Source organism: Myceligenerans indicum (assembly GCF_016742955.1).
Lineage (GTDB): Bacteria > Actinomycetota > Actinomycetes > Actinomycetales > Cellulomonadaceae > Myceligenerans > Myceligenerans indicum.
Genome location: NZ_JABBYC010000001.1, coordinates 344,554 through 457,198, shown reverse-complemented (window position 1 = coordinate 457,198; position 112,645 = coordinate 344,554). Strand labels below are relative to the sequence as shown.

112 protein-coding genes and 1 other RNA gene (2 of these 113 running past the window's edge) are annotated in these 112,645 nt (G+C 71.0%); 38 read left to right on the top strand and 75 right to left on the bottom strand.

Annotated features, from left to right (window positions below):
• The 6 genes from HGK34_RS01985 to HGK34_RS01960 form a co-directional block, all read left to right on the top strand.
• A protein-coding gene (locus HGK34_RS01985; protein WP_201844847.1) for an SAM-dependent methyltransferase crosses the window boundary here: on the top strand, window positions 1-349 show its 3' portion. It extends 170 nt beyond the left edge of the window; only the last 349 of its 519 coding nucleotides appear in the window; the start codon falls outside the window, past its left edge; its stop codon occupies window positions 347-349.
• 20 nt (window positions 350-369) lie between these two features.
• On the top strand, window positions 370-1,206 hold the full coding sequence (locus tag HGK34_RS01980) for an SDR family oxidoreductase (protein WP_201844846.1): 837 nt from the start codon (window positions 370-372) through the stop codon (window positions 1,204-1,206).
• Complete coding sequence (locus HGK34_RS01975) at window positions 1,203-1,868, top strand: carboxymuconolactone decarboxylase family protein (RefSeq protein WP_201844845.1); 666 nt, start codon at window positions 1,203-1,205, stop codon at window positions 1,866-1,868. The genes HGK34_RS01980 and HGK34_RS01975 overlap by 4 nt, the downstream gene beginning before the upstream one ends.
• Window positions 1,865-3,049, top strand: a complete 1,185-nt coding sequence (locus tag HGK34_RS01970; protein ID WP_201844844.1) for an FAD-dependent oxidoreductase — start codon at window positions 1,865-1,867, stop codon at window positions 3,047-3,049. Before HGK34_RS01975 ends, HGK34_RS01970 begins: the two co-directional genes overlap by 4 nt.
• Before the next feature lie 111 nt (window positions 3,050-3,160).
• Entirely contained in the window at window positions 3,161-3,964 is an 804-nt protein-coding gene (locus HGK34_RS01965; RefSeq protein WP_201844843.1) for an alpha/beta fold hydrolase, read from the top strand.
• Between the two features lie 316 nt (window positions 3,965-4,280).
• Window positions 4,281-4,469, top strand: a complete 189-nt coding sequence (locus HGK34_RS01960; RefSeq protein ID WP_201844842.1) for a hypothetical protein — start codon at window positions 4,281-4,283, stop codon at window positions 4,467-4,469.
• A gap of 83 nt (window positions 4,470-4,552) precedes the next feature.
• Here the strand turns inward: HGK34_RS01960 and ssrA are convergent.
• The 21 genes from ssrA to HGK34_RS01855 form a co-directional block, all read right to left on the bottom strand.
• Window positions 4,553-4,924: a transfer-messenger RNA gene (gene ssrA / locus HGK34_RS01955) on the bottom strand.
• A 160-nt stretch (window positions 4,925-5,084) separates the two neighbouring features.
• A complete protein-coding gene (gene smpB / locus HGK34_RS01950; RefSeq protein ID WP_201844841.1) occupies window positions 5,085-5,582 on the bottom strand; it encodes an SsrA-binding protein SmpB in 498 nt (165 codons plus the stop codon).
• A gap of 185 nt (window positions 5,583-5,767) precedes the next feature.
• Entirely contained in the window at window positions 5,768-6,526 is a 759-nt protein-coding gene (locus HGK34_RS01945) for an FAD:protein FMN transferase (protein WP_201844840.1), read from the bottom strand.
• Window positions 6,527-6,533: 7 nt separating this feature from the next.
• Window positions 6,534-7,169 (bottom strand): FMN-binding protein, encoded by a 636-nt coding sequence (locus HGK34_RS01940; RefSeq protein WP_201844839.1) that lies wholly within the window; start codon window positions 7,167-7,169, stop codon window positions 6,534-6,536.
• Window positions 7,166-8,611 carry a ferredoxin reductase family protein gene (locus HGK34_RS01935; RefSeq protein WP_201844838.1) on the bottom strand — a complete coding sequence of 482 codons (1,446 nt, stop codon included), beginning with the start codon at window positions 8,609-8,611 and terminating at the stop codon, window positions 7,166-7,168. Before HGK34_RS01935 ends, HGK34_RS01940 begins: the two co-directional genes overlap by 4 nt.
• Window positions 8,612-8,695: 84 nt before the next feature.
• Entirely contained in the window at window positions 8,696-10,090 is a 1,395-nt protein-coding gene (locus HGK34_RS01930) for a M23 family metallopeptidase (RefSeq protein WP_201844837.1), read from the bottom strand.
• Window positions 10,091-10,092: 2 nt separating this feature from the next.
• Window positions 10,093-11,004, bottom strand: coding sequence for a permease-like cell division protein FtsX (ftsX, locus tag HGK34_RS01925; RefSeq protein WP_201844836.1), 912 nt, complete (start codon window positions 11,002-11,004; stop codon window positions 10,093-10,095).
• Between the two features lies 1 nt (window position 11,005).
• Window positions 11,006-11,815 (bottom strand): cell division ATP-binding protein FtsE, encoded by an 810-nt coding sequence (gene ftsE / locus HGK34_RS01920; RefSeq protein ID WP_201844946.1) that lies wholly within the window; start codon window positions 11,813-11,815, stop codon window positions 11,006-11,008.
• Between the two features lie 282 nt (window positions 11,816-12,097).
• Window positions 12,098-13,213 (bottom strand): peptide chain release factor 2, encoded by a 1,116-nt coding sequence (gene prfB / locus HGK34_RS01915; RefSeq protein WP_201844835.1) that lies wholly within the window; start codon window positions 13,211-13,213, stop codon window positions 12,098-12,100.
• A 143-nt stretch (window positions 13,214-13,356) separates the two neighbouring features.
• Complete coding sequence (locus HGK34_RS01910; RefSeq protein ID WP_201844834.1) at window positions 13,357-13,821, bottom strand: hypothetical protein; 465 nt, start codon at window positions 13,819-13,821, stop codon at window positions 13,357-13,359.
• Window positions 13,818-14,369: a pilus assembly protein gene (locus HGK34_RS01905; RefSeq protein WP_307815664.1), complete on the bottom strand. Its 552-nt coding sequence runs from the start codon at window positions 14,367-14,369 to the stop codon at window positions 13,818-13,820. Before HGK34_RS01905 ends, HGK34_RS01910 begins: the two co-directional genes overlap by 4 nt.
• Window positions 14,366-14,743, bottom strand: coding sequence for a TadE/TadG family type IV pilus assembly protein (locus tag HGK34_RS01900; RefSeq protein WP_201844833.1), 378 nt, complete (start codon window positions 14,741-14,743; stop codon window positions 14,366-14,368). Before HGK34_RS01900 ends, HGK34_RS01905 begins: the two co-directional genes overlap by 4 nt.
• On the bottom strand, window positions 14,740-14,925 hold the full coding sequence (locus HGK34_RS01895) for a hypothetical protein (RefSeq protein ID WP_201844944.1): 186 nt from the start codon (window positions 14,923-14,925) through the stop codon (window positions 14,740-14,742). Before HGK34_RS01895 ends, HGK34_RS01900 begins: the two co-directional genes overlap by 4 nt.
• A 255-nt stretch (window positions 14,926-15,180) precedes the next feature.
• Window positions 15,181-15,411: a hypothetical protein gene (locus HGK34_RS01890; protein WP_201844832.1), complete on the bottom strand. Its 231-nt coding sequence runs from the start codon at window positions 15,409-15,411 to the stop codon at window positions 15,181-15,183.
• A 73-nt stretch (window positions 15,412-15,484) separates the two neighbouring features.
• Window positions 15,485-16,420: a type II secretion system F family protein gene (locus HGK34_RS01885; protein ID WP_201844831.1), complete on the bottom strand. Its 936-nt coding sequence runs from the start codon at window positions 16,418-16,420 to the stop codon at window positions 15,485-15,487.
• A complete protein-coding gene (locus HGK34_RS01880; protein WP_201844830.1) occupies window positions 16,417-17,271 on the bottom strand; it encodes a type II secretion system F family protein in 855 nt (284 codons plus the stop codon). The genes HGK34_RS01885 and HGK34_RS01880 overlap by 4 nt, the downstream gene beginning before the upstream one ends.
• Window positions 17,271-18,542, bottom strand: coding sequence for a TadA family conjugal transfer-associated ATPase (locus HGK34_RS01875; protein ID WP_244666318.1), 1,272 nt, complete (start codon window positions 18,540-18,542; stop codon window positions 17,271-17,273). Before HGK34_RS01875 ends, HGK34_RS01880 begins: the two co-directional genes overlap by 1 nt.
• A gap of 624 nt (window positions 18,543-19,166) precedes the next feature.
• Window positions 19,167-19,982: an ABC transporter permease gene (locus HGK34_RS01870; protein ID WP_201844828.1), complete on the bottom strand. Its 816-nt coding sequence runs from the start codon at window positions 19,980-19,982 to the stop codon at window positions 19,167-19,169.
• Complete coding sequence (locus tag HGK34_RS01865) at window positions 19,979-20,761, bottom strand: ABC transporter permease (RefSeq protein WP_201844827.1); 783 nt, start codon at window positions 20,759-20,761, stop codon at window positions 19,979-19,981. The genes HGK34_RS01870 and HGK34_RS01865 overlap by 4 nt, the downstream gene beginning before the upstream one ends.
• Window positions 20,754-21,632 carry an ABC transporter ATP-binding protein gene (locus HGK34_RS01860; protein WP_201844826.1) on the bottom strand — a complete coding sequence of 293 codons (879 nt, stop codon included), beginning with the start codon at window positions 21,630-21,632 and terminating at the stop codon, window positions 20,754-20,756. The genes HGK34_RS01865 and HGK34_RS01860 overlap by 8 nt, the downstream gene beginning before the upstream one ends.
• A gap of 2 nt (window positions 21,633-21,634) precedes the next feature.
• Window positions 21,635-22,681 (bottom strand): ABC transporter substrate-binding protein, encoded by a 1,047-nt coding sequence (locus HGK34_RS01855; RefSeq protein WP_201844825.1) that lies wholly within the window; start codon window positions 22,679-22,681, stop codon window positions 21,635-21,637.
• Between the two features lie 441 nt (window positions 22,682-23,122).
• On the opposite strand from HGK34_RS01855, the gene HGK34_RS01850 reads away from it, so the two are divergent.
• Entirely contained in the window at window positions 23,123-24,340 is a 1,218-nt protein-coding gene (locus tag HGK34_RS01850) for an aminotransferase class I/II-fold pyridoxal phosphate-dependent enzyme (protein ID WP_201844824.1), read from the top strand.
• A 30-nt stretch (window positions 24,341-24,370) separates the two neighbouring features.
• Here HGK34_RS01850 and HGK34_RS01845 read toward each other — a convergent pair whose 3' ends face one another.
• Both HGK34_RS01845 and HGK34_RS01840 read right to left on the bottom strand, forming a co-directional pair.
• Window positions 24,371-25,780 carry an LCP family protein gene (locus HGK34_RS01845; RefSeq protein WP_201844823.1) on the bottom strand — a complete coding sequence of 470 codons (1,410 nt, stop codon included), beginning with the start codon at window positions 25,778-25,780 and terminating at the stop codon, window positions 24,371-24,373.
• A gap of 115 nt (window positions 25,781-25,895) precedes the next feature.
• Window positions 25,896-27,158 (bottom strand): multidrug effflux MFS transporter, encoded by a 1,263-nt coding sequence (locus HGK34_RS01840; protein WP_307815663.1) that lies wholly within the window; start codon window positions 27,156-27,158, stop codon window positions 25,896-25,898.
• A 202-nt stretch (window positions 27,159-27,360) separates the two neighbouring features.
• On the opposite strand from HGK34_RS01840, the gene HGK34_RS01835 reads away from it, so the two are divergent.
• The 3 genes from HGK34_RS01835 (at window position 27,361) to HGK34_RS01825 (ending at window position 30,538) form a co-directional block, all read left to right on the top strand.
• On the top strand, window positions 27,361-28,110 hold the full coding sequence (locus tag HGK34_RS01835) for an SOS response-associated peptidase (protein WP_201844822.1): 750 nt from the start codon (window positions 27,361-27,363) through the stop codon (window positions 28,108-28,110).
• A gap of 78 nt (window positions 28,111-28,188) precedes the next feature.
• Window positions 28,189-29,895, top strand: a complete 1,707-nt coding sequence (locus HGK34_RS01830; protein ID WP_307815661.1) for a DUF885 domain-containing protein — start codon at window positions 28,189-28,191, stop codon at window positions 29,893-29,895.
• A 199-nt stretch (window positions 29,896-30,094) separates the two neighbouring features.
• On the top strand, window positions 30,095-30,538 hold the full coding sequence (locus HGK34_RS01825; RefSeq protein ID WP_201844821.1) for a CBS domain-containing protein: 444 nt from the start codon (window positions 30,095-30,097) through the stop codon (window positions 30,536-30,538).
• 25 nt (window positions 30,539-30,563) lie between these two features.
• Here the strand turns inward: HGK34_RS01825 and HGK34_RS01820 are convergent, their stop codons facing one another.
• The 4 genes from HGK34_RS01820 to HGK34_RS01805 all read right to left on the bottom strand — a co-directional run bounded on the left by HGK34_RS01820 (window position 30,564) and on the right by HGK34_RS01805 (window position 34,125).
• Window positions 30,564-31,586: a hypothetical protein gene (locus tag HGK34_RS01820; RefSeq protein ID WP_201844820.1), complete on the bottom strand. Its 1,023-nt coding sequence runs from the start codon at window positions 31,584-31,586 to the stop codon at window positions 30,564-30,566.
• Window positions 31,583-31,825 (bottom strand): acyl-CoA carboxylase epsilon subunit, encoded by a 243-nt coding sequence (locus tag HGK34_RS01815; protein ID WP_201844819.1) that lies wholly within the window; start codon window positions 31,823-31,825, stop codon window positions 31,583-31,585. The genes HGK34_RS01820 and HGK34_RS01815 overlap by 4 nt, the downstream gene beginning before the upstream one ends.
• Window positions 31,822-32,403, bottom strand: a complete 582-nt coding sequence (locus HGK34_RS01810; RefSeq protein WP_244666268.1) for a hypothetical protein — start codon at window positions 32,401-32,403, stop codon at window positions 31,822-31,824. The genes HGK34_RS01815 and HGK34_RS01810 overlap by 4 nt, the downstream gene beginning before the upstream one ends.
• Window positions 32,404-32,526: 123 nt before the next feature.
• A complete protein-coding gene (locus HGK34_RS01805; protein ID WP_201844818.1) occupies window positions 32,527-34,125 on the bottom strand; it encodes an acyl-CoA carboxylase subunit beta in 1,599 nt (532 codons plus the stop codon).
• 125 nt (window positions 34,126-34,250) lie between these two features.
• On the opposite strand from HGK34_RS01805, the gene HGK34_RS01800 reads away from it, so the two are divergent.
• Together HGK34_RS01800 and HGK34_RS01795 are read left to right on the top strand one after the other, a co-directional pair.
• On the top strand, window positions 34,251-35,102 hold the full coding sequence (locus tag HGK34_RS01800) for a biotin--[acetyl-CoA-carboxylase] ligase (protein WP_201844817.1): 852 nt from the start codon (window positions 34,251-34,253) through the stop codon (window positions 35,100-35,102).
• A 124-nt stretch (window positions 35,103-35,226) separates the two neighbouring features.
• A complete protein-coding gene (locus tag HGK34_RS01795) occupies window positions 35,227-36,393 on the top strand; it encodes an adenylate/guanylate cyclase domain-containing protein (RefSeq protein ID WP_201844816.1) in 1,167 nt (388 codons plus the stop codon).
• A gap of 83 nt (window positions 36,394-36,476) precedes the next feature.
• Here the strand turns inward: HGK34_RS01795 and HGK34_RS01790 are convergent, their stop codons facing one another.
• Entirely contained in the window at window positions 36,477-37,136 is a 660-nt protein-coding gene (locus tag HGK34_RS01790; protein ID WP_201844815.1) for a Maf family protein, read from the bottom strand.
• Window positions 37,137-37,175: 39 nt separating this feature from the next.
• Here HGK34_RS01790 and HGK34_RS01785 point away from each other — a divergent pair, with 39 nt between their 5' ends.
• The 3 genes from HGK34_RS01785 (at window position 37,176) to HGK34_RS01775 (ending at window position 40,501) form a co-directional block, all read left to right on the top strand.
• Window positions 37,176-37,913, top strand: coding sequence for a crotonase/enoyl-CoA hydratase family protein (locus HGK34_RS01785; protein ID WP_201844814.1), 738 nt, complete (start codon window positions 37,176-37,178; stop codon window positions 37,911-37,913).
• A gap of 220 nt (window positions 37,914-38,133) precedes the next feature.
• Window positions 38,134-39,960, top strand: a complete 1,827-nt coding sequence (locus tag HGK34_RS01780) for an ATP-binding protein (RefSeq protein ID WP_307815658.1) — start codon at window positions 38,134-38,136, stop codon at window positions 39,958-39,960.
• Between the two features lie 79 nt (window positions 39,961-40,039).
• Window positions 40,040-40,501: a hypothetical protein gene (locus HGK34_RS01775; RefSeq protein ID WP_201844813.1), complete on the top strand. Its 462-nt coding sequence runs from the start codon at window positions 40,040-40,042 to the stop codon at window positions 40,499-40,501.
• Window positions 40,502-40,676: 175 nt separating this feature from the next.
• Here HGK34_RS01775 and HGK34_RS01770 read toward each other — a convergent pair whose 3' ends face one another.
• The 3 genes from HGK34_RS01770 to HGK34_RS01760 are packed head-to-tail and all read right to left on the bottom strand — an operon-like array spanning window position 40,677 to window position 43,107.
• Window positions 40,677-42,107 carry an NAD(P)H-quinone dehydrogenase gene (locus HGK34_RS01770; RefSeq protein WP_307815656.1) on the bottom strand — a complete coding sequence of 477 codons (1,431 nt, stop codon included), beginning with the start codon at window positions 42,105-42,107 and terminating at the stop codon, window positions 40,677-40,679.
• A gap of 4 nt (window positions 42,108-42,111) precedes the next feature.
• A complete protein-coding gene (locus HGK34_RS01765; RefSeq protein ID WP_307815655.1) occupies window positions 42,112-42,579 on the bottom strand; it encodes a hypothetical protein in 468 nt (155 codons plus the stop codon).
• A gap of 9 nt (window positions 42,580-42,588) precedes the next feature.
• Window positions 42,589-43,107, bottom strand: a complete 519-nt coding sequence (locus HGK34_RS01760) for an NUDIX domain-containing protein (RefSeq protein ID WP_307815653.1) — start codon at window positions 43,105-43,107, stop codon at window positions 42,589-42,591.
• A gap of 99 nt (window positions 43,108-43,206) precedes the next feature.
• On the opposite strand from HGK34_RS01760, the gene HGK34_RS01755 reads away from it, so the two are divergent.
• The 3 genes from HGK34_RS01755 (at window position 43,207) to rfbA (ending at window position 46,852) form a co-directional block, all read left to right on the top strand.
• Window positions 43,207-44,046 carry a purine-nucleoside phosphorylase gene (locus HGK34_RS01755; protein WP_201844812.1) on the top strand — a complete coding sequence of 280 codons (840 nt, stop codon included), beginning with the start codon at window positions 43,207-43,209 and terminating at the stop codon, window positions 44,044-44,046.
• Between the two features lie 26 nt (window positions 44,047-44,072).
• Window positions 44,073-45,911, top strand: coding sequence for a phospho-sugar mutase (locus HGK34_RS01750; protein ID WP_201844811.1), 1,839 nt, complete (start codon window positions 44,073-44,075; stop codon window positions 45,909-45,911).
• 77 nt (window positions 45,912-45,988) lie between these two features.
• Window positions 45,989-46,852, top strand: coding sequence for a glucose-1-phosphate thymidylyltransferase RfbA (gene rfbA, locus HGK34_RS01745; protein WP_201844810.1), 864 nt, complete (start codon window positions 45,989-45,991; stop codon window positions 46,850-46,852).
• A gap of 13 nt (window positions 46,853-46,865) precedes the next feature.
• On the opposite strand, the gene HGK34_RS01740 is transcribed toward rfbA, so the two are convergent.
• Window positions 46,866-47,522: a methyltransferase domain-containing protein gene (locus HGK34_RS01740; protein ID WP_201844809.1), complete on the bottom strand. Its 657-nt coding sequence runs from the start codon at window positions 47,520-47,522 to the stop codon at window positions 46,866-46,868.
• 445 nt (window positions 47,523-47,967) lie between these two features.
• On the bottom strand, window positions 47,968-48,849 hold the full coding sequence (rfbD, locus tag HGK34_RS01735) for a dTDP-4-dehydrorhamnose reductase (protein ID WP_201844808.1): 882 nt from the start codon (window positions 48,847-48,849) through the stop codon (window positions 47,968-47,970).
• 74 nt (window positions 48,850-48,923) lie between these two features.
• Here rfbD and HGK34_RS01730 point away from each other — a divergent pair, with 74 nt between their 5' ends.
• Window positions 48,924-49,538, top strand: a complete 615-nt coding sequence (locus HGK34_RS01730; RefSeq protein ID WP_201844807.1) for a dTDP-4-dehydrorhamnose 3,5-epimerase family protein — start codon at window positions 48,924-48,926, stop codon at window positions 49,536-49,538.
• 115 nt (window positions 49,539-49,653) lie between these two features.
• On the opposite strand, the gene rfbB is transcribed toward HGK34_RS01730, so the two are convergent.
• From rfbB to HGK34_RS01710, 4 genes are all read right to left on the bottom strand, one after another.
• Entirely contained in the window at window positions 49,654-50,649 is a 996-nt protein-coding gene (gene rfbB, locus HGK34_RS01725; protein ID WP_201844806.1) for a dTDP-glucose 4,6-dehydratase, read from the bottom strand.
• A gap of 51 nt (window positions 50,650-50,700) precedes the next feature.
• The gene (locus HGK34_RS01720; RefSeq protein WP_201844805.1) at window positions 50,701-51,867 is read right to left on the bottom strand and encodes a nucleotide sugar dehydrogenase; all 1,167 of its coding nucleotides are present in this window, start codon (window positions 51,865-51,867) and stop codon (window positions 50,701-50,703) included.
• A gap of 61 nt (window positions 51,868-51,928) precedes the next feature.
• The gene (locus tag HGK34_RS01715) at window positions 51,929-52,540 is read right to left on the bottom strand and encodes a DUF402 domain-containing protein (protein WP_201844804.1); all 612 of its coding nucleotides are present in this window, start codon (window positions 52,538-52,540) and stop codon (window positions 51,929-51,931) included.
• 22 nt (window positions 52,541-52,562) lie between these two features.
• Complete coding sequence (locus tag HGK34_RS01710; protein ID WP_201844803.1) at window positions 52,563-53,375, bottom strand: siderophore-interacting protein; 813 nt, start codon at window positions 53,373-53,375, stop codon at window positions 52,563-52,565.
• Between the two features lie 89 nt (window positions 53,376-53,464).
• On the opposite strand from HGK34_RS01710, the gene HGK34_RS01705 reads away from it, so the two are divergent.
• Together HGK34_RS01705 and deoC are read left to right on the top strand one after the other, a co-directional pair.
• Window positions 53,465-54,568 (top strand): adenosine deaminase, encoded by a 1,104-nt coding sequence (locus HGK34_RS01705; protein WP_201844802.1) that lies wholly within the window; start codon window positions 53,465-53,467, stop codon window positions 54,566-54,568.
• Window positions 54,569-54,634: 66 nt separating this feature from the next.
• The gene (gene deoC, locus HGK34_RS01700) at window positions 54,635-55,342 is read left to right on the top strand and encodes a deoxyribose-phosphate aldolase (protein WP_201844801.1); all 708 of its coding nucleotides are present in this window, start codon (window positions 54,635-54,637) and stop codon (window positions 55,340-55,342) included.
• 180 nt (window positions 55,343-55,522) lie between these two features.
• On the opposite strand, the gene HGK34_RS01695 is transcribed toward deoC, so the two are convergent.
• The 8 genes from HGK34_RS01695 to HGK34_RS01660 all read right to left on the bottom strand — a co-directional run bounded on the left by HGK34_RS01695 (window position 55,523) and on the right by HGK34_RS01660 (window position 65,511).
• Window positions 55,523-56,830 carry a thymidine phosphorylase gene (locus tag HGK34_RS01695; RefSeq protein ID WP_201844800.1) on the bottom strand — a complete coding sequence of 436 codons (1,308 nt, stop codon included), beginning with the start codon at window positions 56,828-56,830 and terminating at the stop codon, window positions 55,523-55,525.
• A complete protein-coding gene (locus tag HGK34_RS01690; protein WP_201844799.1) occupies window positions 56,827-57,348 on the bottom strand; it encodes a cytidine deaminase in 522 nt (173 codons plus the stop codon). The genes HGK34_RS01695 and HGK34_RS01690 overlap by 4 nt, the downstream gene beginning before the upstream one ends.
• 4 nt (window positions 57,349-57,352) lie before the next feature.
• Window positions 57,353-58,657: an ABC transporter permease gene (locus HGK34_RS01685; protein ID WP_244666267.1), complete on the bottom strand. Its 1,305-nt coding sequence runs from the start codon at window positions 58,655-58,657 to the stop codon at window positions 57,353-57,355.
• A gap of 153 nt (window positions 58,658-58,810) precedes the next feature.
• Complete coding sequence (locus tag HGK34_RS01680; RefSeq protein ID WP_307815650.1) at window positions 58,811-60,151, bottom strand: ABC transporter permease; 1,341 nt, start codon at window positions 60,149-60,151, stop codon at window positions 58,811-58,813.
• Window positions 60,148-61,668, bottom strand: a complete 1,521-nt coding sequence (locus HGK34_RS01675; protein WP_201844798.1) for an ABC transporter ATP-binding protein — start codon at window positions 61,666-61,668, stop codon at window positions 60,148-60,150. Before HGK34_RS01675 ends, HGK34_RS01680 begins: the two co-directional genes overlap by 4 nt.
• A 101-nt stretch (window positions 61,669-61,769) precedes the next feature.
• Window positions 61,770-62,846, bottom strand: coding sequence for a BMP family lipoprotein (locus HGK34_RS01670; RefSeq protein WP_201844797.1), 1,077 nt, complete (start codon window positions 62,844-62,846; stop codon window positions 61,770-61,772).
• A gap of 173 nt (window positions 62,847-63,019) precedes the next feature.
• Window positions 63,020-64,246 (bottom strand): amidohydrolase, encoded by a 1,227-nt coding sequence (locus HGK34_RS01665; RefSeq protein ID WP_201844935.1) that lies wholly within the window; start codon window positions 64,244-64,246, stop codon window positions 63,020-63,022.
• A gap of 107 nt (window positions 64,247-64,353) precedes the next feature.
• Window positions 64,354-65,511: a mannose-1-phosphate guanylyltransferase gene (locus HGK34_RS01660; protein ID WP_201844796.1), complete on the bottom strand. Its 1,158-nt coding sequence runs from the start codon at window positions 65,509-65,511 to the stop codon at window positions 64,354-64,356.
• A gap of 177 nt (window positions 65,512-65,688) precedes the next feature.
• Here HGK34_RS01660 and sdhC point away from each other — a divergent pair, with 177 nt between their 5' ends.
• From sdhC to HGK34_RS01640, 4 genes are read left to right on the top strand one after another with little or no spacing between them, the layout of a single operon-like run.
• Complete coding sequence (gene sdhC / locus HGK34_RS01655) at window positions 65,689-66,069, top strand: succinate dehydrogenase, cytochrome b556 subunit (protein ID WP_201844795.1); 381 nt, start codon at window positions 65,689-65,691, stop codon at window positions 66,067-66,069.
• Window positions 66,069-66,554, top strand: coding sequence for a succinate dehydrogenase hydrophobic membrane anchor subunit (locus HGK34_RS01650; RefSeq protein WP_201844794.1), 486 nt, complete (start codon window positions 66,069-66,071; stop codon window positions 66,552-66,554). The genes sdhC and HGK34_RS01650 overlap by 1 nt, the downstream gene beginning before the upstream one ends.
• A gap of 10 nt (window positions 66,555-66,564) precedes the next feature.
• The gene (gene sdhA / locus HGK34_RS01645) at window positions 66,565-68,397 is read left to right on the top strand and encodes a succinate dehydrogenase flavoprotein subunit (protein ID WP_201844793.1); all 1,833 of its coding nucleotides are present in this window, start codon (window positions 66,565-66,567) and stop codon (window positions 68,395-68,397) included.
• Window positions 68,397-69,170, top strand: a complete 774-nt coding sequence (locus tag HGK34_RS01640; RefSeq protein ID WP_201844792.1) for a succinate dehydrogenase iron-sulfur subunit — start codon at window positions 68,397-68,399, stop codon at window positions 69,168-69,170. Before sdhA ends, HGK34_RS01640 begins: the two co-directional genes overlap by 1 nt.
• A 165-nt stretch (window positions 69,171-69,335) precedes the next feature.
• Here HGK34_RS01640 and HGK34_RS01635 read toward each other — a convergent pair whose 3' ends face one another.
• The 7 genes from HGK34_RS01635 to sigE are packed head-to-tail and all read right to left on the bottom strand — an operon-like array spanning window position 69,336 to window position 75,443.
• Window positions 69,336-70,223, bottom strand: a complete 888-nt coding sequence (locus tag HGK34_RS01635; RefSeq protein WP_201844791.1) for a YihY/virulence factor BrkB family protein — start codon at window positions 70,221-70,223, stop codon at window positions 69,336-69,338.
• A 7-nt stretch (window positions 70,224-70,230) separates the two neighbouring features.
• Window positions 70,231-70,770: a 2'-5' RNA ligase family protein gene (locus tag HGK34_RS01630; protein WP_201844790.1), complete on the bottom strand. Its 540-nt coding sequence runs from the start codon at window positions 70,768-70,770 to the stop codon at window positions 70,231-70,233.
• A complete protein-coding gene (trpS, locus tag HGK34_RS01625) occupies window positions 70,767-71,885 on the bottom strand; it encodes a tryptophan--tRNA ligase (RefSeq protein WP_244666266.1) in 1,119 nt (372 codons plus the stop codon). Before trpS ends, HGK34_RS01630 begins: the two co-directional genes overlap by 4 nt.
• A 50-nt stretch (window positions 71,886-71,935) precedes the next feature.
• Window positions 71,936-72,304: a twin-arginine translocase TatA/TatE family subunit gene (locus tag HGK34_RS01620; RefSeq protein WP_201844788.1), complete on the bottom strand. Its 369-nt coding sequence runs from the start codon at window positions 72,302-72,304 to the stop codon at window positions 71,936-71,938.
• Between the two features lie 36 nt (window positions 72,305-72,340).
• Window positions 72,341-73,822, bottom strand: a complete 1,482-nt coding sequence (locus HGK34_RS01615; RefSeq protein ID WP_201844787.1) for a S1C family serine protease — start codon at window positions 73,820-73,822, stop codon at window positions 72,341-72,343.
• Entirely contained in the window at window positions 73,819-74,817 is a 999-nt protein-coding gene (locus tag HGK34_RS01610) for an anti-sigma factor family protein (RefSeq protein ID WP_201844786.1), read from the bottom strand. Before HGK34_RS01610 ends, HGK34_RS01615 begins: the two co-directional genes overlap by 4 nt.
• A complete protein-coding gene (sigE, locus tag HGK34_RS01605) occupies window positions 74,814-75,443 on the bottom strand; it encodes an RNA polymerase sigma factor SigE (RefSeq protein ID WP_201844785.1) in 630 nt (209 codons plus the stop codon). The genes HGK34_RS01610 and sigE overlap by 4 nt, the downstream gene beginning before the upstream one ends.
• Window positions 75,444-75,577: 134 nt before the next feature.
• On the opposite strand from sigE, the gene HGK34_RS01600 reads away from it, so the two are divergent.
• Window positions 75,578-76,183, top strand: a complete 606-nt coding sequence (locus tag HGK34_RS01600; RefSeq protein WP_201844784.1) for an O-methyltransferase — start codon at window positions 75,578-75,580, stop codon at window positions 76,181-76,183.
• A gap of 66 nt (window positions 76,184-76,249) precedes the next feature.
• Here HGK34_RS01600 and HGK34_RS01595 read toward each other — a convergent pair whose 3' ends face one another.
• The 4 genes from HGK34_RS01595 to dapE all read right to left on the bottom strand — a co-directional run bounded on the left by HGK34_RS01595 (window position 76,250) and on the right by dapE (window position 79,650).
• A complete protein-coding gene (locus HGK34_RS01595) occupies window positions 76,250-76,417 on the bottom strand; it encodes a DUF3117 domain-containing protein (RefSeq protein ID WP_123815402.1) in 168 nt (55 codons plus the stop codon).
• Between the two features lie 197 nt (window positions 76,418-76,614).
• On the bottom strand, window positions 76,615-77,634 hold the full coding sequence (locus HGK34_RS01590; RefSeq protein WP_201844783.1) for a dihydropteroate synthase: 1,020 nt from the start codon (window positions 77,632-77,634) through the stop codon (window positions 76,615-76,617).
• Window positions 77,631-78,443 (bottom strand): LOG family protein, encoded by an 813-nt coding sequence (locus HGK34_RS01585; RefSeq protein ID WP_201844782.1) that lies wholly within the window; start codon window positions 78,441-78,443, stop codon window positions 77,631-77,633. Before HGK34_RS01585 ends, HGK34_RS01590 begins: the two co-directional genes overlap by 4 nt.
• A gap of 85 nt (window positions 78,444-78,528) precedes the next feature.
• On the bottom strand, window positions 78,529-79,650 hold the full coding sequence (dapE, locus tag HGK34_RS01580; protein WP_201844781.1) for a succinyl-diaminopimelate desuccinylase: 1,122 nt from the start codon (window positions 79,648-79,650) through the stop codon (window positions 78,529-78,531).
• A gap of 68 nt (window positions 79,651-79,718) precedes the next feature.
• Between dapE and dapD the strand changes: the two genes are divergently transcribed.
• Window positions 79,719-80,672, top strand: a complete 954-nt coding sequence (gene dapD / locus HGK34_RS01575; RefSeq protein ID WP_201844780.1) for a 2,3,4,5-tetrahydropyridine-2,6-dicarboxylate N-succinyltransferase — start codon at window positions 79,719-79,721, stop codon at window positions 80,670-80,672.
• Window positions 80,673-80,768: 96 nt separating this feature from the next.
• A complete protein-coding gene (locus HGK34_RS01570; RefSeq protein ID WP_244666265.1) occupies window positions 80,769-81,725 on the top strand; it encodes a hypothetical protein in 957 nt (318 codons plus the stop codon).
• A 27-nt stretch (window positions 81,726-81,752) separates the two neighbouring features.
• Here the strand turns inward: HGK34_RS01570 and HGK34_RS01565 are convergent, their stop codons facing one another.
• The 5 genes from HGK34_RS01565 to HGK34_RS01545 form a co-directional block, all read right to left on the bottom strand.
• Entirely contained in the window at window positions 81,753-83,486 is a 1,734-nt protein-coding gene (locus HGK34_RS01565) for an ABC transporter ATP-binding protein (RefSeq protein WP_201844779.1), read from the bottom strand.
• Window positions 83,487-83,490: 4 nt separating this feature from the next.
• Window positions 83,491-84,438: an ABC transporter permease gene (locus HGK34_RS01560; RefSeq protein WP_201844778.1), complete on the bottom strand. Its 948-nt coding sequence runs from the start codon at window positions 84,436-84,438 to the stop codon at window positions 83,491-83,493.
• Window positions 84,439-84,463: 25 nt separating this feature from the next.
• A complete protein-coding gene (locus HGK34_RS01555) occupies window positions 84,464-85,987 on the bottom strand; it encodes an ABC transporter permease (protein WP_201844777.1) in 1,524 nt (507 codons plus the stop codon).
• A gap of 125 nt (window positions 85,988-86,112) precedes the next feature.
• Complete coding sequence (locus HGK34_RS01550; RefSeq protein ID WP_201844776.1) at window positions 86,113-87,936, bottom strand: ABC transporter substrate-binding protein; 1,824 nt, start codon at window positions 87,934-87,936, stop codon at window positions 86,113-86,115.
• A gap of 334 nt (window positions 87,937-88,270) precedes the next feature.
• Window positions 88,271-88,750 carry a cold shock domain-containing protein gene (locus HGK34_RS01545; RefSeq protein ID WP_207193113.1) on the bottom strand — a complete coding sequence of 160 codons (480 nt, stop codon included), beginning with the start codon at window positions 88,748-88,750 and terminating at the stop codon, window positions 88,271-88,273.
• Between the two features lie 195 nt (window positions 88,751-88,945).
• Here HGK34_RS01545 and HGK34_RS01540 point away from each other — a divergent pair, with 195 nt between their 5' ends.
• The 4 genes from HGK34_RS01540 to HGK34_RS01525 all read left to right on the top strand — a co-directional run bounded on the left by HGK34_RS01540 (window position 88,946) and on the right by HGK34_RS01525 (window position 91,092).
• The gene (locus tag HGK34_RS01540) at window positions 88,946-89,533 is read left to right on the top strand and encodes a carboxymuconolactone decarboxylase family protein (protein ID WP_201844775.1); all 588 of its coding nucleotides are present in this window, start codon (window positions 88,946-88,948) and stop codon (window positions 89,531-89,533) included.
• Window positions 89,534-89,662: 129 nt separating this feature from the next.
• Window positions 89,663-90,256 carry a histone deacetylase gene (locus tag HGK34_RS01535; RefSeq protein WP_201844774.1) on the top strand — a complete coding sequence of 198 codons (594 nt, stop codon included), beginning with the start codon at window positions 89,663-89,665 and terminating at the stop codon, window positions 90,254-90,256.
• 95 nt (window positions 90,257-90,351) lie between these two features.
• The gene (locus HGK34_RS01530) at window positions 90,352-90,714 is read left to right on the top strand and encodes a potassium channel family protein (protein ID WP_201844773.1); all 363 of its coding nucleotides are present in this window, start codon (window positions 90,352-90,354) and stop codon (window positions 90,712-90,714) included.
• A 174-nt stretch (window positions 90,715-90,888) separates the two neighbouring features.
• On the top strand, window positions 90,889-91,092 hold the full coding sequence (locus HGK34_RS01525) for a hypothetical protein (RefSeq protein WP_201844772.1): 204 nt from the start codon (window positions 90,889-90,891) through the stop codon (window positions 91,090-91,092).
• Here HGK34_RS01525 and HGK34_RS01520 read toward each other — a convergent pair.
• The gene (locus tag HGK34_RS01520) at window positions 91,089-91,640 is read right to left on the bottom strand and encodes a TetR/AcrR family transcriptional regulator (protein WP_201844771.1); all 552 of its coding nucleotides are present in this window, start codon (window positions 91,638-91,640) and stop codon (window positions 91,089-91,091) included. The two genes, HGK34_RS01525 and HGK34_RS01520, sit on opposite strands and share 4 nt — an antisense overlap.
• Before the next feature lie 95 nt (window positions 91,641-91,735).
• Here HGK34_RS01520 and HGK34_RS01515 point away from each other — a divergent pair, with 95 nt between their 5' ends.
• Window positions 91,736-92,314 (top strand): DUF2867 domain-containing protein, encoded by a 579-nt coding sequence (locus HGK34_RS01515; RefSeq protein ID WP_201844770.1) that lies wholly within the window; start codon window positions 91,736-91,738, stop codon window positions 92,312-92,314.
• An 89-nt stretch (window positions 92,315-92,403) separates the two neighbouring features.
• Here HGK34_RS01515 and HGK34_RS01510 read toward each other — a convergent pair whose 3' ends face one another.
• The 4 genes from HGK34_RS01510 to HGK34_RS01495 form a co-directional block, all read right to left on the bottom strand.
• Entirely contained in the window at window positions 92,404-94,092 is a 1,689-nt protein-coding gene (locus tag HGK34_RS01510) for a glycoside hydrolase family 13 protein (RefSeq protein WP_201844769.1), read from the bottom strand.
• 97 nt (window positions 94,093-94,189) lie between these two features.
• Window positions 94,190-94,954, bottom strand: coding sequence for a dimethylargininase (gene ddaH / locus HGK34_RS01505; RefSeq protein WP_201844768.1), 765 nt, complete (start codon window positions 94,952-94,954; stop codon window positions 94,190-94,192).
• Between the two features lie 43 nt (window positions 94,955-94,997).
• Window positions 94,998-95,300 carry a hypothetical protein gene (locus tag HGK34_RS01500; RefSeq protein ID WP_201844767.1) on the bottom strand — a complete coding sequence of 101 codons (303 nt, stop codon included), beginning with the start codon at window positions 95,298-95,300 and terminating at the stop codon, window positions 94,998-95,000.
• Window positions 95,301-95,414: 114 nt separating this feature from the next.
• Complete coding sequence (locus HGK34_RS01495) at window positions 95,415-95,993, bottom strand: helix-turn-helix domain-containing protein (protein WP_201844766.1); 579 nt, start codon at window positions 95,991-95,993, stop codon at window positions 95,415-95,417.
• Between the two features lie 77 nt (window positions 95,994-96,070).
• Between HGK34_RS01495 and HGK34_RS01490 the strand changes: the two genes are divergently transcribed.
• Window positions 96,071-97,477 (top strand): MFS transporter, encoded by a 1,407-nt coding sequence (locus HGK34_RS01490; RefSeq protein ID WP_201844765.1) that lies wholly within the window; start codon window positions 96,071-96,073, stop codon window positions 97,475-97,477.
• Window positions 97,478-97,502: 25 nt separating this feature from the next.
• Here the strand turns inward: HGK34_RS01490 and HGK34_RS01485 are convergent, their stop codons facing one another.
• From HGK34_RS01485 to HGK34_RS01445, 9 genes are all read right to left on the bottom strand, one after another.
• Window positions 97,503-98,735 (bottom strand): ROK family transcriptional regulator, encoded by a 1,233-nt coding sequence (locus HGK34_RS01485; RefSeq protein WP_201844764.1) that lies wholly within the window; start codon window positions 98,733-98,735, stop codon window positions 97,503-97,505.
• 2 nt (window positions 98,736-98,737) lie between these two features.
• Window positions 98,738-101,449 (bottom strand): beta-galactosidase, encoded by a 2,712-nt coding sequence (locus HGK34_RS01480; RefSeq protein ID WP_201844763.1) that lies wholly within the window; start codon window positions 101,447-101,449, stop codon window positions 98,738-98,740.
• Window positions 101,446-102,117, bottom strand: coding sequence for a YesL family protein (locus HGK34_RS01475; protein WP_201844762.1), 672 nt, complete (start codon window positions 102,115-102,117; stop codon window positions 101,446-101,448). Before HGK34_RS01475 ends, HGK34_RS01480 begins: the two co-directional genes overlap by 4 nt.
• A 76-nt stretch (window positions 102,118-102,193) precedes the next feature.
• Window positions 102,194-103,753: an extracellular solute-binding protein gene (locus HGK34_RS01470; RefSeq protein ID WP_201844761.1), complete on the bottom strand. Its 1,560-nt coding sequence runs from the start codon at window positions 103,751-103,753 to the stop codon at window positions 102,194-102,196.
• A gap of 136 nt (window positions 103,754-103,889) precedes the next feature.
• The gene (locus HGK34_RS01465) at window positions 103,890-104,810 is read right to left on the bottom strand and encodes a carbohydrate ABC transporter permease (protein WP_201844760.1); all 921 of its coding nucleotides are present in this window, start codon (window positions 104,808-104,810) and stop codon (window positions 103,890-103,892) included.
• A gap of 15 nt (window positions 104,811-104,825) precedes the next feature.
• Window positions 104,826-105,803, bottom strand: a complete 978-nt coding sequence (locus tag HGK34_RS01460; RefSeq protein WP_244666307.1) for an ABC transporter permease — start codon at window positions 105,801-105,803, stop codon at window positions 104,826-104,828.
• 416 nt (window positions 105,804-106,219) lie between these two features.
• Entirely contained in the window at window positions 106,220-106,855 is a 636-nt protein-coding gene (locus HGK34_RS01455; protein ID WP_201844758.1) for a flavin reductase family protein, read from the bottom strand.
• A gap of 106 nt (window positions 106,856-106,961) precedes the next feature.
• The gene (locus HGK34_RS01450; protein WP_201844757.1) at window positions 106,962-107,612 is read right to left on the bottom strand and encodes a hypothetical protein; all 651 of its coding nucleotides are present in this window, start codon (window positions 107,610-107,612) and stop codon (window positions 106,962-106,964) included.
• A gap of 480 nt (window positions 107,613-108,092) precedes the next feature.
• Entirely contained in the window at window positions 108,093-108,323 is a 231-nt protein-coding gene (locus HGK34_RS01445; protein WP_201844756.1) for a hypothetical protein, read from the bottom strand.
• 494 nt (window positions 108,324-108,817) lie between these two features.
• Here HGK34_RS01445 and HGK34_RS01440 point away from each other — a divergent pair, with 494 nt between their 5' ends.
• The 4 genes from HGK34_RS01440 to HGK34_RS01425 all read left to right on the top strand — a co-directional run.
• Window positions 108,818-110,014, top strand: a complete 1,197-nt coding sequence (locus tag HGK34_RS01440) for an NUDIX hydrolase (protein WP_244666264.1) — start codon at window positions 108,818-108,820, stop codon at window positions 110,012-110,014.
• Between the two features lie 624 nt (window positions 110,015-110,638).
• Window positions 110,639-111,874 (top strand): hypothetical protein, encoded by a 1,236-nt coding sequence (locus HGK34_RS01435; RefSeq protein WP_201844755.1) that lies wholly within the window; start codon window positions 110,639-110,641, stop codon window positions 111,872-111,874.
• Window positions 111,871-112,179 carry a hypothetical protein gene (locus HGK34_RS01430; protein ID WP_201844754.1) on the top strand — a complete coding sequence of 103 codons (309 nt, stop codon included), beginning with the start codon at window positions 111,871-111,873 and terminating at the stop codon, window positions 112,177-112,179. The genes HGK34_RS01435 and HGK34_RS01430 overlap by 4 nt, the downstream gene beginning before the upstream one ends.
• Window positions 112,180-112,213: 34 nt before the next feature.
• Window positions 112,214-112,645: the 5' portion of a DUF1990 domain-containing protein gene (locus tag HGK34_RS01425; protein WP_307815643.1), read on the top strand. Its footprint extends 318 nt past the window's final position; 432 of the gene's 750 nt are visible here — the first part of the coding sequence; it begins with the start codon at window positions 112,214-112,216; the stop codon falls past the right edge of the window.

The following is a 112,645-nucleotide window of genomic DNA, read 5'->3' as shown; positions in this document are numbered from 1 at the left end:
CCCCGACGCCGTCACCGGTCTCGACGGCTTCTCCCACCTGGAGGTGGTCTTCCACTTCCACCTCGCCGACCCCGCCTCGATCACCACCACGGCCCGGCGCCCGCGGGGCAACCCGGACTGGCCGGAGGTCGGCATCTTCGCCCAGCGAGGCAAGAACCGCCCGAACCGGCTGGGTGTGTCCCGCTGCCGGCTGCTCTCGGTCGAAGGGCTTGACCTCCATGTCCGCGGCCTGGACGCCATCGACGGCACCCCCGTGCTGGACGTCAAGCCGTACATGGCCGAGTTCGGCCCACAGGGGCCGACCACACAGCCCGCATGGGCCACCGAGCTGATGCGGGCCTACTACTGATGTCTCCGAAGGGAACTGCCATGCCGAGAACCGTGCTGATCACCGGCGCCTCGACCGGAATCGGCCGCGCCACCGCCCTGCTGCTGGCCCGCGAGGGCTTCGCCGTGCATGCCGGCGTTCGCAAGCAGGCCGACGGCGACGCGCTGGGCCCCACGGTGACGCCGATCGTGCTCGACGTCACCGACCCCGGCCAGATCGCCGATGCCGTCGACCGGATCGGCCACCTCGACGCCCTCGTGAACAACGCGGGCATCGGGGTCACCGGGCCGCTGGAGTTCGTCCCGCTGGACGCGCTGCGCCTGCAGTACGAGGTCAACGTGTTCGGGCCGGTGGCCGTCACCCAGGCCATGCTGCCGAAGCTGCGGGCGGCCCAGGGCAGGGTCGTGAACGTCGGCTCCGTAGGGAGCTGGATCACCCTCCCCTTCGGCGGGCCGCTGTGCTCGTCCAAGCACGCCGTCCGCTCCCTCAACGACGCCCTGCGCATGGAGCTCAGGCCGTTCGGCGTGGCGACGGTCCTCATCGAGCCGGGCTCGATCCACACCGACGCCGTCGACAAGCTGGAGGGCGAGGTCGAACCCCGCCTGGCCTCTCTCGGCCCGGAGGGCAGGCGTCTGTACGGAACCGCCTACCGCACGATGGTCACGAGCGGACTGGCGGCCGAACGCGACGGGTCGAGCCCCGACGTGGTCGCCCGCGCCGTCCTGCACGCCCTGACCGCGCGCAAGCCCCGCGCCCGCTATCCCGTCGGCAAGACGTCACGGCTCATGAGCACGCTCGGCCGGGTCGTCCCGCAGTACACGCTCGACCGCCTGCGCCTGCGCGCGCTGGGCCTGTCCCGAACGGAGCGCCACGCATGACCCGGCTCGCCGGTGCCGACGCCCTCGCCGACCTCGATCCCGTCTTCGCCCGGTTCGCCGTGAGCGGCGGACACAACCTGTGGAACCTGTCCCACCTGACGGTGCGGGAGAAGGCCTTCCTCTGCCTGACCGCCGACCTGTGCCATCCCCACCTCGGCCTGCCCCTGGCCATGCACGTGCAGATGGCCCGGGCCAACGACGTGGACCCCGAGTCGATCAGGGAGCTGCTCCGCCACCTGGCTCCTTACGCGGGGTACCCGATCGTCGCGTCCGCCTTCCAGCGCCTGACGGAGCTCGGCCTGCCCGGGGCGCGGGACACCGAGGCCGCCGGGCCGGCCGGTCTGCGCGGTGGACTGGCGCGGACCGTCCAGGACCTGCGGGAGGTGGACCCGGGACTGGCCGCCTTCACCGAGGACCAGCTCGCCCAGCGCTGGGCCCGCCCGCACCTGTCGGTCCGTGAGCGGGCGCTCGCCTGCCTGGCGGTGGATGTCCTCCACCAGACCCTGGGCGAGTCCCTGCACCTGCACGCCGACCTGGCGCGGTCCGCCGGCGCCACCGACGACACGCTGCGCAACCTGCTCAGGGGTATGGCCGAGTTCGGCCTGCCCCGAGTCTGGGCCGCCGCCCGCGCCCTGGGCCTTCCCCCGGGGAGTGCCGGATGAACGCCGTCGTCGTCGGCGGCGGACCGGCCGGAATGATGCTCGGTCTGCTGCTGGCCCGCGCCGGCGTGCAGGTCACGGTCCTGGAGAAGCACCAGGACTTCCTGCGGGACTTCCGGGGTGACACCGTCCACCCCTCCACCCTCGAGGTCCTCGACGACCTCGGCCTGTCCGGCCGCTTCGACCGCCTCCGGTACCGCAAGGTGACCTCGCTCAACGTTCCGCTCGGCGGTGACCTGACGCCCATCGAGGCGTTCGCGGGGATGAGGGTGAAGTTCCCGTACATCGCGTTCGTGCCGCAGTGGGACTTCCTCGATCTCCTGGCCGAGGAGGCCCGGCGCCACCCCACCTTCACGCTGCACATGAGCACACCCGTCACCGACGTCGTCGAGCGTGCCGGGAAGATCGCGGGCGTGCGCTGCGCCGACGGCCGGGAGTTCCACGCGGACCTGGTCGTCGCCGCCGACGGCCGTGACTCGGCCGTTCGGCGGGCGGCCGGGATGCGGGTCGACGAACTGGGCGCTCCCATCGACGTCATCTGGTTCCGGCTGACGCGCCACCAGGACGACCAGGAGAACCTCGTCTTCCAGCTCGCCCGCGGCCGCGGCATGGTCGCCATCGACCGCGGTGACTTCTGGCAGTGCGGCTACCTCATCGGCAAGGGCGGCTTCGACGCCTGGAAGGCCAAGGGAATCGAGGCCTTCCGGCGGGACGTGGCGCAGGTGGCGCCGATGCTCGCAGACAGGACCGGTGAGCTGAGCTCCTTCGAGTCGATGGGCTTCCTGGAGGTGCGGGTCAACCGGCTGCGGACGTGGCACCGGCCCGGCCTCCTGTGCATCGGCGACGCGGCGCACGCCATGTCCCCGGTCGGCGGGGTCGGCATCAACCTGGCCGTCCAGGACGCGGTCGCGACCGCCAACATCCTCACCCGCCCGCTGCTCGACGACTCTCTCACCGACAACCACCTGGCCGCCGTCCAGCGCCGCCGTGAGTGGCCGACCCGGCTCACCCAGCGCGTGCAGGCGTTCCTGCAGCGGCAGGGCTTCGACGCCAAGCGGAAGGACGGGCAGCTGCCCGTCCTGATGCGCTTCCTCGTCACGCGCACCGGCATCCCCCGCCGTCTGGCCGGCCGCTTCCTCGCGTTCGGCTTCCGTCCCGAACGCGTCCGGTCCGTCACGACGTAGCCGACGTCGGGACGGGTGCCCGGCCCGGCGGCCGACGGCGAGCCGGACGGCCCGGACCGGCGGCGAGCGCTCCGGCCGCCCGGTGTGCCGGTGACCGTCTACCGTCGAACCATGGACACGGTCGAGGTGAACGGCCTGCGGCTCGCGTACCGGCGGGCCGGCCACGGGCCGGCGGTGATGTTCGTGCACGGTGGCGCCGAGGACAGCCGGACCTGGACGCCGCAACTCGACGCGCTCTCGGACGAGTTCACCGTGTTCGCCTGGGACGAGCCGGGCGCAGGTGGTTCCGAGGACGTCCCCGACGGGTTCGGCCTGGCCGGCTACGCCGACTGCCTCGCCGGCGTCCTCCGGACGCTCGGCATCGCTCCGGCACCGGTCGTCGGGCTGTCGTGGGGCACCACGGTGATCCTGGAGCTGTACCGGCGCCACCCGGCGACGGTCAGCGCGATGGTGCTGGCGGACGGTTACGCGGGCTGGCGCGGGTCGCTCGGTGCCCAGGAGGCCGAGGCACGGCTGTCGGGCGTCCATGCCGCCCTCGATGCGCCAGGACAGCTCGACCCGACGCTGCCCGGGCTCTTCGCGGGCGCGCCGCCGGCACGGTTCGTGCCCGTGCTGGACGCCATGGCCGCCGGCGTACGACGCCGCAGCATGCTGACCGCGCTCACCGCGATGGCGGCGGCCGACCTCACCGAGGTGCTGCCCACGATCGCGGTGCCGACGCAGCTGGTCTGGGGAGAGCTGGACGTCCGGTCGCCGCGCGAGGTGGCGCGCGAGTTCGAGCGCCGGATCCCCGGAGCGCACCTGGAGCTGATCCCCGGCTGCGGGCACGTGAGCAACCTCGAGGCACCGGAGTCGTTCAGCGCGATCGTGCGCCGTTTCCTGCAGCACCGCGGGCGGCCCTCCGCGGCTCGCTGACGCCTCCCGGGTTCTCGACGCGAAGCAGAGTGCGACGGAGTTTTCGCAGGTCAGGTTTCATTTCTTCCGAGCCTGCCTGATGGCATTTCCGACATTTCACAAGACGTCCGGAAAAGCAGTGTCGGCGACCTCCAGAACGCCGCCCATCGCGTCAAGAAATATCCGGCCACAAGGAGTGGACGCATGACCAACTATTACATCCCCAATTTCATTGACGACGCCATTCCTCCCCTGGCAGGCTCTGCGTCACCCCACGAGCCGGCGCCCCGTGTTCCCACGGATCAGCCCCGGCCCGGACGACAGAGAGAAGAAGGCTATGGGCGGGGCGATCGCCGAGGGCACCGCGGTGCGGGTCACCGGAGCATCGAGCATTTACCACGGCGCCGAGGGTGTCGTGAAGGTCATCCGGCGCGGATGGACCGGAAGGGAAGCCGTCGTGGTGGTGCCCGGCGCGCTGCGGCAGGGAGAGTTCAGCGTCCCCCTGGTCGACCTCTCGGCGCGGTGAGCCCACCGCTCGCGCAGACCTGCGGGAATCCGCAGAAATGACAAGGCGGCGTGACCCGAAATGGGGTCACGCCGCCTGTCACCGAGTGGAGCTGCCGGGAATCGAACCCGGGTCCGGTGTCACTTTTCGAGGACTTCTCCGGGCGCAGTCTGCTATGGATTTTCTCGGCCCCCGTGCTTGCGCAGACACATTCACGGACAGGCTCAGTCACCTAGAAGTCCCAGTAGTCCCGATGACGTGGACCACTAGCAGTGGCTCTCAAGATGACGCCGGCTACCGGGGTGAGAGCACCCCCGGGCCGACGGACTTCGGGCCCGCCTCAGGCGGCGAGGGCGAAGTCGTTGCGCGAGTTGGTATCGGCAACTATTGGTTTGCAGACATCGTTAGCGAGATAAGTCTGCATCCTCGGCCCGCTTCTCCTCGAAGCACAACCACCGTCGAAACCGATCAGCCCCATGTTGAGTTGTCAACGCCCCGCCGTCTCCCGTGGGTTCGGGCGAGGTCCTCAGTCTAGTGGGTCAACGCGGTGGTCCGTCACCTTATTTCCACCGGCCGCCACGATCGCCGTCGGGCACGGGAGCCGCCTCGCGGGCGCCCCTGGCCCACCGCGCCGGCTCAGCTCAGCTTCTCCCGGTGGCGCATGGCGCGCAGTGCCTCACGGTTGTCCTGTTTCTCGCGCAGGGCCTGACGCTTGTCGTACTCCTTCTTGCCGCGCGCGAGCGCGATCTCGACCTTGGCCCGGCCGTCGAGGAAGTACAGCGAGAGCGGCACCACCGTGTGGCCCTTCTCGTGGGCCTTGGCCTGCAGGCGCAGGATCTCGTCCTTGTGCAGCAGCAGCTTGCGCTTGCGGCGCGGCGAGTGGTTGTTCCACGTGCCCTCGAAGTACTCGGGGATGTGCACGCCCTCCAGCCACGCCTCACCACGGTCCACGTGCACGTACCCGTCCACGAGGGAAGCGCGCCCCATGCGCAGTGCCTTGACCTCGGTGCCCCACAGCACCAGGCCCGCCTCGAACACGTCCTCGATCAGGTAGTCGTGGCGCGCCTTCTTGTTGTTCGCCACGATCCTGCGCGGGTCCTCGGGCTTCTTTTTCTTCTTGGCGCCCTTCGCCATGGTCTCCCTCCACGTCCATCACGTCGCCACGTCCGGCACATCGGAACGCCCAGCACCTCAACGCCCTGCACGTCGGTGTTCATCCGGGTCCGCACGCGACGTTCCAGGATACGCGCCAGGCCTCCCGCCGTCCGCCGATTATCCCGGTCCGGTCGTCCGCGCCGCCGTCACCCGCGCCACCGCCGTCACCCGCGAGGCGGCCGGATCGCCTGCGCCTGCGTCCCGTCCGGCCGGATCTCCAGCGCCCAGGCCGCGCCGTTGCGAACCACCCAGCCGAGCCCGTCGGCGCCGAGCGCGAACCCCGCCGTCGCCAGGATGTCGGCTCTGGTCAGCGTCTCGGCCACCACGGTCAGGGACGCCAGGCCGCGGGCCGGACGCCCGGTCCGCCCGTCCCACACATGCGTCCCGCGCTCCGCCGTCCCGGAGGTCGCGACGCCGCCGTCGGACACGTGCACGACGGCGGCCGTCCGGGTGCGGTCGTGCGGGTCGGCCACGGCGACCGCCCACGGCCTTCCCGGCTCCGGACCACCCCGGACCGCGACGTCGCCGCCCACGTTGACGCACAGATCCACCACCCCGCGGCAGGCGACCAGGTCCGCGGCCCGCTGCACCGCCCAGCCCTTGACCACGCCGTCGGTGTCGAGCAGCCCGTCCGGCCCGGTCACGTCGAACGCGCCCGACGACGCGTCCCGCGCCTCGTCCGCGAGCGCCAGCACGTCGCGCATGTCGGCGCTCACGCGAGAGATGTCGAGGTCGCCGCGGCGGACGGCCCGTAGTTCGGAGGTCGCGACGTGCCGGCTGAACCGTTGCTCGGCCTCGTGCAGGAGGTCGACGGCGGCGTCCACGGCGGCGCGCGCGGCGGCGGGGTCGGTCGCGGCGGTGCCGCGGTGCTCGGGCAGGTGGAACGACGACGGGATGCCCATCACCGTGGCCGTCACGCGCACGGGGGCGTCACCCGTGCTGGTCGATCGCGGACTGGAGCGACTCGCGATAGCCCTCGGAGGTGTAGGTGGCGCCGCTGACGGTGTCGATGTTCGCCGACTGGGCCTGGAGCGCCTCGGAGCGCAGGATCGGCACGGCGTCCTCGTTGATCTGCTGGCTGCGTGCGCTGTCGTGGCCGGCCTGGACGGTGATGACGTCCACGATGGTGTCGCCCGAGAAGGTGACGGCCACCTGGAAGGTGCCTTCCTTGTTGGTCGCGACCGCCCCGGTGACGGTGACGTCCTGCGGTTCGGCGGGTTCGGGGTCGGAGCCGGCGCCCGTGGTGGTCGAGCCGCCGCCCTGTTCGGCGGCTCCGCCGGTGCCCGTGTCCTGGGTGCCTTCTGCGTCCTGGGTCCCGGATCCGCCCGCTCCGTCGCCGGACCTCGCCGACCCGTCGCCGTCGTCCGGCTTTGCCGTGGCAGGCCCGCCGGACTTCTTTCCCGGCACGGAGGGTGACGACGACGGTGAGGCGCTCACCTGTGTCTGGGCTCCCTCGGCCGTGGGGACGCCGAGAACTGCCACGTCGCCGTAGCGGGCGAAGGTGGCCGCTCCGATGACGGCCAGGCTGCCCGCGTAGACGATCGTTCCGCGCCATCGCACGGTCATGACAGGCTCAACTCCTCGTGGTGGACGGCGCTGCGGGGCACGCCGAGCTCTCGGCTGCTGCGTACGACGGCGTCGACGAGCCCGGCGGGACCGCAGACGAACACCTCCCGGCGCGAGGCGTCGGGGACGGCGTCGCGCAGGCGGTCCGGCGCGACCGGATCGTACCCGAGCTCCGCGCGGCGCCCGGTCAGCGGTATGTACCGCGGTCCGAGCCCGGCGGCCAGTTCCTCGCCGAGCGCGAGCTCCTCGGGGTCGCTCGCGCGGTGCACGACGACGACGTCGCGCCCGTGCAGCACGAGTTCCTCGGCGAGCGACCGGATCGGGCCGATGCCGGCCCCGCCGGCCACGAGCAGGGTGCGACGTGAGGTCACGGCCGACGCCGTGAAGCGGCCGAACGGGCCTTCGAGAAGTACCCGGACGCCGGGGCGCAGGGCGCCGGCGGCACTCGAGTGGTCGCCGAGGGCGCCGACGGTGAAACGGAGCCTGCCCTCGTTCGGCAGGGACGAGACGGAATACGGGTGGGCCGACCACAGGTGCCCGCGCGTGAGGAAGCGCACGAGGAAGAACTGCCCTCCGCGCACGTCCAGCTCCTCGAGATGCTTTCCGCGGAGCCAGACGCTCGTCGCCGTGGGCGAGGCCGCATGGACGGCGTCGACCTGGAACACGTGGCGGGACAGGCGCCACAGCGGCAGCGCGACCCGCCAGGTGAGGAGGGCGGCCCCCGCCGCCGCGTACAGGAGGATCCAGGCAGCCTGGGCGACGGGCAGGCCGGCGAGGTGGCTGCCGCCGAGCACCTGGTGTCCGAATGCGAGGTAGATGCCGAGGTACAGGGTGAGGTGCACGGCGAGCCAGACCTCGTAGGTCAGGAACCGGCGGATCAGCCGGACGCTCGTCAGCCCGGCGGCGAAGAACAGGCAGGTGCCGATCAGCGCCTCGAGGAGTTCGGGCTGGGTCGCCAGCAGCCGCGGGATCTGCGCCCACGCGGTCGTCGACTCCAGGGCGGCGCTGCCCACGATCATGAGGACGACGTGCGTGAGCACCAGCAGCACCGTGGCCGTGCCCAGGCTGCGGTGCCAGCCGACGAGCCGGTCCATGCCGAAAGCGCGCTCGATGCCCGGCACGCGGGCGATGAGGACGAGCAGGACGCAGACGAGGAACGAGCCCAGGAGGCCGGCGAGCTCACCGGCGCCGGTCAGCACGATGCCGGCGCCCGTGCCCGTGCGCGCCCCGGCGTACCAGAACGCGACCACCCCGGCGCAGCCGGCCAGGACGCCGACCCGGACGGCGGCTCGCACCGCGCCGTCGGGGAGCCCGGCCACGCCTGACCGGGTCCTCGCCACGTGTCGGGCCGCCGGACGCGAGCCACGGGTCCGTGGAGCGGAGTCCTGGTCGCGTCCCTGCTCGGTCCGCCGACGTGCCGGGGCGGCGGTCTCCACGCTCATGGTGGACAAGGTTCCCCGAGGTGGCCCCTTCTCCGCAAACAGCCGCCACGGCCCCTCCCGGCGCCGCGCCCGGGAGCCGGGCCGTCAGAGGTAGGTCATCGGGTCGACGGTGGACCCGTTGACGTACACCTCGAAGTGCAGGTGGCAGGCCGTGGACGTGCCGGTGGTGCCCGAGTAGCCGACCACCTGTCCGCGCGTCACACGCTGACCGGGGGACACGGCCCAGTTCGTGAGGTGGTTGTAGCTCGTCATGAGGCTCTTGCCGCTGCTCGTGTAGCCGTGGTCGACGAGCACCTGGTTGCCGAGGCCCTGGATGGTGCGGGCGTACACCACGGTGCCCGAGCTCGCCGCAAGGATCGGCGTACCGCAGTAGGCGCGGAAGTCGGTGCCGGCATGCAGGCGCCAGTAGTTCAGCACGGGGTGGTACCGCATCCCGTAGGAGGAGGTGATGACAGGGTTCGCCGTCGGCCACGAGAGGTACGACGCCCTGGGCGGCGTCCCGCCGGACGATCCCCCGCCGCTGCCGCCTCCGGCACCGCCCTCGTCGCGGCCGCCGCGACTGGCGGCGTGCTCCTGGTCGCGCTTCCGTTGCTCGGCGATGATCTTCTTCAGGTCCGCCTCGATCGAGCTGATCGCCTGCTCGGTCTCCTCCAGGGAACGCCTGGCGTCGTCCTTGCGCCGCTCGATGCGCTGCTTGAGCTTCTGCCGCTCGGCGATGAGGTCCTCGATCTCGGCCTTCCGGCTCGCGGCCTCCTCGCGGACCTCCTTCTTGCGCTCGACGTTCTCGTCGGCGAGCGTCTTGAGCTCCGCGACGGTCTCCCGGATCGCGGTGAGCCTGGCCTTCGTGTTGCGGGCCTGCGCCGCGGAGTCCTGTACCTCCGCCAGTGCTCTCGCCTGGCTCCGGGCGGCCGAGGAGGACACCGCATAGCCGGCGAGGAAGTCCTCGGTGGTCTGCGCGCCGGTGACCAGGCCCAGCGCCGTCGTGCTCCCCGAGGACCGCAGGTCCTGGCGGGCCATCTGGACGATGTCCTCACGCGCCGCGTCCGCCTTGTCGGCGTCGTCGGCGACCTGCCGGACGATCCGCGACTCCTCGGACTGCGCGTCGGTGAGGCGTTGCGCGAGGATCGTGGCCTCCCGCTCGGCCCGTTCGAGGCCGGCCTCCGCCTCGGCCAGGTCCGCTTCCGCCACCGGAAGGCGCGCCTCGACGTCGTTGAGCGCGAGGGCAGCCTCGGCGAGCTTCGCATCGGTGTGCTCGAGGCTGCTCTCCAGCTCCTCACGCTGCTCCTTCTTCGCGTCGGCCTTGGCCTCGGCGGCAGCACGCTGGTCGTCGAGGTCGTCGGCCGCGGCGGGAACGACGGCGCTCACCCCGCCCAGGGCGAGCAGGAAGGTGAGGGCCACGGTGAGGGCCACGGTGAGGGCCACGGTGACGGCCACGGTGACGGCCCGTGCGGTGGTGCGGCCAGGGTTTCTGCGCGACATCATCAGATCCTCGTGTACCGGTTGAGAGTGACGACGGAGCTGACCGCCGCGAGCGCCACCGCCACGAGGACGAGGAACGGCGCGACGGTGAGCACATCGGCGGCGTCGACGTAGGCCACCCAGTCGACGGAGCGTTCCAGCCAGTCCGCGACCAGGAAACGCACCGCGAGCCAGAGCCCGAGGCCCGCGAGCAGCGCGCCGGTGACGGCGGCGATCGCGCCTTCCAGGAGGAACGGAAGCTGGACGAACAGGTTGGACGCCCCGACCAGGCGCATGATCTCGGTCTCCTTGCGTCGTGAGACCGCGGACAGCCGGATGGTGGTGGTGATGAGGAGGACGGCGGCCAGGAGCATGACGCCCGCCAGGCCGGCGGCGAGCAGGGTCGCCACGTTCAGGGTGCGGAAGAGGGGTTCGAACACGGCACGCTGGTCCTCGACGAGCTCGACGCCGTCGCGGCCGGTGAGCACGTCGCTGACCACGGCGAACTGTTCGGGGTCGGCGAGGTCGAGGCGCAGGGATGCCTGCATGTCGTCCTCGGTGAGCTGGGTGCCCTGGTATCCGTTGGGGTAGCGCTCGGTGAAGGCCTCGAAGGCATCGGCCTTGGTCTCGAGATAGACGGCCTCGACCTCGTCGGACAGCTCGGTGTCGATGACGTCGCGCACGGCGTCGACCTGCGCCGCGGTGGCTTCGCCCGACGCGCAGGTGGGCATCATCGAGCCGGTGGGGCAGAGGAACACGGAGACCTGGACGAGGTCGTACCAGTCGTCCTTGAGCTTGCCGATCTGGGTCTGCAGGAGGGCGGCCGCTCCGACGAAGGTGAGGGACACGAAGGTCACGAGGATGACGGCGACGACCATCGTGGTGTTGCGTCGCAGACCCGCCGCGACCTCGCCGGCGACGAACTGGAAGCGCACCTCAGGCCTCCCCGTGCGTCGGCACTCGCACGGGCAGGGGCTTGCGGCGACCGGTGGCGGCCCGGCGCGGGACGCCGGACGCGGTCCCGAGCACGGAGGAGCGGCGCACCTCCGGGAGGATCGACTCGCGTTCGCCGTAGACCCCGGACGCCTCGTCGCGCACGACGACGCCGTCGGACAGCTCGACGACGCGGCGGCGCATCTCGTTGACGATCTCGTCGTCGTGGGTGGCCATGACCACGGTGGTGCCGGTGCTGTTGATGCGGTCCAGCAGCCGCATGATGCCCAGGCTCGTCGTGGGGTCGAGGTTGCCGGTCGGTTCGTCGGCCAGGAGGATCTGCGGCCGGTTGACGATGGCGCGCGCGATGGCGGCGCGCTGCTGCTCACCGCCGGACAGTTCGGTCGGCATGCGCTTCTCCTTGCCGGACAGGCCGACCAGGTCGAGGATCTCGGGGACCGTGTCGCGGACGGCGGAGCGGGGCTTGCCGATCACCTTGAGCGCGAAGGCGACGTTCTCGTACACGGTCTTGTTCTGCAGCAGGCGGAAGTCCTGGAAGACGACGCCGAGTTCGCGGCGGAGCTTGGGGACGCGCCAGGCGGAGAGCCGGGCGACGTCACGGCCGGCGACGTAGATGCCGCCGCGGGTGGGCCTCTGCTCGCGCAGGACGAGGGAGAGGAAGGTGGACTTCCCCGAGCCGGAGGCGCCTACCAGGAAGACGAACTCGCCACGCTGCACATCCACCGAGACGTCCTCGAGGGCGGGCCGCGCGCCCCGCGTATAGACCTTCGACACGTTCTCGAACCTAATCACGTGTACTCCCCACAGATGGCGTCCGACCCCCAGGAACCGGGACCGGCCGGGCATCACCCAGGTGATACCCACCTGTGAGGCTAAGGGTGATTTTGCCGTCGCACACGGCGAGACACGCCGGTAGCCCGTTTCGTGCCGCGCCGCCCGCAGGCGATCAAGGCGGCAGGTCGACTATGTCAGGACAGTCTTCCGCCGTTGGCGAGCAGGTCGCAGGTCACAGCGACGACGGCATGCGGCGTCGGGGCGCCCGGCCGCGGCGGGTGGACAGGCCGCGACGACGTGTCAGGAGGCGGCGAGCTGCTGGTTGCGGCGCCAGCGGATGCCGGCCTCGATGAAGTCGTCGATCGCTCCGTCGAAGATGGCCTGCGTGTTGCCCTGCTCGTGCTCGGTGCGCAGATCCTTGACCATCTGGTAGGGCTGCAGCACGTAGGAGCGCATCTGGTCGCCCCAGCTCGCCTTGATGTCTCCGGCGAGCTCCTTCTTCTTCGCCGCCTCCTCCTGCTTGCGCAGCAGGAGCAGCCGGGACTGGAGCACGCGGTAGGCGGCGGCACGGTTCTGGATCTGGGACTTCTCGTTCTGCATCGCGACCACGACACCGGTGGGGATGTGGGTCATGCGCACCGCGGAGTCCGTGGTGTTGACGGACTGGCCTCCGGGCCCGGAGGACCGGTAGACGTCGATCTTGAGCTCGGACTCCGGGATGTCGATGTGGTCGGTCGTCTCGATGAGAGGGACCACCTCGACCGCCGCGAACGACGTCTGGCGCCGCCCCTGGTTGTCGAACGGGGAGATACGCACGAGCCGGTGCGTGCCCGCCTCGACGGACAGGGTGCCGAACGCGTAGGGCGCGTTGACCTCGAAGGTCGCCGACTTCAGGCCGGCCTCCTCGGCGTAGGACGTATCGCCCACCTTGGTGGGGTACCCGTGCCGTTCGGCCCAGCGCAGGTACATGCGCAGCAGCATCTCGGCGAAGTCCGCGGCATCGACACCGCCGGCGCCGGCGCGGATCGTCACCACGGCCTCGCGTGCGTCGTACTCGCCGTTGAGCAGGGTGCGCACCTCGAGAGCGTCCAGGTCCTTGCGGATCGTGGTGATCTCGGCCTCGGCCTCGCGGAAGGAGTCCTCGTCGTCCATCTCCTCGCCGAGCTCGACCAGGGTCTCGACGTCGTCGATGCGCGCACCGAGCTTCTTCACACGGTCGAGCTCCGCCTGCGCGGCCGACAGCGCGGAGGTCACCTTCTGCCCGTTGTCGGGGTCGTCCCAGAGGTCGGGCGCTGCCGCCTGCTCGGAGAGCTCGGCGATCTTGGCCTGCAGGGCGCTGGGGTCGCTGACCGCCTCGATGGACTCGAGGGTGCCGCGCAGGCCCTTGATCTCGGACGCGAAGTCGATGGTTGCCACGAGGATCCAGCCTACCTGCCCGGCTCGCCGGCCCGACGCCGGACGGGGCGGGCGAGACAGGTCAGCCCGGATCCGCCCTGAACGGCAGGATCGGCACGGGGCGGACAGGGCCGAGCCGACCTGCGGGCACGCCGTCCAGGCCGTCACCAGGCGCGGGCCGTCGACTCCGCCGTCACCACGATCGGCGCCACCGGATCCGTGAACCAGCCCAGCAACGGCGGCCTGCTCCGCGCGGAGAGGGAAACACGTGCCGACCGCCCGTCGGGCGAGTCCGCCGCGACGACCACGAGCCCCTCGGGCACGACACCCGGATGCTCGGCGAGGTACCGGTCGACCGAGTCGGCGACGCCCTGGTCCTCGAGGACCAGCGTCCCCGACCCGGGCGGGCCGGCCTGGACGGCATCCCCTGCGTAGAGCCGATGCTCCTCGACGGCCTGTGCGGCGTTTGCCGCGAGCATGTCCGCGAGATCGGCGAGGTTCTTGCGGTCCAGATGGACGGCGGTCGCCGATGCGACCACACCTACCAAGGCCGCTGCGAACATCATGAACCCCGCGGTCAGCAGCCAGATGCGCCCGCTCTCCGCCGTGGCTTGCCGCTTCGGGGTCACGGCCGCACCGCCACGTAGCGGTCCACGGAGCCGACATGTGCGGCGTCCACGTGCACCGCGGCCGGCACGTGTGCCCCGAACACCCCCGGGACGAGCGGCAGCGGCACTGTGACGTGGACCGTTGCCGCAACCTCCGCACCGGGAACGAGGCACGGTCCACCGCCGCACTCGATGTCGAGCGTCGCCGCGTCATCGGGCAGGTCCTGGTCCCGCAGCGCGATGCGCACGGCGGCATCCGCCCGGGCCGCTCCCTGGTCCGCCGACGTCGCGGTCACCACTGCCCGCACGGCCTCGCGCGCGGCGGTCTCGGCGGCGAACGTCCCGGCCTGCACCCGCGACATCACGGCGACCAGGTAGACGAGCGGCAGCAGGAGCATCACGGCAAGCAGCGCCTCGACCACCGCGGACCCGGCCTCGCTCCCGGCGAGATGCCCGGTGCAGCTCCCACCTTCGTTCCTGAGGTTCCCGGAGCCGCTCCCGGCCCGGCACCCGGCGTGACTCCCCGGCTCGGCCCTGACGGTCCCGGCCGGCCCCCTGGCCCTGGTCACTGCTCCTCCAGGGCGTGCCCCCGAACCGTCACCCCGGCGGCCGGGCCCAGCAGGCCGACCACCGGGAGCGGCGTCGTGACCTCGACCTCGATGACGGGCAGACCGTCCAGCAGCGTCTCCCGAGCCGTCACCCGGCCGGCGTACGCCTCGTTCAGGGACGCGGCAAGCAGGCCCCGGGTGCGGGCGACGCCGTCGGCCGGTCCGCGATCCGCCCGCGCGGCGACCCGCGCGCCCTCGGCCGCCGCGTCGATCGCGAGCGCGCGGACGTGCACCGCGAGCGCCACCTGGACGACGCCGAGCAGCAGCGCGAGCACGAACCCGGTCACCGCCACGGTCTCGGCGACGGCGGAGCCGCGCTCGGCGCCCACGGTCACGCGTTGCCTGTCACGGAGGTGATGGCCTGCCGGAACGCGCCCTCGAGCAGTGGGCCGGCCACGGCCCACAGGGCGACGACCAATCCTGCCGTCATCAGCGTGACCAAGACCCACCCCGGCACATCACCACGTTCGGAATCACCGATGTACCGCGCAGAACGTATCGAGTTCAGGCTCTTCATCTTGGCAGGCACAGTCTGCCCCCTTGGCTCGTGCTGATGGTTCCCCTGACGGCCCCTGCGGGGTGACGCCGCTCCGACTGTAGGGTCACGCGCGCTGATCCGCGTGCCACAACCGGAATGCCTGTGGATAACTCGCGGTCCGGCGCACGCAGCACTCGCCCGTCAGAACCCCACGCGCAGCGCGGCCGGGCTCGGAAGGACGGTGAACACGACCGCCACGGGCAGGATCAGGGAGACAACCGGGAACAGAGCCGATCACTCGTGAGACGAGGCTCCTCGTTGCCCTTCGACTTCGATCGAGGCAGCAGTCGATCCGCCGGCCAGTTCCGTGACGAACAGCTCGACCTCGATCCCGTCGGCACTCCTGGCGTAGAGGTATTCCTCCGGCATCAGACCGACATCGTCGATCTCACGCCAACCGATGTCAGTCACGGCGCGCTGTGACTCCTGGTCCCACGGTGCGATGTCCGAGAGTTCGATCCACACAGCCGCAAGGGGGCGACGGATGCTGCCTCGCGCTCGCCCGAACGGGTGACGGCCAACGGTGTACTGGTTCTCGTCAGAATCCCACCCGGAGTGCCGCAAGGCTCGGGAAGACGGCGAACATCACGGTCACAGGCAGAATCAAGAAGACAACCGGGACGAGCATCGCGATCTCACGGCGTCCGCCGGACTCCATGAGGGCGCGCCGACCGGCCTCTCGGACGTCCTGCGCCTGCGCCTGAAGCACCCCGGCCAGCGGTGTCCCGCGCTCCAGTGCGACGGCCACGGCGTCGGCGAAACGGCTCAGCGGCACGCATCCGGTGCGCGCCGACATCGCTGAGAGCGCGTCGGGTACGGCCGCCCCGGCACGCACGGCCCAGACCACGCCGGTCAGTTCACGGGAGAGCTCGCCGGTGGTTCCATGCGCCACGCGGTCGAGCGCGGCGGCGGGTCCCTCCCCTGCGGCGACGGCGAGCGCGAGGAGATCGGCGATCGTCGGGAACTCCGCCAGCATGCGCTCCTCACGCCTGCGGACGCGCCAGGCCAGCGACTGGTCACAGGCCACGTAGCCCAGCGTCCCTCCGAGCACGACGAGGGCACCGAGCACGACTGCTGGTGCGGACCGTGCTCCTGCCAGCAGGATCGCCACCCCCAGACCGGCGGCGAGGCCGAGCACGCTCCAGGTGAGTTGGCGGGCCCTGAAGTGCTCGACCGACTCGCCCCTCCCGGCGCGATCCAGGCGACGGCACAGGCTTCCGGCCGGTGAACCCAGGCGTTCCAGGCGGGCGGCGACCGCCGGCAGGGCCATCAGCTGGACGAGCAGGCGAAGCGGCCCGGCCCGGCGGGCCGCTTCTTCCTGCAGCAGCCCCGAGGCCGAGGTACGGGGGCGCAGGTAGGGCTCAAGGCGCTCGACCAGGTTCGGGCGGCGCGCCCGCCCGGCCGCCCACAGCAGCCACAGCCCGGCCCCCAGCCCGAGCCCGGCCATGCCGCCCCACACCGCTCCCGGGCTCATCGCAGCACCCTCGCCTCGGCCGGGAGCCGGCCGACGCGCAGCATCACGCGGTAGGCGACGGCGGAGCAGGCCGCGCCGACGACAAGCACCGCGGCACCCGCCGGCGTGTCGTACGCCCCGACCGCGCCGGGACGGGTGGCGAGCAGCGCGAGAACCAGCCACGGACCGGCGACGGCGACCCTCGCCCCGTTGACGGTCCAGCTCTGCCGTGCTTCGAGCTCGCCACGGGTGCGAAGGTCGTCGCGCAGGAATCCGGACAGCGTGCGCAGGAGCCTGCCGAGGTCACGCCCACCGACGTCGTGCGTGACCCGCAGTGCCTCGACGATGCGGTCGGCGACCGGGTCCGCCAGCCGGTCCTTCAGCGCGGTGAGGCTGTCGCCGAACCTGCCCGACGCCCGGAAGTCGCGGGCGAACCGGGCGAACGGCTCGCGCAGCGGTACCGGGCCGCGCTCGGCGAGCTGCGCGACCGCCTCGGGCAGTGACAGTCCTGCCCGCACGCCGGACGCCAGGTGGTCCACGACGTCCGGCCACACCGCCCGCAGAGTTCGCTCCCGGGATCGTGCCCGCGCCCGGAGCGCCGCCCGCGGACCGAGCGCGCCCAGCACGGCGAAACAGAGGGCCACCGCGGGCGATCTGGTGATGGCGAAGAGAATCAGGCCGACGCACGACGCCGCCGCGACGGTCGTGCCGTGAAGCGCGGCGGGAGAGGTGTGCGGCAGCCCGGCCTGGTTGAGCAGTGCGCGAGCGCGGCCCGAGCGGGATCCGGGACGCGCGGCGGGCGGCCGGTCCCACCAGGACCACCACACGCACCAGACACCGGCACCGAGCAGCAGCCCGGCGACAACCCCCATCAGGCGCGCGCCGCGATCGTCCAGGGCGATTCCGCGCGAGCGGCCGCATCCGGCGGGGCGCCGGGATGCGTTCCCGCGAGCACAGCATGCACGTCGATCCCGGCATCGGCGAAGCGCCGCAGGTGCGGTGGCATGCCGCCCGCTCGGCACAGCCCCTGGCCGTCCCTGCGGAAGAGCGTCGCGGTCTCGACGACACCGTCCTCGACTCGGCCGGTCACGGCAAGGATCTCCCGCACCACCCGGTGTCCCCGTTCGACCGCCAGGTGCACCACCACGTCGACGGCCGCGGCGACCGTCGGGACCACGAACCGGTCGGTGACGTTCTCGCCCGCGAGGAGCGGAAGGGTGGTCATCTTCACGACGGCCTCGCGCGCCGAGCTCGCATGCACCGTGCACATCCCGGGGATGCCGGAGTTCAAAGCGATGAGCAGGTCGAAGGCCTCCGCCTCGCGGACCTCCCCGATCACGATGCGGTCCGGCCTCATCCGCAGGGCCTCCTTGACCAGCCGCCGCAGCGGGATCGCACCGGTGCCCTCCAGCGAGACCTGCCGGCACTGCATCGCCACGTGGTCACGCACCGGGAGACGAAGCTCCCAGACCTCCTCGCACGAGACCACGCGCTCGTGGGCGGGGATCGATCCCGTCAGCGCGTTGAGCATCGTCGTCTTCCCCGCCTGGGTGGCGCCGGCCACGAGCACGTTCAGCCCGGCCCGCACCGCGACGTCGAGGAACGCCGCCGCATCGCGGGTGAGCGAGCCGAGCCGGACCAGCTCGTCGAGGCTCGCGGCCCGCACCACATGCTTGCGGATGTTCACGCTCAGGTCCCGGCGGGTGATCCCGGGGAGCACGGCGTGCAGCCGCTCTCCCCCGGGCAGGCACGCGTCCACGAAGGGACTGCTCAGATCGAGGCGACGCCCGGTGGACCGGAGCATTCGCTCGACCAGATCCTCCACCTGCTCGGAACTGAGGATCGTGGTGGTCAGCTCACTCTGCCCGCCGCGGGCGACGAAGACCTGGCTGGGTGAGTTCACCCAGATTTCCTCGACATCTGGATCATCCAAGTACGGCTGCAAGGGTCCCAACCCGCCGATGGCGGCCTGAACCTCTTGTGCGGCGCGCCCGGCATCCTCCAGCGGTGCGACGACGCCACGCGCGGCGCGGTCCTCGTAGTCCGCCACCGCCTCACGCACAAGGCCACCGAACGCATCAGGTTCCGCGACCGGATCGACGCCACGACGGCGGACGAGCTCGCGCACTTCCGACTCGAGCATGACGGCGTCGCCCTCGGCCGAACCGGCCGCGGCGGTCGCGACGTGCGGAGCGTCGCGATGCCCCTCGGCCGTCCGCTCGGGTCGTTCCACCGAAACCGACATGACTCGCCCCCTGAGCGATTGTGCTGGTGGTACCCCTGAACGGCGATCCTCGACCACCGCTGCCGACGAGCGTAGAACCCACCCGTGCAATCCGCTCGCCACGACCCAGATGCCTGTGGACAACGCAGACCAGATCTCCCGACGGCCACGGCGTGACGAAGTGACCGCTGTCGCCCACCCCGCCGTGTCGGCCGATCTTGCGGATCATGGTTGCTGCTGTCGGCGAACGCCTGAATCGCCCCATGGTCGGCGAAGAATGATCGAAGACGTCGAGCCCCAGCGACGGGTCAGCTGGCGAGCTGAGAGACGCGCTGGTGGGAAACACCCAGAAGGGAAGCCACGTCGCGGGCGGTGAGGTGCTCGGCCTCCCTCAGTCGCGTGGCGGCCAGGCGCATCGCCGCCGAGACGTCTTCCTGTGCCTGAGTGCTAGGGCTACCTAGCCAAATCAAGGCAAGAGGAGCTGCAACTCCGCCACCTCGTGCCGCACCGTGCTGGTTCTTCATCCGTCGAACCGCACCGGGATCAGCGCGGCCCGTAGCGCGCCAGGACGAACGACTCGACGACCTGCGCCACCAGATAGAGGGAGAGCGACGCGAGGGTCACCACGAGCACGCACGCCCACACCAGGTTGTTCTCGGACTGTCCCACGGCGTTGACCACCATGCTGCCGATCCCCCGGCCGGTGATCAGCCACTCGGCGAGCAGTGCGCCGGTGATGGCGCCCGGCACGGAGATCCGTACCGACGCGAACAGCGCCGGCAGGGCCGACGGGAACGCCACCTTGACCAGCAGCGCCCAGGGACCGCCGCCGTACACGTGGACGACGTCGGACATCTGCGCGGACACCGAGCGCAGCCCTTGCACGATGTTCACCAGGGCCGGGAACAGTACGACGATCCCGGAGACGACGGCCACGCGCACCAGCTCGTCGCCGAACAGCAGCCGGATGATCGGCGTGAGCGCGATGAGCGGCACGGCCCGCAGGATCAGGGCGACCGGCATGACGGCGGTCTCGACCGGTTTCGAGAGCACGATCAGCGCGGCCGCGACCGTGGCGGCGAGCATGCCGGCCACGAACCCGATGGCGGCGTCGCCGAGCGTGACGCCGAGTCCCGCGGCGATCTGGGCACGGGTCTCGGCCGCGTCGTCGGCGGCGACGAGGAACTCGTAGACCTGCGCGGGCCCCTTGGCGACGAACGGGTTGTCGACCGCTGCGACGGACACGACCCACACCGTGGTGAGGATCGCGAGCATCAGGAGTGCGGTCCCCAGTGTCCTGCCCAGGCCGGCGAGGAGGGTGCGTCCGGTGCCTCCCCCGGTCGTGGTGATCCCGCTCATCCTCGTTCCCCTCCGGTCGACCACGGCACCACCACGCGACCCAGCAGGCCGAACACGGCATACCCGATGCCCGCAACGAGTGCGCAGGCGAACATGATTCCCCAGGCACGCTCGACCATGAGGCCCTGGCCCGCCGCGATCAGCGCGGGCCCGACGCCACGGTCCACCCCGCCGATGTACTCGCCGAGGATCGCGCCCAGGAACGCCGCCGGGGCGGCGATCTTCAGGGCGCCGAGGATCTCGGGCAGGGCGGACACGAGCTGCACGGTCACGAGCTGCCTCCAGCGGCCCCCGCCGTACACGCTCACGACGTCGAGCGCGGCCCGGTCGGCGGACCGGAACCCGAGGACGGCGCCGACGACGGTGGTGAAGAAGACCGACAGTGCCGCCAGGACGATCGCCGTGGGCGACGGCTCGCCCGGCTCCGGCGGGCCGAGCACGATGTACAGGATCGGCAGGATCGCGATGGTCGGCACGCAGTAGCTGATGACCGCGATCTGCGAGATCACCGGCTCCAGCCGTGGCGTGAGCAGGACGAGCGCCGCGAGGACGAGCGCCAGCCCGTTGCCCCAGGCGAATCCGATCAGCGCCTCGACGACGGTGCCGCCGAAGTTGTTGGCGTAGAACGCCCATCCGTCGGTCCCGTACTGGCGCAGGACACCCGGCGGTGTCGGCATGGACGAGCCGTCGAACACCGTGAGCGCGAGCAGCCACCACAGCGCCACCAGCCCGGCCAGGCCTGCCGCACCACCCAGCCAGGTGCGCGCGCGCTCACGCATCGCCGGCTCCGGTCGCCGCGGCGCCGGGCGCACCGTCGGATGCGGCGCCGGGCGGGCCGTCCGCCGCGAACAGCAGCTCCGAGGCCCGGTCGTGCAGGGCGTGGAACTCGGCGCTGCGCAGCATCTCCGGCAGCCGCGGGCGCGGAAGGTCGACCTCGATGACCTCCTTGATGCGGCCCGGACGGGGGCTCATCACCGCCACCTGGTCCGACAGGAAGATGGCCTCGGAGATGCCGTGGGTGACCATGAGGGTCGTGGCCGGCTTCTCGGTCCAGATCCGCAGCAGCTCCACGTTGAGGCGTTGCCTGGTCATGTCGTCCAGGGCGCCGAACGGCTCGTCGAGCAGCAGCACCGACGGCTTGACGACCAGGGCGCGCGCGATGGACACACGCTGACGCATGCCGCCGGAGAGCTGTCCCGGCCGGGCCTTCTCGAACCCGGCCAGTCCCACGAGGCGGATCAGGTCGGCCACCAGGGCGCGGTCGACCGGCAGGCCCGACACCTCGAACGGGAGGCGCAGGTTGGACTCGACCGAGCGCCACGGCAGCAGGGCGGAGTCCTGGAAGGCGATCCCGAGCTCGTGCCCGGACCGGAGCTGCCGGGGGTCCTTGCCGTCCACCTTCACAGTGCCCGACGTCGACGACTCCAGGCCGGCCAGGATCCGCAGGATCGTGGACTTGCCGCAGCCGCTCGGGCCCAGCAGGGACAGGAAGCTGCCCTGGTCGGTGTGCAGGGTGACGTCGTCCAGCGCGGTGACGGCCTTGCGGCCCGACCCGAAGGACTTGGAGAGGTTCGCAATGTGCAGGCCGGTGCCGGCCCCGCCCTCCTGGGCGGAGCCGGCGGCGGTCCGCGCGACGGACTGCTCGGTCACGATCAGCCCTTGAGCTCGGGCTTCTCTGCGAGCAGTTCCTCCAGGAGCGACAGGTCGAACACGTCCTCCTGGGCGACATCGATCCCTGCGGCCTCGAACGTGGCCATGTTCTGCGCGAGGAGTTCGTCGCTGACCGTGAAGAGGCCGTTCTGCGCCGTCTCGTCGGTGTTGATCAGTTCCTCGCACTGGATCGTGTTCTGCTGGATCTCCTTGTCCAGATCGAGGTCCTGGTCGGAGCCGTACTCCTCGACCGCGAGGCGTGCGCCCTCCTCCACGTCGGCACACGCGTCGGTCCAGCCCTTGATCTCGGCCTCGAGGAACGCCTTGACGGCCTCGGGACGTTCGGCGATGGTCTCGTCGGTGGCGATGACGGACTCGGCGACGAACGGCAGGCCGTTGTCGGCGAACAGGAGGTTGGTGACCTCCTTGCCCTGCGCCTGGACGATGATCGACTCGTTGGTGACGTACGCGAGGAAGCCGTCGACCTCCCCGTTGACCAGCGGCTGCGGGTCGTACTGCACCGGCACGATCTCGACGTCGTCCTCGGTGAGGCCGTTGGCCGCCAGGAGCGCGGCGAACAGCAGGCCGTTGCCGCCGTCCTGCACGCCGATCTTCTTGCCCTTGAGGTCGTCGATCGTCGCGATGTCCGCGCCGTCGGCGAGGGACAGGATCGTGAACGGGTTCTTCTGGAACGTGGTCCCCACGATCTTGACGGGCGCGTCCTCGTTCGCCACGACCTGGCCCACGGTCACGGCGTTGGTGAGTCCGAAGTCGGCGTTGCCGGAGGCGACGAGGTTCTCCGTGGCGCCGGGCCCCGCATTCAGCGTGACCGTGCCGAAGCCGGCGTCCGAGTAGTAGCCCGAGCTGTCGGCCATGAACTCGCCGGCGAACTCCGCGTTCTTGATCCAGGACAACTGGACGGTGAGGTCGCCGAGACCCTCGCTCTGCGCCGGGGCGGCGTCGCCGGAGCCACATGCCGCGAGGGCGAGCGTGCAGGCCGCCACGACGGCCGCCGGGCGCAGCATGCGCCCAGGACGGGAAAGCATCATGAGTGGTTCTCCTGGTGTGCTGGGTGGGGGTACGAAACCGGCGTTTCTGATCCCTGGACGCTAGGGGCCCGCCGTTTCAGCTCCGCGACGGCTGGTTACGCGGCCGTAAAACGTGCGGGCCGCAACCAGATCGTTACCGGTGGCGACGTGCGCGGACCGGCATGCACCCGATCGCCCGGCACCGCGCCCGGCCACCCTGTGGATAACTCCGTACGCGCCCGGTCCCCGTCATGGCCGCCATTTCCCTGCCCTGTGGACGACACGCCAGACCGTGGGCCGGAGTTATCCACAGATCCACAAAGTTTTCCACATATACCGAGGTAAGGACGCTGTTCCGGACGGCGGACGGGCGAGCCGACGGTGGACGAGCGGTGGACGAACGCCGGCGGGACACACCCACGACCCGTTCCCGCCACGGCCCCACCCGGTTAGGGTCGCCCCATGACCAACGTCGGCCCTCCCGGTCCCTGGCAGTCCGTCGCCCGCTCGATCGGCCTGATGGCCCCCGACGGGACGGTCGCCGCCACGATCTTCGCCGAGATGTCCGCCCTCGCGGCACGTACCGGCGCCATCAACCTCGGCCAGGGCTTCCCCGACGTCGACGGCCCGCAGGCGGCCAAGGACGCCGCGATCGCCGCCATCCGGGCAGGCCGCAACCAGTACGCCCCGGGCGACGGCGTCCCTGAGCTGCGCCACGCCATCGCCGACCACCAGCGGCGCCACTACGGGATCGAGCTCGACCCGGACACGGAGGTACTGGTCTCGACCGGCGCCACCGAGGGCATCGCGGCCTCCGTGCTCGCCCTGGCCGGCCCCGGCGACGAGGTCCTCACCCTCGAGCCGTTCTACGACGTCCACGCCGCCTGCATCGCCCTGTCAGGGGCGACGCACGTCACCGCGCCGCTCGTCCCGGGCGAGGGCACGTTCCGGCTCGACGTCGCCGCCCTGCGCGCGGCCGCATCCCCGCGCACCCGAGTGATCGTGGTCAACACGCCGCACAACCCCACGGGCGCGGTGCTCACCGTCACCGAGCTGGAGGCGATCGCCGCCGTCGCCCGCGAGAACGACGCCGTGGTCGTCACCGACGAGGTCTACGAGCACCTCGTGTACGACGACGCCCGCCACGTCCCCGTCGCCACCCTGCCGGGAATGCGGGAGCGCACGCTGACGGTGTCCTCCTCCGGCAAGACGTTCTCCCTCACGGGCTGGAAGGTCGGCTGGGTGTCCGGTCCCGCAGACCTGATCACGGCCGTGCGCACGGTCAAGCAGTTCCTCACGTTCAGCTCCGGCGCACCGCTGCAGCCCGCGATCGCGCAGGTGCTGGCCGACGACTCCACCCCGCGCACGCTCGCCGCGTCCCTGGCCGGGCGCCGCGACCTGGTCTGCGACGGCCTCACGGCCGCCGGGTTCGACGTGTCCGTGCCGGCCGGCACCTACTTCGTCTCCGCCGACGCGTCCGGCCTCGGGTTCGACGACGCGACCGATCTCTGCCGCCGGCTGCCGGAACTCGCAGGTGTGGTCGCCGTCCCCGTCCCGGCGTTCTGCACGCCGGGGTCGCCGACGTCGCAGGCGCTGCGCAGCTGGCTCCGGTTCACCTACGTCAAGCAGCAGGACGTGCTGGAGGAGGGCATGCGACGGCTCGTGAAGGCATTCGGCTGACCGCGGGCCCCCGCCGAGGCCCAGAGGGCGTCAGGAACAGGTGCCGGTCGGCTGGCTCGGCTCCGGATCCGGGGTGGCTTCTCCCCCGGCCTCCGCCTCGTCGGTAGCCGCGGTGTCACCGGTGCCGGCGTCCGCCGAGTCATCCGCGCCGGTTCCTGTGCCGGCGTCGGCACTACCGCCCGCGTCGGCACCGGCGTCGTCGGGCTCGCCGCCCGACGTCGTTCCCTCACCGTCGCCGGAGCCCTGACCGGTGTCCCCGGCCGCGTCCTCGGCTCCCTGAAGGGGCGGAAGGTCGGCGGGAGGCACGTCGTTCGTGAGATCGGACCAGACCTGGTCCGCCTCGGGGGTCCAGGCGACGCGGTTGTCGCCCGGATACCGCGGCCCGTTCGGAATGGTCTCGAAGATGATCCGGTCCTTCTGGATGTCCTTGAGGCTGAACGCGAGTCCCACCAGGTTCTGCGCGTCGGCGAGCTCCGGGTCCGGGTTCACGGAGCCGAGCACGGCCTTGGACAGCTTCAGCATCTTCGCCGGGTTGGCCATCGTGTCCGCGGACAGGATCTGACGCAGCAACGCGTTGATGAACCCCTGCTGCCGCTCGATGCGTTCCAGGTCGCTCTGGGCTGTCCCCTCGACGTGACGCGCGCGCAGGTAGTCGAGCGAGTCGATGCCGCCCAGTGTCTGTTCCCCGGCCGGGAGGTTCACACCCCCGTACTTCTGCGGGGTCACGATCGGGCCCGGCAGGCAGACCCGCACGCCGCCGATGGCGTCGACCACGTCGAGCACGGCGTTCATCTTGACCACGATGTGGTTCGGCATCGGCAGATCGGTGTTGGCCAGGACTGTCGTGATCGTGCAGGCCGCGGCGTAGGTGAGGTCGTCCTCACCCTCCCCCGACAGGCTGCCTGCCGCATCGAACGAACCGTTGAAGATGCCTTCGTCGAAACCCTGCGACATGCCTCCGCCCGGCAGCTCGCAGGACGGGCGGTAGACCATCGAGTCGCGCGGGATCGACACGACGTGGATCCACGACCGGTCCCGGGAGATGTGCACCAGCATGGTGGTGTCGGAGCGCATGCCCGTCTCGTCCGCCCCGCCGGCAACCGCCACGTTCTCCGCGTCGCGAAGGTCGGTGCCCATCACCAGGATGTTCACGGGAACGTCCTTGAACGGGTCGGACGGGTCCTTCACCTCCTTGCTCGCGCCCTGCACGAGCCCGGAGACGTCCGAGACCTCGACCTCCGCCGCCAGCTGGTTCATCACGGTGGCCCCCGCCGCGCCACCGAGCGCGAGGACACCCACGAACGACATCGCGACGATGCGGGGCTTGCGCGACCACCCCTTGCCGGACGAGTGCCGATTGGCCGGCCGGTCCGCCCGACGGGGAAGCCGGTGCGGGGGCAACGAGGCGTGCTGTGCGGACGGCCGGTCGGGCTGAGGCATAGGCTGGAGAATAGCGTCATCACGTTCCACACCTCTTCAGACGCTTGTCAGGAAGAGAAGGTTGTGCGGCATCTCCACATCAGATGCACCTCGGCCCGCAGCGGACCACGACGGATCAGCGCCGCCGGAAGGCGGGCGTCGCCGTGGCCAGCACCACCAGGGCTCCTACCACGGACGCGAACATCACCGAGACCATCGCGACCGAGCCTCCGCCGAGAAACCCGACGAGCGAGCTGACGATTCCCGCCACCGACGACTGGGCGGCACCGATCATCGCCGCCGACGTGCCCGCGATCTCCCCGTGCCGGGACATGGCCAGCGCCGCAGCGTTCGGCTGGATGAGCGGCTGGGTGGCCAGCACGAACCACATCACGCCCAGGAGCCCCGCAAGGCCACCGATCCCGAGCAGCACGACGCCGAGCAGCACCGCCGCCGTCGCCGTCTGCGTCACCACGGCGAACCGCATCAGGCGCATCGGGTCGATCCGGCGTACGAGCGCGGCGTTGACCTGGGCGGCGAGCACGAGGCCGATCCCGTTGGCGGCGAACAGCATCGAGAACTGCCCGTGCGAGAGGCCGAACTCCTGCTGGAACACCACCGGCGAGCTGACCACGTAGCTCATCAGGACGCCGAAGGACAGGCCGGGCAGCACCGCCAGGGCGAGGAACTGCCGGTCCCGCAGCAGAGTGGCGTACCCCGAGAAGGTCCGGCCCGTGCGGGTCGCGGCCCGCTGCCCGGAGTCCCGGGTCTCGGGCATGAACCGCAGCACGATCAGCGCCAGCACCGCGCCCATGGCCGCGAGCAGCACGAACACCCAGCGCCACGACGCGGACGTGAGGATGGCCGAGCCGATGGTCGGGGCGAACATCGGCGCGATGCCGATGACCAGCATGAGCCGGGACAGGACCCGCGCGGCCTCGGCGCCGACGAAGCGGTCACGGACCACTGCCATCGCCGTCGTGCCCGCGGCGGCGTTGAAGAAGCCCTGCATCACCCGCAGGGCGATCAGCCCGCTCATCGTCGGCACGACGACGCACAGCAGGGACGTGACCACGTGCAGCGCCAGGCCGACCAGCAACGGGGTACGGCGACCGAACCGGTCCGAGAGCGGTCCGATGACGAGCTGCCCCAGCCCGCCGCCGACGAGCATCGCGGAGACCGTGAGCTGCGCCATCGCCTCGGACGAGTTGAGGTCCGCGGCGACCTGCGGGATGCCCGGCAGGTACATGTCGGTGGTGAAGGCCGGCAACGCGCAGAGCGAGCCCAGCATCACGACCCAGGCGGCGACGGCCTTCCCCCGGGGGCGTACGGGAACTGCGGGTGCTGGAGGTGCGGTGGTGAGGGCGACGGGACGGGAAGCGAGCTGCGCGGTGGACACAAGTCTCCTGAAGGCACGACGTGAGTGGGTTGCGACGGTGCGAGCGGACGGTTTCCCCAGTCTATCGAATCGATACGAACGTGTCATGGTAATTCCCGTCACGCCGCAGAAGAGGCCGCCGGGAGGCCCCGGGCGGCGCCTCCCGGGCAGCGGGCCCGGGCGGGCCCCGCGGGATGTCGGACACCAGGAGCACACTGAGGGCATGTGCGGAAGGTTTGCGTCGTTCAGGGACGCCCAGGATCTGGCCGACGAGCTCGCGATCGCCGAGCTCGCCGAGGACGCGCGCCTGCTGGAGCCGTCGTGGAACATCGCCCCGACGGATCCGGTCCGGATCGTGGTCGAACGGCCCTCCCGGGACACGGGCGCGGTCACGCGGTCGATGCGTGTCGCCCGCTGGGGCCTCGTCCCCTCCTGGGCCAAGGACCCGGGCATCGGCGCGCGCATGATCAACGCGCGCAGCGAGTCGCTGACGGACAAGCCCGCGTTCGCCAGGCCGTTCGCCACGCGCCGCTGCCTCGTGGTCGCGAACGGGTACTACGAGTGGCGCAAGCTGGCCGGTGGCGGCAGAGGCGCGAAGCAGGCCTACTGGATCCATCCGGCCGAGGGCCGCACAGCGGCCTTCGCGGGCCTGTACGAGTTCTGGCGCGACCCGGCCCGGGCGGGCGACGATCCAGGCCGCTGGCTCGTCACGGCCACGGTGATCACCCGGGCCGCCGCCGGGAAGCTCGAACTGATCCACGACCGCACCCCGGCCGTCCTGCCCCCGGACGCCTGGGACCCCTGGCTCGACCCGGGCACCGGCGTGCAGGAGGCCGGCGCGCTCCTGCGAGCGCCGGGCATGCCGCTGACGACCGCCCCGGTGGGCGCCGCGGTCGGCTCGGTCCGTAACGACGGTCCCGGCCTGATCGAGCCGGACCCGCTGCCCCTGGACCCGGAACCGGTCCTGCTGTGACCTCGCCGGAGCCCCACCACGGGCCGCCTGGAAAAAACGGCGGGCTCCCGTGAGCGGGACGGCAGTACGCTCGCGAGCGTGACCACACCCTCCATCACACGAACCCCGACCGCCACGGACGCCATCGCCGACGCTCACGTGCGGCGACTGACCGAGCACAGCCCGATGACAGCCACCGAGATCGGCCTGCCCGGACAGGACCATCTCATGGACACGCTCGACCCCGAGTACCACGACGCGTCGGCGGCGCTGAACCGTGCCACGCTCGAGGCCCTCGACACGGCGGATCCCGTGGACGACGTCGACCGCGTGACCCTCGCGGCGATGCGCGAGCGCCTCGGCCTGGAGCTCGAGCTGCATGAGGCCGGTGAGGACCTGGCCGCCCTGAACAACATCGCCTCGCCGGTGCAGTACCTGCGAGACATCTTCGACATGATGCCGACCGGTACCACCGAGGCGTGGGAGAACATCTCCGGCCGTCTCGGCGCGCTGCCGGCCGCCGTCGAGGGCTACACCGAATCCCTCCGCCTCGCGGCCTCCCGCGGCAACGTCGCCGCGATCCGGCAGGTCCGCGAGTGCGTCACCCAGGCCCGCGAGCTGGCGGGCGACGGGTCGTTCTTCACCTCGTTCGTGCGCGGCAAGGAGGCGGACTCGGTGCTGGACGACTCGGCGTCGTGCAGCCTGCTGCGCCGCGAGCTGGAGCTGAACGCCACGGGCGCCCGGGAGGCCTACTCGCGCCTCGCGGACTTCCTCGAGTCGGAGCTCGCGCCGCAGGCGCCGGAGGCCGACGCCGTGGGCCGGGACCGGTACGCGCTGTTCAGCCGCACGTTCCTGGGTGCCACGGTCGACCTCGAGGAGACCTACGAGTGGGGCGTCGAGGAGCTCGCCCGCGTGGTGGCCGAGCAGGAGGCGGTGGCACGCGAGATCGCCGGCCCCGGCGCGAGCGTCGAGGACGCGGTGCGTGTGCTCGACGAGGACCCGGCCCGGAAGCTCGCCGGGACGGACGCGCTGAAGGCGTGGATGCAGGAGACGTCGGACGCCGCCGTCCGGGACCTGAACGGCATCCACTTCGACATCCCCGAACCGGTGCTGAACCTGGAGTGCCGGATCGCTCCCACGCAGACCGGGGGCATCTACTACACCCCGCCGAGCGACGACTTCTCCCGGCCGGGCCGCATGTGGTGGTCCGTGCCGCCGGAGGTCACCGAGTTCAACACGTGGCGCGAGAAGACGACCGTCTACCACGAGGGCGTCCCGGGCCATCACCTGCAGTGCTCCCAGGCGGTGTACGCGCGCGACACGCTCAACTCGTGGCGCCGTCTGGCCTGCTGGGTCTCGGGGCACGGTGAGGGCTGGGCGCTGTACGCGGAGCGCCTCATGGCCGATCTGGGCCACCTGGACGACCCGGGCGACCGGCTCGGCATGCTCGACGGCCAGCGCCTGCGCGCCGCCCGCGTCGTCTTCGACATCGGCATGCACCTCGGGCTGAAGGCTCCGGCCGCCTGGGGCGGGAACACGTGGGACGCCGCCACGGCGTGGGAGTTCCTCAAGGCGAACGTCAACATGCCCGAGGAGTTCGTCCGCTTCGAGTACCACCGTTACCTGGGCTGGCCGGGGCAGGCCCCGTCGTACAAGGTGGGTCAGCGTCTGTGGGAGCAGACGCGGGACGAGGCGAAGGCCGCCGCGGCCGCGAAGGGCGAGCAGTTCGACGCCAAGGCGTTCCACGCCCGTGCGCTGAATCTGGGATCGGTGGGTCTGGACGTGCTCCGCGAGGCGCTGGCCTGACGCGGCCGCGCGGATGAGGTGCCGGTGGCGGGTGGATCGTGTCCTCGCACCCGGTGCCCGTTCCCGGTGATCGTGAACGGGTGCGCACCCGAGGACCGCGTGCGCATCCACTACCTGAATCGCGGTCGGTGCCGTACGGTCGGGGAGGGAGCCCACAACGACGCGGGCTCCTGGCAGCCATGCGACGGAGGTGCTTCCCATGCGGGTGACAGAGGCATTGCGGCGTAAGAGCAGCACGGTGGTCACCATCTCGGGTGACCGGAGTGTGCGCGACCTGCTCGCTCTCCTCGGGGAGCACCAGATCGGCGCCGTCGTGGTCTCCGACGACGACGCCCGGGTGGACGGCATCGTCAGCGAGCGCGACGTGGTTCGTCACCTGCATTCGGGCGGGGACGCCATCCTGGACGGCCCGGTGGCGGACATCATGACCTCCGAGGTGCACACGTGTGGGCCCGAGGCCACTCTCGACGAGCTGATGCCGTTGATGACCGAGCATCGTGTCCGGCACGTTCCCGTCGTCGTGGACGCCCGGCTGGTCGGCATCGTGAGCATCGGCGACGTGGTCAAGCACAGGATCTCCGAGATGCAGGCCGAGCGCGACCAGCTGACGGACTACATCACCGGCGGACGCATGCAGACGTGACCCGGCGCCGCGGCGCGGCCGGGGTTCAGGCGCCCCGGGCCTCCGGCTGCCGTACGGCCTCCCGCGCGGCCGCGGAGAGGTCGACCAGCTGTGTGGCGTCCTTGCGAACCTGCTCGGGGACGCTCGGTGCCCACCAGCTGTCGGGCACCGCCTTGACCTCGACGTCCACCCCGCGTCGGCCGAGGATGGAGGTGAGCAGCACGGTCGACGTCGTCGGCAGGCTGAACACCCGCTGCCCTTCGCGCATACCGGACAGCCGCAGTTCCAGCACCGAGCCCGGGTCGGCGATGGTCACCCCGGGCGTGGTCCGCAGGACCCTCTGGACGAGCGGCTCCTCGCGCCGGTAGGGCACGTACAGCAGCGGCCCCTCCGCGGCCAGGGACAGCACCCAGGAGAGGTAGCTGTCGGCGTCCACGAAGCCGGCGCCCACCAGGCCCGACCCCACGACGACGGTGGGCTCGGCGGGTGCTGCCTCCAGCGGCTGGGAGGTGAACCAGCCGAAGTCGTTCTGCTCCACGCGCACCCCGGCCTCCGCCAGCCGGCCGAGCGCGTCGCCGCCCAGCCCGAGTGCGGTGAACAGTGTCAGGCCGCCGCGTCGGGCGAGGGCGCGCAGGCGCTCGGCCGTCGCACGGCCGAGCGCACGGCGCGCGGCGCCCGCGGGCACGCCGGAACGCACGAACCCTGCCGAGGGCGAGGTGAGGATGCGGTCGAGGTCGAGGGCGGCGAGCCCGTCGTCGACCAGGGTGATCGACGACACCGGCCGGGTCAGGAGCGCGGTCTGCACGAGTCCGGAGAACGCCTCCCCGACGATCCGGTGCCGGTCCAGGGACCACATGGCGTGCCGGACCGGGCGCACGTCCATCGTGAGGCCGGGCGGCAGCGTCGCGCGGGCGAGCGCGTCACGTGCCTGGGCGAGCGTGGGGACGTCGTCGCGCACGTGCACCCGGGTGGTGTCCCCGCCGAGACCTGCGGCGTGTGCCTCGATGGTGCACAGCAGTTGCAGGGGTGACTCGACGAGTGCGCCGACGACACGCGCCCGTGCCCTCACGAGCGCAGGCTCCAGCGCCAGGCGTCGGCGTTGTGGCGGCCCGACCGGCCGCCGAAGTTCTGCGCGGTGGCGGCGCCGGTGCCTCGTAGCGTGCGCGACCGGTTGGTCCACTCGTCGATGGGGGCGGCGTCGTCCGGCTCGACGGCGGCCGTCACGGCCGCGAGCCCCGCCACGAGCGCGGCGACCTCGACGTCGTCCGGCCGGCCTCGTACGACCCGTACCTGCGGTTGCGAACTCATCGTCCGTCCTCCCTGAAGTCGTCGTCCTGGCCGGGATCGTCGTCGTCGGCCTCCTCGTACGGGTCCTCACCGAGGGATCCGTCGTCGAACCCGGCCGGCGCGCCGCGCGACGAGATCCACTCCAGGACCTCGTAGCCGCCGTCGGACAGGCGTTCCGCCACGTCCTCGCCGGCCCCGTCGATCAGGCTGAGCACGCCGTCCAGGGAGGCGTCGTTGCCGCGCGCGGCAACGAGGAAGCTCAGGTAGAACGACTCGGCCCGCTGCACGACGGGCTGGTCCTCGTCGTGGGGAGCGCCCGCGCCGGGCTCCCAGATCGAGGTCGTCAGGTCAGGGTGCATGCCCAGGGCACCGTGCAGGGCGTCGAAGAGGTCGGCGTTGCGTTGCCCGACCTGTTCCTCGAGCACGTGCACGCGCGGGTCCTCGTCGGCCTCGGCGGCGCCGAACTCCGCGCGCACGCCGACAGCGGTCCGGACGTAGTCGTGCAGGGTCGCTGCGAGCGTGTCCACCGCGCGGTGCAGCGGTTCGGGATCCACGCCACCCAGCGGTGCCGGGCCGTGCGTGGCGTCCTCATGGCTCATGGGGTTCCTCCGGTGGGGCCGGCCGGGGACGGGGCCGTGAGAGGCCAAGCGTAGTGCGCTCGCCTGGGTGCCCCCGTCAGCGGCCGTTCACCGCCCTCGTCGCGGTCTGCGTGGCGAGGCGCCTCACAACGGGATGTTGCCGTGCTTCTTCGGCGGCAGGCTGGCGCGCTTGGTGCGCAGCGCGCGCAGCGCCCGGACCACCTGGACCCGAGTCTCCGACGGCCGGATCACGGCGTCGACGTACCCGCGCTCGGCGGCGTCCCACGGGTTCACGATGGTCTCCTCGTACTCCGCGGTCAGCCGCGCACGCTCGGCCTCGACGTCGCCCCCGTCGTCGGCGACCTTCTTCAGCGCGCCGCGCTGCAGGATGTTGACCGCCCCGCCCGCGCCCATCACGGCCACCTGGGCGGTGGGCCAGGCCAGGTTGACGTCCGCGCCGAGCTGCTTGGAGCCCATGACGATGTAGGCGCCGCCGTAGGCCTTGCGGGTGATGACCGTGATCAGCGGGACGGTCGCCTCGGCGTAGGCGTAGATCAGCTTCGCGCCGCGGCGGATGATGCCCTGGTGCTCCTGGCCCACGCCCGGCAGGAAGCCGGGCACGTCGACGAACGTCAGCACGGGCACGTTGAAAGCGTCGCAGGTGCGCACGAACCTCGCGGCCTTCTCCGCCGCGTCGATGTCGAGCGTGCCCGCCATGGACAGCGGCTGGTTCGCGATGACGCCCACCGCCTGGCCCTCCACATGGCCGAAGCCCGTGAGCACGTTGGCCGCGAACATCGGCTGGACCTCCAGGAACGACTCCGGGTCCAGCACCGCCTCGACGGCGTCGCGCATGTCGTAGGGCTGGTTGTCCGAGTCGGGGATGAGCCGGTCCAGCGCCTCGTCGTCGGCGGTGACCTCGAGCGGGGTGTCGTCGGCCGGGAACGCCGGGGCGTCGCCCAGGTTGTTCTGCGGCAGGTAGCCCAGCAGGTGGCGCACGTAGTCGAGCGCGTCGTCCTCGTCGTGGGCCATGTAGTGCGCGACGCCCGACGTCGCGTTGTGCGTCCGCGCCCCGCCCAGCGTCTCGAAGTCGACGTCCTCGCCGGTCACCGAGCGGATCACGTCCGGCCCGGTGATGAACATGTTGGACGTGCCGTCCGCCATGACGATGAAGTCGGTCAGCGCCGGGGAGTAGACGGCGCCGCCCGCACTCGGCCCGAGGATCAGGGAGATCTGGGGCACCACGCCCGAGGCCGCCACGTTGCGACGGAACATCTCGGCGAACTGCGTCAGGGCCGCCACGCCCTCCTGGATGCGCGCGCCGCCGCCGTCGCTGATCCCGATGATCGGCACGCCGGTGCGCAGCGCCAGGTCCTGCACCTTGGTGATCTTCTCGCCGTGCACCTCGCCGAGGCTGCCGCCGAACACGGTGAAGTCCTGCGCGTAGACACACACCTGGCGGCCGTCGATCGTGCCGTACCCGGTCACGACGCCGTCGCCGGGGATCCGCTTCCGGTCCAGGCCGAAGTTGCGGCTGCGGTGCGTCGCCAGGGCATCGAGCTCGACGAAGCTGTCCTCGTCCAGCAGTTCGGTGATGCGCTCGCGCGCCGTCTTCTTGCCGCGTTTGTGCTGCTTGGCCTGCGCGGTCACCTCCGGATCGGTGACGGCGGCCGCGCGGCGAGCCTCGAGGTCGTCAAGCTTGGCCTGGGTACCCGCGGGAGCGGTGGTCGTGGCGTCGTTCACACCGCGAGCCTAGTTGGAACATTCGGCCAACTCGATGGCAACGTCGTCAGCGTGCGGGCGGCGAGCCTTGTGCGATTCCTACAGGCGAGCGGCAGGGACACCCTCCCGCGGGGCAAGATGGAGCCATGCGCGCACCGCTTCGTCCATCAGAGCTGGACGGCCCCGGCTTCCATCGGGTCACCGTGGTCGAGGAGTCGGAGTCGACCAACAGCGAGCTCGTCGCCGCCGTGCGGGCCGAGCCCGATGCGTGGCCGGCGCCGTCCGCACTCGTCGCCGAGCACCAGACCGCGGGCCGCGGGCGCGTCGGCCGCTCCTGGGCCACCCCGCCACGGGCCTCCCTGACGGTCTCCGTGCTGCTGCGCCCGGCGGTCCCGCCGGAGCGGCTCGGCTGGCTTCCCCTCATCGCGGGCACCGCCGTGGTCCGCGCCGTCGCCCGCACCCTGTCCCGGCACGGCGGCGATCCCGTCCAGCTCGCCGTGAAGTGGCCGAACGACGTCCTGGTCAGGGCCACGACCCCCGTTGCAGGGCTCGGCGGCTACCGCAAGGTCGCGGGGATCCTGGCCGAGGTCGTGCCGGAGGGGACGGCCGGCACCGATGCGGCGGTCGTGCTCGGTATCGGGCTCAACGTCTCCCAGACACAGGATGAGCTGCCCGTGGAGACCGCCTCCTCGCTGGCGCTGGCAGGGCACCCGGACCTCGACAGGACCGCGCTCCTGACCGCACTCCTGGGAGAGGTCGCGGACGCCGTCGAACGGTGGGAACAGGCGGACGGCGACCCGGTGGCGTCGGGGCTGGCCGACGAGTGCGCCGCGGTCTCCGCGACACTCGGCACCCGCGTCCGCGCACAGCTGGCGGGAGGCGCGGGCGCCGTCGAGGGCGAGGCCCTGCGGCTCGACGCCACGGGCGCGCTGGTGATCCGCACCGACGCCGGCCACGAGCGGACCGTCTCGGCCGGGGACGTCCACCACCTGCGGTAGGCACCGGCCCCGGCACACACCCCTCGTGGGTCAGGCCCCCGTGGGCACCGGCCCCGTAGGCACCGGCCCTGTCCCGGCATGGGCACCTTGGCGGTCTCCCAGGCGGCACGCATAGGCTTGCGTCGTGCTTCGCCACAGCGACCAGAACGAGCCCGACCCCGACGGCGGCGCCCGACAGGCATCCCCGCCCGAGCGGGAAGCCGCGGACGACCGCTCCGACGCCGCCACCCCGGCCGCGCCCGAGCACGGCGACTCCCACGCGCTCGGGTCGGACACGGCGACGCGACTCGACGAGGAGATCCTGGGCGGCCCGCGCCGGTACACGTTCCCGGAGATCGTCGAACGCACCGGGCTGGACCGGAAGCGGATCGAGGACTTCTGGCGCTGGCTGGGGCTGCCCGTCACCCACCCGACCGACCCCTGGTTCACGGCGTCCGACGTCACCGCGCTGCGGGAGATCGACGAGGTCTTCGAGGAACAGGAGATGGACGCCCGGGCACGGATGGCGTTCGTCCGCGCGATGGGGCACACCACCGAACGTCTCGCGCTGTGGCAGGTGGAGGCGCTTGTGGAGCACCTCGCGCGGCGCTACGACCTGGACGAGACGTCCGCCCGGCTGCTCGCGCTGGACCGGCTGCCCGACCTCGCCGGCGTCCTGGGACGCCAGCTCGAGCACGCCTGGCGGCGCCAGCTCGCCGCACTGACGGGCCGGATGGCGATCGAGTTCGCCGGCGCCCGCGACGAGGCGGACCATGACGCCCACCAGCTCCCGCTCCCCCGCGCCGTGGGGTTCGCCGACGTCGTCTCCTTCACGAAGCGGACGGCCGGGCTGGAGTCGGCGGAGCTGGCCGACTTCGTGCAGCGCTTCGAGGCCGGCGCCCGCGACATCATCACGAACTGCGGCGGCCGCGTCGTCAAGACCATCGGCGACGCCATCCTCTTCGTCGCCGACGACGCCGAGACCGGGGCGCGCGTCGCCCTCAACCTCGCGGAGGCGACGGGCGAGTCGCTCGGCACGGCGAAGCCGGACGAGCCCGAGATCCCGGTGCGCGTCGGGTTCGTGTGGGGGCGCGTGCTGTCCCGCTTCGGCGACGTGTTCGGCCCGTCGGTGAACCTGGCGTCCCGGCTGACCGACCAGGCCGAACCGTCCACCGTGCTCGTGGACAGGGCCACCGCGGACATGCTCGCGGCCTCGTCGTCCCAGTACGCCCTGACCAAGCAGCCGGAACGGGACGTCCCGGGGATCGGCCCCCTGGCCCCGGTCCGCCTCCAGCGCGCCTACACCGGCTGATCCGCCGCCCGGCCGCGGGAGCGGGAGCCCGGCCGGAACGTCGCGGCGGGAACCTCTCGACCGGAACCTCTCGGGCCGGGCCCTCAGGCTGATCCCGGGGTGCGCAGCGCGTGCCAGGGAACCCCGATCTCGTGCAGCAGGCCCCGCAGCAGCGGAAGACTGATCCCCACCACCCCGTGGTGGTCACCCTCGACCCGGTCGATGTAGGGCCCGCCCAGCCCGTCGATCGTGAACGCACCCGCCACCTGCAGCGGCTCGCCGGTGGCGACGTAGGCGTCGATCTCGTCGTCGTCCATCTCGCCGAACCAGACGGTGGTGGAACTGGTCGCGCCGACCGTGGCCCCGGTCCCCCCGGCGTCCGCGTCGCGCAGGTCGACGAGCCAGTGACCGGAGTGCAGGACGCCCTTGCCACCGCGCATCGCACGCCAGCGCTCGCGGGCGGCCTCCGGCCCGGCGGGCTTGCCCACCGCCTCGCCCGCGATCTCCAGCATGGAGTCACAGCCGACGACGATCCCGCCCGCCCCCTCACCGGCGCCGCCGACGCGACGCGCGACGTCCTCCGCCTTCGCCTGGGCCAGGAGCAGGACGGCGTCGTCGGGACCGAGCAGGACGGCGCGCTCCCGGGCCTCGGCGAGCACCGCGTCCTCGTCCACGCCCGAGACCATCACCACCGGCTCCACCCCGGCCGAACGCAGCGTCGCGAGGCGGGCGGGGGACCGGGAGGCGAGCACGAGTCGGAGCACGTGCGCCAGGCTACCCGCGTCACCTCCTAGGCTTCGTGCATGTCGCACATCGCCTGCACCGTGGACGACGACGCCGTCGCGCACGTCCGCCTCGATCGACCCGCCAAGCTGAACGCGCTGACGCTCGACATGCTCCGCGACCTGGCCGCGACCGCGCGGCGCCTGCGCCGCGAGCCGGGGCTGCGGGCCGTGATCCTGGCCGGCGAGGGCCGTTCCTTCGGCGCGGGGCTCGACCTGGCCGCCGCGGCGCGCAACCCCGCCGGGATCGCGCGCGCGTTCGTGCCCACCTGGCGCGGCACCAACCGCTTCCAGGAGGCCTGCTGGGCGTGGCGCCGGCTGCCCGTCCCGGTGATCGCGGCCGTCCACGGGCACGTCCTCGGCGGGGCCCTGCAGCTCGCTCTCGGCGCCGACCTGCGGATCACCACCCCCGACGCCCGCTGGTGCGTGATGGAGGTCGCTCGCGGCCTGGTCCCGGACATGTCAGGCATCCAGGCGCTCTCCGAGCTCACCGGGCTGGAGACCGCCAAGCGGCTGACCCTCACCGCCGAGGAGTTCTCCGGCACCGAGGCCGTCGCGTACGGACTGGCCGGCATGGCCGCGAACGACCCGCTGGAGGAGGCACGGACGCTCGCCGCCGGCATCGCCGGGCGGCGGCCGGAAGCCGTCCGGGGTGCGAAGCGCCTCCTGGACCGCACCTGGCACCGCGGGCCGCGGCGCACCTTCGCCGCCGAGCGCCGCGCCCAGCTCCGCCTGCTCCCCGGCGCGATGCGCCGCTGAGAGCCCCGCCCGGCAGCCTCCTCCGAGCGAGCCATGGCACGAAGCCCGCCGCGGGGAACCTGTCGACACCGGTAGGCTCCGGCTTGTCAGAACCCGCGCAATCCCGGGGCTACCGGTGCCGGTCGCCCCGCCACCCATGGTGGATTCCTCCAAACGCACTCCAGGCTCGTTGGCGAAGTTTCCACACGTGCCGCGACGCTCTCTCGCGTTACGGTGAGCCGTGCCCAGTTCACGTTTGCCCAGCGCCAGCATCTCCAAGGTGCTCATCGCCAACCGCGGTGAGATCGCCGTCCGCGTCGCCCGCGCGTGCGCAGACGCCGGGATCGCGTCCGTCGCCGTCTACGCGGACCCGGACCGGGACGCGATGCACGTCCACGTCGCCGACGAGGCGTTCGCGCTCGGCGGCTCCACCGCCGCCGAGACCTACCTCGACATCGCCAAGCTGATCGACGTCGTCCTGCGCTCCGGGGCCGACGCCGTCCACCCCGGCTACGGGTTCCTGTCGGAGAACGCCGAGTTCGCCCAGGCGGTGATGGACGCCGGCGTGGTCTGGATCGGCCCGCCGCCGTCGGCCATCGAGTCGCTGGGCGACAAGGTGAGCGCGCGCCACATCGCGCAGCGTGCCGGCGCTCCCCTGGTCCCGGGAACTCCGGATCCGGTGGCCGACGCCTCCGAGGTGCGCGCCTTCGCCGAGGAGCACGGTCTGCCCATCGCCATCAAGGCGGCCTTCGGCGGCGGCGGGCGTGGCCTGAAGGTCGCCCGCACGCACGAAGAGATCGACGAGCTGTTCGACTCGGCCGTCCGCGAGGCGACCGCCGCCTTCGGCCGCGGGGAGTGCTTCGTGGAGCGCTACCTGGACAAGCCGCGGCACGTGGAGACGCAGTGCCTCGCGGACGCGCACGGCAACGTCGTGGTGGTCTCGACGCGCGACTGCTCGTTGCAGCGCCGGCACCAGAAGCTGGTCGAGGAGGCGCCCGCGCCGTTCCTCACGTCCGCGCAGACGACGGCCCTCTACGAGGCCTCCGAGGCGATCCTCCGCGAGGCCGGCTACGTCGGTGCCGGCACCTGTGAGTTCCTCGTGGGGGTCGACGGCACCATCTCCTTCCTCGAGGTCAACACCCGCCTTCAGGTGGAGCACCCGGTGACCGAGGAGGTCACCGGCATCGACCTGGTCCGGGAGCAGTTCCGCATCGCCGCCGGCGAGAAGCTCGGCTACGGTTCCCCCGAGGTGCGCGGGCACTCCTTCGAGTTCCGCATCAACGGTGAAGACCCGGCCGCGGGCTTCATGCCGGCGCCCGGCAAGCTGGACAAGATCGTCTGGCCGTCCGGCCCGGGAGTGCGCGTCGACACGGGTGTCGTCGAGGGCGACGCGGTGTCCGGCAACTTCGACTCGATGGTCGCGAAGCTCGTCGTCACCGGCGCCACGCGCACCCAGGCGGTGGAGCGTGCCCGCCGTGCCCTGCGCGAGCTGCGGATCGAGGGCATCCCCACGGTCGTCCCGTTCCACCGTGCGGTGCTGGAGGCGCCGGCCTTCGTCCCGGAACTCTCCGGGGACGGCGAGTCGGCAGGTCACGCGTTCGCCGTGCACACCCGCTGGATCGAGACGGAGTTCGCGGAGACGGTCAAGGGTCTCGGCTCCGCTCCCGCCACGGTTCCGGCGCCGGAGGCCCAGCCGGAGGAACTCGCCGAGCGGGTCGTCGTGGAGGTCGGCGGACGCCGCCTCGAGGTGGTGCTCCCGGTCGGCCTCGGCGTGGCCGCGGGCAAGGCACGTTCCGCCAACGCCGCGCGGCGACCGGGCCGGCGTTCCTCCGGCGCGAGGTCCGCGGCGACGGGCAACACGCTCTCCTCCCCGATGCAGGGCACGATCGTGAAGGTGGCCGTGACCGAGGGCGATCAGGTGGCGGAGGGTGATCTCGTGGTCGTGCTGGAGGCCATGAAGATGGAGCAGCCGCTGGTCGCGCACCGTTCGGGAGTCGTGACGGCCTTGGTGGCGGAGCCGGGGGCCGGCGTCACCGCGGGCGCGGCGATCTGCGAGATCGCCGACTGAGACCACCGCGGCGGGCAGGGCGCGAAATACCGGCCTGATCTGGTTCTTCGCACCCTGTCCGGTCCGCTAGGGTTTGCCCGTGACTGAAGCACTCACCCTCACGCCCGAAGAGGCCATCGCCCTTGTCCGTCCCGGCTCCGGCCTGCCGTCGTTCGTCAGCGGCGTGTCGGTCGAGGACGGAACGGTGTCCGCGCACGCCGACCTGCGCCGTCTCGTCAACGCCCCCACCGCCGTCAAGGCAGCCGCCAAGGTGGTCCCGACGCTGAATGCGTCCGCCCAGGTCAAGGACGTCACCGATGGTGTCGCCACGTTCGACCTCAAGGCGGACGCCGCCGGCCTCCCCGTCAGCAAGCTGCTCGGTCTGGCGCAGCCGGTCGTCAAGGGCCTGCTCCAGGACAAGGGCCTGCCCACCGACGTCGTCGCGCTGGGAGCCGGCACGTTCTCGGTCAACCTCGCCACGGTCCTGTCGGGCCGCGTCAAGGACGTCACGGGCGTGCGCCTGTCGGACGGCAAGATCATCGTCGAGGGCACCCCGGCCTGACGGCAGGCAGCCCCTCGGCACCACGACGATGCCGGGGCGGAACGTCATCCCGGTGGCGTTCCGCCCCGGCATCGTCGTACGCGGGCCGGCATACGCGGCCAGAAGGCATGGTGGCCCCGGAGAACGGGAGGCCAGGTCCCGCGCACCGGGCCCGTCAGGTCCGGGCGTCTGGTCCTCAGCGCTCCTGGACGCGGGCGTCCAGGACCCGCGCCGCCTCCGCCGTCGTGCCGCTCAGGGACGGGTAGACCGTGAACGACGCGGCGACGTCGTCCACGGTGAGCCGGTGCTGGACGGCGAGCGTGATCGGGAAGATGTGCTCGCCCGCGCGCGGGGAGACGACCACCCCGCCCAGCACGACCCCGGCCTCCGGGTGGGCGAACAGCTTCACGAAGCCGTCGCGGACGCCGAGCATCTTGGCGCGCGGGTTGCGGGCCAGCGGGAGTGTCGTCGTGATGAAGCGCGACCCCTGCTTCTTCAGGGCCTCCTCGCTGTACCCCACCGTGGCGATCTCCGGGGCGGTGAAGATGTTGGAGGCGACCGTGCCCAGCCGCAGCGGGGCCACGGCGTCGCCCAGGGCGTGCTGCATCGCGATCCGGCCCTGCATCGCCGCGACGGACGCCAGGGGAAGCACCCCGGTGCAGTCACCCGCGGCGTACACGCCGCGCACCGAGGTGCGCGACACCTTGTCCACCTCGATGTGGCCGCTCCCGCTCAGGACGACCCCGGCCTCCTCCAGCCCCAGGTCCGCGGTGTTCGGCACGCCGCCGACCGCGATGAGCACGTGGGAGCCGTGCACCACGCGGCCGTCCGACAACGTCACGGCGACGCCGTCGTCCGTCCGCTCCGCCGCCTCGGCACGCGTGCGGCTCAGGACCGTCATGCCGCGCGAGCGGAACACGCCCTCCAGCAGTTCGGCCGCGTCCTCGTCCTCACCCGGCAGCACGCGGTCGCGCGAGGAGACGAGCACGACGTCCGCGCCGAGCGCGTTGTACGCGCCCGCGAACTCCGCGCCCGTGACGCCGGAGCCCACCACGATGAGCTTCTCGGGCAGCTCGTCCAGGTTGTACATCTGGGTCCAGTTGAGGATCCGCTCACCGTCGGGGACCGCGGTGGGCAGGACGCGTGGCGTGGCGCCGACGGCCAGCAGCACCGTGTCCGCCTCCAGCACCCGCGCCTCGCCGCCGTCGGCGGGGTCGACGACGACGCGCGTGGGGCCGTCGAGCCGTCCCGTGCCGTTCACGACCTCGATTCCCTCACGCACGAGCCGGCCGCGGATGTCGGCGCTCTGCGCCTCCGCGAGCTCCAGCACCCGCTTGTTGACGGCCTGCAGGTCGACGCTCAGGTCGCGCTTGGCGGCGTCGTCCGTCAGCCGGATACCGAGCTCCGGGGCTCGTTCCGCGATCGTCATCCACTCCGCGGTGGCGATGAGCGTCTTGGAGGGGACGACGTCGGTCAGTACCGCGGCCCCACCCAGCCCCTGCCGCTCGACGACGGTGACACGCGCGCCCAGGCTGCCGGCGACCAGCGCCGCCTCGTAGCCTCCCGGACCACCCCCCACGACGACGACGTGGACAGGCTCGCGTGCTGATGAGGCTGGGATGGTCACGGGTTCAGCCTACCGAGCCGTCCAGCACGATCTCGCCGTCGGCCAGGTGCAGATTCGTCACGGTGAGCCCGGGAAGCTTGGCCTCCAGGAGGGTCTCGACGTCGACCGCGATCCGGGCGTCGTGCTGGATGTCGACGACGCCGGGCGGCAGGTCCTGCTTGGCGAGCGCCTGCTCGATGGGCGCAGCGGCCAGGGACAGCAGCTTGTGCGCCGGGAGCCCGGCCGCGTTCGCCTCGACCTCCAGCGTGGCGACGCCGGAGGCGAACCCGACCACCCGCACGTCGGCCCGCACGATCGGAGCGATACGGACCGCCAGCTTGAGCGGGCCGGGCAGCGCGTCCAGGCGGCGCAGGTCGGCGACGACACGGATCACCTCACCGTCGCCGCTCACGGAGCTGATCATGGGTGGAACGGGCTGGCCTGCGACCTTGACCAGGCCCAGGACCTCGGCGGGTGTGATGCGGATGTGCACGGAGCGACCCTATCCCGCCGGCGCGGACGGGGGCAGGAGGCGCAGGAGCTCCGGAAGCGCGGCGGCGAACGGCGGCAGCAGGTCGAGGTCGTCGAGCTCGCCGAGCCCCACCCAGCGGACGGCGAGGCTCTCCGCGTCCGCGGCCCGTGGAACGACGTCGGCACCGGCACGGACCTCGGCGACCACCGTCGTGTAGCTCCAGCGGGGATGCCTCAGGACGTGGGTGCCGACCACCTCCACGCTGCCCGGATCGACGGCGGCCTCCTCCATGGCCTCACGGAGCGCGCCGTCGCCCGCGCTCTCTCCGGGTGCGAGCGCACCTCCCGGGATGCCCCAGGTGCCGCCCATGTGAGACCACGGAGCCCGGTGCTGGAGCACCAGCTGCGCGGGAGCACCGTCCGTCCCGCGCCTGACGAGAAGCAGCCCTGCCGCCCCGAAGAGGCCCCAGTGCTGGTGATCGCCGCACTCGACCCAGGCGTCCCCGTCATGGCGGTGCAGTCCGGGCGGAGGCTTCAGCGATTCGGTCACGTCCGCCAGTCTGACAGAGATGCCTCGTCGGCGGGCATCGGTGACGGATACCTCCGACCGGCGGTGGCCTCGGATGTCACCGCCCGTTAATCTCGGATCATGAGCACCACCCCGGACCTCGACGATCCCACCACCGACCCGTTCGACGTAGCCTCCGCCGCGGCCGAGCACATCGCCGCCAAGTCCGGCGTCGCCGGCCACGACATCGCGCTGGTGCTCGGGTCCGGATGGGGCGGCGCCGCCGAGCTGATCGGCGACGTCGTCGCGGAGATGCCCACCGCCGAGATCCCGGGCTTCCTCAAGCCGGCCGTCGAGGGCCACCGCTCCACCACCCGCTCGATCCGCGTGGAGCGCCCCGACGGGTCGGTGCGGCACGCACTGGTCCTGGGCTCGCGGACGCACCTGTACGAGGGCATGGGCGTGCGCCGCGTGGTGCACGGGGTGCGCACCGCGGCCGCGGCGGGCGCGGAGACGCTGATCCTCACCAACGGCTGCGGGAGCACGCACATCGGCTGGCGGCCCGGGCAGCCCGTGCTCATCAAGGATCATCTGAACCTCACGGCCAGGACCCCGCTCGAGGGTGCGGCCTTCGCCGACATGACCGACGTCTACACGCCAGGCCTGCGCGAGCTCGCCCGCAGCGTGGACCCGGAGCTCCCCGAGGGCGTCTACGCCCAGTTCCACGGCCCGCAGTACGAGACCCCCGCCGAGGTCAAGATGGCCCACCTGCTCGGGGCGGACCTCGTGGGCATGTCCACGGCCCTGGAGGCCGTGGCGGCCCGGCACTGCCGCATGGACGTCCTGGGGATCTCCCTGGTCACGAACCTGGCGGCCGGCATCAGCCCGGAGCCGCTGTCCCACGAAGAGGTCCTGGAGGCGGGCAAGCAGGCCGGCCCGCGGATCAGCGACCTGCTCGCCCGCATCGTCGCCAAGATCTGACCCTGACGCGACGAGGGGATGAAGAGATGACGCTTGTGGATGACGAGGCCGTACTGAGCGACGCCGAGACGTGGATCGCCGACGACGTGGACGACGCCGACCGCGCCGACCTGCGGGACCTGCTCGCCAAGGCCGCCGACCCGCACCTGCGCGAGGTGGCGCTGGCCGAGCTGCGCGACCGCTTCTCCGGGCTGCTCGAGTTCGGCACCGCCGGGCTGCGCGGTGCGATGGCCGCGGGCCCGCACCGCATGAACCGGGCCGTGGTGATCACGGCGGCGGCCGGGCTGGGGGCATACCTCGCGTCCGCGGTCCCGGGCACACCGCGTGTGGTCGTCGGCTACGACGCACGGCACCGGTCGGCGGATTTCGCCCGGGACACTGCCGCCGTGCTGACCGCGGCGGGCGCCGACGTCTCGCTGCTGCCCGCTCCCCTGCCCACGCCCGTGCTCGCGTTCGCGGTCCGCCGTCTCGACGCCGACGCCGGTGTGATGGTCACCGCCAGCCACAACCCGGCCGCGGACAACGGGTACAAGGTCTATCTCGGCGGGCGCGCGGTCACCGATTCGGGCCAGGGCGCGCAGATCGTGCCACCGTACGACGCACGGATCGCCGCGGAGATCTCGCGCATCGCCAAGGGACCGGGCGGGGCGTCCGCCGTGCCGCGTGCCGACAGCGGCTGGAAGGTGCTCGGCAACGACCTCCACGAGGAGTACCTCCGGCGGGTCGCCTCCCTGCGCGACCCCGAGCTGCACATCCGCGATGCTCACGCCCCGCGGGCGACGCCGGTGTCGGGCGCCCGGACGGCCGTGGCCATCACTCAGGAGGACACCGGTCCGGCTCCTCTGCGGATCGTGACCACCTCGCTGCACGGGGTGGGCGGCAGGACCCTGGAGCGCGTGCTCGCGGACGCGGGATTCACCGACGTGGTTCCCGTCGAGGAGCAGTTCGACCCGGACCCCGACTTCCCCACCGTGCGCTTCCCGAACCCGGAGGAGAAGGGCGCCCTCGACCTCGCCATGTCGATCGCGTCGGACGTGAGGGCCGACATCGTCATCGCGAACGATCCTGACGCCGACCGCTGCGCCGTGGCCGTGTACGACGCCGACTGGGGCACCTATCAGGGGGCCGAGACCGCGCGGTCGCACGGCTGGCGGATGCTCACCGGCGACCAGGTCGGCGCACTGCTCGGCTGGGACGTCGCCCGGGGCACGGCGTCGGGCACGCTGGCATGCTCGATCGTGTCGTCGCGGCTGCTGGGGCGGATCGCCGAGCGCCACGGTCTGCGGCACGCCACCACGCTGACCGGGTTCAAGTGGATCGCACGCACCCCGGACCTGGTGTTCGGCTACGAGGAGGCGCTCGGGTACTGCGTGGACCCGGACGCCGTGCGGGACAAGGACGGCCTGTCCGCGGCCCTGCGCGTGGCACTGCTCGCCGAGCGGCTCAAGGAGTCCGGGCGCACGCTCCTGGACGCGCTGGACGACATCGCCCGGGCGTGCGGCCTGTACAGCACCGGTCAGCTCGCGGCCCGGTTCACGGATCTCGCCCGCATCCCGGAGGCGATGGGCCGTCTGCGTGCGGCTCCCCCGGACACGCTCGACGGCGCACCCGTGACCGGTGTCGTCGACCTGTCGGAGGGGGTGGACGGGCTGCCGCCCACGGACGGCATCGTGCTGACGGCCGACGACGGCACTCGCGTGATCGTCCGGCCCAGCGGGACCGAGCCCAAGGTGAAGTGCTACCTGGAGGTCGTGAGCTCCGTGGCCGGCGACGCCACCGGCGAGGACCTGGGGCGGCACCGGGTCGCGGCACAGGAGCGGCTGGAGCGGCTGAAGAAGGAGCTGGCGTCGGCGCTCGGGCTCTGAGCTCGTGGGCCGGCGCCGACCCGACGCACCACGGCACGTGGTTGCGTGCCCGGCCCGTCATGGAAGGATCGGGAACCATGCGCGGAATCATCCTGGCTGGCGGGTCCGGAACCCGGTTGCACCCGATCACGCTCGGACTCAGCAAGCAGCTGGTCCCGGTCTACGACAAGCCGATGATCTACTACCCCCTGTCCACCCTGATCCTCGCGGGGATCAAGGACATCCTGGTCATCACCACGCCGCATGACGCCGATCAGTTCCGGCGCCTGCTCGGCGACGGCTCGCAGTTCGGCATCAACCTGGAGTACTGCGTCCAGGCGTCGCCGAACGGTCTTGCCCAGGCGTTCGTGCTAGGGGAGGAATTCATCGGTACCGAGTCCGTGGCGCTCGTCCTGGGCGACAACATCTTCTACGGCCCGAGGCTCGGCTCCCAGCTGACCCGGTTCTCCGACATCGACGGTGGTGCGGTGTTCGCCTACCGTGTCGCGGACCCGACGGCGTACGGCGTCGTCGAGTTCGACGACGCCGGGCGCGCGCTCTCGCTCGAGGAGAAGCCCGAGCGGCCGCGGTCCAGCTACGCCGTCCCAGGCCTGTACTTCTACGACAACGACGTGGTGGCGATCGCCAAGGGGCTCTCCCCCTCGCCCCGCGGCGAGTACGAGATCACGGACGTCAACCGCCACTACCTGGAGCAGGACAGGCTCCAGGTCGAGGTGCTGCCCCGGGGCACCGCCTGGCTCGACACCGGAACGTTCGACTCCCTGCTCGAGGCGTCGGACTTCGTCCGCACGATCGAGCGGCGCCAGGGCCTCAAGATCGGCTCCCCGGAGGAAGTTGCCTGGCGTCGTGGGTTCCTGACGGACGACGAGCTGCGCGTCCGGGCTGAGAAGCTCACGAAATCGGGCTACGGGACCTACCTGCTGAGCCTCGTGGAGAAGTGAGCCGGCGCCCCCGTCACCGCTTGCGCACCACCAGGTTGACCCAGGGCGTCGGACGGAGGATGGCAGGTCTCTCGGAGCACCAGAGCACCGTGAAGCCGGCTCGTTCCACCTCGGCGCGCAGCTTGCCCGGCGGCCAACGGGAGAAATAGCGCTCCCCGGGCAACCGCTCGTTCTGAACCATGCTGTTCCACGGCACCGGCGCGGCCTTGGTGTTGAACCCGAGACGCCCTCCGTGGTCCAGGGCCTCGTGGACGTTCTCGAGCGCGGTGCGCAGTTGCCGATTGGTCATGTGGCAGAAGACCGAATTGGCGAACACCGCCTGTTGCCGTCCGGGGAAATCGTCGGTGAGCACGTCGAACCGCAGGGCGCCGATGCCCTGCTCCTGGAAGCTCCTGAGGAAGGGGGCGGCGATCTCCGACCGCTGGACCCGATATCCCATGGACTCGAGATACGTGGCGTCCCGCCCCGTTCCGGACCCGACCTCGAAGATCGCCCCGGTGAGCGGAACACCGGCCACGAACCGGTCAAGCCATTCCTTCATTCCGCCGGTGACCTGACGCGGAATCGATAATGCATACTCCTGGGCGAACGATTCATAAGACAATCGCGTCTTCTCAGCCACAATTCGGTCGTGAGACAGTGTGGTCTCCTCTTGCCGCACCAAGCTCATGACAGTAGGATAAACCGTATATAGGTGGCATCGTCAGCGTTCATGGGGTGATATTTCATGTCCGGTCCGCTCCGAGTGCTCGACTGCGACTTCTGCGTCCCTCTCGTCGCCGACCCCGCATCGACCGTGCGACACCTTGCCAACCGCATTGTCACCCGATGCGGGAAAATGCTCCTGATCGCCGACCACGCGCCTATGACCCTAGGACATCTCCTCCTGATTCCGCGGGACCACCACACGGCAATGGCATCTTTCGTCGCCGAGGATCCCCGCGTGACCAGAACGGTGCACACGATCAGACGCAGATATCGAGATGCGTTCGGGGGCTGCACCGGTTCACGCGTCGGCAGGCACCTGTGTAGAATTTACCAGAGATATACGACATATTTCCCTAATTAATGACATATAGCACCCTAGCGGACGGCGAAGGGCGAGAAGGGCATCGTCAGGGCGAGACCGGCCCGAGCGTCTCCGCGGCGGCTTCCGACCACCGCTGCGACCAGTCGCCGATCGGGGTGACTCCCGCCGCGGCCACGGCCGCGTGGGAAAGGACCGAGTACGCCGGGCGGGGCGCCGGGCGCGGGAAGACGTCGCTCGTCGTGGGCTCCAGCTTCACTTGGTTCCCCGTCGCTGCCACCACCCGCTCCGCGAAGCCGTACCACGACACCTCGCCCGCGGAGGTGCCGTGGTAGATGCCCGCCGGCACGTCCGCGGCGACGAGCCGCACGATCAGGCCGGCCAGATCGCGGGTCCAGGTGGGCTGCCCCACCTGGTCGTCCACGACGTCCAGCCGGTCCCTCTCGGCGGCGAGCCTCGCGATCGTCCTCGGGAAGCAGGGACCGCCCGCTCCGTACAGCCAGGCCGTGCGCACGATCAGCGAGCCGGGTGCCTCGGCCCGGACGGCCCACTCCCCCGCAGCCTTGGTCCGTCCGTAGGCGGATCGGGGCACGACGGGCGCGTCCTCCGCGTACGGTGCGGTCGCGGACCCGTCGAACACGTAGTCGGTGGACACATGGACGAGCCGGGCGCCCTGGCTCGCGCAGGCGCGCGCCAGGTGGGCCGCTCCGACCGCGTTGACGGCAAACGCCTCCGGCTCGTGCGCCTCCGCGTCGTCCACGGCGGTCCAGGCGGCGCAGTTCACCACGACGTCGTACCCCTGCACCGCCCGGGTGGTGGCGACCGGGTCGAGGATGTCGAGCCCGGTGCCTCGCCCCGCCGCCACGACGTCGTGGCCGGCGCCCCGGGCAACGTCCACCATGTCCTGTCCGAGCATCCCGGCGGCTCCGACCACCAGCCACCGCTCCCGCACGCCACCTCTTGGTTCCATACGTATGATCCTAGGGTCCGACGCCCCGTCCCCACCTCCGCAACGTGGGGTCTTCCCTGCTCCGAGGAGTCCTCATGCAGTACCGCGAACTGTCCGTGCCCGGCGCGTTCGAGATCACCCCGAGGCAGTTCGGCGACGCCCGGGGACTCTTCCTGGAGGCGTTCAAGGCCGGTCCGTTCGCCGAGGCGGCCGGGCACGCGTTCGACCTGCAGCAGGCCAACTGCTCCGTCTCCGCCGCCGGGGTACTGCGCGGCATCCACTTCGCCGACGTCCCACCCAGCCAGGCCAAGTACGTGCAGTGCCTGCGCGGCGCCGTGCTCGACGTCGTCGTCGACATCCGTACCGGCTCGCTCACGTTCGGCCAGTGGGACAGCGTGCTGCTCGACGACGTCGACCGCCGTGCCATCTACCTGTCGGAGGGCCTCGGGCACGCGTTCCTGTCCCTGGAGGACGACTCGACGGTGATGTACTTCTGCTCCGCCGGCTACGCGCCCGAGCGCGAGCACGGGATCCACCCGCTCGACCCGGCGATCGGCATCGACTGGCCCACCACGGCCCGCGACGGCAGCCCCCTCACCCACCAGTTCTCCGCGAAGGACGAGGCGGCCCCCACTCTCGCGCAGGCCGAGGAGCAGGGTCTGCTCCCGGCCATGGAGGACGTGGAGAAGTACCTCACGACCCTCCGTTGAACGGGTACCGCCGAGGAGACAACACCGGCGAACACGACAGGGGCGTCGACGGAGGTGACCCCGTCGACGCCGCTGTCGTACCCGGCGGGCGGCGACCGCCGGAAGCTCCGGTGCGCTACTGACCCGTCCGGGCGTACTTCGCCTCCACGGCCGCCTTCGCCGGCCGCCACCAGGCCTCGTTGGCGCGGTACCAGTCGATCGTCGCGGCCAGGCCGTCGTGGAACCGGGTGTATCGAGGGCTCCAGCCGAGCTCGTCCCGGAGACGGGTCGCGTCGATCGCGTACCGCATGTCGTGGCCGGGACGGTCGGCGACGTGGTCGAAGTCGTCGGCGTCGCGGCCGAAGAGCTCCAGAAGGGTCCGCACGACGTCGAGGTTGTTCTTCTCGCCGTCGGCCCCGATGAGGTAGGTCTCGCCGATCTGCCCCTTGTCGATGATGGCCCAGACCGCGGCGTTGTGGTCCTCGACGTGGATCCAGTCGCGCACGTTCAGGCCGGCGCCGTACAGGCGCGGGCGCACGCCGTCGATCAGGTTGGTGATCTGCCGCGGGATGAACTTCTCGATGTGCTGGTAGGGCCCGTAGTTGTTGGAGCAGTTGGAGATCGTGGCCGGGACCCCGAACGACCGCACCCACGCGCGCACGAGCAGGTCGGAGCCCGCCTTCGTGGACGAGTAGGGCGAGGACGGGTTGTACGGCGTCTCGGGCGTGAACTTGGCCGGATCGTCCAGCTCCAGGTCCCCGTACACCTCGTCCGTGGAGATGTGGTGGAACCGGGTGCCGTGCTTCCGCACCGCCTCCAGCAGCGTGAACGTACCCACCAGGTTGGTCTGCACGAAAGGGGACGGGTCATCGAGCGAGTTGTCGTTGTGCGACTCGGCCGCGAAGTGGACGACGACGTCGGACTCGCTGACGAGCCGGTCCACCAGGGCGGCATCGGTGATCGACCCCTCGACCAGCTCCACCCGCTCGGCGACCGGGGCGAGCGAGCCACGATCTCCCGCGTAGGTGAGCGCGTCGAGGACCGTGACGTGCGCCCCCGCACGCTCCCGGACCGTCTGCTGGACGAAGTTCGCTCCGATGAATCCGGCTCCGCCGGTGACCAGGACCTTCACGTGTCGATGTTCCTTCGGTGGTGCGTGCGGTGGGCGATGCCGGCCGAGAGCTCAGTCGCGGCCGTAGATGTCGCGCGTGTAGACCTTCTCCGCGACGTCGTCGAGGACGTCGGTGCGGCGGTTGGCGATGATGACGTCCGCGCGAGCCTTGAACGCTTCGAGGTCCTCGATGACCTCGGAGTGGTAGAACTCGTCCCCGTCCAGCGTCGGCTCGTACACCACGACCTCGACGCCCTTGGCCTTGATCCGCTTCATGATGCCCTGGATCGCGGAGGCCCGGAAGTTGTCGCTGCCGGACTTCATGACGAGCCGGTACACGCCCACGACCTTCGGCTCGCGGCGCAGGATATCGGCGGCGACGAAGTCCTTGCGCGTCGTGTTCGCGTCGACCACGGCCTGGATGAGGTTCTGCGGGACCTGGGAGTAGTTCGCCAGCAGCTGCTTGGTGTCCTTGGGCAGGCAGTACCCGCCGTAGCCGAAGGACGGGTTGTTGTAGTGCGAGCCGATCCGCGGGTCCAGGCCCACACCCTCGATGACCTGCGCGGTGTCGAGGCCGTGGATGGCCGCGTAGCTGTCCAGCTCGTTGAAGTACGCCACGCGCAGCGCCAGGTAGGTGTTGGCGAACAACTTGATCGCCTCGGCCTCCGTCGCCTCGGTCAGCAGCACCGGGACGTCCTTGGTGACCGCGCCCTCCAGGAGCAGGTCCGCGAACCGCTTGCCACGCTCGGACCGGTCTCCGACCACGACGCGCGACGGGTGCAGGTTGTCGTACAACGCCCGCCCCTCGCGCAGGAACTCCGGGGAGAAGATGATCGCGGCGTCCGGGTGCTCGGAGCGCATGCGCTCGGTGAACCCCACCGGGATGGTCGACTTGATGATGATCGTCGCATCCGGGGCGACGCCCAGCACGTCCTTGATAACGTACTCCACCGACGAGGTGTCGAAGAAGTTCGAGACCTCGTCGTAGTTCGTGGGCGTGGCCACGACGACGACCTCCGCGCCCTCGTAGGCGGCGTGCGCGTCGAGCGTCGCGGTCAGGTTCAGGTCATGGTCGCGCAGGTACTCCTCGAGCTCCGCGTCCACGACCGGCGAGCGCCGCTCGTTGACCTGCGCAACCTTGGTCTCGTCGAGGTCGACTGCCCAGACCTCGTGATTCTGGGCGATCAGGACTGCGTTCGACAGGCCCACGTAGCCCGTCCCCACGACGGCGATCTTCATGCGGCCCATCGTACGGGCTGCACTCCCGGGTGGCCTCGCAGTTCACCCGAGCACCGGCAGCTCAGCGCAGGCCCTTCCCGCCGAGCACCCTGTCCAGCACGGCGAACCACCGCTCGGGCACGACGTCGTCGAACGGCGCCTCGCCCCCGAGCACAGCGGAGAGGAGCGCTCTCGCGTCCGCGTCCACACGTGCCACCAGGTCGGCGGGATACCCGTACCGCACCTGGTGCTCGGCGAACTCGTCCTGGTCGTCGATGAACGCCGGGCCTCGGCCCCGGGGGTCGTCGTAGCCGGGACGGAAGCCGATCACGTCCAGGTCGAGGTCGGCCATGGTGACCTCCCAGGCCCGCCGCCGGACCCGGCCCGCGGGCACGCTGCGCCACACCGGGACCGTCGTGAGATCGGTGTACACCCGGGTGTTGAAGGGGTGCTCCTGGTCGCCGGGGTAGAACGCGGGCGTCCAGCCGGCATCGGGGAAGAACCCGACGCCCCGGGTACTCGCGCGGTACCGGAGGCCGGGCCGCGCGAAGCGGGTCCCGGCGGGGTACCCGATCCAGACCCCGTGCTCGTCGGTGCCGAGGTACACGGCATCGAACGTCCAGTGCCGACGGCCGTCCCACTTCGTGTACCGGACTCGGACGGGTTGGCCGGGGATGCTGGGCCGCTGGGTCATCCCGCGACCCTATCGGGCGTGGTCAGCCGGTCAGTGCGGCGTCGTCCCGGTCGACGGCTGCACGCCAGCCCGCCTTGTCCTCGCGCCAGCCCTCGTCGTTCCGGCCCCTCTTCCAGTAGCCCGACGCCGACAACAGCTCGCGCGGGATGCCCAGCTCGGCACGGGCCCAGCGGCGCAGTTCGCGCACGCAACCCGCCTCACCGTGCAGGAAGGCGTGGGGAACGCCCCCGGGCAGCGCACCCGAATCGTGCGCGGCGCGCACCGATCCGGCGAGCCCGGGGCCGTCACCGCGATGCACCCACGTCACCTGAAGATCGGCCTCGGACACGAGCTCCTGCTCCTCCTGCGGTCCGGCGACCTCGACGAAGACGTGCGCCCGGGCGGAGGGCGGCAGGGCCTCGCAGGCCGCCGCGATGGCGGGCAGCGCGGACTCGTCGCCCACCAGCAGGTGCCAGGCCGCGTCCGCGGAAGGGGCGTAGCCGCCGCCGGGGCCGAGGAAGGACACCTCGTCGCCGGGCCGCACACGGCCGGCCCACGGGCCGCCGTACCCCTCACCGTGCTCGACGACGTCCACGTCCCAGCTCTCGCGGCGGGCCCGGCGGATCGTGTACGTCCGCACCAGCGGGCGCGCGCCCTCGGCGGGCGGCGGGCCGAGCACCACCTTGATGTAGCGGTCCGTGAACGGTCCCGGATCGACGGACGGGAGTGCGTCACCACCCAGCGTCACGCGGACCATGTGGGGCGTGAGCCGCCTCACGGCGGTGACCGTGGCGGTGACGGGCGTGCGGCCCGCGCGGGGTCTGGGGGCGGAGGGGATCTCGGCGATCTGTGACATGGCGAGGTAAGCCTAACCTCCTTTCCTGAGTGCCCGGGGTGCCGGCGGCCGCCCGACGATCCGGCTGCCGGGTAGGTAGGTTGGACGCCATGACACAACTCGGCGCCGACACGATCAGGGCGCTACCCAAGGTCTTGCTGCACGACCACCTCGACGGCGGTCTGCGGCCCGAGACCGTCTGCGAGCTCGCCCACGCCGTCGGCCACGAGCTGCCGCACGACGAGCCCGCCGCACTCGCCGACTGGTTCGAGACGGCGGCCAGCTCCCACTCGCTGGTCCGCTACCTCGAGACGTTCACCCACACCGTCGCCGTCATGCAGACGGCCGACGCCCTGGAGCGCGTCGCCCGCGAGGCGGTGATCGACCTCGCGGCCGACGGCGTCGTGCACGCCGAGCTGCGCTGGGCACCGGAGCAGCACCTGAGGAGCGGGCTGACGATGGCACAGGCCGTCGGAGCCGTGCAGACCGGGATCGACGACGGCGTCGCCCACGCCGCCGCGCAGGGCCACACCATCCGCGCCGGGCAGATCCTCACCGCGATGCGGCAGGAGGACCGCTGGAGGGAGGTCGCCGACCTCGCGATCGCTCGGGCGGGCGACGGCGTCCTCGGCTTCGACCTCGCCGGGCCCGAGGACGGGTTCCCGCCGGGCCGCCACGACCAGGTGTGGCGGCACCTCGCCTCCCACCAGGTGCCGGTCACCATCCACGCGGGCGAGGCGGCCGGCGTCGACTCCGTCGCCGAGGCGCTGCACACCGGCCAGGCGCTGCGGCTCGGGCACGGGGTACGGATCGCCGACGACATCACGTTCCCCGGCCACGGCGCACCGCGCGACACGGCCCGGCTCGGCCCCGTGGCCCACTGGGTGCGGGACCAGCAGATCCCGCTGGAGGTGTGCCCCGTGTCCAACACCCAGACCGGGGCCGCCGAGTCCGTCGCGAACCACCCGATCACGCGCCTGAAGGAGCTCGACTTCGCCGTGACGCTGAACACGGACAACCGCCTGATGTCCCGCACGTCCATGACACGCGAGATGATGCTCCTGAACACCGAAGCCGGGTGGACTCTCGACGACCTTCTCGATGTCACCGTGGCCGCCGCCTGGAGCACGTTCGTGCACCACGACGAGCGCCGCACGCTGGTCGAGCAGGTCATCGTCCCCGGCTTCCAGAAGATCGAGAGGGCACTGCTCTGACCGAGCGTTCCGACCGGGTACGACCTGCCCGGCCGGGATCGCGGAGCGGTGCGGAACGGAGCAACGATGACCCTGGACCGTGCGGCGCTCGCCGCGATCGTCGACCACACCCTGCTCAAGCCGGAGGCGACGGCCGATGAGGTGACCGCGCTGGTGGAAGAGGGCGCCCGCCTCGGGGTGTTCTCGGTGTGCGTCTCCCCGACGTTCGTGGCGCACGCCCGTGAGGTCGCCGCCGGGCGGCTGAAGGTCGCCACGGTGTGCGGCTTCCCGTCCGGCAAGCACGTCAGCGAGGTGAAGGCGGCCGAGGCGGCACGTTCGGTGTCCGACGGCGCCGACGAGGTGGACATGGTGATCGACGTCGGTGCCGCGCGCGCCGGACTGTTCGACGACGTGCGGGCCGACATCGCGGCCGTGCGGGCCGCCGTGCCGCAGGGCCACCTGCTGAAGGTGATCATCGAGTCCGCCGCCCTGACGGAGGACCAGATCGTCGCCGCCTGCGAGGCGGCGGAGGCCGCCGGGGCGGACTACGTGAAGACCTCCACGGGCTTCCACCCGACGGGCGGGGCTTCGGTGGAGGCGGTCTCGCTCATGGCCAGGACGGTCGGCGGGCGCCTCGGCGTCAAGGCCTCCGGCGGGATCCGCGACCTGGACGCGGCGCTGCGCATGGTCGACGCCGGAGCCACGCGGCTGGGCCTGTCCGGCACGGGCACGGTGCTGGACGGATTCGACGGCGCCGTTGCCCCGAGCGCGTCGTCGGACGCGGGCGCCTACTGACCCCACAGACCCCGCAGACCCCGCAGGGTTTGCGCGCACGGCCAGCGGCCCCCGCCGAGCGGCGGGGGCCGTTGTCGCTTCGTGGGGGGCGCGCCCCGTCGTCCCGTCCGAGCGGCAGCGCTCCGGCCGGGCGGTCCGGCCGCGCGGTCCGGCCGCTCCGGCGGGCCGTCGCCGGGCCTGCTAGGCGATACGGTCGAGAATCAGCTTCCCCGGCGTGGCGTCACCGGCACCGGCGGCGCCGCCCGGAAGCACCTCCCATGCGCCCTCCAGCGCCTGCCGGGCACGGGCGAACCGCTCGGGAGTGTCGGTGTGCAGGGTCATCAGGGGCTGCCCCGCCGTGACGCGGTCCCCCGGCTTCGCGTGCAGCTGAACACCGGCGGCGGCCTGCACCGGGTCCTCCTTGCGGGCACGTCCCGCGCCGAGCCGCCAGGCGGCGATGCCCACGCCGTACGCGTCGAGCCGGGTCAGCACACCGTCCGCACCCGCCACGACCGTCTCGGTCTCCTTCGCCACGGCGAGCTTCGCGTCGGGATCGCCGTCCTGCGCGGCGATCATGCGACGCCACACGTCCATGGCACGGCCGTCTGCGAGCGCCGCCCGCACCTCGTCCTCGCCGACCGGACGGCCGGCACCCGCCAGCATCTCGACCGCGAGAGCCACGGTCAGCTCGACGACGTCCGCGGGTCCGCCGCCGGCGAGGACCTCCACCGACTCGGCCACCTCCAGGGCGTTCCCGGCGGTCAGCCCGAGAGGCACCGACATGTCGGTGAGCAGCGCGACGGTGTGCACGCCCGCGTCACTGCCGAGGTCCACCATGGTCCGTGCGAGCTCCCGCGCCTGCGGGAGCGACTTCATGAACGCGCCCGAGCCCACCTTGACGTCCAGCACGAGCGCCCCGGTGCCCTCGGCGATCTTCTTGGACATGATCGAGCTCGCGATGAGCGGGATGGACTCCACGGTGGCGGTGACGTCGCGCAGCGCGTAGAGCTTGCGGTCCGCGGGCGCCAGCCCGGATCCCGCGGCACAGATCACGGCGCCGACGTCCTCGAGCTGGGCGAGCGTCTCGTCGTTGGACAGCGCGGCACGCCACCCGGGGATCGACTCGAGCTTGTCCAGCGTGCCGCCGGTGTGCCCCAGGCCGCGCCCGGACAGCTGCGGGACCGCGACGCCGAAGCTCGCCACGAGCGGCGCCAGCGGCAGGGTGATCTTGTCGCCCACCCCGCCGGTGGAGTGCTTGTCGGCGGTGGGCCGGGACAGCCCGGAGAAGTCCAGGCGCTCCCCGGACGCGATCATCGCGCCGGTCCAGTGCGCCACCTCGACGCGCGACATCCCGTTCAGGAAGATCGCCATGGCGAGCGCGGACATCTGGTAGTCGGTGACCAGGCCGCGTGTGTAGGCGTCGATGACCCAGTCGATCTGCGGTCCGGACAGCGCGAGGCCGTCCCGCTTGGCGCGGATCACGTCCACCGCGTCGAACTGCTCGGTCATGCCTGCTCCTCTCCCCGGGCCCCGGTCCGGGAGCCCCCTGTGTCCTGCACTCGCCGCGCCCGGGCCAGGTCCTCGGGCCCGAATGCCTGCGGCAACACCTGGTCCATGGGCAGCACTCCCTGCGGGGTGTCGACCAGCAGGTCCGCTCCGCCGTGCTCCCACAGCAGCTGGCGGCAGCGGCCGCACGGCATGATCAGGCGCCCCGTGCCGTCGGTGCACGTGAACGCCGTCAGGCGGCCGCCACCGGACATCATGAGCGCGCTCACGAGCGAGCACTCCGCGCACAGCGTGATGCCGTAGGCCGCGTTCTCGACGTTGGCGCCGGTCAGGAGCCTCCCGTCGTCCGCCAGCGCGGCAGCGCCGACGGGAAAGCCGGAATACGGCGCGTACGCGAACCGCAGCGCGTCCCGGGCCGCGGCCCGCAAGGCGTCCCAGTCCGGGTGGGCGGCGCCGGAGGTGGTGACGGCGTCCGGGGACGACGGGTCCCGCGACCCGTCGCCGTCGGTGGTGGTGCCCATCGCGTCAGCCCTTCACGTACGGCTGGCCGTTCGCGGCGGGTGGCCGCGATCGTCCGACGAGCCCGGCGACGGCGAACAGCGTCACCACGTACGGGACCATCAGCATGAACTGGCTGGGAACCGGGGATCCGACCACGCTCAGCACGTTCTGCAGGTTCGACGCGAAGCCGAACAGCAGGCCGGCCAGGGCAGCGCGCACCGGGTCCCACTTCCCGAAGATCATGGCCGCCAGCGCGATGAAGCCCGCGCCCGCGGTCATGTTCAGCCCGAACTTGTCGATCGCGACGGTCGTGTAGAAGGCGCCGCCGAGCCCGGCGCAGGCGCCACCGATGAGCAGCGCCAGGTAGCGGGTCCGCTCGACGTTCACGCCCACGGTGTCGGCGGCCTTCGGGTGCTCGCCGACGGCCCGCAGCCGCAGCCCCCAGCGGGTGCGGTAGAGCGCGAACGACACGCCGGCGACCACGAGGTACATGAGGTAGATCAGCGGAGCCTGGTCGAACAGGACGGGGCCGATCACCGGGATGTCGCTGAGCAGCGGGATGGTCCACGAGCCGAACCGGGGTGCGGTGTTCAGCGTCGCGGCGTTCGGCACGAGCACCTGTGTGTAGAAGAACGACGTCAGGCCGAGGACCAGCACGTTCAGCACCACGCCGACGATGATCTGGTTGACCCGGTGGGTGACGGTGAACAGTGCGAGCACCAGTGCCACGAGCATGCCCGCCAGCACGGCGGCGAACAGGCCTGCGAACGGGGATCCCGTGACCGAACCGGCGATCGCGGCCGTGAAGGCCGCCGCGAGCATCTGCCCTTCGATCGCGATGTTGATGACGCCGGACCGCTCGCCGATGACGCCGCTCAGCGAGCCGTAGATGAGCGGTACCGCGCCCAGCAGCGAGCCGGACAGCAGGCTCACGATCGACAGGGTGCCGGAGCTGCCCGCGCCGGCCCAGGCGAGGAAGCCGACCAGGAAGAGGGCGCCGAACGCGGCGATCGCCCAGATCGACGTCGTCCGGTTGGCCAGCGTCCGGGCCACCGAGATGGCTGCGATGAGTGCCATCAGCACCAGGCAGCTCCAGGCCAGCGGCATCGCCGGGATCTCCAGCAACGGGATCTGCAGGGCGTCGGAGCCGCGGGAGAGGGCGAACTTCGTGGCGCCGTCGCGCGGTGCGGCCACGAGCAGCAGGGCGAAGAGGGCGGCGATGACGATCAGGCCGCCCGCGGCCTTCCAGCCCACCTGCGTCACCTGACGCTTCTCGACACCGTCCGACGGCGTCCCCGGCATGTCCGGGGCCTCGACTGCGGCGCTCATGCTGCCGCCTCCTTCTGTGTCATGCGGGACACCCGCCCCCGGTCGGCCGGCATCATCACAGCTTCGCCATGGTCGATCATGCCGCCTCCTTCTGTGTCATGCGGGACACCCGCCCCCGGTCGGCCGGCATCATCACAGCTTCGCCATGGTCGATCATGCCGCCTCCTTCCGGGCCTTCCGGGCCTCTCGCGGGGTACGACGGCGGTCCGGGTCCGGCAGCCGGAAGATCGCGCGCACCAGCGGCGGCGCCGCGATGAACAGCACGATCAGGGACTGGACGACGAGCACGATGTCGTTGGGCACACCCTCCGAGGCCTGCATCGCCGTGCCGCCCGCCTTGAACGCGCCGAACAGGATCCCGGCGGCGAGCACACCCCACGGGTTGGAGCCGCCGAGCAGGGCGACGGTGATCGCGTCGAACCCGATGCCGGCGTCGATGTCCCCGCCGAATCCGGTGGTGACCTGCCCCAGCACCTGGGAGGCACCTGCGATGCCGACCAGGCCACCGGCCACGAGCATCACCTTGACGGTGGTCCAGGGGACGTCGATGCCGGCTACCCGTGCGGCGCGCGGGTTCTCGCCGACCGCGCGGAAGGCGAAGCCCTGCGAGGACCGGTTCAGCAGCCACCAGACGAAGACCACGGCGGCGAGCGCCAGCACGAAGCCCCAGTGCAGGTTGTAGCGCTCGCCGAGCAGGCCGGGGAGCTGCGCCGAGGCCGGTGTGGGCGGCGCCTTCGGGTTCGAGGACCCCGGCGCCTGCAGCAGGCCCGGCGTCGCCAGGAGGTAGGCCACCAGGTAGAAGGCGATCCAGTTGAGCATGATCGTCACGATCACCTCGTGCGCTCCGGTCCGGGCCTTGAGCAGGCCCGCGATCCCGGCCCAGACCGCGCCTCCGGCGATGCCGGCGGCGACGGCGAGGAGCGTGTGCACGCCGAACGGAAGGCCGGTGACCCCGAAACCCACCCAGCCGGCGGCCGAGGCCGCGATGAGCATCTGCCCCTGGCCACCGATGTTGAGCAGGCCCGCGCGGAACGCCAGCGCCACGCCCAGCCCTGCCGCGATGAGCGGCGTCGCGTAGTTGAACGTCTCGGTGAGCGGGCGGATCTGTGCCGCGAAGCCGTCCGCGCGCGGGTTGAACACCGCGCCCCGGAACAGCGCGGAGTACGCGCCTCCGATGGAGTCGCCCAGCGCCGTGAACAGGTCGCCGGGCCGTGCGAAGAAGTACCCGGCGGCCGAGGTCACACGCTCGTCCGTGAACGCGATCATCACCGACCCGACGAGCACGGCGAGCAGGATCGCGCCCGCCGCCACCGTCCACGGGTGGCTCATCGTCTGCTGCAGGGCGTGGGCGAGCCGGTCGGCCGTGTCTTCCCCGGCGTCCAGCCCCGCTGGTGCACCCGACTCGCGGGCCACCTCCTGCTCCAGTTCCTCGGAGAGCCCCGGCTCCTTCTCCGGCCCCGGTTCCGGGGTGGGCTCCTGACTCTGGTGGCTCACGCGGCCTCTCCTCCGTGCTCAACCGGCGGGATCCCCGCCATCATCAGTCCGAGGGTGTCGCGCGGCGTCGTCGACGGCACGATCCCCACCACTCGTCCGCGGTACATGACCATGATCCGGTCGGCCAGGGCGGTCGCCTCGTCGAGTTCGGTCGAGACGACGACCACCGGCACCCCGGCGTCGCGGGTGGCCACGATCTGCTTGTGGATGAACTCGATCGAGCCGACGTCGACCCCGCGCGTGGGCTGCGCCGCCACGAAGAGGCGCAGGTTCCGCTTGAGCTCGCGGGCGAGCACGACCTTCTGCTGGTTACCGCCGGAGAGGCGCCCCACCGGGGTGTCGATCCCCAGCGTGCGGACGTCGTACTCGGCCACGGCGGAGCGGGCGAAGTCGTCGCGGTAGGCCAGCTGGAGCGCACCCGAGCGCACGAACGGCGGCCCGTCGGAACGGTCGAGCATGAGGTTCTCGGCGATGGTGAACTCGCCGACCAGCCCGTCGTGGGTGCGGTCCTCCGGGACGAAACCGACGCCCCGGTCGAGCACCTTGCGCACGCTGCGACCTGTCAGCTCCTCGCCGTCGAGCGTGATGCTTCCCGACACGTCGTCCTGCAGGCCGAGCAGGGCCTCGGTGAGCTCGGTCTGGCCGTTGCCCTGCACGCCGGCGACGGCGAGCACCTCGCCGCCCCGCACCTCGAACGACACGTCGTCGACGACGACGGCCCCGGCGTCGTCGACGACCTGCAGGCCGCTGACCCGCAGCAGGCCGGTGGAGTACCGGGGCTCGTCCTTGTGCACGGTCAGCTCGACGGCGCGGCCCACCATGAGCGAGGCGAGGTCGGCGTCCGAGGCGGTCGGGCTCGCCTCTCCGACCACCTTGCCGTGCCGCACCACGGTGATGCGGTCCGCGACCTCGCGGACCTCGCGGAGCTTGTGGGTGATGAAGACGATCGAGGCCCCGGAGTCGCGCAGCTGGCGCATGATGGCCATGAGCTCGTCGGTCTCCTGGGGTGTGAGCACCGCCGTCGGCTCGTCGAAGACCAGGACGTCGGCGTTTCGCGACAGCGCCTTGATGATCTCTACCCGCTGCTGCACGCCCACGGGCAGGTCCTCGATCAGCGCGTCCGGGTCGAGGTGGAAGCCGAACCGCTCGGAGATCTCCCGGACCTGCCGCCGCGCCGACTCGACATCGAGGACGCCGCCGCTGCCGGGCTCGTGGCCGAGCATGACGTTCTCCGCCACGCTGAACACCGGCACCAGCATGAAGTGCTGGTGCACCATCCCGATACCGGCCGCCATCGCGTCGCCCGGCCCGGCGAAGTGCTGGACCTCGTCGTCCAGCAGGATCTCGCCCTCGTCGGCCTCGTACAGCCCGTACAGCACGTTCATGAGGGTCGACTTGCCCGCGCCGTTCTCACCGAGCAGGCAGTGGATCTCCCCCGGCTCGACCGTCAGGTCGATGTGGTCGTTCGCGACCAGCGCCCCGAACCGCTTTGTGATACCCCGCAGCTCCAGCCGCATGTCATTCCTCTCCGCAGCTCTACGTCGTTGCCGCTACCCGTCTCATTGACGCACTCCGGGGCCGCGAGCGGCAAACGCGCGCGGCCCCGGAGCGGTGAGCGTCATTCGGACAGGTAGGACTTCACCTCGACCTCGCCGCCGATGATCGACTCGCGGAGCGACTCGACCTCCGCCATGAGCGTCGGGTCGACCTTGTCCTCGAAGTTGTGCAGCGGGGCCAGGCCCACGCCGTCGTTCTCGAGCGTGCCGATGTACGGCGTCGGGTCGAACTTGCCGTCCGCGGCCTGCTGCACGGCCTCCGACGTCGAGACGTCCATGCCCTTGAGGATCGAGGTCAGCACGATGTCCTGCGTCGACGGGTCGGTCTCGTACAGGTCCGCGTCCACGCCGATCAGCGCGATGTCCTTGCCCGAGTCCTCGATCGCGTTGATCGCGGACTGGTAGATCGGGCCGCCGACCGGCAGGAGCACGTCCACGCCCTGGTCGATGACGTTCGTCGCCGTGTTCTTGGCGGTGGCGTCCGCCTCGAAGCCGCCGGTGAACGAACCGGTGTCGCCGTTCCAGCCGACGACCTCGACGTCGGCGTCCTTGACCTCGTTGTAGTAGTCGACGCCCTGCCGGAAGCCGTCCATGAAGATCGTCACGGTCGGGAACTCCATGCCGCCGAACGTCCCCACCTTGCCGGTCTCGGAGTAGCCGGCCGAGAGGTAGCCCGCGAGGAACGCCGCCTCGGCGGTGTTGTACAGCAGGGGCTTGATGTTCTCGGCGTCCGCCTGACCGTCGCCGTCGCCGTCGGCGGGATCGTCGATGAGGATGTAGTCGATGTCGGGGTTCGCCGTGGCGGACTCGATCGTGGCGGCCGACAGCGCGAAGCCGACGGTCACGATGGCGTCGCATCCCTCGTCGACGAGCGACTGGACGTTGCCCTGGTAGTCGCTCTCCGTGTTGGACTCGACTTCCTTCGTCTCCGCACCGATGGCGGCGGCCGCGCTCTGCAGGCCCTCGAAGCTGAGCTGGTTGAAGCTCTTGTCGTTGAAGCCGCCCGCGTCGGACACCATGCACGGCAGGAAGTCGGTGGTGGCCTCGTTGCCGCCGGACTCCTCGGGCGCGGTCCCGCAGGCCGAGAGTACGAGTGCCGCAGCACCGGTCAGCGCGGTAAGCGCTACAGCCTTCTTCACCTGTTGCTCCTCGATGGGTTCCTTCGGGTCTTGGTCAGACCCCGTAAGGGACCGAGATTAACCAGCGCCCACCGGGATTCACGTATCGAGGCGGTTACGACGACAAGTCGTTACCGAAGCGTCATCGAGACACAGGCGATTCGCGCGGAACATGCCACCATCGCACAACGGGCTCAGCGGGCCGCGTACTGCGCCAGCATGCGGACCGCGACGCCGATCGCGCGCTCGTCCACGATCAGGTCGCCCTGGTGGATGTCGTACGTGCGGCCCCCCGGCGTGCGGGTGCCGAGGCGCGCCATCGTCCCGCGGACCCGGGTCAGGTACCAGCCGAAGTCCTCGCCGCCCATCGACTGCTCGGTCAGGACGATCGCGTCCGGGCCGACCGTCTCGCGGATCGCTTCCTCCAGGGCCGTGGTCTCGGCGGCGTCGTTGTCGACGGGCGGGACGCCCCGGGTGTGGTGCACGGTGACCTTGACGTCGTACGGGCGCACCACCTGCTCGACGACATCACGTACCAGTTCTCCGGCGTTCTCCCAGGCGGTCACGTCCAGGCAGCGCAGCGTGCCCTTGACGGTGCCGGTGGACGGGATGACGTTGGGCGTGCTGCCCGCCTGCACGGTCCCCCAGGTCAGGTTGACCCCGGAACGCGGGTCGAGCCGCCGCCCCAGCGCCGCCGGGACCTGGGTGATGACCTGCCCCAGTGCGAACACGACATCCCCGGTCAGGTGCGGGCGCGAGGTGTGCCCGCCGGGCGACGAGACCGTGACCGAGACCGCGTCCGCGGCCGAGGTGATGGAGCCGATCCGCGTGCCGACCGTGCCGACGTCGATCTTGGGGTCGCAGTGCACCGCGGCGATGCGCTCGACGCCGTCGAGCTCCGGCGTCCCGAGGACGTCCAGCGCGCCGCCGGGCATGACCTCCTCGGCCGGCTGGAAGAAGAGCCGCACGCCACGGGTCAGCAGCCCTTCGGCCGCGAGCCGTGCCAGCACGAGACCGGCGCCGAGCACCGCGGTGGTGTGGACGTCGTGACCGCAGGCGTGCGCGACTCCCGGCGAGGTGGAGGCGAACTCGACCCCGCTGGTGTCCTGCAGCGGGAGTGCGTCGAGATCCGCGCGCAGCGCCGTTCGCGGGCCCGCGCCGTCCGGACCCACGTCGCAGACCAGGCCGGTGCCGTCCAGGAGACGCGGGCGCAGCCCGGCGGCGTGCAGGCGCTCGGCCACGACCGCCGTGGTCCGCGACTCCCGGCGCGAGAGCTCCGGGTGGGCGTGCACATCCCGCCGGAACGCGATCAGCTCGTCCCGCAGCTCCTCCGCGAGCTCGACCACACGACGCGCGATGGCCGCGCGCGAACCCGGCGACGCGGTGGTCGAAACGATCTGATCGAGCTCCGCCATGCTCATGGCGGGATGGGTAGAAGTCACCTGCCCCACTGTAACGGGGGTCACACACCCCCGCGCTCTCGCGTCCCACGATCTGGGACCGACATGTGAACGCGCCGGGGCATCGTCTACAGGAGGTCATCCAGGTCGCGGGCGCGCATGGCGTCCACCACCCGCTTGACCTGCTGGGCCCGCGCGCGCGTGGTGACGAGCAGAGCGTCGGGGGTGTCGACGACGACCACGTCGTCCAGCCCCAGCACGCTCACGAGGCGGCCGCTCGCCGGGACCACCACGGATCCGGCGCTGTCGATCCGAAGCACGTCGGCGGTGTCGCCGAGCACCTTGGAGCCCTCGTGGTCGTCGGACGGCAGGAGCGCGGCGAGGGAGTTGAAGTCACCGACGTCGTCCCAGCCGAACGTCCCGGGAACGACGGCGACCCCGCCGGCGTCGGCCACCGGCTCGGCGATGGCGTGGTCGATGGCGATCTTCTCCAGCCCCGGCCAGACCTCCGCCAGGACGCGGTCGCGGTCGTCGGTGTCCCAGGCCTTGGCCACGGCGCGCAGCCCGTCGTGCAGTTCGGGACGCTGTTCGGCGAGGTGGCCCAGCAGCACGGAAGTCTTCACGACGAACATCCCGGCGTTCCACCGGTACTCCCCGGAGGCGATGTACCCACGAGCGGTCGCGGCGTCGGGCTTCTCGGTGAACCCGCGCACGTGCTGGGCACTCGGCGCGCCGTCGACGCCGAGCGCACCGTCGGACCGGATGTAGCCGAACGCCACCGACGGCCGCGACGCCGCGATGCCGATGGTGGCGACGTAGCCGGCACGGGCGGCCGCGACCGACTCGCGCACGGCGCTCTCGAAAGCCTGCTGGCCGGAGATGACGTGGTCGGCGGCGAACGACCCGATCACCACGTCGCCGTGCCGCTCGGCGAGGACGGCGGCAGCCAGGCCGATGGCAGCCATCGAGTCGCGCGGGGCCGGCTCGGCGAGCACGTCCTGCTCGCCCAGCCCGGGGAGTTGCGCCCGGCTGGCGGCCACGTGATGGGCACCGGTGACCAGCATGATGCCGGCATCGCCCGCCAGCGGCCGCAGGCGGTCGACGGTGGCCTGGAGCAGGGTGCGGCCCGAGCCGGTCAGGTCGTGCAGGAATTTCGGGGCCCTGCTGCGCGACAGCGGCCAGAGCCGGGTTCCCGACCCGCCCGCGGGGATCACGGCGTGGAATCCTTCGACAGGTCCGGCGGCGGCCTCGGGTGCGGCATGGCTGGTGCCCGCGGGGTTGCCCATGGATGCAGCATAGTGACGTGGGTTCGGCGGGCGACATCTCCCCTGTGCGATCAATCACAAATCGACCATGTCACTGGCCCGAACCACTCCCCTGGGACGGAGGATGCGACCGGGTGTCACTACAGTGGGAGGCGCCTGCCTCAAACGTTCACCGGAAAGCCATAGGAGGCTCCCGAAGTGCCCACCGCACAAGGCGGCACGCTCTATCGCGGCCGCGAAGGCATGTGGTCCTGGGTCGCGCATCGCGTGACCGGATTCGCGATCTTCTTCTTCCTGCTCGTCCACGTCACGGACACAGCGCTGGTACGCGTGTCGCCCGAGGCCTACAACGCCGTGATCGGCACGTACCAGACGCCGCTCATGGGACTCGGCGAGGCGGGCCTCGTGGCCGCGATCGTCTTCCACGCGTTCAACGGCATCCGGATCATCCTCGTGGACTTCCTCGCCAAGGGGCCCCGCTACCAGAGGGTGATGCTCTGGATCGTGCTCGGTCTCTTCGTCGTGACGATGGCGGGCTTCCTGCCACGTCACCTCATGAACGTCTTCGGAGGCCAGTGATGACCAACGCGACACACGGAACCCCGGCCGTGGCCGAGCGCGTCGGCACGCTCGACGCCCCCCGCTCCCCCTACGTGCGCAAGAAGACGACGCGCGGCAACTACGAGCTGTACTCCTGGGTGTTCATGCGGGCATCCGGCGTGGTCCTCGTGGTGCTGGTGTTCGGTCACCTGTTCGTCAACCTCATGGTCGGCGACGGCGTCGAGGCGATCGACTTCGCCTTCGTCGGTGGCAAGTGGACCAACCCGTTCTGGCAGGTCTGGGATCTGCTAATGCTCTGGCTGGCGATGATCCACGGGACCAACGGTCTGCGCACGATCATCAACGACTACGCGGAGCGCGACGTGACGCGCGGCGTCCTCAAGGGCCTGCTGTACCTGGCCTTCACGATCGTGGTGGTGCTCGGCACGCTCGTCATCTTCACGTTCGAGCCGTGCCCCGCGGGCGCGGACCCCGAGCTGCTCGCCTCGTTCTGCACCGCCTAGGAGAGAAGTCTTGATCACTCACCAGTACGACGTCGTGATCGTCGGTGCGGGCGGCGCGGGCATGCGCGCCGCACTCGAGTCCTCGACCGAGGCTCGCACCGCGGTCATCTCCAAGCTCTACCCCACCCGCTCTCACACCGGTGCCGCCCAGGGCGGCATGTGTGCCTCTCTCGCCAACGTCGAGGAGGACAACTGGGAGTGGCACACGTTCGACACCGTGAAGGGCGGCGACTACCTGGTCGACCAGGACGCCGCCGAGATCATGGCCAAGGAGGCCATCGACGCGGTCTTCGACCTGGAGCGCATGGGCCTGCCGTTCAACCGCACGCCCGAGGGCCGCATCGACCAGCGCCGCTTCGGCGGGCACACCCGCAACCACGGTGAGGCCGCGGTGCGCCGCGCCTGCTACGCCGCGGACCGCACGGGCCACATGATCCTGCAGACGCTGTACCAGAACTGCGTGAAGCAGGACGTGGAGTTCTTCAACGAGTTCTACGTGCTCGACCTCATCACGGACCGCGACCTGGCCACCGAGGACGTCGAGGAGGGCGCCGAGGTCAACGCGACCGGCGTGGTCGCCTACGACCTCGCCACCGGCGAGATCCACGTCTTCCAGGCCAAGGCCATCGTGTTCGCCACGGGCGGCGCGGGGAAGATCTTCAAGACGACGTCGAACGCCCACACCCTGACCGGCGATGGCATGGCACTGGCCTACCGCCGCGGGCTCCCGCTGGAGGACATGGAGTTCTTCCAGTTCCACCCGACGGGCCTGGCCGGGCTCGGCATCCTCCTGTCGGAGGCGGCACGCGGTGAGGGCGGCATCCTGCGCAACGCCGAGGGCGAGCGCTTCATGGAGCGCTACGCCCCGACCATCAAGGACCTGGCGCCCCGCGACATCGTCGCCCGGTCGATGGCCAACGAGGTGCGCGAGGGACGCGGCGCGGGACCGAACAAGGACTACGTCCTGCTCGACCTGACGCACCTGGAGCCCGCGCACATCGACGCGAAGCTGCCGGACATCACCGAGTTCGCGCGCACCTACCTCGGCATCGAGCCGTACACGGAACCGGTGCCCGTCTACCCCACGGCGCACTACGCGATGGGCGGCGTGCCGACCAACGTGGCCGGCGAGGTGCTGCGCAACGGGCACGACGTCGTCAAGGGCCTGTACGCCGCCGGCGAGGTGGCGTGTGTGTCGGTGCACGGCTCGAACCGCCTGGGCACGAACTCGCTGCTCGACATCAACGTGTTCGGCAAGCGCTCCGGGCGTTCCGCCGCGGCGTACGCGAAGACGGCGTCGTTCATCGACCTTCCCGAGGACCCCGCGACGCGGGTCGAGGCCCAGCTCACCGAGCTGCGCGAGCGGCCCGAGGGCGAGCGCATCGCCGACATCCGCCGGGCCCTGCAGGAGACGATGGACGCGAACGCCCAGGTGTTCCGGACCGGCGAGTCGCTCAACCGGGCGCTGGCGGACATCCGGGAACTGCGCAAGCGTTACGAGAACGCGTCCGTGCAGGACAAGGGCAAGATGTTCAACACGGACCTCCTGGAGGCGGTCGAGCTGGGCTTCCTGCTCGACATCGCGGAGGTCACGGTGGTCGGCGCGCTGAACCGGAAGGAGTCGCGCGGCGGGCACTACCGCGAGGACTTCCCGGACCGCGACGACGCGAACTACATGCAGCACACGATGGCGTACCGGCGGCCCACCGCCGCGGCCGACGAGGCCGACGGGCACATCGCGGGCTACTTCGATCACGTCGAGGAGTTCGACGGCTACAAGGTGGTGCTGGGCTCCAAGACCGTGACCCAGACCCGGTACGAGCCGATGGAGCGGAAGTACTGATGACTGCTGTGATGGAGAAGGCCGACGCAAGCACGAGGACGGGCGACGTCCCGAGCTTCGACGTGACGATCAGGGTCCGCCGGTTCAACCCGGAATCGGCCGGCGAGTCCGGTGTCGAATCGAGATGGGACGAGTTCCACATCACCGCGTACGGCACGGACCGCGTGCTGGACGCGCTGCACAAGATCAAGTGGGAGCACGACGGGTCGCTCACGTTCCGCCGCTCCTGCGCGCACGGCGTGTGCGGGTCGGACGCGATGCGGATCAACGGCCGCAACCGCCTGGCGTGCAAGACGCTGCTGAAGGACGTCAACCCCGACAAGCCCATCACCGTGGAGCCCATCAAGGGGCTGCCCGTGGTGAAGGACCTCGTGGTCGACATGGAGCCCTTCTTCGCGTCCTACCGCGAGATCATGCCGTTCCTCATCACGAACGGGAACGAGCCCACCAAGGAGCGCATCCAGTCCGCCGAGCAGCGCGAGCGGTTCGACGACACCACCAAGTGCATCCTGTGCGCCGCGTGCACGTCGAGCTGCCCGGTGTTCTGGACCGACGGGCAGTACTTCGGCCCGGCCGCGATCGTGAACGCGCACCGGTTCATCTTCGACAGCCGTGACGACGGCGCCCAGCAGCGCCTGGAGGTCCTCAACGACAAGGAGGGCGTGTGGCGCTGCCGCACGACCTTCAACTGCACCGAGGCCTGCCCCCGCGGCATCGAGGTGACCAAGGCGATCCAGGAGGTCAAGCGCGCGATGATCACCCGCGCGTTCTGACCCGGTTCCTCGGACGAGGGAGCGCCCGGCCGCCGACGCGGTGCGGGCGCTCTTTCGTTCCCGGGAGACAGCCCCGGCGGCCGGCCGGGACAGACCGGCTCGGACCGACCGGGCTCGGACCGGCCGGCTCGCCCGACCGGGCGCGGCGGACGGCCAGGAGCGTGGTCAGCCCTTGCTCGGTGCCGCGGCCCCGGCGTGGCGCCCGCCGGCCTCCGCCGCCCAGGCGCACGACAGCAGCAGGACGCGCGCCACCAGGTTGACCAGGATCAGAACGCCGACCAGGACCGCGAAGCCCGCCAGGAGCGCGTTGCGTGAGGCGGACTCCAGGATGATCGAGCTCCCGGCCCAGCGCAGCACCCCCGTCGTCACGCCGACCACGCCGGCCGCCGCGAGAAGCTCGCGGCGTGGGATGCGCACCCCCGCCACGTAGCGGATCACCCCGGCGACGACCATCGCGTCGACGACCACGCCGACGAGGATGCCGAGCGCCTGCACGACGACGCGGCTCGCACCCCCGAGCCCGATCTGGTCCAGCAGCCAGGGTGCCGCCGTGCTCACCGCGACGCCGAAGGCCGCAGCCACGAGCACCCCGGCGAGCAGCAGGACGAAGCCTGCGAGCTGCAGCAGTCGCGCGACCACGACGTTCGGACCGTCGTCGGACAGGTCGAACATGGAACGCACCGCGACACGCAGCGCCCCCATGAACCCCGTCGCGGACCACAGCAGCACGACGACGGCGATCACCGACGTCACGTTGAACCCGCTCGTCAGCAGCAGTTGCTCCGGCTTGATCGCCCCGCCGGAGCCGGTGTCGATCAGCCCCGGGATCCAGCGGTCGACCTGCGAGAGCACCTCCTCCCGAAGCTGCGCGTCCCCGCCCAGCACCGCCGAGAACGCCGTGTACCCGATCGTCAGACCGGCGAACAGGGAGAACAGCGCCGTGTACGCCATGCCACCGCACAGCACGTTCCCGCCGCGCTCCGAGTACCGCGCGAGGGCGCGCCCGGGCCGGGAACCCTGCCACCACTGCCAGAGCTGCCTCAGGTCACGCATTGCCGCGTCAGCGCCTCAGGCCGAACTCACGCTGAGGCCGCCATACCCCGTCGTCCCCGTGCTCGTACTGCCAGAAGCCGCCCACCTGGAAACGCGCCTCGAAGTCCCGCAGGGCCTCGAACGCCTTGTCGAGGCGGTCGTCGGGCACCTCGTGCGCGATCGTCACATGCGGGTGGTAGTTGAACCGGAGGTCCTGGGCGAGCATCCCGGTGCGCACCCGCGACTCGATGGTCTCGCACTCGGCGATCCCCTGGGCGAGTGCGACGAACACCACGGGTGACACCGGACGGAACGTGGCGGTCCCGCGCAGCACCACCTCGAACGGCCGCATCGACGCGGCGACCTCCTCCAGGTGGTCCCGCACCTTGTCGAGGTCCGCCTGGTCGATGACGGTGGGCCCCAGCAGCGTGATGTGGGGCGGGATCAGGGCTGCGAGCGGGTCGCCCGCCGCCGACCGCGCGGCGGCGAGCTCGGTCGCGTACGGCTCCGGCACCGCGACCGCGATCCCGATGCGCGCCTGACCGGGCGCACGTTCCGGGATGTTCACCGCTCGGTCTCGGAGGTCGGGCTTCCGGGCCGCGTCCACGTGGCCGCCTGCCCGGCGCGCGCGGGAAGCAGCCCGAAGCGTTCCTTGATCCGCTCCAGCACCGGCTGCGCGATCGCGCGCGCCCGCTCGGCGCCGTCGGCCAGGACCGCGTCGAGCTGCGCCGGGTCCTGCAGGTAGCTGTTCGCCCGCTCCTGGAACGGCTCCAGGAAGGCGACGACGGCGTCGGCCAGGTCCACCTTGAGGTGGCCGTAGCCGCGGCCGTCGTACTCGGCGGCGATGTCGTCGACGCCTCGGCCCGTGACCGAGGAGAAGATCGTCAGCAGATTGGAGATGCCGGGCTTCTCGGCCGGGTCGAAGCGGACACCGTAGGTCTCGTCCGCGTCCGTCACGGCCGACCGGATCTTCTTGGCCACACGCTTGGTGTCCTCGAGCAGAAGGAGCGAGCCCTTGCCCGCCTCCGACTTGCTCATCTTGGCCGTCGGCTCCTGCAGGTCGAAGATCTTCGCGACGCCGGAGACGATGTGGGCGTCGGGGACGACGGCGGTCCCGTCGCCGAACCGGGTGTTCAGGCGCTCCGCCAGGTCCCGGGAGAGCTCCAGGTGCTGACGCTGGTCCTCGCCGACGGGCACCAGCGCGGCGTCGTACAGCAGGATGTCCGCGGCCATGAGCACGGGGTAGGTGAACAGCCCGACGGTGGTGCCCTCGGTGCCCTGCTTCGCCGCCTTGTCCTTGAACTGCGTCATGCGGCTCGCCTCGCCGAACCCGGTCTGGCAGGACAGCAGCCAGGCCAGCTCCGTGTGCTCGAGCACGTGCGACTGCACGAGCAGGATCGAGCGTTCCGGGTCGACCCCGCCGGCCAGGTACTGGGCGGCGGTCCGCCGCGTGCGTTCACGCAGCACCGCGGGATCCGGGTGGACCGTGAGGGCGTGCAGGTCCACCACGCAGTAGAGCGCCTCGTACGAGTCCTGCAACGCCACCCACTGCTGCAACGCACCGATGTAGTTCCCGATGGTCAGCGAGTCGTGGGTGGGCTGCATCCCGGAGAAGATGCGCTGCTTGACGGGACGATCGGCCACGGCCGTTGGCCCCGCCGCAACCTGAGTTTCGGACGGCATGGGGAACATTCTGGCAGGCCGCACCCCGAGGGGACGAATCTGCGGGCGCGTCAGGTGGCCTCGTCGTCGTAGGGGGTCGGTCCGGCGGGTGTCGTCGTGCCGTTCGCTTCCTCGCGGACCCCCTCGCGTCCGGCGGCCCCCGAGCGGCGGCCGGCATCGAGCGGGGTGTCGTCCAGGAGGGCGTCGCGCACGATCTTGCGCGGGTCGTACTGGCGCGGATCGAGCTTCGACCAGTCGACGTCCTTGAAGTCCGGGCCCAGCTCCTCGTCGACCCGGCTCCGGGCATCGGTGAGGTACGCACGGGCCCTCCGCACGGCACGGCCGAGCTGCTCGGCGTAACCCGGCAGCCGTTCCGGGCCGATGAGCACCACCGCCAGCACCACGATGAGGCCGAGCTCCCAGCCGTTGATCCCGAACACGGGCCACAGCCTACCCGCGCGACCGCAACCTCTCGGTCAACCGCTCGTCTTCTCGTCCAGGACGACCCGGACCTCACGGCCGTCGCCCTCGGCGCCGGACCGGACCCGCAGCGTGACGGCGTCGCCCGGCGCCAGCGCGCGGATCGCGACGATCAGCTCGTCGGACCGGGACACCGGCCGGCCGTCGATCGCCAGGATCACGTCCCCCGGCACGATCCCGGCCGTGTCCGCGGGACCACCTGGCGTCACCGGCGGCCTGCCGCCCTGTGCCGAGGCCGCGACCTTGACGCCCTCGCCCTGGTAGGTCTGGTCGAGCAGCACACCGATCACGGGGAACGTCGCCTCGCCGGTCTCGATGAGCTGCTCGGCGGTACGGCGGGCCTGGTTGGACGGGATCGCGAAGCCGAGGCCGATGTTGCCCGTCGCGGTGAGCGAACCGGGTGCCTGAGCGATCGCCGAGTTGATCCCGATCACCTCGCCGGCCGAGTTCAGCAGCGGCCCGCCCGAGTTCCCGGGGTTGATCGCGGCGTCGGTCTGGATCGCATCGATGAACGCGGTGGTGGCCTGTTCACCGGCCTGCACGGGACGGTGCAGCGCGGACACGATGCCGGTGGTCACGGTGGCGTCCAGCCCGAGCGGCGAGCCGGCCGCCAGCACGTCGTCACCCACGACGACGTCGTCGGAGTCGCCCAGCACGAGTGGAGTGAGCCCCTTCTCGCCGACCTTGAGCACCGCCAGGTCGTAGTCCGGGGTGGCGCCGACGATCTTGGCACGCTTCTCGTGCCCGTCGGAGAACGTGACGAAGATCGGCACGCCCGACCCCGCCCCCGCGACCACGTGGTTGTTGGTGAGGATGTAGCCGTTCTCCTTGAGCACCATCCCCGATCCGGTGGCCTCGCCCTCGGCGGAACGCACGGCGATCGACACGACGCTCGGCAGCGCCTCGGCGGCGATCGCCGCGACGGATCCCTCCGGCCGCCGGATGGGCTCGCCGCCCCTCGCCTCCGGGAGGGCCGCATCGACCAGACGCGCGTCGTCCTCCCGGGCATTCATCAGGGCCGACCCGCCGATGCCCCCCACCAGGCCGGCGAACAGTGCGAGCGTCGCGACGAGGGCGACCGTCCCCGCCCTGAGGCCCCGCGCGCGGGGGGCGCCGCCCGGGGGCGGCGGAGGCACGGTCCCGGCGGCCGGATGCACCTGCCGCAGGTGTTCCCCGGACGGGCGTGCCGGGTACAGCTGCGCCGGTGACGCGGGCACGTGCTGCCCCACAGGCCCCGGCACCTGCTGTCGTTGCGCGTGCGGCCCGGCCGTCTGCTGCCCCTGCCCCTGCGGTTCGGGCACGTGGGGCTCGGGCACGTGGGGCTCGGGCACGTGCGGCTCAGGCGCCTGCGGGCCGAGGCCCTGCGACCCGGGCTCGGCGCCGCCGGACGCCGGCGGCGCGGCCGGAGGCTGCGCCGAGGGCTGCGGCACCTGACGTGACGCGGGCGTCGGTGGCGCGAAGGGGTTGTCGTCGCTCATGGACTGCTGATCGCTCCCGTGGCCGTATTCCACCCGCGTGCGATGCGGGACAGGACCCCGGCATCGTAGTCATGTGCTGGGAAGGAAGCCACGAGCTCGGCCAGCATGTCCTCCGGCAGATCCGCCACCACGTCGACCACCACGTCGTCGGACTGCCACGCCAGGTGTGCCGGGGTACGGGCCAGCACCTGGACGGAGCCTTCCCCGGCCAGCCTGCCCACGCGCTCGCGCACGACGGCGTGTCCGTCCTCGCCCGCAAGATCGATCTCCACGACCTGCCCTTCGTCGCCGACCAGGCGCACGGCCGTGACCTCCAGGCCGTCGGGCAGGGCGGACGGAGCGGCCCAACCCTCGGAGTCGATCCAGTCGAGCGCCACCGCGCTGCGCTGCTCGGGGACCGCGCCCACCGGCGCGAGCCCGTCGAGGACGTCCTCACCCGCGGCCCGCTCGTCCGGTCCCGTCCGGGCGAGCATGGTCATCGCGTCGGCGGCCGAGACACCCGGAGTCACCTGCGGGCCCTGCCCCAGCCCGAACAGCACCAGGCCGAGCACTCCCACACCGCCGGCGCCGAGCGCCAGGAACCGTGCGGTACGGCGACGGCCCACGGAGACGCGCCCGCTCAGCCGGACGCCGTCGACCAGCCCGGGCAGCGGGACGCCACCCCAGCCAGGGCCGCTCCGGCCAGGTCTGCCCGACCCGTGCAGCCGGGCCGTCGGGCCGAGCGCGTCGAACGCGGGCCGGCGAGGACTGCGCAGCGGGTCGTCGTCCGTGCCGGGGATCGACGCCTGCAACGCGATGAGCCGCGCGGTCAGAGCGGGATCGGGCCGGACGTCCTCCGTGGCCGCCGACAGCAGTCGGCGGGAACGCCGCGCGTCGTCCAGTTCCCTGGCGCATGCCCGGCAGACCGCCACGTGCTCCAGCGCCTGTTCGGTGCGTCCCGTGTCGAGCTGCCCGTCGGCCAGCGCCGAGATCCAGGATCCGAGGTGCGGTGTCATGCCGTGCCCCCGGATTCGCCGGCACGCACCGCCTCGGGCGACCGGTGCTCCAGCGCCTCACGGAGCTGGGCCCGCGCGCGGTGGATCCGCGAGCGTACGGTGCCCAGCTTCACGTTCAGCGTCTTGGCGATCTCCTCGTAGCTGAGCCCCTCGATGTCGCACAGCACGACGGCGGCCCGGTACTCGGGCCGCAGCTCGCCCAGCGCACGCTGCACGTCGTGCCCGAGGTTCGCGTGCTCGAACTCCCGCTCGGGCCTGCCCTGCTCGCCGGTGGCCGCCACGGCCCCGTCGTCGTCGCCCATCGCCTCCATGCGGATCCGCTTGCGGCGGCGCGCCATGTCGAGGAACAGGTTGGTCGTGATGCGGTGGAGCCAGCCCTCGAAGGTTCCGGGCGTGTAGCTCGACAGCGACCGGAAGACGCGGATGAACGTCTCCTGGGTCAGGTCCTCGGCATCCTGCTGGTTGCCGGTCAGGCGATAGGCGAGCCGGTAGACCCGTGCGGAGTGCTCCCGCACGATCTCCTCCCACGTGGGCGGCTGCCAGGGCTCGCCCGAGGTCCGGTCCGCCTGTGCGGCCGGTGCATCGGGTGCGCCGTCTTCCGGCTTCGACGTGCTCACAAGACTCATCGTCCCTCACAACGCCCGGACGTCTCCAGTCGTTCCCGGGACACGGGTAGCCTGGCCCCCGAACTCACCTGGAGGATGTCATCAGCGCAGCCACGGAGCATACGGGCGGCCGCAACGCCAAGGCCGCCGCCTGGATGTACAGCGAGTCGTTCGTGCCCGAGGACGACGTGCTCCTGCGTGCCCGCGAACGCGCGGCGGACCTGGGGTGCCCCTCGGTGCTACCCGGTAGCGGGGCGCTGCTGCGGGTGCTGGCGGCCTCCATGTCGGCGCGGGCGGTGGTGGAGGTCGGCACGGGCGCTGGTGTCGCTGCCCTGTGGCTGCTTCGCGGCATGCCCGAGGACGGCCAGCTCACCACGATCGACCGCGAGGTGGAGCATCAGCGGGCAGCTCGCGAGTCCTTCGCCGAGGACGGCGTCGACCCGCGACGCACCCGCATCATCCCGGGCCGGGCCGACGAGGTCCTGCCCCGGCTCACCGACGGCCACTACGACCTCGTGCTGGTGGGGGCCGAGCCGTACGCCTACCCGGAGTACGTGGAGCAGGCGCTGCGGCTCCTGCGGCCGGGCGGACTGCTCGCGGTGGACGACGCCCTGCACCGCGACCGGGTCGCGGACCCCACCCGTCGCGACGAGATCACGACGATCGTGCGGGAGGTGGGACGCGAGCTGCGGAACGACGCCCGCGTCATGCCCGCCATGGTTCCGAGCGGCGACGGCCTGCTGCTGGCGGTCCGTCGCTGAGGGACCCGACGGGCTCAGCATCACCGTCCCGGTCGCCGAGCTCCCGCCGGGCCGATGAGTCGGTGCTCAGCCGACAACGCCCTTGAGAGCCTCGCCGAGCTCTGTCGCCTCGGTCGCGTTGAGCTCGACGACCAGCCGACCGCCGCCCTCGAGCGGAACACGCATGACGATGCCGCGCCCCTCCTTGGTGACCTCCATCGGCCCGTCACCCGTACGCGGCTTCATCGCAGCCATGTGTGGCTCTCCCATTCCGTTGTCCGTTACCGTGTGCTTCGTCCCCGATCACCGTCGCCGTGTCGCCACCGCGCGTCGATGACGGCGTGCGACAGGCCTCGTGACAGAGGGCACCAGCCCATTCTAGTCGAATTCGCGCCACCTTCTTCACACTTCCGTTTCCTCCCGGAACCGCCCTCTCATGCGGCTTGTGCGTGTCAGCCGAGGCCGCGGACGGCCGCGAGGGGCGGAGCCTCGTCACGCAGGGCGGCGACCATGTCGAGGACGCGTCTCGTCGCGCGCACGTCGTGCGCCCGGAACACCTTCGCGCCGAGCCATGCCGCCACCGCCGTCGCCGCGAGCGTGCCCTCCAGGCGCTCGGCCGGTGGCAGGTCGAGGGTCTCGCCCACGAAGTCCTTGCGGCTGAGCGCCATGAGGAGCGGGAAACGGAGCCCCGTGAGCGCTCCCGTCCGACGCAGCAGGTGCAGGGAGTGCCAGGTGTTCTTCCCGAAGTCGTGCGTCGGGTCCACGATGACCGACGACGACGGCACCCCGGCCGCGACGGCGCGCTCGGCGGCCGCCCGCAACGTGGCCAGCACGTCCTGGACCACGCCGTCGCGGGCGTCGGGGGTGGCGGGCCCCGACGTCCCGGCGGGATCGTCCCGATCGCCCTGCCCCGCGGCGGCCGGCGGCAGCGGGTACTCGACGCGGTAGGGATCCGTCCTCGGGATGGCACCACCCGTGTGGGAGCACACGACCCCGACACCGGCCGCGCCCGCGACCTCGACGAGATGGGGGTCGTGGCCCGCCCAGGTGTCGTTGATCAGGTCCGCGCCCGCCTCGACGGCCGCCCGCGCGACGCCGGCCCGCCAGGTGTCCACCGAGACGAGCAGGTCCGGCAGCTCCGCGCGGACACGTGCGACGAGGGGCGCCACCCGCCGGATCTCCTCCGCCTCGTCCACCGCGGGGCCGACGCCCGCGCGTACTCCGCCGACGTCGAGGATCTCCGCGCCGTGCGCCAGGGCCTGCTCCGCGGCCCGGAGCGCGGCGTCGTCGTCGGGCAGCCTCGCGGGGGCGAAGAACGAGTCGCTGGTCCGGTTCACCACCGCCATCACGACGGGCCGCACCGCGGCGCCGTCGCGCCCGAGTTCCCGGCCGCGCAGCACGAGCGGGGCCGATCCGCCGGGGATGCCCTCGGTCCCGGCGGCCGTCGGCGGACGCTCCCCGGATCCGCTCACGCGGGATCCGCGAGCGCCTGTTCCCCGGCCGCGAGTGCCTCGGCCCGCCTCTCGCCGGCGAGGACGGCGCCCATCTCGACGACGTGCTCGACGGCCTCGGCCGGGTCGTCGGTGATGTGCAGCAGGTCGAGGTCGCGTTCGGAGATCATGCCGCGGTCGAGGACGGCGGTGCGGACCCAGTCGAGCAGGCCGCCCCAGTAGTCGGATCCGAACAGGACCAGCGGGAAGCTGGTGACCTTGTGCGTCTGTACGAGGGTGACGGCCTCGAAGAGCTCGTCGAAGGTGCCGAACCCGCCGGGCATCACGATGAAGCCCTGGGCGTACTTGACGAACATGGTCTTGCGCGCGAAGAAGTAGCGGAAGTTGATGCCGAGGTTGACGTGCTCGTTCACGCCCTGCTCGAACGGCAGCTCGATGCCGAGACCCACGGAGACGCCGCCGGCGGCGTGGGCTCCCTTGTTCGCGGCCTCCATGATGCCGGGGCCGCCGCCGGTGATGACGGCGTAGCCGGCCTCGACGAGCAGCCGCCCCACCTCCTCGGCCTGGGCGTAGTCGGCGTGGCCGGGGTCGGTGCGGGCACTGCCGAACACGGAGACGGCCGGGCCGATCTCCGCCAGAGCGCCGAAGCCCTCCACGAACTCGGACTGGATCCGCATCACCCGCCACGGGTCGGAGTGCACCCAGTCCGCGCGCTCGCCCTTGGCCAGCAGGCGCTGGTCGGTTGTCTCCAGCGGGATCTGGTTCCCGCGCAGCAGCACGGGGCCCTTGCGGTATCCGCGTCCCTGCTGCGGAACTCCGTCGTCACTCATGACGCCAACCTATCTCGGCTGTCTGAGTGGATGGTGGGCCACGGCGCCACAACCTGGCGTGTCACCCGGCGAGCCGGGGCGCGGCTCACCCGACGAGCCAGGCGCGCAGCGCGTCCCGGCAGGCCGCCAGCTCGGCGACCGGGAGGTGTTCGTCGTCCTTGTGGGCAAGGAGTGGGTCGCCCGGGCCGAAGTTGACCGCGGGGATCCCCAGGCCGGCGAACCGTGCGACGTCGGTCCAGCCGTACTTCGGCCGCGGCTCGCCGCCGGTGACCGCCAGGACGGCTGCCGCGAAGTCCTTGGCCATGGGGGCGTCGAGCCCGGGCCGCGCGCCGGGTGAGGAGTCGGTGACGGTCACGTCGAAGCCGTCGAAGACCTCGCGCAGGTGCTGCTCGGCCTCCGCCTCGCTGCGCGACGGGGCGAACCGGTAGTTCACCTCGACCACGCACTCGTCGGGGACGACGTTGCCCGCGATCCCGCCCCGGATGCGCACGGCGTTGAGCCCCTCGCGGTAGTCGAGCCCCTCGACGGTGACGGTGCGCGGCGTGTAGCGGTCGAGCCGGGCGAGCACCTCCGCGGCCGCGTGGATGGCGTTCACCCCGGTCCAGGACCGTGCGGAGTGAGCGGCGACGCCACGCGTGCGGACCTCGACGCGCATGGTGCCGTTGCAGCCGCCCTCGATCCCGGAGTTGCTCGGCTCGCCGAGGACGGCGAAGTCGCCGTCCAGCAGCCGGGGGTGGTTCCGCGCGAGCCGTCCGAGCCCGTTGAGGGACGCCTCGACCTCCTCGTGGTCGTAGAACACCCACGTCACGTCGACGGCGGGTTCCGTGCCGGGCGTGCCGACCTCGCACGCCAGGGCCAGCGCCACCGCGACCCCGCCCTTCATGTCCACGGTGCCGCGTCCCCGGAGGATCGCGCCCGCGGCGTCACCGGGCCGTTCCTCGAGCCGGACGGGAAGGTTGTCCGCGACCGGCACGGTGTCGATGTGCCCGGCGACCACGACCCGACGGTCCCGCCCGAACGTGGTGCGGGCGACGACGGCGTCCCCGTCCCGATGGACGTCGAGGTGCGGGCGGCCTCGCAGGGTCTGCTCGATGGCGTCGGCCAGGGCGGCCTCGTCACCGGAGACGGAGGGGATGTCACAGATCGCGGCGGTGAGCTCCACGAGATCGGAGCCGGGCGCGAGGAGCGCGTCGTCGAAGGGGGTCACGCCCAGAGGCTATCGGGCGCGCTTCTCGTCGAGTGAGACGCGAGGGGCCCGTCCCCTAGGCTTTCCGCATGAGCTCCTCCGCCTCGTCGCCCACCGCCGCCTGGGGCCACGGCCTCGCCACGATCGCCGCTGACGGCAGCGTCCTGGACACCTGGTTCCCCGCGCCCGCGCTCGGTGCTCCGCCGGCAGGTGGTTCGCCCGACCCCGCGCCGCTCACGGAGCTGGTCGCGCTGCAGGGGAAGGACGAGGCTCGCGGTGTGACCACCCAGGCCGTGACCGTGGTGTCGGACCTGACCGTCGGCCCGAAGGACGCCTCGGACGCCTACCTGCGCCTCCACCTGCTCTCGCACCGGCTCGTGCGGCCTCATGAGGTGAACCTGGACGGGCTGTTCGGCACGCTCACCAACGTGGTGTGGACGAGTGCCGGACCGTGCGCGGTCGAGGGCTTCGAGGCGACGCGCCTGCGCCTGCGCGCCCGGGGACCCCTCGCCGTGTACGGCGTGGACAAGTTCCCGCGCATGACCGACTACGTGCTGCCCGCGGGGGTGCGCATCGCCGATGCCGACCGGGTCCGCCTCGGCGCGCACCTGGCCGAGGGCACGACCGTGATGCACGAGGGCTTCGTGAACTTCAACGCCGGCACGCTCGGATCCTCCATGGTCGAGGGCCGCATCTCGGCGGGCGTGACGGTGGGGGACGGATCCGACGTCGGAGGCGGCGCCTCGATCATGGGCACGCTGTCGGGCGGCGGCAGGGAGGTTATCTCCCTCGGCGAGCGCTGCCTGCTCGGGGCGAACTCGGGGCTCGGCATCCCCCTCGGCGACGACTGCGTGGTCGAGGCCGGCCTCTACGTCACCGCCGGGACCAAGGTGACCCTGCGCGGCGGGATGACGGTCAAGGCCGTGGAGCTGGCCGGCCAGTCCAACCTCCTGTTCCGCCGCAACTCGACCACGGGTGCGGTCGAGGTGATCGACCGGTCGGGGACGGGCGTCGAGCTCAACGCCGCTCTCCACAAGAACTGACCAACCCTCCGCGTGAAACTCACCGGGCCGATGTGATCAGGCACGTTCCGCGTTCTAAACTGGGCCGTCTCGTTCGAGGGCACCAGGAAGGTTCGCATGGTCCTGCTCACCCGCCCGTCCGGCGACGCCGCCGGCGAGACCGTCGGTGGCGGTCCGGAGCGGCGTCGCCGCCCGCTGCGGCGCGCCCTGAAATACCTGGCCGCCACGGTGGTCGTGGGAACGGCCGCCACGGCGGGGGTGGTGCTGTTCCTGAACCACCTGTCGGGCACGGCGCCGGTGGCCGAGCGGTGCTCCGCCCAGCTCGACGGCACGAACTGGTACCTCTCCCCCGCTCAGGCCGACAACGCGGCCCTGATCACGGGGACCGCGGTCCGGCGCGACCTGCCCGCCCGCGCGGCGACGATCGCCCTGGCCACCGCGCTCCAGGAGTCCAAGCTCAGCAACATCGCGCACGGCGACCGCGACTCGCTCGGGTTGTTCCAGCAGCGCCCCTCGCAGGGCTGGGGCTCCGAGGAGCAGATCCTCGACCCCGTGTACTCCACCAATGCCTTCTACGACGGCCTGGTGCAGGTCGGCGGCTACGAGGACATGGAGATCACCGACGCCGCGCAGGCCGTGCAACGGTCGGCCTACCCGGAGGCGTACGCGCGGCACGAGGTCCGTTCCCGTGCCTGGGCGTCGAGCCTCACGGGACACTCGCCGGCCTCCCTCACGTGCGAGATCGCACCGGTTGACGACGAGACCCTCCTGGCGGCCGCTCCCGCGCAGGATGTGGTGGCCGGACGTCTGGGCCGGGACCTGGGCCTGGGGCCCTCGGGGGCGACCGAGGGGTCGGCGCTGGTCGAGGTGGACGCGGCACCGCTGACCCCCGGCGAGGCGGAGCGCGGTGCCTGGGCGGTGGCCCACTGGGCCGTGGCCACGGCCGCGGAGACCAACGCCGTCGAGGTCCGGGTGGCGGACCAGGTCTGGACGCGGGAGAGAGCGGAGTGGGCCGAGGCCGCCGAGCCACTCCCGGCCGGCCTGGTCCAGATCCTCCCGGCGGTGGCGGCGTGACGCCGCCACCGCCGGCGACCCGGGCTCCTACAGGTGGAGCTCCGCGGACTCCTCACCCAAGGAGGTGAGCAGGGCGTGCCGCGCCTCGCGTCGCCGGCGCTGCTCTCCCGGCTCCGGAACGGGTGCCGCCGCCAGAAGGCGCTTCGTGTAGTCCTCGCGCGGGGCACGCAGCACGCTGTCCCGCGGTCCCTGCTCGACGATCTCGCCGTTCTGCATCACCACGACACGGTGGGCCAGCAGGTCGATGACGGCCAGGTCGTGACTCACGAACAGGCATGCGAACCGGTACCGCTCCTGCAGCGACGTGAACACCTTCAGGACGCTGGCCTGCACGGACACGTCGAGAGCCGACGTCGGCTCGTCGGCCACGAGCAGCTCCGGCTCCAACGTCAGCGCGCGGGCGATGCTGACACGCTGCCGCTGACCGCCCGACAGCTCGTGCGGGTACCGGTTGAACACCTCGCGCGGCAGCTCGACGGCGTCGAGCAGCTCCATGACCTTCTCGCGGCGGGAACGGGCGTCGCCCACCTTGTGCACGACGAGCGGCTCCGCGATGAGGTCGCCGATCGGGAACCGCGGGTTGAGCGACGCGGCGGGGTCCTGGAAGACCACGCCGATGCGCCGCCGCAGTTCCTTCAGGCGCTTGCCTCGCGTGGTCCCGAAGTCGTGCCCCAGGATCGAGACCGAACCCGAGCGGGCCGGGATGAGACCGAGCGCGCACTTGGCGATCGTCGACTTGCCGGATCCCGACTCGCCCACGAGACCCACGATCTCGCCGGGGTCGACGTGGAAGGACACGTCGTCGACGGCGCGGAAGGGCGGCCTGCCGATCCGGTGGTACTCGATGACCAGGTTCTTCAGGTCCAGAGCGGCCGCCTCGCCCGGGACGGGCGGCGCGGGCTGCGCCACCTCGCCGAACTGGCCGGGTCCCTCCCCGAGGTGCGGCACCGCGGCGAGCAGGCGCTTCGTGTACTCGTGCTTGGGGTGGTTGAGCACCTGGTCCACGGTGCCGGTCTCCACGAGGTCGCCCTTGAGCATGACGGCCACGCGGTCGGCCATGTCGGCCACGACACCCATGTTGTGGGTGATCAGCAGGATCGCCGTGTCCAGCTTCTGGGTGAGCGAACGCAGCAGGTCCAGGATCTCGGCCTGCACGGTGACGTCGAGGGCCGTGGTGGGCTCGTCGGCGATGATGACCGTGGGGTCGCAGGAGATCGCCATGGCGATGACGACGCGCTGCCGCTGGCCGCCGGACAGCTCGTGCGGGTACTGCTTGAGCCGGCGCTCCGGTTCGGGGATCCCGACCATGCGCAGCAGCTCGGCGGCGCGGGCCTCGGCCTGCTTGCCGTACGCGATGCCGTGCAGCTGCAGGCCCTCGGTGAGCTGGTCACCGATGGTGAGAACCGGGTTCAGCGCGGTCATGGGCTCCTGGAACACCATGGCGACGTCGTTCCCGCGCAGCCGGCGCAGGCCGGCGTTGTCCAGCGATCCGACGGCCTTGCCGCCGACGGTGACCGTCCCGCTGACCCGGGCGTTGCCGGGCAGCAGGCCGAGCGCCGTCGTCGAGGTGACGGACTTCCCGGAGCCGGACTCGCCCACGAGGGCGACGACCTCGCCGGGCCGCACGTCGAGGTCGACGCCCTTGACGGCGTGCACCTCGCCGAACTCGGTCCTGAAGCTGACCGTCAGTCCCTCGAAGGACAGGACTGCGTCCCCGGTCGTGTGGGCGGCACCGGAGGTAGAGATGTCGAGTGTGGTCACGGTGTCACTCCTTGGTGCTGGTCTGCCGGGGGTCGAACGCGTCGCGCAGACCGTCGCCGATGAAGTTCACGGACAGGGCGATCGCGAGGATCATCAGGCCCGGCCACCAGAACAGCCAGGGCCGCGTGGTGAACGCATTCTTGTACTCCGAGATGAGCGACCCGAGCGAGACGTCGGGCGTCTGCACCCCGAACCCGAGGAAGCTCAGCGCCGTCTCCAGCAGGATCGCCGCGGCGATGGTCAGCGTCGCCGACACGATCACCACGCCCACGGTGTTCGGCAGGATGTGCCGGACGATGATCCGGACCGGGTGGGTCCCCACGGCCCGCGCCGCCATGACGAAGTCGCGCTCGCGCAGCGACAGCACCTCGCCGCGCACCAGACGGGCCAGGCTGGTCCAGGTCAGCACGCCCAGCGCCAGCACCAGGAGGTTGACGTCGCCGCCCGTCATCCGGCCGAGCACGGCCGCGATGGCGAGCAGCGGGATGATGATGACGACGTCGGTCAGCCGCATCAGCAGCGAGTCGAGGATCCCCCGGAAGTACCCGGCGATCGCGCCGACCAGCGTGCCGATCAGCGTGGACACCAGGCCGACGCCGAACGCGATGTACAGGGAGACCTGCGTTCCGCGCATCGTCAGGGCGAAGTAGTCCTTGCCGATCGTGTTCTGGCCGAAGGGGTGCGCCCAGGTCGGTGAGCCGTCGCCGACCTTGTCGTAGGCGGTCGCGATGTCCTTGTTCCACCAGCCCGGGATCGGTCCGACGCCGATGGACGTGAAGGCCACGACGATGACCGCGGCCAGGGTGATCATCGCGACGATGGCGCCGCGGTGCCGGAAGAACCGGCGGACCACGAGCTGGTTGGCGCTGTACGACTTCGCCTCGGGGACCAGTTCCTCGACGTCCGAGGCCCCGGGCCCCCACCCGGAAGAGTTCTGCTGTGTGTCACTCATGAGTCTTCTCCTCCCGATCGGCGGTTCAGCGCCGGATCCGTGGGTCGAGGGATGCGTAGGCGAGGTCGGCGATGAGGTTCATCACGATCGCCGCTGTCCCGGTGACGAGGAAGAAGGCCATCACGGGTGGCGGGTCGACGTTGACCAGCCCCTCCTGGAAGAGCTGTCCCATGCCCTTCCAGCCGAACACGGTCTCGGTGATCACCGCACCACCGATGAGGGTCGCGAAGTCGAAGGCCACGATCGTGGTGATCGGGATGAGCGAGTTGCGGAAGGCGTGCTTGACGATCACCTCGCGCTCCGAGAGCCCCTTCGCCCGAGCCGTGCGCACGTAGTCCTGGTTGAGCACCTCGAGCATCGAGGACCTGGTGAAGCGGGAGTGGGTGGCGATCGAGACGAGCGCGAGCAGCACGGTCGGCAGGATGAGCTGGGTGCCGTAGTCGATGAGGCGCTGCCAGAAGTCGCCGGTGAAGTTCGGCGTCTGCGCGCCGATCGTGGAGATCGGCCGGGACTTCAGCCCGAGGAAGGACGCCCAGTAGCCCATCAGGATGTCGGCCACGACGACGAGTGAGGTGACCACACCCGTCACGCCGGTGATGAGCATGACCTGTTTCCTGTTGTAGCCGCCCCAGATCCGGCCGATCAGCAGCGAGACCACGATCGTCACCACGAACAGGCCGAACAGGCCGAGCCACGACGGGTCCGCGAGCAGGGGGGTGAAGGCGAGCACCGTGTAGGCGATGGTGCCGACGACGGCGGTGGTCAGTGCCGCGTACAGCGCCGTCCGGTTGCGGATCCCCGACACGATGGCGGTGACCAGGACCGCGGCACCGGCCGAGACCAGGAGCACCATGAAGGGCCCCGAGATCGGGTGCCGGTACCAGTCCAGCAGGTTGAGCAGCAACAGCACGGCGACGACGAACACGAACGTCGTCCCACCCGTGATCATCCTGCGCCGCCGGTCGCCACCGAGTGTCGACGGGATGACGACGGCCAGTACGGCCGCGACAAGGACTATCATCACCGGCCCGAGCTGTCCCGTGGCGATCCAGTCGTTGTACCGGATCGCACCGAACTCCTTGAGCAGCACCGCGGCCCAGAAGACCGGCAGCGAGAAGAAGAGGAAGGCGGCGAAGGTCACGCCATAGTCGAACCCGGAGTACTGCCGGATCGCGGTCAGGATGCCCAGGGCCACGCCGATGACGATGGCGATCAGGGTCGCGGCCGTCACCAGGCGCATCGTCGCGCCGGCGGCGGTACCCGTCAGGAACAGCACGTCCTGCCCGGCGCGGGTCGTTCCCAGGTCACATGATCCCGTGAAGCAGCCGGCCACACCCTTGAGCCATATCCAGTACCGCTCATACCAGTCCAGGTCCAGGTGCATCGTGGCCGCGCGTGCAGCCTTGAGCTGTTCGATGTTGTCGGCGTTCGAGCCCCGGAGGTCGGCGTAGGGATCGCCGGCCTTCGTCGTGAGGAAGAACAACAGCACCGACGACAGCAGCAGGACGACGACGGACGCGAAGGTGCGTCTCAGGATGTATATGAGCACGGGTTCGTGACCCTTCACAGGCGGCCGCCCGTGAGGGACGGCATGGGGGTAGGAGTGGAAAGACATGCCTGCGGGGAAGGAAGCTCTGGGCTCCCTTCCCCGCAGGTCGTGGGATCAGCGGAGGATCACTCCGCGCGTGCCCACTGCTCGGCGTTCCACACGACGCCGCCCTGGGTGGCGGTCGCGCGGACGTTGTTCACCGACGAGCTGGAGGCCACGACGCCCGGGTGGGCGTACAGGGGGATACCGAACAGGGTGTCCCACAGCTCCTTCTCGACGACCTTCCGCTGCTCGGTGTGCACGGCCGGGTCCGTGGACTGCGAGAGGGTCTTCCACGCGGCGTCGACCGTCTCGTTCGAGTAGCCGCCGAAGTTCTGGCCGCCCGTCGTGGCGTAGATGTTCTCGCCCGAGGTGATCTGGCCCGAGCCGGCCCAGGCGAAGAGCGCCACCTCGTAGTCGCCGTTGCCGAGCTCCTTGTCGAAGAACGTCGGGGAGCCCGCGTCGACGATCTCGAAGCCGGCCTGGTCGCACGACGCCTTGATCGCGGACACCGTGTCGGTGCGGCGCGGGTTCGGGTCGAGGTAGCCGATGCGGATCTCGGTGCCCTCTTCCAGGCCCGACTCGGCGAACTTGGCCTTCGCGGCGTCGATGTCGACCGCGTCGTACCGGCCGTCGTAGGCAGCGGAGGTGACCTCCTCGTAGGTGTCCTGGAACGGGAACACCTCGCGGGCGTTCATCACCACGGCCGTGGAGTCGATCGGCTTGATCAGGTCGTCCACGATCTTCTGGCGCGGCACGCACAGGGCGAACGCCTCACGGGCGGCCAGGCCGCCGTTGCTGTCGGCGAAGGCGCTGCTGTCACCGAAGTTGAAGTCGAGGTGCTCCCAGATCAGGGTCTGCCCCGTCTCCAGGTTGACCGAGTCGCCCAGGTCCTCGATCTTCGAGATCGTGTCGACGGTCGGGCCGTTCGGCTGGATCACGTCGAGGTCGCCGTTCTGCAGCGCCTGGATCTGGCCGTCCGACGCGATCTGCCGGAAGGTCAGGGTCTTCGACGCCGGCGCCGGGCCCCAGTAGTCCGGGTTGGCCGTCAGCGTGACCGACTGGCCGGCGGACCAGCCACCCTCGGCGAACATGTACGGACCGCTGGACGGGGTGAGCGCCGGGTCGGGCAGCTCGCCCGGCTTCTCGAGGAGCCAGCCCTCGTTCCAGAACTTGGCGGCGTCCTTGAGCACGTCCCCGTCGAGGTTGTGGATCGCGTCCACGAGCTCCTCGGTCGAGACGCCGATCTGGTCGGCGACGACGTGGGCCGGGAGCGCGGTGTCGACCAGGATCTCCCAGTCGGCGTTCACCCGCTCGTAGTTGTAGGTGAACTGCTTGGCGTCGGCGGAGTCGGCCTCCGGCCCGGCGGGCACGTAGTCGCCCAGCGTCAGGCCACCCACCTGGTTGAACAGCGGCTCCTCGGAGGCGTCGTCCGTGACCGTGATGTCCTTCGTGATGGCCTGAGTGGCCCACGCGAGCAGGTAGTCCGCGTAGTTGACCGGCGTGCCGTCGGACCAGGTCGCCTCGTCGCTGATGGTGTACTGGATCTCGGTCGGGCTCTTCGCCTCGTACGAGCCCCAGGCGTCGTCGTGGCAGACGGTGCCGTCGGTGCCGAAGTAGTAGAAGCTGCCCAGCATCCGGTCCAGGATGGCGCTGTTGTACGTCGAGTACGTGTCGGCGGTCAGCCCGTTGTAGGCGAAGAGCTCCTGCTCGTTCGCAACCTTGATGTCGCCGTCGGCCGTGGTGACGTCGCCGAGATCGGCCTTGCAGGGGCCGTCGGCCATCACGGAGCCGTCGTCGCCGGACCCGCCTTCGGTCTCGTCGCCGCCCAGCGGGCTGGAGCACGCCGAGAAGAGCAGCGCACCGCCGGCCACCGCCGCGATCGCGGCGCTCAGTCGCCTGATCTTCAATGTTCCTCCTCAGGAAAATGACGCGGGTACGGGCCGGTCCGGCCCACGAGCGATGGCTCGTCGCACACCGTTCGAATGGTGTGGCCTACGCCATGGTTTCCGCACACGTTACTCAGCTCGGACATGTCGCTCGCACGCCTCGATCTGTGCATCAACCGATCGTTACCGACTCGATATTGCCCGGTAGCACCGCAGTCCACAAGCACTTGGCGAGGAAACATTGCGGAAACACGCCAAGCGACATCAAGAGAGTGGTGGCGGGATGCCGCCACCATTGACGACATCCCGCCACGGCTGTTCACGGGTTCACGAAGGGGTGCCGATAAACCCCATATCAGGCCGGATCGGTCACCCAGCCGTGCGCCGTGGCGAGCGCCACGACCGCCTGCCGGGTGAGCACCACCTGCTCCGCGGACAGCGTCGGCACGCCGGCCAGCAGCATCTCGGTCACCTCCGCCGTGAGCTGACGGTTCGTGACCGTGTCACCCTCGTCGGCGCCCGTGTCTGGCAGCACGATCGTCGGCCCGGCGGCCGGGACGACGCCTACGGCCGCCGTCCCGTTCGCGGTCGGCGCGGCCGGAGCCGTCTGCGGCTGCGCCACCGGGGTCGACACCAGCGTCACCTGCGACGCCTTCGGACCCCTGTCACCCTCCTCCGTGTCGAACTCGACCACCGCACCCACCACGAGCTTCCGCTTGTCGAACTCGAGATCGTTCACGTGCAGGAACACGTCGTCCCCGCCCTCATCCGGCGCGACGAAACCATATCCGCGCACCTCGTCGTATCGGATCACCCGGCCCTGGACCACTCTCATCACCTTCAACCTCTGGACAACACGTCGAATGCGAGTCTATGACCAGCGGACAAGGTTCGCGCCAGGCCACTTCGCGGCGGTCGGCCCGGCTGCCGCCGCGCGTCCGGCGTGACGCCGCTCACTCATGGGCCGTTCCTGTCACGTCGAGGAACCGGGCCCTGTCGTCGTGGGTGAAGCGACGACAAGGAGAGAACCATGACCACCACCCGCATTCCCCCGGCCGAGATCACCGGCGTCAGCGGCGCCTTCGTCAAGCGGTACGCCAAGAAGACGCTGGGATCGGTGCCCGCCACCCTCGGCGTCTACTGGCACAACCAGCGCGTGCTGCGGTCGACCATCGGCCTCGGCGGCAAGATCCAGAAGTGGGACGCGTGCGACGAGAGCCTCAAGACGTTCGCCCACATGGCCGTCGCCTCGCTGATCGGCTGTTCCTGGTGCCTCGACTTCAACTACTTCCAGGCGCACCAGCTGGACCTCGACATGGACAAGGCCCGCGAGGTGCCCCGCTGGCGCGAGTCCGGCGCCTTCACACCGCTCGAGCGCGACGTCCTGGAGTACGCGGAGGCGATGAGCCACACCGAGCCGACGGTGACGGACGAACTGGTGGACTCGCTCCTGGAGCAGCTCGGACCCGCCGCGCTCGTCGAGCTGACCTCGGTCATCGCCTTCGCGAACCTCACGACACGGACGAACGTGGCACTCGGGATCGAGTCCGACGGGTTCGCCGCTGCCTGCGGACTGAAGCCGCTGGCCGAGCCGGCGCGCTCCACGCCGGCCGTGTGACCCGGCGAGCCCTGGCCGCCGACGCGATCCCGGGCTCCACGACCGGCGCGGCCGCCGAAGCCACCCACGGGCACGTCCGCGGCCGAGGGCCGGACCCGGCCATGGCCGCCGTCGGGCAGAATCTAGGTGATGAGTACGCACGAGGTCTGGTATGTCAGCTACGGGTCGAACCTGTCCTGGGCGCGCCTGAACTGCTACCTGGCCGGCGGACACCCGCCCGGGGCCCTGCGTGCGCAGCCGGGGGCCCGCGACCCCCGGCCGCCGGCCGAGGACCGGCCGGTCGAGCTGTTCGGACGGCTGTACTTCTGGGGCAGGTCGACCACGTGGGCCGGCGCGACCGCCTTCTACGACCACCACACCGCCGGACCGACGGCAGCGCGCGCGTATCGTGTCACGGTCGCACAGCTCACGGACATCGCCGAGCAGGAGATGCACCGCGAGCCCGGCGCCGCGTCCGCATTGGAGGCCGCGCTCACCGGCGGCTTCGACGGCGCCTACCGCGCCGGGCCCGGCCGCTACGAGACGCTGGTCAACGCCGGAACGCTGGACGGTCTGCCGATGTACACGCTCACGTCGCCGCACCGTGTGGACAGCAGCCCGCACGCGACGCCGTCGGAACCGTACCTGGCGACGATGCGCGCCGGGCTGGCGGAGTCGCACGGCTGGAACCGCGAGGCGATCGACAGGTACCTCGGCAGGTGGCTCCCGGCAGGCGCCGGGTGAGCGGCGCCGGAGGCAGCGCCATCCGGACGGCTTTCCCGGCGCCGGGACCGCCCCGCGCGATGGCCGCGGGCGGGTCGGCGTCGTAGTGTCCTGACATGCTGGGGCTCGCGCTCATGATCCGGGACTTCGTCGCCGCGGTCCGCGCCGCGTGGCAGGACGGGACCTTTCGCGGAGCGCTGAGCGCACTCCTGATCCTGCTGGCCATCGCCACGGTGTTCTACAGGATGGCCGAGGGCTGGCCCATCCTGGACTCGCTCTACTTCTCGGTCGTCACGGGGCTCACGATCGGCTACGGCGACCTCGTCCCCACCCGGCCGATCTCGAAGATCTTCACGGTGCTGTACGCCCTCCTGTCGGTGGGGCTGTTCGTGGGCGTCGCCACGTCACTGGCCAAGGCCCTCGCCGGGGTCATGCGGGAACGGCAGGCCAGGCGCAGGGATCACCGGCGCGGCGACTGAGCCAGAGGCTTGGACCAGGCGACCTCGCGGCCGAGCCGGCTCACGGCCGCGTCAGGGGGTTCCGTCCGGCGAAGGCCGGGCGCCGGAGGCCGCCCGGCCCGGAAATCCGCTGACAGCAACACGCTGCGAGCGGTAGCGTCCGCGCGGCATCCGCAGACGAGATGAGAAGAGGAGGTGAGTGACATGGGAGGCAAGAAGTCCCGGCACCGGCACGCCCTGCCCGCCGAGGCGGTGCGCGAACGCGCCGAGCACGCACGGTCGGGCGCGGCGGGAGTCCACGCCGACCAGAATGCCCGGGCGTACCGCACCGGCGCGACGAACCGCGTCGGATCACGCTCGGCGCGAGTGCGTGCGGCGATCCGGGCGGACCTGGGTTAAGGCCTCAGCAGCAGGGCCAGGTGGGCACGCCGCACGGCGTCCTCCACGGCCGGGTCAGGGTGGGGCGGCAGGAGAGGTTCGGCCACGTAGGTCGCCAGCAGTCCGCGGCTGCGCGCCTCGACCTGTTCGGGATCGGCGGTGATCTCTCCGAAGAGGTCGCGGAGATAGGCCAGACGGCGCTCGTCGACGCGGTGCACGCGAGCGCCCACCTCGGGGTCTTCCCGGCCCCACAGGCGGATCGCCAGCTCGGCCGGCTGCAGCCGGCCGCGGTCCGAGACGACGCCGAACAGCTCGGTGAGCCGCTGGGCTGCGTCGCCCCCGTGCTGGTCGACCAGGGTGATGACCTCTTCGGCGGCAGCCTCCTCCCACGCGTCGAGCAGAGCGTCGAGGAAGCTCCGCCGGTCCCCGAACTGCCAGTAGAAGCCGCCCTTGGTCACGTCGAGGGCGGCGGCGAGGGGTTCCACGCGCACCGCGTCGGGCCCGCCGGAGGCCAGCAGGCGCCAGCCCTCCTCGATCCATCGCTGTCGCGGCGTTCGCGCTTTCGCCACGCTGCCCCACCCTTCTGTCTCCTGGTCCGTTGACCTCGGCCAGGGCCCAGTCTACGCTCACTTCCATACGGAACCGTATGGAAGTGGAGAAGACGATGCGCGTACCGACGGCAACCCACACCGAGCGCGACTGGCTGATTCACGAGATCGCGCCGGACTTCGAGATCGAGGACGTCTGGGAGATCCCCGCCGGTCTCACCCCCGAGACGTTCCCCCTCGCCGTCCAGGACCTGGCGGCGGGAGACCCGAGCGACTCCCCGTCGGCGGTCTCCCGGTTCCTCTTCGCCGTCCGCTGGTGGCTCGGCAGGGTCTTCAGCTGGGACGACGCCGGCCGGGGCACCGACGGGCGCGTCGCGAGCCTGGCGGAACGACTCCCGGCGGACCTGCGGGCGACCGCCCCCGAGGCGGGGCCGGCGTCGCCCTTCACCCCGCTGTACCTCACCGACGACGAGTACGCGACCGAGCTCGCCAATGCCACGGTGCACGGCGTCCTGCACCTCAGCATCGCGCCCGGGGAGCAGGGCTACGTCACGCGCATGGCCGTGCTCGTGCGACCCAACGGCAGGGCAGGCCGGTTCTACATGGCTCTGATCAAGCCGTTCCGGTACGCGTTCGTGTACCCGCCGCTCGTCCGGCAGTTCAGCGCGCAGTGGAGCCGTCACGGCGAGGCGTGACCAGGAGTGCGTCCGACCTCCTGCCGGACCGGCGCACGAAGCGGCGGCCCGGCAGCCGTGGCCCGGCAGCCGCGGTCAGGCAGCCGCGGTCAGGCCCGCAGCCACGCCGTCGTCGCGCCGGGGAGGCGTCCACCCTCCAGCGGTGCGCTGGTGAGCAGGACCTCGCCGTCGGGCAGGTCCACGGGGTCCGTGCCGAAGTTCGTGACACTCACCCATCCGCCCGGGCGGCCGAAGGCGAGCACGTCGTCGCGGCCGGACTCGATCCAGGTCAGGCTCTCCGCCGTCTGCAGCTCGTGCCGCAGCGCCAGTGCCCGGCGGTACAGGGTCAGCGTCGAGGCGGGGTCGCCGTCCTCGGCCTCCACCGCGTGGTCCGCGAACCAGGCAGGCTGCGGCAGATCGGCTGGGGCGTCACCGAAACCGAACGAGACGCCCTCCCGCGTCCAGGGCAGGGGCACCCGGCATCCGTCGCGCCCGACGTCGACGCCCGGGTTGCGGAAGAACGTCGGGTCCTGCCGGACCTCGTCGGGCAGGTCCGGCACCTCGTGAAGACCGAGCTCCTCACCCTGGTAGAGATACGACGACCCCGGCAGGGCCAGCTCCAGCAACGTCGCTGCCCTGGCCCGGCGCAACCCCAGCTCGCGTTCGAGCACCGGCTCGGCGCCCCGCGCGAGCAGCCACTGCCTGCCCTGCTTCTCCGCCGTGTGATCGCCCCCGCCCGCGCCCGGGCCGCGCGGAGGCAGGCCGTAGCGGGTGGCGTGCCGTACGACGTCATGGTTGGAGAACACCCAGGTGGTGGACGAACCCGACTCCTCGGCCAGCCCCAAGTTGAAGGTGATGATCTCGCGGAACTGCTCGGCGTCGAAGTCCGCCTCGAGCAGGTCGAAGTTGAACGCCTGCCCCAGCCCGTGGGCACTGGCGTATCGCGCGCGCCGGTGGGCGGCCACCCAGGCCTCGGCGACGGCCGTGCGAGGCGGGTCGTAGGAGTCGAAGACCTTCCGCCAGTCGGCGTAGATGTCGTGCACGTCGTCCCGGTCCCACAGCGGGTGGTCCCCGTCCTTCGGCGTGGCGTCCAGCTCGGCCTGGCTGGGAAGCTCCGCGCCCAGGTTCTTGGCAAGGCCGTGCGCCACGTCCACCCGGAAGCCGTCGACACCACGGTCGGACCAGAAGCGCAGCGTGTGCAGGAAGTCCGCGCGCACCTCAGGGTTGTTCCAGTTCAGGTCCGGCTGCTGCACGGCGAAGTGGTGCATGTACCACTGCCCGTCCCCCACGGGCTCCCAGGCAGGGCCGCCGAAGACGGACGTCCAGTCCGCAGGGGGCTCCGACCCGCGAGGCCCCTTGCCGTCGCGGAAGATGTAGCGGTCACGGGCGGGCGAGCCCTTGGGTGAGGCCAGGGCCTCGCGGAACCACGCGTGCCGGTCCGAGGTGTGGTTGGGGACCAGGTCGACGATCAGCTTGATGCCCGCGGCGTGCAGGGCGGCGACGAGGGCGTCGAAGTCCTCCAGTGTGCCAAGGCGCGGGTCCACGTCGCGGTAGTCGTCGACGTCGTAGCCGCCGTCGGCCAGCGCGGACGGGTAGAACGGGCTGAGCCAGACGGCGTCGATCCCGAGATCGCTCAGGTAGGGCACGCGGCTCGTGATGCCCGGCAGGTCACCCATGCCGTCACCGTTCGAGTCGGCGAAGGCCCGCGGGTAGATCTGGTAGACGGCTGCCTGCCGCCACCAGTTGGCGTCGCGGCTGGTCGCGTCGGGGATCAGGTCGGTCTCGATGACTTCGGTCATGAGGACGTTCGTCTCCTTGCCTTCCACGGTGGGGTCCGGGCGCGGCGGAGGCTTCGATCCACCGGCCGGTAGGTGCAGTCTCCCTCCCGGACGCCCGTCAGCCGCGCAGCCGCACCGAGAGGCAGGTGACGCAGCCCTCGAGCTTCTCGAACTCGGTCAGGTCCACCGCGACGACCCGCAGTCCGCGCTCCTCGAAGACCTCCTTGGTGCGAGGCGCGCTCGTGGACATCAGCACGGTCGACTCGTCAAGGATCACCACGTGCGATCCCTCCTCCTCCGGCACGGCCAGGAAGCTCGGCCACACCGACGGGTCGTCGACGAGCGGCTCGTAGCCGACGACGGTTCCGTCGGGCAGCGCCGTCACCGCGGACTTGAGGTGGAGCACCTTCGTGAGCGGCACACCGATCACCGTTGCCCCGAGCGGCTCGAGCAGCACGGCGAGCTGGTCGACGCCGGACCGGTTCGTCCGGCCGCCGAGGCCGACCCAGACCGTACCGTCGTGCTTGAGCACGTCCCCACCGTCCAGTGTCCCCGGCGCCTCGATGTGCGCGATGCGGTAGCCCAGCCCGCTCAGCGTCCGTTCGGTGCCGGCGGTCTCCGGCTTGCGCTCGTCGGCACCCGGCCGGGAGATCACGGCCAGGTCGCCGTACACGAGCACCGTGTCCTCGACGAAGACGGAGTCGGGGCAGTCCTCGGCCGGCGGCACCTCGACGGTGTCCCAGCCCGCGGCGTGCAGGGCCGCGACGTACTCCTCCCACTGCCTGCCTGCCAGGCCGACGTCGACGGGCTTCCGGTCGATATGGGTCACGAGCCCCTCGGCGAGCCGGGGACTGGGACGACGGACGAGGGCGGTGCGGCTCATGACGAGATCATCTCACCGGCACCGGCACCGCGGACCGCACCTGTCACCAGGACCAGCCGCGGGAGCTGAGCTCGAGTTCCTCCCGCAGCCGCTCGTCCGCGGACGCCTGCTCGTCCAGGCGCAACGGAGCCGCGTCGGTGGGGACACCCGCGAGCCGGCACGCCTCGTGCAGCAGCGCGTCGTAGGCGCTCTGCACCGCGCGCCAGTGATGGGCACGCGCGAACAGGTCAGGATCCTCCTCGACATGGCGCAGCTCGGACGCGAGGTCCCCGAGCCGGGTCTGCAACCGCAGGGTGACCAGCGGATCGGGAGCACGCGCGGGGCGCGCGAGGAAGGTCCAGGCCATGACGAGCCACCGCCGTCGTCATCGAACGAGAGGAATACGAACAGCCTAGATCGGTACGGCCGCGAGGGCCACGTCGCACCGCGGCCGGTTCCGGTAACGGTCGGCCGCACGGTGTCAGCCCTCGGCACGGGTGTGTGCGCGCTCGCCGGGCGGTCCGAAGATGCTGAGGATCTCGACGTCGTGCACGCCGTCGCTGCCGAACCAATGGGGGACGACGGTGTCGAACTCCGCCACCTCACCCGCGTCGAGGAGCAGGTCCCGTTCACCGAGGACGAGGCGGAGCCTGCCGGACAGCACATAGATCCACTCCACGCCCTCGTGTGTCTTCGTGCTCGGCGTCGCGAAGGACCGCGGCACGAGGATCTTCCAGGCACGCGCACCGGGGCCGGGTGCCCGGGTCAGCGGGACGACCGTCCTGCCGCGCACACGTCTCGGGCGGAGCCGGATCCTGGGATCACCGGTCTCGGGAGCACCGACCAGGTCGTCCAGGGCGATCCGATAGGCCCGTGCCAGCGGGAGAAGGAGTTCCAGGCTCGGCCGGCGCTGCCCGGTCTCCAGCCGCGAGAGCGTACTGCGTGAGATGCCGGTCCGCTCCGACACCTCCGCGAGGGTGAGACCGAGGCGGGCGCGCACCGCCTGGAGGCGGGGCCCCACACGTTCCAGGCTCTGGGTGATCGACGCTTCCGCACTCATGGGTCCACCACACCACCACGTCCCAGGAACAGCAACAGAGATTGCCGCACAGGGAGCGCGTCGGTGATGGTGACCGCATGGGAACCAGAACAGCCCGGCAGGTCCGGATCTCGACACGCAGCCGTCTCGCGGGCCTTGTGCTCTGCGTCCTGTCGGCATCGATCGGGACGAGCGCCGCGAACGTCGCGCTCCCGGAGATCGCTGCGGCGTTCGGCGGATCGTTCGCCCGGGCGCAGTGGGTCGTCGTGGTCTACCTGCTCGCCATGACCGCGGCGAGTGTGGCCGTCGGCTCCCTCGGTGACGTCCTCGGCCGCGCCCGGCTGCTCGCCGCCGGTGCGGTCGTGTTCACGGTCGCCGCCGTGGTGTGTGCCGCAGCGCCGTCGTTCGAGGTGCTGGTCGCGGCCCGGGCCGTTCAGGGTGCGGGTGCGGCGGTGATGTTGGCGCTGCCGCTCGCGCTCCTCCGTGACACCGTCGCGGAGGAACGGACCGGACGTGTCATGGGGCTGCTGGGAACGGCGTCCGCCCTCGGGACCGCCGCGGGACCCGTTCTCGGGGGGCTCGCTGCCGGAGCCTGGGGATGGCCGGCCGTGTTCGCGATGATGGTCCCCTTCGGCATCGCGTCACTGATACTCGGTGGGGTCCGGTCCATCGACGCCGCCAGGCCGGGATCACGGCCACGCTTCGACCTCGCCGGGGCACTGGTCCTGACCGCTGCCGTGGCTCTGTACTCGCTCGCCGTCACCGGCCTCGGGCGGCCCGACGGCGGGCCCGCGACAGCCGCGTTGTTCGGTGCGTCGGCCGTCGGCGTGGTGGTACTGGTGCTGATCGAGCGCCGCGCCGCGCACCCGGTGCTGCCGCTGCGTCTGCTGCTCTCACGCACCATGAGCGCGAGCGCTCTGGCGAACCTTGTCGTCGGGGCCGTCATGATGTCGACGCTCGTCGTGGGCCCCTTCTACCTCTCGGGCGCGCTCGGCCTCACACCCGCCGGTATCGGCCTGGTCATGGCCACCGGACCGATCGCCTCGATCGTCAGCGGAGTCGTGGCCGGACGCCTTGTCGACCGGCACGGCCCACGGCGCGTGGTGGCCGGCGGGCTCGCCACCATGATCGCGAGTGCGCTCGTCCTCGCGAGCCTTCCCGGCTGGATCGGCCTGGCCGGCTACGTCGCCGGCGTCGTCGCTCTCGCCCCCGGGTACCAACTCTTCCTCGCCGGCAACAACACCCGGACGATGACCGCCGTCGGGGCCGAACGGCGCGGCACGGCCTCCGGGCTGCTCAGCGTGTCGCGGAACGTCGGTCTCATCACCGGCACCACGGCCATGGGCGCCCTCTTCACCGCCGTCGCCGGCAGCCCTGTCACCGGTGCGTCCACCCCGGACCTCACCGCCGCCATGGCGACCACCTTCGTCGTCGCGGCCGGCATCCTCGCGGGCGCGCTGCTCGTCGTGAGCCTTCCGGACAGGTCCAGGGCCGCAGGGGACTGACCACGGGACGTGGTCGTGCACGGCGTCACAGCGTGATGGGGATCCGGGTGGTCAGGAGGCCGACGTCGGTCAGGAAGCGTTCCAGCGCGATCGCCGCGACGCCGGTCGCGACGATGTTGCCGCGGACCGTCGAGACCTCCAGGCGCAGGTCCGCCGCGGCCCGGCCGGGTGCCTGGTCGATCAGCCGGGCACGTGTCGCGGGCAGCAGGTACTCACCGAGTGCCCACGTGGTCCAGCCGGTGAGCGTGACGATCTCCGGGTTGACGACCGCGACGAGATCCGCGAGCGCCGACCCGAGGTAGTAGGCGGTGCGCTCGATGGTCTTCTTGACGGCCGGGTCGGGGTCGGGCAGGCCGGCGGCGTCGGCCATGGCCCGGATGAAGTCGCGCTGCATGGTGAGGTCGGCGAGGGGATGGCCGGGCTCGATCTCGCGGAGGGTCTGCTGGATGCCGGGTGCGCCGACGTACGCCTCGACGCAGCCGTGGCGTCCGCAACGGCATCGGCGTCCGTCGAGGACCAGGAGGGAGTGGCCCCATTCGCCGGCGGAGTTGGTCGCGCCGCGCAGTATGCGGCTCTCGAGCACGATTCCGGCGCCGACGCCGGTACCGAGGTTGATGGTGGCCATGCTGGAGCAGTAGCGGCCGCGGCCGAGCCAGAGCTCGGCGGTGGCGATGACCTTGAGGGGGTTGTCGACGATGAGCGGAAGGCCGAGGCGATCTCTGAGGTGCACGAGCTCGACGCGGTCCCAGTTCCAGTGCGGCACGACGCCGGAGGCCCCGCTGACCCCCTGGACGAGTCCGGGCAGGGCGATGCCGACGCCGAGGATGTCGGCGCGGGTGACGCCGCCCTGTCGCAGGAGGTTGTCGAGGGCGCTGCCGATCCCTTCGACGACGGTGCCCGCGTCGAGGACGTGTTCGTCCCGGGGGTCGTCGACGGACGCGATCTGGTTGAGCGCGGCGTCGAACATGACGGCACGGACGTAGGTCTCGGCGACGTCGATGCCGACGACGCGGCCGCGAGCGGCGTTCATCGTGAGGGTCGCGGTGGGCCGGCCCACTCGTCCGACGGTCAGTTTCGTCTCGGCGACGATTCCCTCGGCGATGAGCTCGCCGACGATGGTCGCGACGGTGGAGGGGCTCAGGCCGGTGGTCCGGGCGATCTCGTTGCGCGTGGTCTCCCCCGCGACGAGGACGGCGTGCAGGACGTCCAGCCGGGACTCGCTGCGGATGTCGCGTGACGTCCGCCTGGGGGTAGCCATGTTCACTCTTTCACCGCGGTGGCTCGTACGCGTCCGAGCAGCGGGGACTCCTCCCCTCGTGTCGCGCGGACCATGAGTCGGACCGCCCCAGTATTCCACGCGGCCGGCAGCCAGATCCGGGTCGGATCGCCGCCGGTGAACCGCGGCCGAGCGGGGTCGTCGAGCCAGACTCGGCCGAGGAGTTCCCCGGCCGCGTAGGCGCTGACGCGGATCTGGCGCCCCTCGAAGCGCAGCGACAGCCCGCCGGCGGGAACCTCGACGTCGTACCAGGCCTCGTCGCCGGGGGTGAGGTCGAGCGGGAGGGTCACCTGGTGGCCGCTCGCGGTGGTCGTGGCGAGCTTCAGGAGGGCGGCGTCGGGCTGCGGCTCGACGTCCCAGCCGCGCAGCGGTTCGAGCCGGAGGAGTTCGGCGCGAAGTGCCGCCCCCGGGCGGTGCGGCACGGTGACGGCGAGCTCCGTGCCCTCGCCGGGAGCGAGGGTGATCCAGGGGTCCTCGTGCGCGACGACGTGCGTGACGCCGTCGACGGCGACCTGCGCCGAACCGTCGATCCCGTCCAGGCGCAGCGCGTGGTGGGAGCGTCCGTCGACGGGGAGGCGACGCCGGTAGGTGATCGGGCTGCCGGAGCGCGTGCTGCTCCAGCCTGCCAGGGTCCGCAGGGGCGCCGGGTCTCCGGGCCAGGTCCCCTCCCCCGCCACCTCCCACAGGGCGGACACGTCCTCGCGTCCGACGACGGACCACACCCTCCCGAGCCCGCGCAGGGACCCCATGCGCAGGGCGGGCAGGCGCGAGTCGTCGAAGTTGGCGTGCCCCCAGGTCTCGACGGTGGCCTCCAGCCGGTGAGCGCCGGCGACCGGCACCAGGGTCGAGGCGCCGAACCGCGCGAGGGTGGGCCGTGCGTCGTCGTCCAGGGTGAGATCCACGATGTCCGAGGCGCCCTGGAGGAGCAGTTCGGTCAGGCCGCCGATGTCCGCGCCGTAGTGGGTACGCCCACGGAAGACGCCGAGTTCCTCGGAGGCGGGCGGCACGTCGTACCGGGTCGTGGAGCGCGTGCGGGGGGCGAGGGCGAGGCGGGTGGCGGTCCCGATCGGCACGGGCTCGGCGGCCGGCGGCGGGGCGGGAAGGGCGTCGCCCACGTCGTCGGGGTGGAGCACGACGACGGTCCACGTCGCGTCTCCCGCCGCGAGTGTCGTCCGGACCGGGGAGCCCGGGACCGGGGCGGCGAGGCCGGCGGAGGCCGTGAGTTCGACGGGAGCGGTGTGGCCGGGCGTGAGGGCGTCAGAGGCAGCGCCGGGGAACGGGCGTTCGGCCCCTTCACGGGCCGGCGCCCCGGGACCGGGCGTCCCGAGGACGACGGCGGCGGCTTCCCGGGCGGACAGCACGAGGCCGTCCGGACCGGCGCCCACGAGGTCGGCGGTCGCAAGACGGAGCGTGCCGGGCAGGCCGTATCGCGCCAGCGGGAGATCGCGCAGGACGAGGAGGCAGGTTTCCGCCGGAAGGGGGACGGTCACCACGTCCGGCGCGTCGCCCGGTACCGGTGGGGCCACGGCCCCGGTCACCGGCACGGCCGACGGTGCGGGGAGGGTCACGGTCCCCGGGGTCCCGGTGAGATTGGGCACGCCGAGGAGCTCGCCACCGCCGTCGAGCAGGAGACGGGAGGGCGATGCGCTCGTGGTGACGTCGGTGGTGTACGCCCCGGGTGCGGCCTCGGGCATGGCCCGGGCGAGTGCCGGGCCGAGCGTGCGCACCATCGCGGACAGCACGCGTGCCTCCGCGTGCTCCGGGCGCGCCTCGCCGACCGGGTCGAGGTAGCCGCCGAAGTCGTAGTCGTGAGACATGAAGCCGCCGGGGTCGCCCCAGTTGCCGACCGAGGGCGTCCAGCCGAAGTCGTACCCCGAGGCTTGCAGGTACGGCGCGACGACCTTGGCTCCGCTGACGATCAGGCGCCGGAGGGTGGCGTGCCGCCGGTTCGTCTCCGTGACGAGCAGCGGCAGGTCACGGCCGGCGGTGAGGTCCGCGTAGCGCCGGACCTCGGGCTCGACGGCGGCCGACCGGTCGTCCGGGTAGAAGTTGAACGCGGGCGCGACACCGTCGACGCCGCCGGTGGCGCCGACCAGGTCGCCCTGTCCCGCGCACGCGATCAGCGGGACGCCGACGCCGTGCCGCAGGGCGAGGTCGCGCAGCCTGCCGACATACCCGGCGCGGTCGGTGCAGTCGAAGAAGTCGAGCTCGTTCTCGAGCTGGACCGCCACCACCGCGCCGCCCACGCCGTGCTCACGCTCGGCGAGGAGCGGCAGGATCCGGTCGAACCAGGTCTCCACGTGGGCGAGGTAGCGCGGCTCCGCCTGCCGGAGCCGCAGCCCCGGATCGAGGGTGAGCCAGGCGGGCAGCGCGCCGCCGTCCCACTCCGAGCAGATGTACGGGCCGGGGCGGGCGATCACCCGCAGTCCCGCGGCGTGTGCGAGATCGAGGAAGGCCGCGACGTCGCGCCTCCCCTCGAAGTCCCACCGTCCGGGGGCCACCTCGTGGAAGTTCCACGGGATGTACACGTCCACGAGGTCGTAGCCCGAAGCCCGCACGGCCTCCAGCCTGGAGGCCCACGCCTGGCGGGGAATGCGGAAGTAGAACAGGGAGGCACACAGCCGCACCTGCTCGCCGCCGTCGAGCACGAGCCCGGAGGGGCCGAGCCTGACGGCGGTCGCGGTCGTCTCGGTCACGTCATACCTGCGCTTTCAACGGAGACGGTCGTGCTGGGCGGGATGTACTTGTCGAAGATGCTCGTGAACGCGTAGGCGTTCACGAAGGCGGTCGCGGCGAACCCGATCAGGAACCAGAGCAGGCCGTAGGCCGTCATCGCCGGGTAGAACACCGTGATGACCACGGGCAGCGCCGTGACGGTGAGGACGGTGAGCGAGGCGAACAGGTGCCTCAACGACATCAGGCGCGAGTTGTTCAGGACCTCCGGCACGCTGTTCTCGAACCTCGCCAGGTAGGGGAACGCGTACAGCGTGGCCAGCACGACGCGGAAGGCCACCAGGTAGCAGATCGCCTGCAGGAGGAACCGGGCGACGGCCGAGATGTCGAGGATGTCGACGGCGACGTACCAGGCCGCCAGAACGACGCCGAGGAACGCGACGGCCAGCCCCAGGAGGGTCGCCTGCCGGAAGTTCGCCCGGAAGGACCGGAGGTAGTCCCCCGTCACGGACTCGCACTCGCCGGTCACGAGTCTCATGGCGGTGAAGTTGAGGGCGGTCAGTGATGCCCCCAGGGTGAGAACCGGGACGGACGTGGCGACGAACACGAGGTTGAGGATCATCAGGTCCGCGACCTTGGTGAGGAAGCGCAGCAGCGCGGAGTCGGGGTCGGGGTCGAGGGTTCTGCTCACGGTCGCCTCGTCTCGGACGAGCTGTGCGGGCCCGGCATCAGCCACGAACGGGCCCGCACAGCGGGGTGGGTCGGAGCTACTTCAGGCCGCGTTCGGAGGCCCAGGCGTCCATGTCGGACTGGATGGACTCGCGCGCGTCCTCGTAGCCGGCGTCGCGCAGCTTCTGGCGCATCTCCTCGATGGCGGCGGCCGGGTCGTCGAACTTGCCGTACTGGAGCTGCGGGAGGTACTCCGACAGCACACCGCCCATGGCCGCGAGCGTGGGATCGATCATGTCCTTGTTCACGATGAGCGTCGAGTACGGGTACTCCTTCGCGACCGCGTCGAGGTCCGCGTAGATCTCGCCCTTGTTCGGGGCGTCGGTGACCTTGTCCAGCTCGAAGTCGTCCATGCGGCCCGCCCAGAAGTTCGAGCCCAGGGCGTCGGTGGACGAGTCGTAGCCGTCGGGGTAGGCGAGCTCGCCGTCGTCCGTGACCACGTAGTCGGTGCCCTCGATGCCGAAGTTGAGGAGCTTGTAGGCCTCCTCGTCGTTGCGCACGATGTCGTAGACCTCGAGCGCCTTCTCCGGGTGTTTCGACGTCGCGTTCACGGCCATGGCACCGTGCGTGAGGATGTCCTTGAAGACGTTCCCGTTCTCCTGGCCCCAGTAGAAGAACTTCGGGTCGGACCCGGGCTGCTTCTTGGTCATGTTGTCGACGATCTGGGTGACGAACGTCTGCGTGTGGTGCTGGTCCGCGCCGGAGAGGCCGGCGTAGAACTCCTCGCGCGTGTCGCCGTCGTAGTTCAGCGCGTCCTCACGCCAGACGCCGATGTCGTTCCACTTCTTGGCGAGCTCGGCGGCCTGAAGGAGCTCGTCGCCCTCCATGTACCAGGACGTCACCGTGTACGGGTCCGCCTCTGTGGTCTGGAACGGGAAGTAGTTGCCGGCGCTGATCTGCTGGATCGTCTGGCCGTCGGTGTGTCCCTGGAGGTAACCCGTCAGAGCGGCGTCGTTGGCCCCTGCGATGTCCCAGGGATACGCATCCTTCTGGTGCTCCTTGACCCACTCGAAGTAGGTGGTGAACTGCTCGAACTTGGTGATGGTGCCGTCCGGGATGCCCGCCTCGGCGGCCCAGTCACCACGGTAGAAGAAGCCGTGGTTCGTGTACTGGGTGTAGTTGTCCTCGGGGATGAAGTAGATCTGCCCGTCGTCGAGCTTGGTCAGGTCCCAGTGGCCGTCGGCGTTCACCTGCTCCCAGGTACGCGGCGCGTTCTCCTGCAGCATCTCCTCCGACAGGGGCAGGAACGCGCCCTTCTCGGCGTTCTCCCACGCGAAGAGCCAGTCGGTGGCCGTGGTGATCAGGTCGATGCTGTCGTCACCGGACAGGAGCTGGGTGTTGTACTGCGTCTGCCAGTCCGCCCACTCCACGTAGAACAGTTCGAGGTCGGCGTTCGCCTCGGCCTCCAGCCGCTCGTTGAGCTTGTCCAGCATGGCCTCCAGACGGCCGTTGGTGGGCTTGTCGCCGAGCACGAGCATGGTGATCGTGGTCGGGTCTCCCGACTCCGATCCCTCGCTCGGGGAGCAGGCGGCGAGGGCCGTCGTGGTCATGGCCAGGGCAAGGGTGGCGGCCCCGATCCTGGCGAGAGCATTTCTCATCATTGAGACTCCATCGATGTGTCGGTACTGCAGATTTCCTGAGGGACGAGTGGTGCGGGCAGCCGTGCGGGTGGCGGTCACCTGCCCGGGCGACGGCCGCTCACCGGGGGCGGCGGTCACGCGTCGGAACCGGCGGTCAGCCCTTGACCGCCCCGACCGTGATCCCGCTGACGAAGTACTTCTGGACGAACGGGTAGAGCAGCACGATGGGCCCCGTGGCCACGACGGCGCTGGCCATCTTCAGCGTGTTGCTCGGCAGCTCGGTGATGCTGACGTTGGAGCCGGCCACGGAGTTTCTCAGCGCGTTCGCGGTGTTGATGATGTTGTACAGGTGGTACTGCAACGGCTTGAACTCCACCGTGCTGCCGAGATACAGGGAGGACAGGTACCACTCGTTCCAGTAGCCGAGTGCCAGGAAGAGCCCGATCGTGGCCAGCGCCGGCTTCATCATCGGCAGGACGAGCCGGAAGAAGATCCTGAAGTCGCCGGCTCCGTCCACCTTTCCCGACTCGACGATCTCGTACGGCACGGTCCGCATGAAGTTCTTCATCAGGATGATGAGCCACGGGGTCATCAGGAGCGGGAGGAAGACCGCCAGATAGTTTCCTCTCAGCCCGAGGTACCGCGAGATCCAGATGTAGGTCGGCGCCAGCCCCGCGGAGAAGAGCGTCGTGAAGTAGATGAAGAACGAGATCTGGTTCCTGAACGGGAAGTCCTTGCGCTGCAGCGCGTAGCCCGTCATGGCGATGATGAACAGCCCCAGGGAGGTGCCCGCGACCGTCATCACGACCGTCACGACGTACGATCCGATGATCTGCCGGGGTGCCCGGAAGATGTATTCGTAGGCGGCGAACGTGAAATCCTTGGGCAGCAGGCCGAAGCCTTCCCGCATGATCGCGGACTCGCTGGAGAAGGAGGCCGAGACGATCAGGATGAAGGGCAGGGCGCAGAAGGCGGCGAACGCCGTGACCGTGAGGTAGGACGAACCTCGAAGCAGGTAGTCGCTCCGGTCGGCCCTCACCTTGCGCGGCCCCTTTGCCGCGACGACGTGACTCATTTCGCACTCTTCCTGTCAGAACAACGCATAGTCTTCATTGATCCTTCGGACGATCCAGTTGCAGAGCATGACCGCGGCGAATCCGAACAGAGACTGATACAGACCGACCGCCGTCGACGACGTGAAGTTGTTCTGGGAGATGATCATCCGGTACACCGAGGTCTCGATGATGTCCGTCGTCTGGAAGAGAGCGGCATTGTTCCCGACCAGGTTCCAGAACAGGCCGAAGTTGCCCTGCATGATGCCGCCGAGCGCGAAGAGCAGGAGAATGATGAACGTCGGCTTGAGGCTCGGCAGGATGATGTACCGGATCCGCTGCCAGGCCGAGGCGCCGTCGATGGCGGCCGCCTCGAACAGGGAGTTGTCGATGCCCATGATCGCGGCGAAGTAGACGATGGAGCCGTACCCGGTGCTCTGCCAGAGCTGGAAGAGGACGATGATGATCGGCCAGGCGCCGGCGATGCTGTAGATCTTGATCGGGTCGCCGCCGGTCTGCTCGATCAGTGCGTTGAGGGCCCCCGTGTCATAGTTCAGCAGGTTGAAGGCGATGACACCGATGAGGACGACGGAGATGAAGTACGGCAGGAACATCACGGCCTGGCTGATCTTCTTGAAGTACTTCGACCTGATCTCGTTGAGCATGATCGCCAGCGCGATCTGCAGGATGTTCCCCAGGACGATGAAGGCCACGTTGTAGAGGATCGTGTTCTTCGTGAGCAGCCACAGCTGCCCCGACTTGATCAGGAACTCGAAGTTCCGCAGCCCCACGAACGGGCTGCCGAAGATGCCGTCCCGGTAGTTGAAGTTCGTGAACGCGATCCAGGCCCCGGGCATCGGGGCGTAGCTGAAGACGACGAAGAAGGCGATGGCCGGGAGGCACATCAGGAGCAGCACCCTGTGCTGGACGATCCTGCCGAGCAGCGTCTTTCGACGCCGCGTCCGCACGATCTCGTGCTGTCCAACGCGCGGCGGGGTCGCCACGCTCGCTTGCATCACCACGGCCAGCCGCCTCCTTGCGGTCGGACGCCCGCCTCGCTGCCGGCGCCTCCAGGGTTGCAACGCGGCTAAATGTAACCGTTGTAAAAACTCCCCACAACGATCTGAGGTCACAGAACGATTACGATGTTCACGTTAACATCTGGCTGCTGTCGCCGCGGGACGCCGACGAACCGCCCGGTGTGCGGCGCTCTCTCGCGATGCGGCAGGCCACAGGCCTCGCGAGACGCGGCAGCCGGTGACGCCAGACGCCGCGAGACGTCTCGCGTCGCCGGGCGTCCGCCCTGGGGAGGGAGCGGACGCCCAATCAATCACCCCCCGCCGACCTGCTCGGGAACATGCGCCGAGCCGACAGGTGCTCGCGTTCGATCGAGGGCATCGCCGCCGAGGCGTTGAGCAACGAGCGGAAGCGTTCAGGGCGCGACCTCTTCCGGATGGGGCATCTCCCAGGCCTCGGCGAGACGTGACGGCCGGACGCGCGAGCCGCCGCCGAAGAACTCGCAGAACTTCATGACGAGCGGATCCCAGCCCCACGGGTCGACGTAGTGGGTACCAGGAAGCACCAGCTCATCGGCGACATGGCTGCGCAGCACGCGGACGTGGAACGTGGTGGCACCCGAGTCAGAGGTGCCGAGCGGGTTCTCCCGCACAACGGCGCCCTCGAGCTGGATCGGGCACTCGGCCACCCGCGGCGCCCCGACCAGCTCCGACGCCTGCTCCGACAGGCCTGCACGCGCGAACTTGTCCGGAACGTACTCGTACCCCATCGTTGCCTTGCCCGGGGACATGCCGGGATTCCCCGTCGTGAGCGCGAGGCGGTCCACGACGTCGACCATCGACGCGGGCACCAGGTTCAGCACGCACTCCCGTTCACGGCGGAGGTTCTGGGCCGTCCTGGCCGAGTTCCCGAAGCCGAGCACGCAGTAGCCGTTGAGCCACCACGCGGAGGACATCGGCGCGAGGTTCGCCGAACCGTCCGGGTTTCGCGTCGAGACGAGCACGACGGGCGTGCCGAAGTACATGACCTTGAGATCGATGGTGCGGTGCATGGCACCACCCTGTCCGCCCCCGGCGCACCGGTCTGGCGGGAATCTGCCGCGGCGTCCCCCGGACGACGCATGGCGGACCGGGACCTGTCGACGCCCGTCCGCGCTGTCAGGCGTCGGCCGACCGCCGCACGGCGAGCGCGGCGGCGACCCCGGCGAGGATGCCCGACGTGACGGCGAGCCCGTGCTGATCATGCAGGACCAGCAGGACGACGGCGCCCGCCGTCAGGGCTGCCACGGGCAAGGCACCACCACGCCCTCGCCCGGTACGCCCCCGCCCGACACGGAACCAGGCCAGGATCGCGGTGGCCGCCACGAGGAACAGGGTCGCCATGGAGTTGCCGGCGCCGGACTCCCCCAGGAGCACGACAGTCAGGACGTTGCTCACCACTCCCCCGACCAGGAACCCCGCGACCATGACCGGACCACGCAGGACCGTCCCGACCAGCGCCACGGAGATCGCCAGGGTGACCAGGTTGAAGGCAGTGCCCAGCCAGCCGCCGTCCTGTAGCACCAGCGAGGTCAGGAACCGCCACCACTCCCCGTCCGCGATCGCGGCGACGTCGCGCCGGCCGGCGTCGTACAGCCCGGGCAGCGCGAACTGAAGAAGCGATGGTGCCGCCACGGCGGCGAACAGGCCGATGCCCCAGGGCGTGGGCCGAGGAAGCCGCTCCTGGGGCGTGTGCGCGGTCGCGCCACGGATGGCGGTCCAGCCGGCAAGATAGACGACCCAGAGACACAGGCCGATGACGAGGTCCACCTGCTGTTCCCCTCCGCCGGGATCGGTGCCGCGGTATGCGGCCGGACTGCCGCACGATACTGCGTCACTGATCTTCTGCTGGTCATGAAGCCCCTGGTCGATCCCGAGCCGACACCGGGCCCGTGCGCGCTCCCGGTCAGCGTGCTCCGGCAGATCGAGCCGTAGCGGCGCCGATCGACACCAGATCGTCCCGCCTGTGACACGGACCCGGCGGAGCTTGCTGCGCACGATCAGCGGCGCGCCTGCTGAGGCGGGCCTGCTGAAGGCTCGGCGCGACCGTGAATCTCACAGTGAGGCAAGATCTCGGCCATGAATAGAGCGGCTGAGGGCGACGACACGCGTTGGTCCTGCCCGGGCGACGACGTCGGCCGGGCGAGCACTGAGGCGGCGATCGGAGGCGCGGTCACTCCTGCCGGCGAACTGGCCGCCAGCCCTGCCATCACCGGGGTCAGTGGCGGCATGGACGGGCCGATATCGCTCTCAGACCACCGCATCGACCCATTGGTCCAGCATGGTGAGGCCGACGCCTGAGCGCAGGACCATGACGCCATCGAGCTCGACGGCCTCGACGACACCTCGCAGCCATTGGCGGTTGGTACCAGCAGGACTGACGGCGGGCGTGTCCTCGGTCGCGACCTCGTCCCAGGAGATCTCTCCGGGGACCTCAAGCTCCACGTTCACGATGTCCTCCACGGCGGGGATGGTCGCCATGAAGAATCCCTCGAAGGAGCCCTGCGGGACGTCGTGCTCGGCGACGTAGTGGGTACTTGTCGTGCTGGAGCAGCGACGCCCGAGTGAGGCGCCGGCCGACGAGTCTCGCGAGACGACGCCGATGCGTTTCCGCGATCACCGCGAGGCCACGCTGATGATCGGATGGTTGCCCTCGATGCCGAAGTACAGGTACTCATCACGAGGTCTCGTCCAATACGAAGACGACATGACCGGTGGCGACCTGATCGATCTCGTGGAACGCATCCTGAAGCTGGCGACGGTCTACGCTGCGCCCCTTCTACTCGGGGATGGTCGCGGCGTGGAGCATACGCGCGATGAGGTTCCACGAAGGCTTCTCGGGCACGGGTTCACGGTTGCCCAGGTACAAGGTAGGGGATTCTGCGGCGAGTACCAGTACAGGTCGCAGAATGCTGGGTTGGCAGCTCGCATATTGCCCTGGTCGGAAGCGGCGTCAGCGGGAGACGATCGCGCGCATGGACGCGATCACCGATGCCGCCGCCCTTGTCGCCGACCGTTACCCGCACGCTCTGTGGGCATTGCTCACGGGCTCCGTCCTCGACGAGCACACGCGCACCGCGGGCTCCGACCTGGACATCGTGGTGTGCCTTCCGGACTACTCGGCCGGGCACCGTGAGTCGCTGCGCTGGAACGGGTGGCCGGTGGAGGTGTTCGCGAACTCTGAGACCGGGCACCGCTGGTTCCTCCAGGACGAAACCGGCAAGCGCAAGCCGACCCTCGTGCGGATGATCGCGACTGGCGTCCAGATTGCCGGCGCCGACGGCGCACACGCTCCGCTCCAGGATGAGTGCCGGGCGCTGCTCGAAGCTGGACCCGGAATCCCGTCGGACATGAGCGTGGAGGACCTGCGGTACGGTCTGACCGATCTGCTCGATGACCTGGCCTACGCCCGCGACGCCGGAGAGGCGACGATCACGCGGCAACTGGTCTGGGAACGGACCGGACACCTCGCCCTGGCGGCGGCCGGGCGCTGGGACGGGGGTGGCAAATGGCTCCTGCGTGAGCTGCGGTCCTGGGCTCCGGCATGGTCAGAGCGGTGGCTCGCAGCTCGCGACGACGAGGCCACTGTGGTCGGGCTTGCCGAAGAAACCCTCGCCGTGGCGGGTGGTCCGTTGTTCGAGGGTTACCGGCGCACAGCCCCCATTCGAGACCGGACCGGTCTGCTCCTGGACGCTCCCGCGGTGGTGGTGCGTCGTGCGGCGCGGGCGATCCTGCTCGACGACGAGGGTCGGCTCGTGCTGATCAAGAGGACCCTCCCGGATCGGCCGGATGAGCCCTACTGGGTGACTCCCGGCGGCGGCGTAGAGCCTGAGGACATGGACACCGAAGAAGCCTGCCTCCGCGAGGTGCATGAGGAGCTCGGGGCGACCGCGTCACTCGTCCGGCAGGTGTACTTCACCGCCCGACCGCGTGAGGAGGGGTTCGCCACCCACCACTACTTCCTCGCCAGGCTCAAGACGATGGACGTCTCGTTGCGGCACGGTCCGGAGTTCGACAAGCCCGACCGCGGTTCCTACGACGTCGAGCTGATCAACCTGCGAAACGACGGCAACAGCCTCGACCGGATCCGGCTGGTGCCCTCAGCGCTCAAGATGTTCCTGCAGACGAACCGTGGCGCGTTGCTCGCCGAAGCTGGTCTGGACCTCGCGTAGCAGCAGGTCTCCGGCAGTTCAGGATCAAACCGTCCGGATCTCGGGCATCCCAAGGGCTGGTGCTTGAGACACTCACCGGCGTCCGCGACGCATCGTCAGCAACGACTGCGGAGCCCAACCTTCAGAGGGATGTGCGGCGCACCGCTTCGCCTGGGCCAGAAGGTCAGCTCCGCGTCGGACATGGCGCCCGGCCATGAGATCAGGCCGCGCTCGAAGCGCGAGAGGTGTCGACATCGAGGTCGATGTGCTTGCCGACGGCCGTCCAGACATGCTGCGGAAGGCCGTCAAGACGTCCGGCGTCGCGGGCTTCACCCTCCACGGCCTCCGGCCGTTCCATGCCTCCGGCATCAGACGTTGAACCGGAACGGCGTCCAAGGGAAACGGTGGAGGCCGGTCGGAGGCGGGGACGGCAGGGATCGTTGGAATTGCAGCGATCCCAGCCGTTGGCGTGTGTGGGGTCCGGCGGCGGGTTGCGGGCCTCTTGCGGACTGCGCGGCCTCGTGCTCCCGCCGCTCCCAGCGGTTGGCAGGAGAGCGTAGAGAGCCAACTGATGCGTGCAAGCCGACGACGACTGGAGTCAGGAAGTCCGCATTGACGTGAGCTACCGCCGATAGGCTGCCGGACGTGGTGGCACAGGTCGATCCGCTGGCGGGTCTGAACGAGGTCGAGTGGGAATGGTTGGTCCACGCGTATGGCGCGGCCAAGGACGTACCGGCCAACTTGCGCGCGTTGCGCAGCCGGGACGCACAGGTTCGGCACGCCGCGCTGATACACCTAGGTAGTTCTGTGACACATCAGGGCAGCAGGTATTCAGCGTCCGCTCCCGTCGCGCGGTTCGTCGCAGAACTTGTTCTGGCTCCGGAGACGCTCGACCGCGAGAGATTGCTGGACTTCCTCTGCGCCTTGGCGGTCGGGATCGACAACGACCGGTTGCCGACGGGGGTGCCGATCGCCGAGTGGCGGGATGAGGCCGCGCAGGTGGAAGCAGAGCGCGAGGCGCTGATTGCTGGCGCGACAGAGTGGGCAGACAGCGAGATGAAGCGTGGCCGGGAGCGTGAGCTATGGCTCCGCAATCCGTTCAGCGGCCTGGCCACGAGCCCCGACACCATCGCTGCCTACGACGCGGCGCGAGACGCGCTGCCCCGCCTTGGTCGGCTCCTTGGATCGCACCGGAGCGTCGAACGCGCGCGTGTCGCCTACCTGATCGGCATGTTCCCCGAGTCCGCCGCGCGGACGGTGCCGCTCATCGCCGAGCGCCTCGACGTCGAGACCGACGAGCACGCGCTGACAGCCGTGCTCATCGCTCACGGACTACTCGCCGGCCCGTCCGCGACGCTTGCCCGTGCGGCACGGTTTCTCGACGATCAGCGGCCGCTGGTGCGTTGGGGCGCGGCAACAGCGCTCGCCCGAGCTTCCGCAGCCGACTCCAGGTCACCAGGCCGCCCAACGATCGACATCCTCATCGAGTCGACCGTGCACCCGGATGTGCCCGACCTTCGGATTCATGACGGCTGGATCGGGTCCTATGCCGCCAAGAGCCTGGCTTCGATCAGACACTGGCTCACCGCGGCAGACATCAGGAATCTTGCCGACCGGCTTCCGCTCACCGCCTCCAGCTTCAACCGCGACCACTTGCTCGACGCCATCCTGTCCAGCGCGTTCCCCGGCGCAGACCACGCGGCCAACATCACGCTGGACCGCCTGAAACCGGTGCAGCAGCACGTCCTGGGAGCAGTCCTGCCGATCTGGAAATCGGACGACTCCTGGATGAGCACGATCCCAGGCGCCTTGGCCCGCCACGGGCTCACCTGCAGTCGCTCCGAGATCGAGGCCGCCCTCACCACCGGCGGAACGGCATGACGGCCGATCAGAGCGCTCCTGCACGGGCTACGGCAGGCCGGACGAAGGGCATCCTGGCGACGCTCGGCATCGCGCTCATGCTCATCGGGGCTTCCCAGGACCTCCCCTGGAAGACCTACAAGCTCGGCATCCTGCCGCCTGGACTCTGGCATGTTCTGGAGCACCGTGGATACAACGGCCCGGTCGGCGAGAACTTCGCAGCGGCGATCGGGCGGGGTCTCATCTGGACCGTCGGCTTCATCATGGTCTCAGGGGTCGCGCTCGCCGCTGTGCGTCGCCTCCTGCGGGATGCCGACCGGATCTGATTGAGGCCGACCGCCTTGGGACAGGATGTGCAGCGTGGATGAGGCAGGGAACGACGGCGGTGTGCACGCGCTCGCTCCGTTCAGCATCGGGAGCACGGGAATCAGCTCCTGCGGCGAGCACATCTGGGACGCGAACGACACCGGCACCAACGTGGCCTTCGCACTTACTCCCGCCGAGGAACTCGCCGTGAGGTCTGCCATCACCGCAGCCGGCGGCGTCGCGAATGGCCTGAAGTTTCTGGCAGAGCATCACCTGAACCAACGGGACCCCGGCTACAGCGTCGTGGGCGGCACGGCGCCAGGCGCAGAGCGGTGGCAGCCACCCGACGGATGGCGCGCGTACGAACGCACCGTCCGGCTCGGCTCCGGAACCGATCTCTGGAATACGGCTTCAACGGCGGCCCTCTCCTGGGGCATCAAGACGCGGAGCGGATTCACCGTCGACCCACCCCTGGAGGAAGGCCGC

What these genes read in the sequence shown, in the direction of transcription:
- HGK34_RS01980 (WP_201844846.1), top strand. Translation starts at nt 370, where the DNA reads ATGCCGAGAACCGTGCTGATCACCGGCGCCTCGACCGGAATCGGCCGC.
- HGK34_RS01975 (WP_201844845.1), top strand. Translation starts at nt 1,203, where the DNA reads ATGACCCGGCTCGCCGGTGCCGACGCCCTCGCCGACCTCGATCCCGTC.
- HGK34_RS01970 (WP_201844844.1), top strand. Translation starts at nt 1,865, where the DNA reads ATGAACGCCGTCGTCGTCGGCGGCGGACCGGCCGGAATGATGCTCGGT.
- HGK34_RS01965 (WP_201844843.1), top strand. Translation starts at nt 3,161, where the DNA reads ATGGACACGGTCGAGGTGAACGGCCTGCGGCTCGCGTACCGGCGGGCC.
- HGK34_RS01960 (WP_201844842.1), top strand. Translation starts at nt 4,281, where the DNA reads ATGGGCGGGGCGATCGCCGAGGGCACCGCGGTGCGGGTCACCGGAGCA.
- smpB (WP_201844841.1), bottom strand. Translation starts at nt 5,582, where the DNA reads ATGGCGAAGGGCGCCAAGAAGAAAAAGAAGCCCGAGGACCCGCGCAGG.
- HGK34_RS01940 (WP_201844839.1), bottom strand. Translation starts at nt 7,169, where the DNA reads ATGACCGTGCGATGGCGCGGAACGATCGTCTACGCGGGCAGCCTGGCC.
- HGK34_RS01935 (WP_201844838.1), bottom strand. Translation starts at nt 8,611, where the DNA reads ATGAGCGTGGAGACCGCCGCCCCGGCACGTCGGCGGACCGAGCAGGGA.
- HGK34_RS01930 (WP_201844837.1), bottom strand. Translation starts at nt 10,090, where the DNA reads ATGTCGCGCAGAAACCCTGGCCGCACCACCGCACGGGCCGTCACCGTG.
- HGK34_RS01895 (WP_201844944.1), bottom strand. Translation starts at nt 14,925, where the DNA reads ATGAAGAGCCTGAACTCGATACGTTCTGCGCGGTACATCGGTGATTCC.
- HGK34_RS01885 (WP_201844831.1), bottom strand. Translation starts at nt 16,420, where the DNA reads ATGAGCCCGGGAGCGGTGTGGGGCGGCATGGCCGGGCTCGGGCTGGGG.
- HGK34_RS01880 (WP_201844830.1), bottom strand. Translation starts at nt 17,271, where the DNA reads ATGGGGGTTGTCGCCGGGCTGCTGCTCGGTGCCGGTGTCTGGTGCGTG.
- HGK34_RS01875 (WP_244666318.1), bottom strand. Translation starts at nt 18,542, where the DNA reads ATGCTCGAGTCGGAAGTGCGCGAGCTCGTCCGCCGTCGTGGCGTCGAT.
- HGK34_RS01870 (WP_201844828.1), bottom strand. Translation starts at nt 19,982, where the DNA reads ATGAGCGGGATCACCACGACCGGGGGAGGCACCGGACGCACCCTCCTC.
- HGK34_RS01865 (WP_201844827.1), bottom strand. Translation starts at nt 20,761, where the DNA reads ATGCGTGAGCGCGCGCGCACCTGGCTGGGTGGTGCGGCAGGCCTGGCC.
- HGK34_RS01855 (WP_201844825.1), bottom strand. Translation starts at nt 22,681, where the DNA reads ATGATGCTTTCCCGTCCTGGGCGCATGCTGCGCCCGGCGGCCGTCGTG.
- HGK34_RS01850 (WP_201844824.1), top strand. Translation starts at nt 23,123, where the DNA reads ATGACCAACGTCGGCCCTCCCGGTCCCTGGCAGTCCGTCGCCCGCTCG.
- HGK34_RS01845 (WP_201844823.1), bottom strand. Translation starts at nt 25,780, where the DNA reads ATGCCTCAGCCCGACCGGCCGTCCGCACAGCACGCCTCGTTGCCCCCG.
- HGK34_RS01835 (WP_201844822.1), top strand. Translation starts at nt 27,361, where the DNA reads ATGTGCGGAAGGTTTGCGTCGTTCAGGGACGCCCAGGATCTGGCCGAC.
- HGK34_RS01825 (WP_201844821.1), top strand. Translation starts at nt 30,095, where the DNA reads ATGCGGGTGACAGAGGCATTGCGGCGTAAGAGCAGCACGGTGGTCACC.
- HGK34_RS01815 (WP_201844819.1), bottom strand. Translation starts at nt 31,825, where the DNA reads ATGAGTTCGCAACCGCAGGTACGGGTCGTACGAGGCCGGCCGGACGAC.
- HGK34_RS01810 (WP_244666268.1), bottom strand. Translation starts at nt 32,403, where the DNA reads ATGAGCCATGAGGACGCCACGCACGGCCCGGCACCGCTGGGTGGCGTG.
- HGK34_RS01800 (WP_201844817.1), top strand. Translation starts at nt 34,251, where the DNA reads ATGCGCGCACCGCTTCGTCCATCAGAGCTGGACGGCCCCGGCTTCCAT.
- HGK34_RS01785 (WP_201844814.1), top strand. Translation starts at nt 37,176, where the DNA reads ATGTCGCACATCGCCTGCACCGTGGACGACGACGCCGTCGCGCACGTC.
- HGK34_RS01755 (WP_201844812.1), top strand. Translation starts at nt 43,207, where the DNA reads ATGAGCACCACCCCGGACCTCGACGATCCCACCACCGACCCGTTCGAC.
- HGK34_RS01750 (WP_201844811.1), top strand. Translation starts at nt 44,073, where the DNA reads ATGACGCTTGTGGATGACGAGGCCGTACTGAGCGACGCCGAGACGTGG.
- rfbA (WP_201844810.1), top strand. Translation starts at nt 45,989, where the DNA reads ATGCGCGGAATCATCCTGGCTGGCGGGTCCGGAACCCGGTTGCACCCG.
- HGK34_RS01740 (WP_201844809.1), bottom strand. Translation starts at nt 47,522, where the DNA reads ATGAGCTTGGTGCGGCAAGAGGAGACCACACTGTCTCACGACCGAATT.
- rfbD (WP_201844808.1), bottom strand. Translation starts at nt 48,849, where the DNA reads ATGGAACCAAGAGGTGGCGTGCGGGAGCGGTGGCTGGTGGTCGGAGCC.
- HGK34_RS01730 (WP_201844807.1), top strand. Translation starts at nt 48,924, where the DNA reads ATGCAGTACCGCGAACTGTCCGTGCCCGGCGCGTTCGAGATCACCCCG.
- HGK34_RS01720 (WP_201844805.1), bottom strand. Translation starts at nt 51,867, where the DNA reads ATGAAGATCGCCGTCGTGGGGACGGGCTACGTGGGCCTGTCGAACGCA.
- HGK34_RS01715 (WP_201844804.1), bottom strand. Translation starts at nt 52,540, where the DNA reads ATGACCCAGCGGCCCAGCATCCCCGGCCAACCCGTCCGAGTCCGGTAC.
- HGK34_RS01710 (WP_201844803.1), bottom strand. Translation starts at nt 53,375, where the DNA reads ATGTCACAGATCGCCGAGATCCCCTCCGCCCCCAGACCCCGCGCGGGC.
- HGK34_RS01705 (WP_201844802.1), top strand. Translation starts at nt 53,465, where the DNA reads ATGACACAACTCGGCGCCGACACGATCAGGGCGCTACCCAAGGTCTTG.
- deoC (WP_201844801.1), top strand. Translation starts at nt 54,635, where the DNA reads ATGACCCTGGACCGTGCGGCGCTCGCCGCGATCGTCGACCACACCCTG.
- HGK34_RS01695 (WP_201844800.1), bottom strand. Translation starts at nt 56,830, where the DNA reads ATGACCGAGCAGTTCGACGCGGTGGACGTGATCCGCGCCAAGCGGGAC.
- HGK34_RS01690 (WP_201844799.1), bottom strand. Translation starts at nt 57,348, where the DNA reads ATGGGCACCACCACCGACGGCGACGGGTCGCGGGACCCGTCGTCCCCG.
- HGK34_RS01685 (WP_244666267.1), bottom strand. Translation starts at nt 58,657, where the DNA reads ATGAGCGCCGCAGTCGAGGCCCCGGACATGCCGGGGACGCCGTCGGAC.
- HGK34_RS01675 (WP_201844798.1), bottom strand. Translation starts at nt 61,668, where the DNA reads ATGCGGCTGGAGCTGCGGGGTATCACAAAGCGGTTCGGGGCGCTGGTC.
- HGK34_RS01665 (WP_201844935.1), bottom strand. Translation starts at nt 64,246, where the DNA reads ATGAGCATGGCGGAGCTCGATCAGATCGTTTCGACCACCGCGTCGCCG.
- HGK34_RS01660 (WP_201844796.1), bottom strand. Translation starts at nt 65,511, where the DNA reads ATGGGCAACCCCGCGGGCACCAGCCATGCCGCACCCGAGGCCGCCGCC.
- HGK34_RS01650 (WP_201844794.1), top strand. Translation starts at nt 66,069, where the DNA reads ATGACCAACGCGACACACGGAACCCCGGCCGTGGCCGAGCGCGTCGGC.
- HGK34_RS01640 (WP_201844792.1), top strand. Translation starts at nt 68,397, where the DNA reads ATGACTGCTGTGATGGAGAAGGCCGACGCAAGCACGAGGACGGGCGAC.
- HGK34_RS01635 (WP_201844791.1), bottom strand. Translation starts at nt 70,223, where the DNA reads ATGCGTGACCTGAGGCAGCTCTGGCAGTGGTGGCAGGGTTCCCGGCCC.
- trpS (WP_244666266.1), bottom strand. Translation starts at nt 71,885, where the DNA reads ATGCCGTCCGAAACTCAGGTTGCGGCGGGGCCAACGGCCGTGGCCGAT.
- HGK34_RS01615 (WP_201844787.1), bottom strand. Translation starts at nt 73,822, where the DNA reads ATGAGCGACGACAACCCCTTCGCGCCACCGACGCCCGCGTCACGTCAG.
- HGK34_RS01610 (WP_201844786.1), bottom strand. Translation starts at nt 74,817, where the DNA reads ATGACACCGCACCTCGGATCCTGGATCTCGGCGCTGGCCGACGGGCAG.
- sigE (WP_201844785.1), bottom strand. Translation starts at nt 75,443, where the DNA reads ATGAGTCTTGTGAGCACGTCGAAGCCGGAAGACGGCGCACCCGATGCA.
- HGK34_RS01600 (WP_201844784.1), top strand. Translation starts at nt 75,578, where the DNA reads ATGTACAGCGAGTCGTTCGTGCCCGAGGACGACGTGCTCCTGCGTGCC.
- HGK34_RS01595 (WP_123815402.1), bottom strand. Translation starts at nt 76,417, where the DNA reads ATGGCTGCGATGAAGCCGCGTACGGGTGACGGGCCGATGGAGGTCACC.
- HGK34_RS01585 (WP_201844782.1), bottom strand. Translation starts at nt 78,443, where the DNA reads ATGAGTGACGACGGAGTTCCGCAGCAGGGACGCGGATACCGCAAGGGC.
- dapD (WP_201844780.1), top strand. Translation starts at nt 79,719, where the DNA reads ATGAGCTCCTCCGCCTCGTCGCCCACCGCCGCCTGGGGCCACGGCCTC.
- HGK34_RS01570 (WP_244666265.1), top strand. Translation starts at nt 80,769, where the DNA reads ATGGTCCTGCTCACCCGCCCGTCCGGCGACGCCGCCGGCGAGACCGTC.
- HGK34_RS01560 (WP_201844778.1), bottom strand. Translation starts at nt 84,438, where the DNA reads ATGAGTGACACACAGCAGAACTCTTCCGGGTGGGGGCCCGGGGCCTCG.
- HGK34_RS01545 (WP_207193113.1), bottom strand. Translation starts at nt 88,750, where the DNA reads ATGAGAGTGGTCCAGGGCCGGGTGATCCGATACGACGAGGTGCGCGGA.
- HGK34_RS01540 (WP_201844775.1), top strand. Translation starts at nt 88,946, where the DNA reads ATGACCACCACCCGCATTCCCCCGGCCGAGATCACCGGCGTCAGCGGC.
- HGK34_RS01535 (WP_201844774.1), top strand. Translation starts at nt 89,663, where the DNA reads ATGAGTACGCACGAGGTCTGGTATGTCAGCTACGGGTCGAACCTGTCC.
- HGK34_RS01530 (WP_201844773.1), top strand. Translation starts at nt 90,352, where the DNA reads ATGCTGGGGCTCGCGCTCATGATCCGGGACTTCGTCGCCGCGGTCCGC.
- HGK34_RS01515 (WP_201844770.1), top strand. Translation starts at nt 91,736, where the DNA reads ATGCGCGTACCGACGGCAACCCACACCGAGCGCGACTGGCTGATTCAC.
- HGK34_RS01510 (WP_201844769.1), bottom strand. Translation starts at nt 94,092, where the DNA reads ATGACCGAAGTCATCGAGACCGACCTGATCCCCGACGCGACCAGCCGC.
- ddaH (WP_201844768.1), bottom strand. Translation starts at nt 94,954, where the DNA reads ATGAGCCGCACCGCCCTCGTCCGTCGTCCCAGTCCCCGGCTCGCCGAG.
- HGK34_RS01500 (WP_201844767.1), bottom strand. Translation starts at nt 95,300, where the DNA reads ATGGCCTGGACCTTCCTCGCGCGCCCCGCGCGTGCTCCCGATCCGCTG.
- HGK34_RS01495 (WP_201844766.1), bottom strand. Translation starts at nt 95,993, where the DNA reads ATGAGTGCGGAAGCGTCGATCACCCAGAGCCTGGAACGTGTGGGGCCC.
- HGK34_RS01490 (WP_201844765.1), top strand. Translation starts at nt 96,071, where the DNA reads ATGGGAACCAGAACAGCCCGGCAGGTCCGGATCTCGACACGCAGCCGT.
- HGK34_RS01485 (WP_201844764.1), bottom strand. Translation starts at nt 98,735, where the DNA reads ATGGCTACCCCCAGGCGGACGTCACGCGACATCCGCAGCGAGTCCCGG.
- HGK34_RS01470 (WP_201844761.1), bottom strand. Translation starts at nt 103,753, where the DNA reads ATGAGAAATGCTCTCGCCAGGATCGGGGCCGCCACCCTTGCCCTGGCC.
- HGK34_RS01465 (WP_201844760.1), bottom strand. Translation starts at nt 104,810, where the DNA reads ATGAGTCACGTCGTCGCGGCAAAGGGGCCGCGCAAGGTGAGGGCCGAC.
- HGK34_RS01460 (WP_244666307.1), bottom strand. Translation starts at nt 105,803, where the DNA reads ATGCAAGCGAGCGTGGCGACCCCGCCGCGCGTTGGACAGCACGAGATC.
- HGK34_RS01455 (WP_201844758.1), bottom strand. Translation starts at nt 106,855, where the DNA reads ATGCACCGCACCATCGATCTCAAGGTCATGTACTTCGGCACGCCCGTC.
- HGK34_RS01445 (WP_201844756.1), bottom strand. Translation starts at nt 108,323, where the DNA reads ATGGCGACCATCCCCGCCGTGGAGGACATCGTGAACGTGGAGCTTGAG.
- HGK34_RS01440 (WP_244666264.1), top strand. Translation starts at nt 108,818, where the DNA reads ATGGACGCGATCACCGATGCCGCCGCCCTTGTCGCCGACCGTTACCCG.
- HGK34_RS01430 (WP_201844754.1), top strand. Translation starts at nt 111,871, where the DNA reads ATGACGGCCGATCAGAGCGCTCCTGCACGGGCTACGGCAGGCCGGACG.